Source organism: Thermodesulfovibrio sp. TK500a, from assembly GCF_055381765.1.
The window spans coordinates 288358-402586 of the sequence record NZ_AP041606.1; the positions used below are offsets into that span (position 1 = coordinate 288358).

At 36.3% G+C, this 114229-nt stretch carries 117 protein-coding genes, 4 tRNA genes and 1 pseudogene (2 of these 122 running past the window's edge); 67 read left to right on the forward strand and 55 right to left on the reverse strand.

The window, feature by feature from the left end; genetic code table 11:
• From ACZ430_RS01480 to ACZ430_RS01515, 8 genes are all read left to right on the forward strand, one after another.
• On the forward strand, nucleotides 1–428 hold the final stretch of the coding sequence (locus ACZ430_RS01480) for a beta-barrel assembly-enhancing protease (RefSeq protein WP_297214021.1). Its footprint begins 856 nt before the window's first position; only the last 428 of its 1284 coding nucleotides appear in the window; its start codon lies off the left edge, out of view; the stop codon is at nucleotides 426–428.
• A 9-nt stretch (nucleotides 429–437) separates the two neighbouring features.
• Nucleotides 438–713 carry an acylphosphatase gene (locus ACZ430_RS01485; RefSeq protein ID WP_297214023.1) on the forward strand — a complete coding sequence of 92 codons (276 nt, stop codon included), beginning with the start codon at nucleotides 438–440 and terminating at the stop codon, nucleotides 711–713.
• Between the two features lie 15 nt (nucleotides 714–728).
• Nucleotides 729–1487 (forward strand): outer membrane protein assembly factor BamD, encoded by a 759-nt coding sequence (locus tag ACZ430_RS01490; RefSeq protein WP_297214032.1) that lies wholly within the window; start codon nucleotides 729–731, stop codon nucleotides 1485–1487.
• Entirely contained in the window at nucleotides 1488–2126 is a 639-nt protein-coding gene (locus ACZ430_RS01495) for a precorrin-2 dehydrogenase/sirohydrochlorin ferrochelatase family protein (protein ID WP_297214035.1), read from the forward strand. It abuts the gene before it with no gap.
• Nucleotides 2116–3066, forward strand: a complete 951-nt coding sequence (locus tag ACZ430_RS01500; RefSeq protein WP_297214037.1) for a Gfo/Idh/MocA family protein — start codon at nucleotides 2116–2118, stop codon at nucleotides 3064–3066. The genes ACZ430_RS01495 and ACZ430_RS01500 overlap by 11 nt, the downstream gene beginning before the upstream one ends.
• The gene (locus ACZ430_RS01505) at nucleotides 3050–4156 is read left to right on the forward strand and encodes a DegT/DnrJ/EryC1/StrS family aminotransferase (RefSeq protein WP_297214039.1); all 1107 of its coding nucleotides are present in this window, start codon (nucleotides 3050–3052) and stop codon (nucleotides 4154–4156) included. Before ACZ430_RS01500 ends, ACZ430_RS01505 begins: the two co-directional genes overlap by 17 nt.
• Nucleotides 4132–5292: a lipid-A-disaccharide synthase gene (gene lpxB, locus ACZ430_RS01510; protein ID WP_297214041.1), complete on the forward strand. Its 1161-nt coding sequence runs from the start codon at nucleotides 4132–4134 to the stop codon at nucleotides 5290–5292. Before ACZ430_RS01505 ends, lpxB begins: the two co-directional genes overlap by 25 nt.
• Nucleotides 5293–5393: 101 nt before the next feature.
• On the forward strand, nucleotides 5394–6545 hold the full coding sequence (locus ACZ430_RS01515) for a 3-deoxy-D-manno-octulosonic acid transferase (protein WP_297214044.1): 1152 nt from the start codon (nucleotides 5394–5396) through the stop codon (nucleotides 6543–6545).
• Here ACZ430_RS01515 and ACZ430_RS01520 read toward each other — a convergent pair.
• Nucleotides 6535–7557 (reverse strand): potassium channel family protein, encoded by a 1023-nt coding sequence (locus tag ACZ430_RS01520; RefSeq protein ID WP_339943038.1) that lies wholly within the window; start codon nucleotides 7555–7557, stop codon nucleotides 6535–6537. The two genes, ACZ430_RS01515 and ACZ430_RS01520, sit on opposite strands and share 11 nt — an antisense overlap.
• A gap of 60 nt (nucleotides 7558–7617) precedes the next feature.
• Here ACZ430_RS01520 and ACZ430_RS01525 point away from each other — a divergent pair, with 60 nt between their 5' ends.
• Nucleotides 7618–8271, forward strand: a complete 654-nt coding sequence (locus ACZ430_RS01525; protein ID WP_297214052.1) for a hypothetical protein — start codon at nucleotides 7618–7620, stop codon at nucleotides 8269–8271.
• Here the strand turns inward: ACZ430_RS01525 and ACZ430_RS01530 are convergent.
• The 7 genes from ACZ430_RS01530 to miaA all read right to left on the reverse strand — a co-directional run bounded on the left by ACZ430_RS01530 (nucleotide 8268) and on the right by miaA (nucleotide 14067).
• Nucleotides 8268–10760 (reverse strand): carbamoyltransferase HypF, encoded by a 2493-nt coding sequence (locus ACZ430_RS01530; protein WP_297214055.1) that lies wholly within the window; start codon nucleotides 10758–10760, stop codon nucleotides 8268–8270. The genes ACZ430_RS01525 and ACZ430_RS01530 overlap by 4 nt on opposite strands.
• 3 nt (nucleotides 10761–10763) lie before the next feature.
• Nucleotides 10764–11369, reverse strand: a complete 606-nt coding sequence (locus ACZ430_RS01535; RefSeq protein ID WP_297214058.1) for a ribonuclease HII — start codon at nucleotides 11367–11369, stop codon at nucleotides 10764–10766.
• Entirely contained in the window at nucleotides 11366–11728 is a 363-nt protein-coding gene (rplS, locus tag ACZ430_RS01540; protein WP_028841923.1) for a 50S ribosomal protein L19, read from the reverse strand. Before rplS ends, ACZ430_RS01535 begins: the two co-directional genes overlap by 4 nt.
• A complete protein-coding gene (gene trmD / locus ACZ430_RS01545; RefSeq protein WP_297214065.1) occupies nucleotides 11709–12476 on the reverse strand; it encodes a tRNA (guanosine(37)-N1)-methyltransferase TrmD in 768 nt (255 codons plus the stop codon). The genes rplS and trmD overlap by 20 nt, the downstream gene beginning before the upstream one ends.
• Nucleotides 12477–12534: 58 nt before the next feature.
• Complete coding sequence (locus ACZ430_RS01550) at nucleotides 12535–12765, reverse strand: KH domain-containing protein (protein ID WP_028841925.1); 231 nt, start codon at nucleotides 12763–12765, stop codon at nucleotides 12535–12537.
• Between the two features lie 51 nt (nucleotides 12766–12816).
• Nucleotides 12817–13053 (reverse strand): 30S ribosomal protein S16, encoded by a 237-nt coding sequence (gene rpsP, locus ACZ430_RS01555; RefSeq protein WP_297214074.1) that lies wholly within the window; start codon nucleotides 13051–13053, stop codon nucleotides 12817–12819.
• A 66-nt stretch (nucleotides 13054–13119) separates the two neighbouring features.
• Nucleotides 13120–14067: a tRNA (adenosine(37)-N6)-dimethylallyltransferase MiaA gene (gene miaA / locus ACZ430_RS01560; protein ID WP_297214077.1), complete on the reverse strand. Its 948-nt coding sequence runs from the start codon at nucleotides 14065–14067 to the stop codon at nucleotides 13120–13122.
• A 103-nt stretch (nucleotides 14068–14170) separates the two neighbouring features.
• Here miaA and ACZ430_RS01565 point away from each other — a divergent pair, with 103 nt between their 5' ends.
• Genes ACZ430_RS01565 through ACZ430_RS01585 form a run of 5 tightly spaced genes read left to right on the forward strand, consistent with a single transcriptional unit; the run spans nucleotide 14171 to nucleotide 17786 of the window.
• Nucleotides 14171–14932, forward strand: a complete 762-nt coding sequence (locus ACZ430_RS01565) for a flagellar motor protein (protein ID WP_297214080.1) — start codon at nucleotides 14171–14173, stop codon at nucleotides 14930–14932.
• Complete coding sequence (locus ACZ430_RS01570) at nucleotides 14929–15576, forward strand: OmpA/MotB family protein (protein ID WP_297214083.1); 648 nt, start codon at nucleotides 14929–14931, stop codon at nucleotides 15574–15576. The genes ACZ430_RS01565 and ACZ430_RS01570 overlap by 4 nt, the downstream gene beginning before the upstream one ends.
• A gap of 38 nt (nucleotides 15577–15614) precedes the next feature.
• Entirely contained in the window at nucleotides 15615–16130 is a 516-nt protein-coding gene (locus tag ACZ430_RS01575) for a PilZ domain-containing protein (RefSeq protein ID WP_297214086.1), read from the forward strand.
• Nucleotides 16127–16993, forward strand: coding sequence for a flagellar motor stator protein MotA (gene motA / locus ACZ430_RS01580; RefSeq protein WP_297214089.1), 867 nt, complete (start codon nucleotides 16127–16129; stop codon nucleotides 16991–16993). Before ACZ430_RS01575 ends, motA begins: the two co-directional genes overlap by 4 nt.
• Nucleotides 16983–17786 (forward strand): flagellar motor protein MotB, encoded by an 804-nt coding sequence (locus ACZ430_RS01585; protein WP_297214092.1) that lies wholly within the window; start codon nucleotides 16983–16985, stop codon nucleotides 17784–17786. The genes motA and ACZ430_RS01585 overlap by 11 nt, the downstream gene beginning before the upstream one ends.
• Nucleotides 17787–17789: 3 nt before the next feature.
• On the opposite strand, the gene purE is transcribed toward ACZ430_RS01585, so the two are convergent.
• Both purE and htpX read right to left on the reverse strand, forming a co-directional pair.
• A complete protein-coding gene (gene purE, locus ACZ430_RS01590) occupies nucleotides 17790–18281 on the reverse strand; it encodes a 5-(carboxyamino)imidazole ribonucleotide mutase (RefSeq protein WP_297214095.1) in 492 nt (163 codons plus the stop codon).
• Complete coding sequence (htpX, locus tag ACZ430_RS01595; RefSeq protein WP_297214099.1) at nucleotides 18281–19129, reverse strand: zinc metalloprotease HtpX; 849 nt, start codon at nucleotides 19127–19129, stop codon at nucleotides 18281–18283. Before htpX ends, purE begins: the two co-directional genes overlap by 1 nt.
• A 200-nt stretch (nucleotides 19130–19329) precedes the next feature.
• On the opposite strand from htpX, the gene ACZ430_RS01600 reads away from it, so the two are divergent.
• Nucleotides 19330–19560 carry a FeoA family protein gene (locus ACZ430_RS01600; RefSeq protein WP_297214102.1) on the forward strand — a complete coding sequence of 77 codons (231 nt, stop codon included), beginning with the start codon at nucleotides 19330–19332 and terminating at the stop codon, nucleotides 19558–19560.
• Nucleotides 19557–21470: a ferrous iron transport protein B gene (feoB, locus tag ACZ430_RS01605; protein WP_297214106.1), complete on the forward strand. Its 1914-nt coding sequence runs from the start codon at nucleotides 19557–19559 to the stop codon at nucleotides 21468–21470. The genes ACZ430_RS01600 and feoB overlap by 4 nt, the downstream gene beginning before the upstream one ends.
• Before the next feature lie 11 nt (nucleotides 21471–21481).
• Here the strand turns inward: feoB and ACZ430_RS01610 are convergent, their stop codons facing one another.
• A complete protein-coding gene (locus ACZ430_RS01610) occupies nucleotides 21482–22216 on the reverse strand; it encodes a TIGR03915 family putative DNA repair protein (RefSeq protein ID WP_297214109.1) in 735 nt (244 codons plus the stop codon).
• A 4-nt stretch (nucleotides 22217–22220) separates the two neighbouring features.
• Nucleotides 22221–23447 carry a putative DNA modification/repair radical SAM protein gene (locus tag ACZ430_RS01615; RefSeq protein WP_297214112.1) on the reverse strand — a complete coding sequence of 409 codons (1227 nt, stop codon included), beginning with the start codon at nucleotides 23445–23447 and terminating at the stop codon, nucleotides 22221–22223.
• Between the two features lie 87 nt (nucleotides 23448–23534).
• Here ACZ430_RS01615 and tilS point away from each other — a divergent pair, with 87 nt between their 5' ends.
• A complete protein-coding gene (tilS, locus tag ACZ430_RS01620; protein ID WP_297214115.1) occupies nucleotides 23535–24917 on the forward strand; it encodes a tRNA lysidine(34) synthetase TilS in 1383 nt (460 codons plus the stop codon).
• Nucleotides 24884–26047, forward strand: coding sequence for a PDZ domain-containing protein (locus ACZ430_RS01625; RefSeq protein ID WP_297214117.1), 1164 nt, complete (start codon nucleotides 24884–24886; stop codon nucleotides 26045–26047). Before tilS ends, ACZ430_RS01625 begins: the two co-directional genes overlap by 34 nt.
• On the opposite strand, the gene hemW is transcribed toward ACZ430_RS01625, so the two are convergent.
• Nucleotides 25983–27125 (reverse strand): radical SAM family heme chaperone HemW, encoded by a 1143-nt coding sequence (hemW, locus tag ACZ430_RS01630; protein ID WP_366934823.1) that lies wholly within the window; start codon nucleotides 27123–27125, stop codon nucleotides 25983–25985. The genes ACZ430_RS01625 and hemW overlap by 65 nt on opposite strands.
• A 14-nt stretch (nucleotides 27126–27139) precedes the next feature.
• Here hemW and ACZ430_RS01635 point away from each other — a divergent pair, with 14 nt between their 5' ends.
• Nucleotides 27140–28114 (forward strand): radical SAM protein, encoded by a 975-nt coding sequence (locus ACZ430_RS01635; protein ID WP_297214122.1) that lies wholly within the window; start codon nucleotides 27140–27142, stop codon nucleotides 28112–28114.
• Nucleotides 28115–28153: 39 nt separating this feature from the next.
• On the forward strand, nucleotides 28154–29398 hold the full coding sequence (locus tag ACZ430_RS01640) for a lytic transglycosylase domain-containing protein (RefSeq protein ID WP_297214125.1): 1245 nt from the start codon (nucleotides 28154–28156) through the stop codon (nucleotides 29396–29398).
• Nucleotides 29399–29408: 10 nt separating this feature from the next.
• On the opposite strand, the gene ACZ430_RS01645 is transcribed toward ACZ430_RS01640, so the two are convergent.
• From ACZ430_RS01645 to ACZ430_RS01670, 6 genes are all read right to left on the reverse strand, one after another.
• The gene (locus ACZ430_RS01645; RefSeq protein ID WP_297214128.1) at nucleotides 29409–30050 is read right to left on the reverse strand and encodes a tetratricopeptide repeat protein; all 642 of its coding nucleotides are present in this window, start codon (nucleotides 30048–30050) and stop codon (nucleotides 29409–29411) included.
• Nucleotides 30047–30697, reverse strand: coding sequence for a histidinol phosphate phosphatase domain-containing protein (locus ACZ430_RS01650; RefSeq protein ID WP_464910630.1), 651 nt, complete (start codon nucleotides 30695–30697; stop codon nucleotides 30047–30049). Before ACZ430_RS01650 ends, ACZ430_RS01645 begins: the two co-directional genes overlap by 4 nt.
• Nucleotides 30694–31254 (reverse strand): isochorismatase family protein, encoded by a 561-nt coding sequence (locus ACZ430_RS01655; RefSeq protein WP_464910631.1) that lies wholly within the window; start codon nucleotides 31252–31254, stop codon nucleotides 30694–30696. Before ACZ430_RS01655 ends, ACZ430_RS01650 begins: the two co-directional genes overlap by 4 nt.
• On the reverse strand, nucleotides 31241–31630 hold the full coding sequence (locus ACZ430_RS01660) for a response regulator (protein ID WP_339942984.1): 390 nt from the start codon (nucleotides 31628–31630) through the stop codon (nucleotides 31241–31243). Before ACZ430_RS01660 ends, ACZ430_RS01655 begins: the two co-directional genes overlap by 14 nt.
• 105 nt (nucleotides 31631–31735) lie before the next feature.
• Nucleotides 31736–31816, reverse strand: a tRNA-Leu gene (locus ACZ430_RS01665).
• A gap of 102 nt (nucleotides 31817–31918) precedes the next feature.
• Entirely contained in the window at nucleotides 31919–33001 is a 1083-nt protein-coding gene (locus ACZ430_RS01670; protein ID WP_464910632.1) for an HD domain-containing phosphohydrolase, read from the reverse strand.
• A 2-nt stretch (nucleotides 33002–33003) separates the two neighbouring features.
• Here ACZ430_RS01670 and dtd point away from each other — a divergent pair, with 2 nt between their 5' ends.
• Both dtd and ACZ430_RS01680 read left to right on the forward strand, forming a co-directional pair.
• Nucleotides 33004–33444 carry a D-aminoacyl-tRNA deacylase gene (gene dtd / locus ACZ430_RS01675; protein WP_297214143.1) on the forward strand — a complete coding sequence of 147 codons (441 nt, stop codon included), beginning with the start codon at nucleotides 33004–33006 and terminating at the stop codon, nucleotides 33442–33444.
• Between the two features lie 3 nt (nucleotides 33445–33447).
• On the forward strand, nucleotides 33448–34686 hold the full coding sequence (locus tag ACZ430_RS01680; RefSeq protein ID WP_297214146.1) for a tRNA nucleotidyltransferase/poly(A) polymerase family protein: 1239 nt from the start codon (nucleotides 33448–33450) through the stop codon (nucleotides 34684–34686).
• A gap of 54 nt (nucleotides 34687–34740) precedes the next feature.
• On the opposite strand, the gene ACZ430_RS01685 is transcribed toward ACZ430_RS01680, so the two are convergent.
• From ACZ430_RS01685 to ACZ430_RS01705, 5 genes are read right to left on the reverse strand one after another with little or no spacing between them, the layout of a single operon-like run.
• Nucleotides 34741–35016 carry a cell division protein ZapA gene (locus tag ACZ430_RS01685; protein ID WP_297214149.1) on the reverse strand — a complete coding sequence of 92 codons (276 nt, stop codon included), beginning with the start codon at nucleotides 35014–35016 and terminating at the stop codon, nucleotides 34741–34743.
• Nucleotides 35009–35215, reverse strand: a complete 207-nt coding sequence (zapB, locus tag ACZ430_RS01690) for a cell division protein ZapB (RefSeq protein WP_297214152.1) — start codon at nucleotides 35213–35215, stop codon at nucleotides 35009–35011. The genes ACZ430_RS01685 and zapB overlap by 8 nt, the downstream gene beginning before the upstream one ends.
• Nucleotides 35212–37122, reverse strand: coding sequence for a transglycosylase SLT domain-containing protein (locus tag ACZ430_RS01695; RefSeq protein WP_297214155.1), 1911 nt, complete (start codon nucleotides 37120–37122; stop codon nucleotides 35212–35214). The genes zapB and ACZ430_RS01695 overlap by 4 nt, the downstream gene beginning before the upstream one ends.
• Nucleotides 37119–38294, reverse strand: a complete 1176-nt coding sequence (gene aroC / locus ACZ430_RS01700; RefSeq protein WP_464910633.1) for a chorismate synthase — start codon at nucleotides 38292–38294, stop codon at nucleotides 37119–37121. The genes ACZ430_RS01695 and aroC overlap by 4 nt, the downstream gene beginning before the upstream one ends.
• Nucleotides 38295–38307: 13 nt before the next feature.
• Nucleotides 38308–38841, reverse strand: a complete 534-nt coding sequence (locus ACZ430_RS01705; RefSeq protein WP_297214159.1) for a flavin reductase family protein — start codon at nucleotides 38839–38841, stop codon at nucleotides 38308–38310.
• Nucleotides 38842–38915: 74 nt separating this feature from the next.
• Here ACZ430_RS01705 and ftsH point away from each other — a divergent pair, with 74 nt between their 5' ends.
• Nucleotides 38916–40727 carry an ATP-dependent zinc metalloprotease FtsH gene (ftsH, locus tag ACZ430_RS01710; protein WP_297214162.1) on the forward strand — a complete coding sequence of 604 codons (1812 nt, stop codon included), beginning with the start codon at nucleotides 38916–38918 and terminating at the stop codon, nucleotides 40725–40727.
• The gene (folP, locus tag ACZ430_RS01715; protein WP_297214165.1) at nucleotides 40724–41566 is read left to right on the forward strand and encodes a dihydropteroate synthase; all 843 of its coding nucleotides are present in this window, start codon (nucleotides 40724–40726) and stop codon (nucleotides 41564–41566) included. Before ftsH ends, folP begins: the two co-directional genes overlap by 4 nt.
• On the opposite strand, the gene argS is transcribed toward folP, so the two are convergent.
• Nucleotides 41567–43186, reverse strand: a complete 1620-nt coding sequence (gene argS, locus ACZ430_RS01720; RefSeq protein ID WP_297214169.1) for an arginine--tRNA ligase — start codon at nucleotides 43184–43186, stop codon at nucleotides 41567–41569.
• 154 nt (nucleotides 43187–43340) lie between these two features.
• Between argS and ACZ430_RS01725 the strand changes: the two genes are divergently transcribed.
• The 11 genes from ACZ430_RS01725 to ACZ430_RS01775 all read left to right on the forward strand — a co-directional run bounded on the left by ACZ430_RS01725 (nucleotide 43341) and on the right by ACZ430_RS01775 (nucleotide 54460).
• On the forward strand, nucleotides 43341–44261 hold the full coding sequence (locus ACZ430_RS01725) for an ROK family protein (RefSeq protein ID WP_297214171.1): 921 nt from the start codon (nucleotides 43341–43343) through the stop codon (nucleotides 44259–44261).
• Nucleotides 44258–46042, forward strand: a complete 1785-nt coding sequence (gene lepA / locus ACZ430_RS01730) for a translation elongation factor 4 (RefSeq protein ID WP_297214174.1) — start codon at nucleotides 44258–44260, stop codon at nucleotides 46040–46042. Before ACZ430_RS01725 ends, lepA begins: the two co-directional genes overlap by 4 nt.
• Before the next feature lie 10 nt (nucleotides 46043–46052).
• Complete coding sequence (gene lepB, locus ACZ430_RS01735; protein ID WP_297214177.1) at nucleotides 46053–46658, forward strand: signal peptidase I; 606 nt, start codon at nucleotides 46053–46055, stop codon at nucleotides 46656–46658.
• Nucleotides 46658–47308, forward strand: a complete 651-nt coding sequence (locus ACZ430_RS01740; RefSeq protein WP_297214179.1) for a riboflavin synthase — start codon at nucleotides 46658–46660, stop codon at nucleotides 47306–47308. The genes lepB and ACZ430_RS01740 overlap by 1 nt, the downstream gene beginning before the upstream one ends.
• 465 nt (nucleotides 47309–47773) lie before the next feature.
• The gene (locus ACZ430_RS01745; protein WP_297214182.1) at nucleotides 47774–48553 is read left to right on the forward strand and encodes a hypothetical protein; all 780 of its coding nucleotides are present in this window, start codon (nucleotides 47774–47776) and stop codon (nucleotides 48551–48553) included.
• A gap of 74 nt (nucleotides 48554–48627) precedes the next feature.
• Complete coding sequence (bamA, locus tag ACZ430_RS01750; RefSeq protein ID WP_464910634.1) at nucleotides 48628–50874, forward strand: outer membrane protein assembly factor BamA; 2247 nt, start codon at nucleotides 48628–48630, stop codon at nucleotides 50872–50874.
• Between the two features lie 26 nt (nucleotides 50875–50900).
• The gene (locus tag ACZ430_RS01755; RefSeq protein ID WP_297214187.1) at nucleotides 50901–51437 is read left to right on the forward strand and encodes an OmpH/Skp family outer membrane protein; all 537 of its coding nucleotides are present in this window, start codon (nucleotides 50901–50903) and stop codon (nucleotides 51435–51437) included.
• Nucleotides 51434–52453 carry a UDP-3-O-(3-hydroxymyristoyl)glucosamine N-acyltransferase gene (gene lpxD, locus ACZ430_RS01760; protein WP_297214190.1) on the forward strand — a complete coding sequence of 340 codons (1020 nt, stop codon included), beginning with the start codon at nucleotides 51434–51436 and terminating at the stop codon, nucleotides 52451–52453. Before ACZ430_RS01755 ends, lpxD begins: the two co-directional genes overlap by 4 nt.
• Nucleotides 52450–52872 (forward strand): 3-hydroxyacyl-ACP dehydratase FabZ, encoded by a 423-nt coding sequence (fabZ, locus tag ACZ430_RS01765; RefSeq protein WP_297214193.1) that lies wholly within the window; start codon nucleotides 52450–52452, stop codon nucleotides 52870–52872. The genes lpxD and fabZ overlap by 4 nt, the downstream gene beginning before the upstream one ends.
• 11 nt (nucleotides 52873–52883) lie before the next feature.
• Nucleotides 52884–53660, forward strand: a complete 777-nt coding sequence (lpxA, locus tag ACZ430_RS01770; protein ID WP_297214195.1) for an acyl-ACP--UDP-N-acetylglucosamine O-acyltransferase — start codon at nucleotides 52884–52886, stop codon at nucleotides 53658–53660.
• Nucleotides 53651–54460: an LpxI family protein gene (locus tag ACZ430_RS01775; RefSeq protein WP_297214198.1), complete on the forward strand. Its 810-nt coding sequence runs from the start codon at nucleotides 53651–53653 to the stop codon at nucleotides 54458–54460. The genes lpxA and ACZ430_RS01775 overlap by 10 nt, the downstream gene beginning before the upstream one ends.
• 888 nt (nucleotides 54461–55348) lie before the next feature.
• Here the strand turns inward: ACZ430_RS01775 and ACZ430_RS01780 are convergent.
• The 4 genes from ACZ430_RS01780 to nth are packed head-to-tail and all read right to left on the reverse strand — an operon-like array spanning nucleotide 55349 to nucleotide 57411.
• On the reverse strand, nucleotides 55349–56119 hold the full coding sequence (locus tag ACZ430_RS01780; RefSeq protein WP_297214202.1) for a lipoate--protein ligase family protein: 771 nt from the start codon (nucleotides 56117–56119) through the stop codon (nucleotides 55349–55351).
• Between the two features lie 15 nt (nucleotides 56120–56134).
• Complete coding sequence (locus ACZ430_RS01785; RefSeq protein ID WP_297214204.1) at nucleotides 56135–56329, reverse strand: CooT family nickel-binding protein; 195 nt, start codon at nucleotides 56327–56329, stop codon at nucleotides 56135–56137.
• On the reverse strand, nucleotides 56322–56738 hold the full coding sequence (locus ACZ430_RS01790) for a DUF3842 family protein (RefSeq protein WP_297214207.1): 417 nt from the start codon (nucleotides 56736–56738) through the stop codon (nucleotides 56322–56324). The genes ACZ430_RS01785 and ACZ430_RS01790 overlap by 8 nt, the downstream gene beginning before the upstream one ends.
• A 40-nt stretch (nucleotides 56739–56778) precedes the next feature.
• Nucleotides 56779–57411, reverse strand: coding sequence for an endonuclease III (nth, locus tag ACZ430_RS01795; RefSeq protein WP_297214210.1), 633 nt, complete (start codon nucleotides 57409–57411; stop codon nucleotides 56779–56781).
• A gap of 264 nt (nucleotides 57412–57675) precedes the next feature.
• Here nth and ACZ430_RS01800 point away from each other — a divergent pair, with 264 nt between their 5' ends.
• A complete protein-coding gene (locus ACZ430_RS01800; RefSeq protein ID WP_297214213.1) occupies nucleotides 57676–59388 on the forward strand; it encodes a methyl-accepting chemotaxis protein in 1713 nt (570 codons plus the stop codon).
• A gap of 42 nt (nucleotides 59389–59430) precedes the next feature.
• On the opposite strand, the gene ACZ430_RS01805 is transcribed toward ACZ430_RS01800, so the two are convergent.
• Nucleotides 59431–60072 carry a peroxiredoxin gene (locus tag ACZ430_RS01805; protein WP_297214216.1) on the reverse strand — a complete coding sequence of 214 codons (642 nt, stop codon included), beginning with the start codon at nucleotides 60070–60072 and terminating at the stop codon, nucleotides 59431–59433.
• A gap of 396 nt (nucleotides 60073–60468) precedes the next feature.
• Between ACZ430_RS01805 and ACZ430_RS01810 the strand changes: the two are divergent.
• The 12 genes and pseudogenes from ACZ430_RS01810 to hydE form a co-directional block, all read left to right on the forward strand.
• Nucleotides 60469–60876: pseudogene (locus ACZ430_RS01810) on the forward strand (hydrogenase iron-sulfur subunit); the annotation flags it as partial.
• Between the two features lie 99 nt (nucleotides 60877–60975).
• Nucleotides 60976–61293: an NADH-ubiquinone oxidoreductase-F iron-sulfur binding region domain-containing protein gene (locus ACZ430_RS01815; RefSeq protein WP_297214316.1), complete on the forward strand. Its 318-nt coding sequence runs from the start codon at nucleotides 60976–60978 to the stop codon at nucleotides 61291–61293.
• 18 nt (nucleotides 61294–61311) lie between these two features.
• A complete protein-coding gene (locus ACZ430_RS01820) occupies nucleotides 61312–63081 on the forward strand; it encodes an NADH-dependent [FeFe] hydrogenase, group A6 (protein ID WP_464910635.1) in 1770 nt (589 codons plus the stop codon).
• A gap of 18 nt (nucleotides 63082–63099) precedes the next feature.
• A complete protein-coding gene (locus tag ACZ430_RS01825) occupies nucleotides 63100–64497 on the forward strand; it encodes a [Fe-Fe] hydrogenase large subunit C-terminal domain-containing protein (RefSeq protein WP_464910636.1) in 1398 nt (465 codons plus the stop codon).
• Nucleotides 64494–64820, forward strand: coding sequence for an iron hydrogenase small subunit (locus ACZ430_RS01830; RefSeq protein WP_339942928.1), 327 nt, complete (start codon nucleotides 64494–64496; stop codon nucleotides 64818–64820). The genes ACZ430_RS01825 and ACZ430_RS01830 overlap by 4 nt, the downstream gene beginning before the upstream one ends.
• A 40-nt stretch (nucleotides 64821–64860) precedes the next feature.
• Complete coding sequence (locus ACZ430_RS01835; protein ID WP_339942926.1) at nucleotides 64861–65142, forward strand: hypothetical protein; 282 nt, start codon at nucleotides 64861–64863, stop codon at nucleotides 65140–65142.
• A gap of 90 nt (nucleotides 65143–65232) precedes the next feature.
• Nucleotides 65233–65493, forward strand: a complete 261-nt coding sequence (locus ACZ430_RS01840; protein ID WP_012545214.1) for a TM1266 family iron-only hydrogenase system putative regulator — start codon at nucleotides 65233–65235, stop codon at nucleotides 65491–65493.
• On the forward strand, nucleotides 65490–66908 hold the full coding sequence (locus ACZ430_RS01845; RefSeq protein WP_339942924.1) for an aspartate ammonia-lyase: 1419 nt from the start codon (nucleotides 65490–65492) through the stop codon (nucleotides 66906–66908). Before ACZ430_RS01840 ends, ACZ430_RS01845 begins: the two co-directional genes overlap by 4 nt.
• The gene (gene hydG, locus ACZ430_RS01850; protein ID WP_297214235.1) at nucleotides 66905–68410 is read left to right on the forward strand and encodes a [FeFe] hydrogenase H-cluster radical SAM maturase HydG; all 1506 of its coding nucleotides are present in this window, start codon (nucleotides 66905–66907) and stop codon (nucleotides 68408–68410) included. Before ACZ430_RS01845 ends, hydG begins: the two co-directional genes overlap by 4 nt.
• Nucleotides 68385–68762, forward strand: a complete 378-nt coding sequence (locus ACZ430_RS01855) for a hypothetical protein (RefSeq protein WP_297214238.1) — start codon at nucleotides 68385–68387, stop codon at nucleotides 68760–68762. Before hydG ends, ACZ430_RS01855 begins: the two co-directional genes overlap by 26 nt.
• A complete protein-coding gene (gene hydF, locus ACZ430_RS01860; protein WP_464910637.1) occupies nucleotides 68759–70030 on the forward strand; it encodes a [FeFe] hydrogenase H-cluster maturation GTPase HydF in 1272 nt (423 codons plus the stop codon). The genes ACZ430_RS01855 and hydF overlap by 4 nt, the downstream gene beginning before the upstream one ends.
• The gene (hydE, locus tag ACZ430_RS01865; protein WP_297214244.1) at nucleotides 70023–71015 is read left to right on the forward strand and encodes a [FeFe] hydrogenase H-cluster radical SAM maturase HydE; all 993 of its coding nucleotides are present in this window, start codon (nucleotides 70023–70025) and stop codon (nucleotides 71013–71015) included. Before hydF ends, hydE begins: the two co-directional genes overlap by 8 nt.
• Here hydE and ACZ430_RS01870 read toward each other — a convergent pair.
• Together ACZ430_RS01870 and ACZ430_RS01875 are read right to left on the reverse strand one after the other, a co-directional pair.
• On the reverse strand, nucleotides 71010–72590 hold the full coding sequence (locus ACZ430_RS01870) for an L-lactate permease (protein WP_297214247.1): 1581 nt from the start codon (nucleotides 72588–72590) through the stop codon (nucleotides 71010–71012). The genes hydE and ACZ430_RS01870 overlap by 6 nt on opposite strands.
• A gap of 90 nt (nucleotides 72591–72680) precedes the next feature.
• The gene (locus ACZ430_RS01875; RefSeq protein ID WP_440871043.1) at nucleotides 72681–73610 is read right to left on the reverse strand and encodes an AEC family transporter; all 930 of its coding nucleotides are present in this window, start codon (nucleotides 73608–73610) and stop codon (nucleotides 72681–72683) included.
• 230 nt (nucleotides 73611–73840) lie between these two features.
• Between ACZ430_RS01875 and ACZ430_RS01880 the strand changes: the two genes are divergently transcribed.
• Nucleotides 73841–74725, forward strand: a complete 885-nt coding sequence (locus ACZ430_RS01880; protein WP_297214253.1) for a peptidylprolyl isomerase — start codon at nucleotides 73841–73843, stop codon at nucleotides 74723–74725.
• Here ACZ430_RS01880 and mnmE read toward each other — a convergent pair whose 3' ends face one another.
• The 14 genes from mnmE to ACZ430_RS01950 all read right to left on the reverse strand — a co-directional run bounded on the left by mnmE (nucleotide 74726) and on the right by ACZ430_RS01950 (nucleotide 85155).
• Entirely contained in the window at nucleotides 74726–76108 is a 1383-nt protein-coding gene (gene mnmE / locus ACZ430_RS01885; RefSeq protein WP_464910638.1) for a tRNA uridine-5-carboxymethylaminomethyl(34) synthesis GTPase MnmE, read from the reverse strand.
• Complete coding sequence (gene yidC / locus ACZ430_RS01890) at nucleotides 76105–77649, reverse strand: membrane protein insertase YidC (RefSeq protein ID WP_297214260.1); 1545 nt, start codon at nucleotides 77647–77649, stop codon at nucleotides 76105–76107. The genes mnmE and yidC overlap by 4 nt, the downstream gene beginning before the upstream one ends.
• 4 nt (nucleotides 77650–77653) lie before the next feature.
• Entirely contained in the window at nucleotides 77654–77878 is a 225-nt protein-coding gene (gene yidD / locus ACZ430_RS01895; protein ID WP_297214263.1) for a membrane protein insertion efficiency factor YidD, read from the reverse strand.
• Nucleotides 77860–78000 (reverse strand): 50S ribosomal protein L34, encoded by a 141-nt coding sequence (gene rpmH, locus ACZ430_RS01900; RefSeq protein WP_297214266.1) that lies wholly within the window; start codon nucleotides 77998–78000, stop codon nucleotides 77860–77862. The genes yidD and rpmH overlap by 19 nt, the downstream gene beginning before the upstream one ends.
• A gap of 14 nt (nucleotides 78001–78014) precedes the next feature.
• Nucleotides 78015–78215 carry a 50S ribosomal protein L35 gene (rpmI, locus tag ACZ430_RS01905; protein ID WP_297214269.1) on the reverse strand — a complete coding sequence of 67 codons (201 nt, stop codon included), beginning with the start codon at nucleotides 78213–78215 and terminating at the stop codon, nucleotides 78015–78017.
• A 59-nt stretch (nucleotides 78216–78274) separates the two neighbouring features.
• Nucleotides 78275–78781 carry a translation initiation factor IF-3 gene (infC, locus tag ACZ430_RS01910; protein ID WP_366934827.1) on the reverse strand — a complete coding sequence of 169 codons (507 nt, stop codon included), beginning with the start codon at nucleotides 78779–78781 and terminating at the stop codon, nucleotides 78275–78277.
• Nucleotides 78778–80691 carry a threonine--tRNA ligase gene (gene thrS / locus ACZ430_RS01915; protein WP_297214271.1) on the reverse strand — a complete coding sequence of 638 codons (1914 nt, stop codon included), beginning with the start codon at nucleotides 80689–80691 and terminating at the stop codon, nucleotides 78778–78780. Before thrS ends, infC begins: the two co-directional genes overlap by 4 nt.
• A 76-nt stretch (nucleotides 80692–80767) precedes the next feature.
• Nucleotides 80768–81487 carry an ABC transporter ATP-binding protein gene (locus tag ACZ430_RS01920; RefSeq protein WP_297214274.1) on the reverse strand — a complete coding sequence of 240 codons (720 nt, stop codon included), beginning with the start codon at nucleotides 81485–81487 and terminating at the stop codon, nucleotides 80768–80770.
• A complete protein-coding gene (locus ACZ430_RS01925; protein WP_297214277.1) occupies nucleotides 81453–81707 on the reverse strand; it encodes a hypothetical protein in 255 nt (84 codons plus the stop codon). Before ACZ430_RS01925 ends, ACZ430_RS01920 begins: the two co-directional genes overlap by 35 nt.
• The gene (locus ACZ430_RS01930) at nucleotides 81707–82912 is read right to left on the reverse strand and encodes a lipoprotein-releasing ABC transporter permease subunit (RefSeq protein ID WP_297214279.1); all 1206 of its coding nucleotides are present in this window, start codon (nucleotides 82910–82912) and stop codon (nucleotides 81707–81709) included. Before ACZ430_RS01930 ends, ACZ430_RS01925 begins: the two co-directional genes overlap by 1 nt.
• Nucleotides 82909–84393, reverse strand: coding sequence for a lysine--tRNA ligase (gene lysS, locus ACZ430_RS01935; RefSeq protein ID WP_297214282.1), 1485 nt, complete (start codon nucleotides 84391–84393; stop codon nucleotides 82909–82911). The genes ACZ430_RS01930 and lysS overlap by 4 nt, the downstream gene beginning before the upstream one ends.
• 47 nt (nucleotides 84394–84440) lie before the next feature.
• A tRNA-Pro gene (locus tag ACZ430_RS01940) sits at nucleotides 84441–84515 on the reverse strand.
• Nucleotides 84516–84517: 2 nt separating this feature from the next.
• A complete protein-coding gene (locus tag ACZ430_RS01945; RefSeq protein ID WP_297214285.1) occupies nucleotides 84518–84871 on the reverse strand; it encodes a MerR family transcriptional regulator in 354 nt (117 codons plus the stop codon).
• A gap of 5 nt (nucleotides 84872–84876) precedes the next feature.
• On the reverse strand, nucleotides 84877–85155 hold the full coding sequence (locus tag ACZ430_RS01950) for an integration host factor subunit alpha (RefSeq protein ID WP_297214288.1): 279 nt from the start codon (nucleotides 85153–85155) through the stop codon (nucleotides 84877–84879).
• Between the two features lie 122 nt (nucleotides 85156–85277).
• On the opposite strand from ACZ430_RS01950, the gene amrA reads away from it, so the two are divergent.
• Complete coding sequence (amrA, locus tag ACZ430_RS01955; RefSeq protein WP_297214290.1) at nucleotides 85278–85787, forward strand: AmmeMemoRadiSam system protein A; 510 nt, start codon at nucleotides 85278–85280, stop codon at nucleotides 85785–85787.
• On the opposite strand, the gene hflX is transcribed toward amrA, so the two are convergent.
• Nucleotides 85765–87183, reverse strand: coding sequence for a GTPase HflX (hflX, locus tag ACZ430_RS01960; RefSeq protein WP_297214295.1), 1419 nt, complete (start codon nucleotides 87181–87183; stop codon nucleotides 85765–85767). The genes amrA and hflX overlap by 23 nt on opposite strands.
• A 377-nt stretch (nucleotides 87184–87560) precedes the next feature.
• Here hflX and mfd point away from each other — a divergent pair, with 377 nt between their 5' ends.
• Genes mfd through ACZ430_RS02015 form a run of 11 tightly spaced genes read left to right on the forward strand, consistent with a single transcriptional unit; the run spans nucleotide 87561 to nucleotide 101430 of the window.
• A complete protein-coding gene (gene mfd / locus ACZ430_RS01965; protein WP_297214298.1) occupies nucleotides 87561–90683 on the forward strand; it encodes a transcription-repair coupling factor in 3123 nt (1040 codons plus the stop codon).
• A 2-nt stretch (nucleotides 90684–90685) separates the two neighbouring features.
• On the forward strand, nucleotides 90686–91420 hold the full coding sequence (locus ACZ430_RS01970; protein WP_297214301.1) for a tetratricopeptide repeat protein: 735 nt from the start codon (nucleotides 90686–90688) through the stop codon (nucleotides 91418–91420).
• 1 nt (nucleotide 91421) lies between these two features.
• The gene (gene murJ / locus ACZ430_RS01975; RefSeq protein ID WP_297214304.1) at nucleotides 91422–92978 is read left to right on the forward strand and encodes a murein biosynthesis integral membrane protein MurJ; all 1557 of its coding nucleotides are present in this window, start codon (nucleotides 91422–91424) and stop codon (nucleotides 92976–92978) included.
• A complete protein-coding gene (locus ACZ430_RS01980; protein ID WP_464910639.1) occupies nucleotides 92975–93604 on the forward strand; it encodes an MBL fold metallo-hydrolase in 630 nt (209 codons plus the stop codon). Before murJ ends, ACZ430_RS01980 begins: the two co-directional genes overlap by 4 nt.
• Nucleotides 93605–93620: 16 nt before the next feature.
• Complete coding sequence (locus ACZ430_RS01985) at nucleotides 93621–95237, forward strand: phosphate/phosphite/phosphonate ABC transporter substrate-binding protein (RefSeq protein ID WP_440871042.1); 1617 nt, start codon at nucleotides 93621–93623, stop codon at nucleotides 95235–95237.
• Nucleotides 95200–96798 carry an ATP-binding protein gene (locus ACZ430_RS01990; RefSeq protein ID WP_297213570.1) on the forward strand — a complete coding sequence of 533 codons (1599 nt, stop codon included), beginning with the start codon at nucleotides 95200–95202 and terminating at the stop codon, nucleotides 96796–96798. Before ACZ430_RS01985 ends, ACZ430_RS01990 begins: the two co-directional genes overlap by 38 nt.
• A gap of 2 nt (nucleotides 96799–96800) precedes the next feature.
• Nucleotides 96801–98141, forward strand: coding sequence for a sigma-54-dependent transcriptional regulator (locus ACZ430_RS01995; RefSeq protein ID WP_297213572.1), 1341 nt, complete (start codon nucleotides 96801–96803; stop codon nucleotides 98139–98141).
• Nucleotides 98142–98184: 43 nt separating this feature from the next.
• Nucleotides 98185–98994, forward strand: a complete 810-nt coding sequence (locus tag ACZ430_RS02000; RefSeq protein WP_297213574.1) for an amidohydrolase family protein — start codon at nucleotides 98185–98187, stop codon at nucleotides 98992–98994.
• Entirely contained in the window at nucleotides 98975–99772 is a 798-nt protein-coding gene (locus ACZ430_RS02005) for a YihY/virulence factor BrkB family protein (RefSeq protein ID WP_297213576.1), read from the forward strand. The genes ACZ430_RS02000 and ACZ430_RS02005 overlap by 20 nt, the downstream gene beginning before the upstream one ends.
• Nucleotides 99772–100536, forward strand: coding sequence for a bifunctional hydroxymethylpyrimidine kinase/phosphomethylpyrimidine kinase (gene thiD / locus ACZ430_RS02010; protein ID WP_297213579.1), 765 nt, complete (start codon nucleotides 99772–99774; stop codon nucleotides 100534–100536). Before ACZ430_RS02005 ends, thiD begins: the two co-directional genes overlap by 1 nt.
• Before the next feature lie 12 nt (nucleotides 100537–100548).
• Nucleotides 100549–101430, forward strand: a complete 882-nt coding sequence (locus ACZ430_RS02015) for a phosphoribosylaminoimidazolesuccinocarboxamide synthase (RefSeq protein ID WP_297213582.1) — start codon at nucleotides 100549–100551, stop codon at nucleotides 101428–101430.
• Here the strand turns inward: ACZ430_RS02015 and ACZ430_RS02020 are convergent.
• The 3 genes from ACZ430_RS02020 to ACZ430_RS02030 form a co-directional block, all read right to left on the reverse strand.
• Nucleotides 101411–102253: a deoxyribonuclease IV gene (locus ACZ430_RS02020; protein ID WP_297213585.1), complete on the reverse strand. Its 843-nt coding sequence runs from the start codon at nucleotides 102251–102253 to the stop codon at nucleotides 101411–101413. The two genes, ACZ430_RS02015 and ACZ430_RS02020, sit on opposite strands and share 20 nt — an antisense overlap.
• A gap of 9 nt (nucleotides 102254–102262) precedes the next feature.
• A tRNA-Cys gene (locus ACZ430_RS02025) sits at nucleotides 102263–102335 on the reverse strand.
• A gap of 9 nt (nucleotides 102336–102344) precedes the next feature.
• A tRNA-Gly gene (locus tag ACZ430_RS02030) sits at nucleotides 102345–102417 on the reverse strand.
• Between the two features lie 161 nt (nucleotides 102418–102578).
• On the opposite strand from ACZ430_RS02030, the gene tmcD reads away from it, so the two are divergent.
• The 6 genes from tmcD (at nucleotide 102579) to nrfD (ending at nucleotide 109700) form a co-directional block, all read left to right on the forward strand.
• Nucleotides 102579–103826, forward strand: a complete 1248-nt coding sequence (gene tmcD, locus ACZ430_RS02035) for an electron transfer complex subunit TmcD (RefSeq protein ID WP_297213588.1) — start codon at nucleotides 102579–102581, stop codon at nucleotides 103824–103826.
• Nucleotides 103826–104503, forward strand: a complete 678-nt coding sequence (tmcC, locus tag ACZ430_RS02040; protein WP_297213591.1) for a TmcC family electron transfer complex membrane anchor subunit — start codon at nucleotides 103826–103828, stop codon at nucleotides 104501–104503. Before tmcD ends, tmcC begins: the two co-directional genes overlap by 1 nt.
• Nucleotides 104504–104511: 8 nt before the next feature.
• Nucleotides 104512–105837, forward strand: a complete 1326-nt coding sequence (locus tag ACZ430_RS02045) for a (Fe-S)-binding protein (protein WP_297213594.1) — start codon at nucleotides 104512–104514, stop codon at nucleotides 105835–105837.
• Nucleotides 105834–107423 carry a sulfate respiration complex hexadecaheme cytochrome HmcA gene (gene hmcA, locus ACZ430_RS02050; protein WP_297213597.1) on the forward strand — a complete coding sequence of 530 codons (1590 nt, stop codon included), beginning with the start codon at nucleotides 105834–105836 and terminating at the stop codon, nucleotides 107421–107423. Before ACZ430_RS02045 ends, hmcA begins: the two co-directional genes overlap by 4 nt.
• A gap of 110 nt (nucleotides 107424–107533) precedes the next feature.
• The gene (locus tag ACZ430_RS02055; protein WP_440871041.1) at nucleotides 107534–108532 is read left to right on the forward strand and encodes a 4Fe-4S dicluster domain-containing protein; all 999 of its coding nucleotides are present in this window, start codon (nucleotides 107534–107536) and stop codon (nucleotides 108530–108532) included.
• A complete protein-coding gene (nrfD, locus tag ACZ430_RS02060) occupies nucleotides 108519–109700 on the forward strand; it encodes an NrfD/PsrC family molybdoenzyme membrane anchor subunit (protein WP_464910640.1) in 1182 nt (393 codons plus the stop codon). Before ACZ430_RS02055 ends, nrfD begins: the two co-directional genes overlap by 14 nt.
• A 9-nt stretch (nucleotides 109701–109709) precedes the next feature.
• Here nrfD and ACZ430_RS02065 read toward each other — a convergent pair whose 3' ends face one another.
• The 5 genes in view from ACZ430_RS02065 to ilvB are tightly spaced (at most 36 nt apart) and all read right to left on the reverse strand, a layout consistent with a single transcriptional unit that may run on beyond the window.
• Nucleotides 109710–111029 (reverse strand): hemolysin family protein, encoded by a 1320-nt coding sequence (locus ACZ430_RS02065; RefSeq protein ID WP_297213607.1) that lies wholly within the window; start codon nucleotides 111027–111029, stop codon nucleotides 109710–109712.
• Nucleotides 111030–111065: 36 nt separating this feature from the next.
• Nucleotides 111066–112148 carry an isocitrate/isopropylmalate dehydrogenase family protein gene (locus ACZ430_RS02070; protein WP_297213610.1) on the reverse strand — a complete coding sequence of 361 codons (1083 nt, stop codon included), beginning with the start codon at nucleotides 112146–112148 and terminating at the stop codon, nucleotides 111066–111068.
• A 14-nt stretch (nucleotides 112149–112162) separates the two neighbouring features.
• On the reverse strand, nucleotides 112163–113404 hold the full coding sequence (locus ACZ430_RS02075; RefSeq protein ID WP_297213613.1) for a LeuA family protein: 1242 nt from the start codon (nucleotides 113402–113404) through the stop codon (nucleotides 112163–112165).
• Between the two features lie 26 nt (nucleotides 113405–113430).
• Nucleotides 113431–113919 (reverse strand): acetolactate synthase small subunit, encoded by a 489-nt coding sequence (ilvN, locus tag ACZ430_RS02080; protein ID WP_297213615.1) that lies wholly within the window; start codon nucleotides 113917–113919, stop codon nucleotides 113431–113433.
• Between the two features lie 9 nt (nucleotides 113920–113928).
• A protein-coding gene (gene ilvB / locus ACZ430_RS02085) for a biosynthetic-type acetolactate synthase large subunit (RefSeq protein WP_297213618.1) crosses the window boundary here: on the reverse strand, nucleotides 113929–114229 show its final stretch. It continues 1430 nt past the right edge of the window; the window shows 301 of its 1731 coding nt (coding positions 1431–1731); its start codon lies off the right edge, out of view; the stop codon is at nucleotides 113929–113931.

Here is a 114229-nt window from a genome sequence, read left to right on the forward strand (position 1 = left end):
ACATTAAATCACGTAATTACACTCAAGCATTAAATCTTCTTGACAGAGCAATAACAAGATACGGAAGCAATTATGCCTATACTTACAGGGCTCTGGTAAATCTAAATTTAAAAAGATACAATGAAGCCATATCTGATGCTGACAGAGCCATTTCTCTTGACAGTCTTTATTTTAGACCAATGTTTATAAAAGGCGTAGCTCAAAATCAAATGGGACAGTGGAATTCGAGTATCAATACTCTTGAGAAAGCCAAGAGTCTAATAAATGATAATGCAGACCTTTATTATTACTTAGGAGTGAACTATCAGTCAGTAGGCAACAGAACAAAGGCAATTGACAATCTTTCCACAGCACTTCAGCTTACAGACGGTAAACGAGGATGGGAGGCTGATGCACAAAGAAGATTAAAAGCATTAAGAGGTTACTGAGGAGGGAAAATGAAAAAAGCACATCTTTTAATTAGTGGCAGAGTTCAAGGAGTTTTTTATAGAGCCTTTACAAGAGAAGTAGCCGAATCTCTTGGACTAAAAGGTTGGGTTAGAAATCTAAGAGATGGTAGAGTTGAAGCAGTTTTTGAAGGAGACGAAGACAAAATCTCTATTGCCATAGAGAGATGTAAAGAAGGCCCTCCATATGCTAAGGTAGACAGTATCGAAATAACCTGGGATGAAGCAGAAGGATATACCGATTTTGAAATAAAAAAAACCATTTAATCATGAGGTGTAAAAATGAAGCTTTATTTGAAAAAATTTCTTTATTTTCTGATAATTTCCCTACTCTCTCTGAGTTTAATCAGTTGTGGTGGCAAGAAAGAGGTAAAAAAGGAAGACTTTGACCCTGTCGTATATCTCAAAAAAGCGGATGAACTAATCGGGAAAAAAGAGTATGAAGAAGCAAGAAAGCTTTTGTTCGAGATAAAAAATAGAGAATCTGCAAAAGAGTATGCACCTTTAGCACAGCTAAAAATCGCCGACTCCTATCTTAAAGAAGATGAGCCAGAACTTGCCATTGTAGAATATAGAAGATTTTTAGAGCTCTATCCAGAGTCAACCTATGCCCCATACGCCCAATATAGCATTGCAATGGCTTATTTCAGGCAGATTGAGGGAGCAGAGAGAGGTGCTGGAACAGCTCAGAAAGCACTTGAAGAATTTCTCAAACTTGAAAAACTCTATCCCCGTCATCCATATGGAGAAATCCTGCCTCTTAGAATACAAAAATGCAGAAACATAATTGCTGAAGGAGAACTCATAATAGGAAAATTTTATTACAAAAAGGGTTCCTATAAAGCTGCTATAGGCAGGTTTGAGGGTATTGTTAAAAATTACCCAGACTTCAAAAATCTTGATGAGACTTTATATCTTCTTGTAGAGTCTTACAGAAAAATCGAAATGACAGAAATGGCAAGGCAATATCTAAAAATGCTAAAAGATAAATTTCCCGACAGCCAATTTGCTAAAAAAGTAGATGGACTTAAAATTCAATAGATGCAAAGCTTTTTACCAATTTTAATCAACATTAAAAATAAAAAATGCGTTGTAATAGGCGGTGGAAAAGTTGCAGAAAGAAAAATAAAAACTCTCTTAAAATATGGTGCGGATATCACTCTTATTAGTCCAGAGACTACAGAAACCCTTAAAGAGATTATTCAAAAAGGAAAAATTAAATATATAAAAAAAAAGTATTCGAAAAAAGACTTAAGAGATGCTGTCATAGTAGTTGCTGCTACATCGGACAGTAAAGTAAACTCTCAGATTCAAAAAGATGCGAAGTTCCTTATAAACTGCGTAGAGCAAAAAGAAAGTTTCGAAGAAAGTAATAATGTAGAGTATATAGTGCCTGCAGTTTTTGAAAAGGAAAACTTAAAGATTGCTATCTCGACAGAATTTCCTGCTTTAAGTAAAACAATTAAAAAGGAACTAAATGAAATTTATGGCAAAGAATTTGCATTATATTTAAAATACCTCAAAAAAATTCGAAAAGTCTTAAAAGAAAAAATAAGGGACAGTAAGGAAAGGCAAAGACTTTTCAGAAAAATTGCTTCGAATAAAATTGTGTCAATTTTGAGACAATGCGGTTTCAAAAAAGCAAAAGAGGAGATAGACAGAATAATTCGTGAAACATAAGGTTGTTGTAATAGGTGCAGGATATTTTGGAGAAAGGCACATAAAAGCCCTATCTCAAATAGAAGAGGTAAATATAATTGGTATTGCCGAAAAAGATACCGAAAGAGGCAGGGCAATTGCAGAGAGCTTTAACATAAAACATGCAGAGGATTTCAGAGAATTTTTAGAGGAAGCAACAACTTTCTTTATTGTAACACCCACAAAAACTCACTTTGAAATTACAATGGAACTTATACAAGCAGGAAAAAATATTTTCATAGAAAAACCTATCACGGAAAATCCAATACAGGCAAAAATATTAATTGATGAGGCTATTAAAAGAGGTATAATTTTTCAGATAGGCTTAATTGAGAGATTTAATCCTGTCATTGAAACTTTATTTGGTTTACTTAAAAATCCCAAATTTATAGTTGCCAGAAGAGTCTCACCCTTTTTAGGAAGAGCCACTGATACCCATGTAACCTTTGACCTCATGATACATGACTTAGATTTGATTTTCTATTTATTAAAAGAAACTAATGAAACTCCAGAAGTAAAGGAAATAAAATCATTCAATAATAGTATTGTTACAGATAAAATTGACTTTTCCCAAGTCTGGATTGACTTTTCAATAAAAGAAAAAACTATAGGGACTAATCTTACAGCAAGTCGGGTAGCAAATGGTTTTGAAAGGAGATTATCAATAATGGATGAAGATAGTGCTTTATATGCAGATTTAATAGGAAAAACTATAGTAAAAATTGACCAAAAAGGAAATTCCATAGAAATAGCCGTAAAAAATAAAGAAAAGCAGCCTCTTCAGGAAGAAATAAAAGACTTTCTTCAGTCTATTAAAGAACAAAGACTTTCATACATAGCTCCAAAGCCTGATGAGATAGTCAGAACAATAGAAATAATAAACAAAATAAACGGAGGAAAAATTGATGAAGCCATTCATTGACCTGAAAGCCCAGTATTTAAACATAAAAGATGAAATACTGGAAATAATAAATGAGATTCTTGAAAGCTCTCATTACATACTGGGAGAAAATGTGAGAAAATTCGAAGATGAAGTAAAATCTTACTTAGGAGTAAAAGAAGCTATTGGAGTTGCCTCTGGAACAGACGCTCTCCATCTTGCCTTAAAAGCATTAGATATTGGAAAAGGAGATGAAGTCATAACCACGCCTTTCACTTTTTTTGCCACAGTAGAGGCAATAACTTATGTGGGAGCTAAGCCTGTTTTTGTTGACATAGACAGTAGAACTTATAACATAAACGCCGATAAAATTGAAGAGAAAATTACGCCTCGCACAAAAGCCATAATTCCGGTTCATATTTTTGGTTGTCCTGCAAATATGGAAAAAATAATTGAGCTGGCAAGTAAATACGGATTAAAAATAATTGAAGATGCTGCGCAAGCTTTTGGGGCTAAAATAGGAGACAAAAAAGTTGGTTCTATAGGAGATATAGGTTGTTTCAGTTTTTATCCAAGCAAAAATCTCGGTTGCTTTGGTGATGGAGGCATGGTTGTAACCAATAATGATGAGCTGGCTGAAAAAATTAGAATTTTAAGAAATCATGGTTCTCCCGGAAGATATATTCATAATACTGTAGGATTAAACTCACGGCTTGATGAAATTCAGGCAGGAATTTTAAGGGTAAAAATTAAATACATTGACCAGTATAATGAACTTAGAAGAAAAAAAGCTGCCGTATACACGAAATACTTAAGTGATGCAGTAATAACGCCTGATGAGCCCACAAACGTCTATCATGTCTTCCATCTCTACAGCATCCGTTCAGACAGACGAGAGAAAATAATGAAAACCTTACAAAAACATGGAATTCCATCGGTCGTATACTATCCAATTCCTATGCATCTTCAAGGAGCATTAAAGGCTCTTTCCTACAAAGAAGGAGATTTTCCAGTTGCTGAGAAAATCTCAAAAGAGATTTTTTCGCTTCCCCTGTATCCTGAATTAGCCGAAGAGGAAATTTTTCAAATCTCTCAGATAATTCTAAGATGCCTTCAGGAAAACTACTTATAATAGCAGGCGAATCCTCAGGAGAACTATACGGCTCTCTTCTTGCCCGTCAACTTAAGAGAGATTTCCAACTATTCGGAATCGGTGGCAAACACATGAAGGAGGCAGGGGTTGAACTTATTGGCGATATAACACACGCCTTCGGAATTTTTGAGGTATTATCCCACTTAGGAAAAATAAAAGCTAACATGAAGGTGGCTGAGGGATTTTTAAGAAAAGTCGATGGTGTTGTTTTAATAGACTTTCCTGACTTTAATCTAAAACTTGCAGCCAAAGCAAAGGCTTTAGGTAAAAAAGTTCTCTATTATGTAAGTCCTCAGATATGGGCATGGAGAAAAGGAAGAATTAGACTGATAAAAAAATTTGTAGACCAGATGGCAGTAATACTGCCCTTTGAGGAAACAATCTACAGGGAAGCACAAATCCCTGTAAAATATGTTGGACATCCAATGTATGAATTATTGCATGAGGAGCTTGGAAACAGGGGAGTATTCTTCAGAGGCTTTATTGGTGATGAGGATAAGAAGATACTCAGAGAACGATTCGGAATAGAGAGAGAAGTCGTATTAACTTTAATGCCTGGTAGCAGACCCTCAGAAATAAAGAGAAATATGCCCTTCATGTTTAAATTGATTAACCAATTCGACAGAGAGAGGATACACTTTATAATACCAAAAGCCCCTAATATTGAATTCAGCGATGAAGAAAAGAGTAAATTTAAAGAGCATGAGAATATAACAATACTAAATGAACAAGCCTTTACAGCTCTTGCAATGAGTGATGCTGCTGTAATAACATCGGGCACTTCAACTCTTCAGGCAGCGCTTTTACAAATTCCAATGATTGTAATATACAGAGTAAATCCTCTTTCATATGTAATTGGTAAAATTCTCATCAAAGGAGTAAAACACATATCCCTTCCAAATGTTATAGCAGACTTCATGAATGAAGGTGACAGGAGATTACCAGAGTTCATACAAAAGCTTGATGTCTATGAAATAGCCGAAGAAATAAACAAACTACTATATGACAGTTATGAGAGAATGCAAATAATCAGTTTTCTTAAAAGTATAAGCAGATATTTCCATGGAAAAGAGGCATCAAAGGAAGTTTACAGTCTATGCAAACAGCTTTTTTAGTGATATACACATTGCTATATTTGATTGGTTTGATTTTTTTGTTTCCTTTTGAATACTTTAAAAGACCTCCTAATATACGGAAACGCTGGTTATTAGAAAAAATGGGCTTTTTTGCAAAATCTTCTTCATATTCAAATACTGACAGTAAACCTAAGATATGGATTCATGCTGTATCTGTAGGAGAGGTATTGGCTATATCAAGCTTTGTAAAAGCCTTATCAAAAGACTACGAAATTATAATTAGCACCATAACAGATACGGGACAGAGAGTAGCTTTTGAAAGGTTTAAGAATTATCCTGTAAAAATAATATATCTTCCCTTTGACACTCCTTGTGCAATCAGAAGAACGATTAATTTTTTTAAACCAAAGGCTTTAATTTTGGTAGAAACAGAATTATGGCCTAATTTGATATTTTTCTCCTCTAAGAAATTCCCTGTTTTTATTGTAAATGGTAGATTAAGTGAAAAATCCTATAAAGGCTATAAGAAATTAAAAATTTTCATAAAACCTCTTTTAAGAAAAATTCACAGCATTTATGTTCAAGAAGAAACTTATAAAGATAGATTTATAAATCTCGGGGCAGAAAAGGAAAGGATTTACACTACTGGTAATATGAAATTTGATATCGAAATAAAAGAGATAACTTTTGAATGGGAAAATTCTATTCCAAAACCTATAATTCTTGCTGGAAGTACCCATGAACCTGAAGAAGAGATTATTACAGATATTTTTATTAAACTAAACATTAATGGAACTTTGATTATTACGCCAAGACATCCTGAGAGATTTGAGAGAGTTGAAAATGTAATAAAAAATAAGATAACTCTATCACAAAGAGAAATTTATTTCTCAAAATTAAGTGAAATAAAAACATCCCTCAACATTAAACCTTCAACCATGATTTTGCTTGTTGACCGGATGGGAATCTTAAGTTCTCTGTATAGAATGTGCGACATTGCAATAATTGGAGGAAGTTTTATTCCTCACGGTGGACAAAATCCACTGGAGCCTGCTTACTGGAAAAAGTCTTTCATATGCGGACCTCATATGAATAATTTCCCTTTTATTGAGGAGTTCATAAAAGAGCAGGCCTGCATAATGACTGAAAAGGAACTTCTTGATAAACGAATTCTTGAATTAATTAACAACAACTCTCTTAGAAATTCGATTGGGTTAAAAGCCTATGAAATTTTCAAAAAGAAGTCTGGTGCTACCGAAAGAACTCTAAACCACTTAAAAGCTATCCTTTAGCAAGTTTTTCTAATTTATTCAGATTGTCTACTTGTCCGAGCACTATCAAAATATCTCCCTCTTTAATTATTGTTTGGGAAGTCGGATTAAACTTCATTCTTCCATCATTTCTCTTAATACCAATAACTATGATGCCTAAATCTTTTCCTAAGCCACTCTGAGCTATGGTCTTATCAACAAGAGGAGATTTACCTGAAATCTCTATCTCCTCAATCTGAATCTCCACATGCTCTGCCCTTGTAGCAAATTCAAGAAAATCAACAACTGTTGGTCTTAGAACAGTATGAGCAATTCTAAGTCCGCCTATAAAGTATGGAGAAACCACTCTGTCAGCACCAGCTCTCTTTAGCTTATGTTCAGCCTCTCTGTCAACAGCTCTTGCAACTATAAAGAGATTTTTATTTAATTCTCTCGCACTTAATACAACATACAGATTTTCTGCATCAGAAGGTAGAACAGTGATAAGTCCTTTTGCTTTCTCTATGCCTGCGGCCTTTAAAACCTCATCGTGTGTTGCATCTCCTTCGATATAGATAATCTCTTCATTTTCAGGTAAATTGGCTTTGTTTTTTTCAATAATTACGATAGGAATACTATTAGCTTGGAGTTCTCTTACAATTATGCTTCCCATTCTACCATAACCGCAAATAACATAATGCTCTGATATGGAGTCAATTTTTTTCCTCATTTTTCGCTTTTTAAAAACCTCCTTTATCTCTCCTTCTATTAAAATTTTCGCACCTACCGTAAGAGTGTATGTGAAAACACCGAATCCTGTAAGTATAAGAATTATAGTAAAAATTTTACCCTTCTCGTCTAAATCTTTAACCTCTTTAAAACCAACTGTAGCGAGAGTAATTACTGTCATATAAAGTGCATCAAGAAACCGCATATCTTCAATAATCATATATCCAAATGTGCCAAAAAGGAGGATACTCACAAGAAGAATGGACACAAAAACAAACTTTCTGTGAATAAGATTAACAATCGCTACATAAATTACAGGCAACATAGGCTGAAATAAATTATAGCATAATGAATAATCATTAGAGTTATACTATTTGGAGTAAACATGCTGGAACTAATCAAATCCTATATTAGCGATTATGATGCCCTTAAGGAAATTGCTGAAAGATGCCTTACTACTGAAAGGTGGAATGGCAATGTTCCCCTGATCTTACTTGATGCAGCAATTACATCTGTTGGAGTGAATTATTTTCAAGTAGTTGTTCCAAAGGTAAGAGAGTTTGAAAAAGAGTTTATAAAAACCGGAAAAGTCAATTCTCTGTCAAACTTAGCCAATTTTAACTATGAAGAAGCCTTTCATATATGGAAAAACAGGCGTTCATGGCAGGTTGCGAAGGAAATTGCTAAGTATCTGTCAACTCTATCGAACAACGATAAAGAAGCCTTAAGAACGTGGGCTAAAAGCTCATCTCTTTCAAACTGGAAATCCGACCCTATTGGAAAAATAAAGGGAGTTGGGTTGATAACCTATCAATACTTAAGAATGATGGGAGGCATTGACACAGTCATGCCCGATAAAATTGTAAAGAGAGTCATAAACGAAATCCTCATAAAAGCAGGCGAAAAACCTTTATATGATGATATAGCGTTCATTCATAAAGTTGAAACCCTTGCTAAACAGACAGGTTACCGTGAGGTAGAGCTATGCTTTATGACTTGGTTTAAAGATAATCCAGAAAGAATCTCAGAAATGCCTTAACCTTTAACTCTCTTACCAACAATGTAAGCTTGGCCAAGAGATATGCAGGCATCGTTGCTGGGAACATTTACGTGATAAAGAGGTTTTATGCCAAGTTTTTTTAAGGCTTTTATGGTTTCCCTTATCAAATAGGCATTCTGGAACACTCCTCCACTTAAGCCAACTGCATCAAAGCCAAATTTTGCTCTGAAATGCTCTGTGAGTTCGAGGATTATTTTTATAATTGTGTTGTGAAATTTCCATGAAATAAAGGAGATTCCTCGCTTACGCTCAGAATGACAAATCGACTTGGCTTCAGATTTTAAAAAATCCCTTACAATCTCTCTAATCATTAGCTTGTAGTCTATAACTAAAGCCTCTCCCTCATTGGAATTCACTAATTCAAAGGGGTAGCAGTCCCTCTCAGAGAACTCCCTACCCTCCTCTATTAGACTTTCAAGGGCTACTGCTGCCTCTGCTTCATGGGTGTTGTAATGGCATAATCCAATCAGGGAAGAGACACCATCAAAAAGTCTTCCCATACCTGAAGAAAGAGGGCTAAATTGAGAAAGTCTCTTTATTTTAAGTATTTGCCTGATTTTTTCTTCTGAAACTACTTTATAAAGAGGCAGTCTCATTATCAAATCCATATCCTCACCGAAAGCATCGTCAATCAAAGAAAGAGCTATTCTTGAACATTCTTTTATAGCATTCTCACCTCCTGGTAAGCTGACAGGTCTTAGATGGGCAAGTCTCTGAAAATCCTTCAAAGTGCAGTATAAAAACTCACTTCCCCAAATTGTGCCGTCTGTTCCGTATCCTGTGCCATCAAAGGCAATTCCGAAAAGCTCATCCAGTCCATGCTCTGCCATTAAGGATGCAATATGACAGTAATGATGCTGAAGAGCAAAAGAAGGAATGCCTCTTTTTTCAGCATACTCCTTTGCCCAAGCTGTTGAAAAATACAAGGGATGAAGGTCATGCCCAACTGCCGATGGCTCTGTTCGATAAACGGCTTTGAGATTGTTTAAAACCTCCTCATAAAACTCTATTGTTTCAAGATTTTCCATATCACCTATGTGCTGGCTCATTATGGCAGAGTCTGCTTTTATAAGCGTAAAAGTATTCTTCAAGTCAGCACCAGCACCCATAACATCGGGCAACTCCTCTTTCAATTGTATAGCCTTCGGAACAAATCCCCTTGCCCTTCTTATGAAATAGATTTTGCCTTCAAGCTCTCTTACAACAGAGTCATCAACTCTCATAAATATATCTCTGTTGTGTATGAGAAAAGCATCTGCCACATTGCTGAGTTTTTCAAAGGCCTCTTCATTCTTTGTAATAATAGGCTCTTCAGAGATGTTTCCACTTGTCATAACAAGGGCATCAAAGTTAGGCTGAAGACTGAAGTCCGAGGTCCGAAGGGCTGAGTTGTCCTTGTAAGGCTGCGTAGTATCTGTTTTACTGTCATTCCGAGGAGCGTTAGCGACGAGGAATCCCCTCCTACCCTCCTCTGTCATTCCGAGGAGTGAAAACGACGAGGAATCTCCTACTTTAGCTGGATAATAAAACAGCAAATAATGAAGAGGTGTGTACGGCAACATAAAGCCAAGATAGGCATTCTTAGGTGCTAATGCCTCTGGTAAATTGCACTGGGGCTTTTTTCTTAATAGCACTATAGGACGCATTGGAGAAGTAAGAATTTTTCTTTCTTCATCGCTTACAAGGCAGAATTTTTCAATAGCCTCAACGGAGGGAGACATGAGTGCAAAGGGTTTATTGCTTCTTTTTTTTCTCTTCCGCAATTCTTTAACTGCCTCTTCATTTCTTGCATCACAGCAGAGATGAAAACCTCCGAGTCCTCTTATTGCCAAAATCTTGCCTTCTTTTATGAGCCTAATGGCTTCTGGAATTGGATTTTCAATTTCAGTTAAAGCACTACCTTCCTTTATAAAAAGCCTTACCTGAGGACCACAAACTGGGCATGCATTGGGCTGAGCATGAAATCTTCTGTTACTTGGGTCTTTGTATTCACTGAGGCATTCAGGACACATATTAAACACAGCCATTGTTGTATTAGGTCTGTCATAGGGAACTTTCATGGTAATTGTGTATCGGGGACCGCAGTTTGTGCAGTTTATGAAGGGATAGAGATATCTTCTGTCTGTAGGGGTAAAAAGCTCTCTCAGACAGTCTTCACATATTGACACATCCTCTGAAACATGTGTAAACCCTGCTTCATCAATGCTTTTAATAATTTCGAAGGTTTTATAATTATTCGGTGGAAGTTCAGTTTTTTCAATTGAGTAAATCTTAGCAAGCGGAGGAGGATTGTTTTGAAGTTTACTAATAAACTCTTCAACCCTTTCACCCTCAACCTCAATTGTCAAACCTTTTGAGGTATTTGTAACAAATCCTTTTAAATTAAGATTTTGTGCAAGGTTGTAAACAAATGGTCTGAAGCCTACTCCCTGAACAACTCCCTTAACTTCAATATGAAGGCGTTTCATGTATTAGAATAACATTAACTCTCTTACAGGTGAAAAGCTTTTTCTGTGAATTGGGCAGGGACCAAATTTTTTCAGAGCCTTTAGATGTTCTTTTGTGCCGTATCCCTTGTGTTTATCAAAACCATACATTGGATAGGCTTCATGATACTGCCTCATTATTCTATCCCTTGTTACTTTCGCTACAATGCTTGCAGAGGCTATTGAGGCGCTTTTCTGGTCTCCCTTTATTAGGGCTTTTTGGTTTACTTTTAATGCAGGTAACTCTACGGCATCTATTAATAAAAGCTCTATTTCTCTACCGAGATTTTCAAATGCCTCCATCATTGCACGACGAGTTGCTTCAAGAATATTAACTCTATCAATCAAATCTACATCAACAATTCCAATGCCCACAAAGGCATGATTGAGTATTTCTTGAAAAAGACTTTCTCTTTGCTCAGGACTGAGTTCCTTTGAATCCTTTATGCCTTCGACAAAAAAACTATCCCTAAAACTTACGCATGCTGCGACAACAGGTCCTGCAAGACATCCTCTTCCAGCCTCATCAATTCCTGCAATTATGCTATAACCCTGAAGCCGAAAAGACTCATCGAAGGCAAAAAGGCTCATGCCTTCTGATAGTCAGTTTTTTCTTTAACCTTTGCCTCTTTACCTTTCTTTGTTCTCAGGTAATAAAGTTTTGCCCTTCTTACATCTCCTCTTCTTACCAGCTCAATTTTATCAATTATTGGGCTATGAAGAGGAAATACACGTTCTACACCTACTCCAAAGGAGATTTTTCTTACTGTAAAGGTCTCCCTTAATCCTCCGCCTCTACGGGCAATTACAACTCCCTCAAATACCTGAATTCTCTCTTTGTCTCCCTCTTTAACCTTTACATGCACCTTTACGGTATCACCGGGCTTAAAATCAGGAATATCAGACTTTTTAAATCTTTCCTCTATGGCTCTAATTATTAACTGGTTCATAGGCATCCTCCAGAATTTTTTTATTTATTTCAGAGCAAAGCTCTTTGAGAATCCTCATATCCTCTTTAGATAAGTTCTTCAACAAGTCAGGTCTCTTTTGAAAGGTATTTCTCAAAGCTTCCCTTCTTCTCCAGAGAGCTATTTTTTTATGGTCTCCACTTAAAAGAATCTCGGGCACTCTCATTCCTTCAAATTCCTCAGGTCTTGTGTAATGTGGATAATCCAAAAAACCTTTCATAAAAGAATCCTCTTCTGCTGAAATCTCATCTCCCAGTGCTCCGGGAATTAATCTCAAAATACTATCTATTATAACTAAAGCTGGCAGTTCTCCACCACTTAAAACATAATCACCAATAGAAATCTCTTCATCAACGAGAGCTTTAATCCTTTCATCAATTCCTTCATATCTTCCACAAATAAAAGTCAATACTGCCATTTTTCTTTGAAACTCCAGAGCCACTTCTTGATTAAATCTCCTTCCTTGAGGAGAGAGTAAAATAATCTTTCTCTTCTTTCCATCGCTTTTTATTTGCTTTATAGCATTAAAAAAAGGCTCTATCTGCATAACCATTCCTGCACCGCCACCATAGGGATAGTCATCAACTTTTTTGTGCTTATCTGTTGTAAAATCCCTTAAATTATATACCTTCACCTGAGCAATCCCTCTTTTTAAAGCCCTTCCAACAATGCCGTGCTTCAAGTAGCATTCAATAACTTCAGGAAATATAGTCAAAACTTCAAATATCATAAAACTCAAAAGAAAAGGGCGTGATAATCACGCCCTTTATTTAATTCACTTAATTGGACTATTCTAAGATTTCAAGGACACATCTTTTGCCAACTTTTGTTCCAGCAGCACCCAAGATTGTCCTCATAGCCCTTGCAGTTTTACCCTGTTTTCCAATAACCTTGCCGAGATCGCTTGGAGCAACTCTAAGTTCATAAACAGTTGTTTTTTCACCCTCAATCTCAGTAACCTTAACCTCCTCTGGTTTGTCCACCAGTGACTTAGCCATTGTCTCAATGAGTGTCTTCATGCTCATGTTCTAACCTCCGTGCAAAGAGTAGTAAATACCCCACTGGGTATGTTAAGCAGAAACTCGTTCAATTAACTTTTTAACCGTATCCGAAGGCTGTGCGCCCTTTCCAAGCCAGTAATTAACCCTTTCCATATCTAATTTGATTTCTGCCGGGTCATTTTTGGGATTATAAGTTCCAATAATCTCAATGAAAGGACCATTTCTGCGAGCCTTTGCATCAGCCACAACTACTCTGTAAAAGGGTTTCTTTTTTGCTCCTAATCTCATTAGTCTAATTCTAACCAATTTTCAACCTCCGTGAATTTAATCCTTTAACTTTTAAATATATTATATTAGCATTATTAAATGCAACTATTTATGCAATAGAAAATTTATTTTACTGAAAATATCCATTACAATTCTATCGCTATCGTATCTCCCAGAAATATCAAACCACAAAATGTCTCTTTCAGTTCTAAACCATGTAATTTGTCTTTTGGCATAGTTTTTTGTCCTCTTCTTGATAAGTCTTATTGCTTCCTTCAGAGGATAAATATCTGCCAAGTAACCGGCAATTTCCTTATATCCGATTGCCTGCAGAGAAGGTAAAGGAAAATTCGTCTTTCCATGTTTCTTTATAAGTCTCAATACATTTCTAACCTCTTCAACCAATCCATTTTCGAGCATTTTATCTACTCTTTGTTCAATTAAGCTGTATAACTCCTCTCTTTCGCGAATCACTCCAACTTTTATAAATTCATAGGGAAGCGGTTTTGTAAACTTCTTCTGTAAATCACTCATCTTTGCTTTCTCTTTAAAGCAAACTTCTAATGCTCTTATTATTCTTCTCAAATCAGAGGGAGAAATTTTTTCTGCCCTATAGGGGTCAATTTCTTGTAGAATTGAGTAAAGCTTTCCAGGTTTACCCTTTTCAATCTCTAACAATTTACTTCTTAAGTTCCAATCAGCATCGGGGCCTTCAAAAATTCCTTCAGTCATTGCCCTCATATACAGACCCGTACCACCTACGACCAACGGAATTTTATCTTTCTTTAATAATTTTTCAAATATATCACCAACTTCTTCAATATAAGCACCAGCACTAAAATAATCCCAGGGATTAACGATATCTATCATATGATGGGACACCTCTGTTCTCTGTTGAAGGGAAGGTTTTGCTGTGCCAATGTCCATGTATCTGTAAATTTGCATTGAGTCTGCGCTTATGATTTCTGTATTGAGAAGTTTTGCCAACCCTATTGATATGTCAGTTTTTCCAGTTGCTGTGGGTCCTAGTAAAATAATGACTTTTCTTTTCATAGCTTAAGATATTATTTTTAATTATAAACTGTTTAATTTGAAAAAATGAGGAAATTAAAGTCCCCTTGAAAATTATTTAAATATTTTATATTATTGTGAAAGTATGGACCTGATTGCCATAATAGGCATCTTGATTGGTTTAGGAGCAGTTGTAGCCGGCAACATTGCAGAAGGTGGCACAACCGCCCATCTAATCCAATTGGCAGCTGCCATAATAGTCTTCGGTGGAACCATAGGAGCTGTTCTTTTAAGTTTTACTACAAAAGATTTAATTTATGCATTTTTATGCCTTAAATTCGCATTTCTAAAAAGAAAAGTTAATATAGACGAAACCGTTGAAACAATACTTGACCTTCTTGTAATAGCACGAAGAAAGGGAATTTTAGCCTTGCAGGAAGAGTTACCAAAAATACAAGACCCTTTGCTGAGAAGAGGTATTAATTACATAATAGACGGAATTTCTCCGGCTATAATAAAAGAAGCCTTATATCAGGAAGTTTACGCCTATGAGGATATACTGAGAAGAGCTGCTAAAGTTTATGACTCTGCAGGAGGTTATGCACCCACAATAGGAATAATTGGTGCCATTTTGGGTCTAATACATGTTCTTAAAAACGTTGCTGAACCCTCAAAAATCGGTATTGGTATAGCAACAGCTTTCGTGGCCACAATCTACGGTGTTGGCTCTGCCAATCTCATATTTATTCCTGTATCAAAAAGGATTATAAATAAAATGGAAGAAGAAATTCTTCTTATGGAACTAATTATTGAAGGGATTCTTGGCATAGAAGCAGGGGTTAATCCGTATTTTTTAAGAGCGAAACTTGAGGCATTCATTAAAGACAGACAAAGAGAGAGAATATGATAACAAGAAAGAAAAATAATAAAAACGACCACGATGAAAATATTCACAGATGGCTAATTTCTTACTCCGACTTTCTTACATTACTTTTTACTTTTTTTGTAGCCCTATATGCTTTGTCAAATTTAGACTTAATAAAAGCAGAAAAAATGACTACTTCACTACGAAAAGTCTTCAAAGTAATAGATGAACCAATATCATTTGAAGAAGACAGAAACAAAGCAGTAATTGAAGATTTGAAAAAAATCCTAAATGACATATCAGGTGTCACAATTAAATCCGACGCCAGAGGTATTGTAATTTCATTACCTGATTCTTTGCTCTTTAATCTTGGTTCTGCTGAAATAAGACCAGAGGCAAAACAAACGTTGGTAAAAATATCCGAAAAATTCAAAGAGATACCAGGGAAAATAATAATAGAGGGACACACAGACAGTCTGCCTGTTTCTCCAAATTCACTTTATAAATCAAATTGGGAGCTCTCTTCAGCAAGAGCATCGTCGGTACTTCATTTTCTCCTTGAGCAAGGACTTTCTCCGGATAGATTTACCATTGCTGGCTACGGCGAATACCGGCCGATTGCACCGAATGATACGGAGGAAGGAAGAGCAAAAAACAGAAGAGTTGAACTTATAATACAGAGATAATTATAATCAAAAATATGAGCGAGGAGAGGTATAGGATAATGAGAGAGTACTCAAGAGTAGACGCAACAATTCCTTTAGGAATCACCGTAATAGGGGAAGATGAGAAGGATATGAGAAAGGCGAGAATAGCAGGTGACATGACCTTTGGAAATGTGCCTGCTGAAGAACCAACAGACCGAGCGCTGGCGGAATGGTTAAAAATAATAAACTCAAAGCTTGACTATTTAATAAATCTCTGGAGTTTTCACCAAGAGGGTTTCTCATGTCTCCCCATTTATGAAGTTAACATAAGCGGTGGCGGAATGAGTTTCAATTCCGATGTATGTTACGAAGAAGGGAAAGTTCTTGAGCTAAAAACTGTTCTTGAGAGTCCTTCTTCCATTGCTTTATACTTATACGGTGAAGTTGTAAAGTGTGAAAAGTTGAAAGATAAGGATAAATTCAGAGTGGCTTTAAAATTTATAAATATCGATGAAGACATCAGAGATCATATAATTAGATTTGTATTTCATAGACAGAGACAGATTCTCAGACAAAAGAGGGAGATAAAATGACTGCAATAATAGGTTGTGTAGTGGTTCTTGGAGCCGTGGTCGGTGGATATATAATGGAGCACGGTAATCTCTCTGTATTATTTCAACCTGCCGAAGTAGTTATAATCTTTGGAGCAGCTATAGGAGCTCTAATAATTGCAGCTCCTCCCAATGTAGTTGTCGGTGTTGTCAAGGGTACATTATCGGTGCTCACAGGAGGTAAAAATTATTCCAAACAGGATTATCTCGACGTTCTTCTTTTACTTGCCGAACTATTTACAAAAATAAGAAAAGAAGGGCTTATTTCAATTGAACAGGATGTTGAAGACCCTGAAAACAGCTCGATTTTCTCTAAATATCCTAAGTTCATGAAAAATCATCATGCCCTTCATTTATTGACCGATACATTAAGGACTGTCATGACAACAACTGTCTCACCATATGAACTCGAGAGCATTCTAGACAATGAGCTTGAAACTCTTCACGAGATGGAATCTGCTCCTGCTAAAAATCTATCAAATATGGCCGATAGTCTTCCTGGTCTCGGTATTGTTGCTGCAGTTTTAGGCGTTGTTTTAACAATGGGAAAAATGAAAGAGCCTCCAGAGGTTATTGGACATTCTGTAGGAGCAGCTTTAGTCGGAACATTCATGGGAGTTCTCCTTTGTTACGGATTCGTAGGACCACTGGCAAGAAGAATGGAAGCTTCTATTAATCAGGAGAGAGAATATTTACAAACATTGAAATCCGCTTTAATCTCCTTTGTAGGTGGTGCTGCTCCGCAAATAGCCGTTGAATTTGCAAGACGAAGCATTCCAGCCAATGTAAGACCCACTTTCCATGAACTTGAAGAAGAAATAAGGGCACTTAAGAGTGGCAGATAAACCAAAAACAACAATAATAGTAAAGAAAATCAAAAAAGGTCATGGTGAACATCATGGCGGAAGCTGGAAAGTTGCCTATGCTGACTTTGTCACGGCAATGATGGCTTTTTTCTTGCTTCTATGGCTTCTTTCGATGCTTGACCCTGTAAAAAGAGCAGCTGTTGCCGACTACTTCAGATATTTCAATCTATTTCAATCGGGAAAATCCTTTCTTGAGCAGTCAACGACAATTCAGATGGAAGTAAAATCATCTGTTCAGGATATTACACCTACGGAGACAGCTTCTGAAAAATTCAAAGAACAAATGAAAAAAATCATTGAAGAAAAACTAAAAGAATTAAAGGATCACATTATGATAGACACAGTAGAAGGCGGAGTAAGAATTCAGATTATAGACTTAGAAGGTGAGTCCATGTTTCCATCTGGCTCTGCAGAACCAACTAAAAAAGCAAAGGAGATTTTAAAAGTCGTAGCGGAAAACATAAAGGAAGAAAACGCAAAAGTTGCTGTTGAAGGACACACTGACTCAGTGCCTTATAAAAGAGGTAAAATAACAAACTGGGAACTTTCAACCGATAGAGCCTCATCAGCTCGAAGAGAGCTTGAACAAAACGGTGTAGACCCTCGTAAAATCGCAAGAGTTGTAGGTTACGCCGATACCATGCCCCTTATTCAAGATAATCCTCGAGACCCAAGAAACAGAAGAATCAGCATAATATTAATGTTTGAAAAGGAACAGCAAGCATCAAAAGTCAATATAATGCAGCAAAATCAAACTCAGACAATTAAATAGTTGTCAATCAAGTTCTTTCTTAATTTTTTCAGATTTTTCAAGCACTTTATTGTACATCTCTTTTCTTTTTTGTTTAACTTTTTCTTTTACATCGGGATATTTCAAAGACAATATCTGGCAGGCAAGCCAGCCTGCATTTTCCGCTCCATTTATAGCAACTGTTGCAACAGGTATGCCAGGTGGCATCTGAACTGTTGAAAGTAAAGAATCAAAGCCATTTAGAGCTCCGCTTGCTACAGGAACTCCAATAACAGGTAAAGTTGTATGGGCAGCTATAAATCCTGCAAGATGTGCTGCCATACCAGCAGCGGCTATTATTACCTCAATACCTCTTGCCTCAGCCTCTTCTGCATATTTTTTTGCTCTATCTGGTGTTCTATGGGCTGAGCATACATCAAGCTCAAAAGGAATGCCCATCTCTTTTAAAACTTTTGCAGCTTTTTTCATTGTATCAAAGTCGCTGTCACTTCCCATTAAAATCAAAACTTTTGCCATTAGTATCTTCCTCCTCTTACCATTGATTCTAATCTTTCAATTCTTTCTTCAATAGGCGGATGGGTGCTTAAAAGTTTCATAATTGTCTTTCCTGAAAGAGGATTTACAATGAACAAATGGGCTGTTCCTGGATTTGCATCCATTGGTATTGCCTGAGAGGCATAGTGTAGCTTTTTCAGCGCATTAGCAAGATAGAGAGGATTTCCAGCTATTTCAGCACCTTCTTCATCAGCCGCATACTCTCTTGATCTGCTTATGGCAAGTTGAATAATCATAGCAATTATTGGAGCAATTATCATCATAAGAAGGGCAACTATTGGATGTCCACCTTCGTCATCGTCATGTCTTCCAAAGATGTTTGCCCACATTGCCATCTGAGCGAGATATGATACGGCACCTGCGATTGTTGCAGCAATAGTGCTTATTAGTATATCTCTATGTTTGATATGAGCAAGTTCATGTCCTATTACTCCTTCAAGCTCTTCCCTTGAAAGAATCCTCATTATACCCGTTGTTACCGCTACTACGCCGTGTTTAGGAGACCTACCTGTAGCAAAAGCATTAGGCTGTTCCGAATCAATGATATATACTTTTGGCATAGGTAGACCGGCTTTATGGGCAAGTCTTCTTACTATTCCATATAGCTCCGGAGCTTCAGATTCTGTAACTTCTCTTGCTCCATACATGGAGAGAACAATCTTATGGCTAAAGAAATAAGCAAAAAAATTCATCGCCAAAGCCATAAAGAGTGCAATGGTAGCCCCTTGCTTGCCACCTACTACAGAACCCACAAAAATGAAAAATACAGAAAGAAAAACCATTAAAACTATTGTCTTCAATGTGTGCATTTTACACACCTCCTCTGCTCAGTTTTTATAAAAAATTCTTTAGAGGGTTAATAATATTAATTTACCATTAAACGTGGAAATATATCAATTTTCAATAGCTCTTGAGAGATATAAAATTCAACGAAACCGAAGCTATCAAGTTGCAAGATATCGACTAAAAGTTTTATTATTAACAATAATTTAATAAAATTGAGGATTAAATGAAAACTCTAATTAATATAGAAAACGGTAAGAAAGTTAAGATATTAAAAATTTCTGGAGGAAAGGGAATTAGACAACATCTTCAATGTCTCGGCATCCATATTGGAGATGTGGTGACTCTAAAGAAAAGCTCTTTCTTGGGCGGTCCTGTTCTTCTGGAGATAAATGGTTATGATATTGCATTAGGAAAGGGAATTGCCTCTAAAATAGAGGTTGAGGAAATAGAATGAAGATTGCCTTTATAGGGCAGCCCAATGCTGGAAAAAGCACCATTTTTAATGGACTTGCAGGATACAAAACAGTAACAGCTAATTTCCCCGGACAAACTGTTCACTACACTGTAAGTAATGTAACAGTAGGCGAAGAGACCTTTGAAATTGTTGATCTACCCGGTATCTACTCTCTTACGGCAATAGATAAAGCAGAACTTGAATCAAGAAAATTCATCCTATCGGGCAAAGCAGATGTAGTAATAAACGTTATTGATGCCTCCACTCTATCAAGAAGCTTAGAGTTAACGATTCAACTGGCAGAACTACAAGTTCCAATGGTTATCTGTCTAAATATGATTGATGAAGCCAAGAGAAAAGGCCTTGAGATAAATCTCAAAAAGCTCTCCGAAGTCTTTGACGTACCAGTTATTGAAACTATTGCTAATAAAGGAATAGGTCTCAGTAAAATATTCACATCTGCAAAAGAGGCTTTTTATAAGAATAAAATTCCGAAAATTCAACATTTCCATAAAGACATAGAGGAAAAAATCGAAGAAATAGAAAAAATAATTCCCTCAAAGTTACTACCCAATATTCCAAGACGCTATATAGCGATAAAGTTGTTAGAAGGCGATGCCGAACTTTTTGAGGACTTGAGAGATTACAAGGAGCTTATATTAAAAATTAATGAAATCCGGGACGAAATAAAAAGTTCTCACGGAAGACACGCTGATACAGTCATATCCTCTGAGAGACATGCTTTAACAATGAATATTTTTGAAGAGGTCACAAAGGTTGGTGAACCTATAAAATCGGCAAGAGAAAAATTAGATGACCTTCTTACAAACAGATTTCTCGGCTATCCCCTTCTCTTTTCTATTTTATTTGGAATATTTTTCCTGGTTTTTGAAGTGGGAAAACTTTTAGAAGAACCTCTCGTCCATATCTTTGATTCACTAATCAAGAGATTACCCGAATATATTAGCGAAAATACTCTGACTTTCTATATTATTAAAGGCTTACTCGAAGGATTTGCTGGTGGACTTGGTGTTGCAATCCCTTATTTAATACCTTTTTTTATTGGTCTTACCATTCTTGAAGATGTTGGATATCTACCAAGAATGGCATTTTTAATGGATACTATAATGCACAGAATAGGGCTTCACGGAAAAAGTGTCCTTCCTTTCATAATATCTTATGGATGCAATGTTCCGGGAGTAATGGCTACGAGAATACTCGAATCTCCCAGGGACAGATTTATAACAGCCGCTCTTTCTGTTTTTATCCCCTGTGCCGCAAGAACTACCGTTATATTTGGGCTTGTAGGAGCATTTATTGGCGGAATTGCTGCAGCAGGACTGTATATCCTCAATCTTTTAGTAATCATGACGATGGGAGCTATACTTACTCGCTTTATTCCAGAAATCACCCCTGGATTAATTATGGAAATTCCACCTCTTCGAATTCCGACCCTAAAAAATGTTTTTATGAAAACATGGTTAAGATTAAAAGATTTTACAGTAGTTGCTTGGCCACTTCTTGTTTTAAGCAGTATCATACTAAGTTTTCTTGAATTTCTAAATCTTGACAGTGTTCTAAATCAGATTTTTAAGCCATTAGTGAGCTGGATTTTAGGGCTTCCCGAACAAACGGGTATAACTCTCATTTTTGGAATATTAAGAAAAGAACTTTCAATGATAATGCTATTTCAAGCGCTGGATACGACTAATATAGGTCAACTAATGACAAAGACTCAGATAATTGTTTTCACTATTTTTACGATATTTTATCTGCCCTGCATAGGAACTCTGGGCGTTCTAATAAGGGAAATAGGTATTAAAAAGGCCATGCTCGTTACCATTCTAACAATAACAGTTGCTGTATTTCTCTCTGTCCTTTCAAGGTTAATATTAGAGACAGTTTTTTGATTAAAAGTTTTTTACGTAAATTCCGAAAGAAATCTCCTAAACCTTAAAGGCAACCTATTTCTCTGTCTTTCATAACTTAGCCTCTCCGGTATGGCAATATCCTTAAAGTATCGCTGCCAGAGATTTATGAAAGAATCGATTTCAGAGGAAATATCAACTTCAAAACCATCTGCCCAGAGGAGTCTCCTATACTTCCCCGAATTAGCGAACAGCAGCTTTCTCAGAGAATCAAAGATTATAATTTTCTCATTGGGCAGTCTTTTTACAAAATGTAACCACAACTTTGGAAGAACGTTAAATTTAGGCTCAAATTTTGCAAAAAGAACTTTATCGGGAAGTTCGGTAAATCTTAAAAAACCTAACCATCGATGCTTCTCTCTTCTGAACATCCTCTCGGCATTATTTAGTTTGACAATATCCGAGTCCAGAGTATACCAGATTGAAGGATTTTCATAGCTTTGCCTTAAAACTCTTATTAAAGCATCCTCGATTTTTGCAGAATCACAGAGATAATAAAGATATATTTTTCTAAAAATCTCTTTAGGCAATTTCGAGCTTAAATACTTATAATATTTTTTTGCAGTCTCAATCTCTGTATATATCTGAAACGAGAAAAGGTCTAACTCTGAAGAGTGGAGTCTGCTGTTTTTTATAATTATTCCGTCGAAAGGAATTTGTTGATGAACATATCTGTAAAGAAGGGTCAAAAAGCCTTCTAAAGTGCCATCATAATAGATTGTTTGCATGGTTTTAGTTGAAAAGAGAAAGATTTCTCTCCTCGAGATATCGAGATTCGGTTTTCGAAACTTTCACTATTGGCTTACCTTTTATAGTGAGGAAATACTTAGCTCTCTTTAGAGGTACACCCAATTTTTTCAAAAATTCTTCTGTTATCTCCCCATATTTCCTTGCCTTTATTATTTTTCTGGCTGAAATTGGCCCTATCCCAGGAATTCTTAGAAGCTCATAATAGTCCGCCTTTGTTATTTCGACTGGGAAAAAATCCAGATGTCTTAATGCCCATTGAAGTTTTGGGTCTGCAACAAGTGAGATATTGTCACCTTCCTCAAATATTTCATCAATAACAAATCCGTAAAATCTAAGCAACCAATCTGCTTGATAGAGTCTGTGTTCTCTCAAAAAAGGAGGTTCTTTTATGACAGGCAATTCCGAATCTTTGTTTACGGGAATATAAGCGGAATAATAGACTCTCCTTACCATTTTTTTCTTATAAAGACTGTCTGATAGGGAAAGAATGGTTTTATCAGTATCTGGTGTTGCTCCTATTATTAACTGCGTTGAAGCAGAAGCTTTCTGTTTTCTCTCATTGTGTAAATCCCTGATTAGCTGCAAAGGACTGTATAGTTCTTTAAAATTCTTATCTGGCGCAAGCATTCTGAGACTGTCTTCTGTTGGTAGTTCAAGATTTGAACTAACTCTATCAGCCAGTTTATAAGCTTCTTCAACTAATTCCCCTGATGCTCCTGGAATGATTTTCAGATGAATATAACCATTGAAATAGTTTTTAAATCTCAATATCCGTAAAGCGTTAAGCATCAATTCCATAGTATAATCTGGGTTACGAACAATTCCCGAACTCAGAAATAATCCTTCAATATAGTTTCTTCTGTAAAATTCAACTGTCAAAGTTGCTATCTCTTGCGGAGATAAAATCGCTCTGGGCACATCATTTTTTATGCGGTTTATGCAGTATTTACAGTCATTTATGCAAATGTTAGTCATCAGAATTTTTAAAAGGGATACACATCGTCCATCGGAAGCCCAACTGTGACATATACCGCTTAAGTGAGAATTACCAAGACCATAAGGATGGGTCTCTCTTTTTCCTCCAGAACTACTACAGGAGTTATCATATCTTGCAGACATAGAAAGAATAGAAAGTCTCTTCATGATATCATTATCTTTGAAGATAATATTAGGCTTACTTCGGCTGAAATCTTTTAGCGTGGGAAGCATAATAATTTATGATTAAAAATAATTTATCTCCTTGTCAAGGCATAACTTAGAAAAAAAAGCCGTTCAAATCTGTTAAAATTATAAATTATGAGTTTGCTTGAAAAAGTTGAAAAAACCGTTAAAAAGTATAACATGATTTCACAAGGAGATCATATACTGGTAGGACTTTCGGGAGGTCCTGACTCTGTGTGTCTCTTGAATGTTCTTAAAGAGCTTAGCTTAAAATTCAAATTAAAAATCTCTGCGGCATACATAAATCATGGACTAAGACCAGACGAAATTCCAGGAGAAATTCAATTTTGCCAGAGACTCTGCGATGATTTAAATATTAACTTTCACACTAAAGAAATAAATGTTAGAGCCCTTGCTGAAATTGAGAAAATAAATATCCAAGAAGCAGCAAGAATTCTAAGATATGAGGCTCTTGACCATATTAGCCTTAATATTAAAGCCCATAAAATTGCTGTTGCCCATAACGCCGATGACCAAGCAGAAACTGTAATAATGAGACTTCTCAGAGGAGCCGGACCCGCTGGCTTAGGCGGAATACCTCCTGTTAGAAAAAAATTAATTCGTCCTCTAATTGAAATCGAGAGAAGCGAAATCGAAGCCTTTTTAAGTGAAAGACAGATAACTTATCTGATTGATTCTTCTAATAAAAATACAAAATATCTACGAAACAAGATTAGACAAAATTTAATGCCAGTAATTAAATCCATATCTCCATCAGCAACAAGAGCAATTGTAAGAACAGCAGAGATAATGCAGCAAGAGAATGACTTTATTAACACTTCTGTAACTAAAGCACTAATGAGACTTATGAGCAGAAAGACTGATGAGAGGGTGGAACTTTTCTGTAATCCCATGGAAATATTAAATATCGTAATTCTAAGAAGGGCATTAAGAGTTGCCATAGACAGTGTTAAAGGCCTCAGAGGCATAGATTTCGACCATATTGAAGCCATAATTGAACTTATAAAGAGAGGCAAAGCCGGAGACAGAGTATACTTACCAAAAGGAATAAGAGCTATAAAAGGTTATTCTACTCTAATAATCACAGCAGAAAAACCAAAAAAACTTTCCACATACATGGTGAATGAGCCTAAAGATGTTTTCATCTCCGAAGCTTCTCTATTGATAAGCATAAAGGAATTCAAAAGAGACGAAATAAATTATTTTGGAGATGGAAAAAATACTGTAGTTGTAGATGCTGAAAAAATAAAATTCCCTCTTCTTATAAGGAGCAGAAAAGAAGGAGACTATTTTTATCCATTTGGATTTGGGAAAAGAAAAAAAATTCAGGATTTCTATGTGGACGAGAAAATTCCAAGAGAAGACAGAGATTTAATCCCCATTATTGAAAGCAATGGAGAGATTATTCTTATCGCAGGATACAGACTTGACGACAGATTTAAAATTAGTGATAATACAAAAAGATGTTTACAGATAAAAGTTATACCAAAATTGTAATATTCCTTCTATCGATAGTCTCTCCCTTTTTAATAGCCTCGCCATCTTTCTGCGACAACACCAATTCAGCAGCCATGAAGCTGAAACTTGATGAAATAAACAGAGAATACTCAAGATATCTGATACCTTTACAAAAAGGTATTGCCATTCCAATAAATAAAAATCAGGCTCTTGTGCCTGCTTCTGCCATAGAAGACAATAAAAACATTATCCTTGCCTTAGATTCAAAATTAAATCTATCCATAGTAAAACTAAACAATGAACTTCCAGACCTAAACTTCTACCTTCCCTCAAAAGAAGAGGAAGTATTCCTTTTACTTACAATATTTGAGCAACCGGTTGTAATCTTGGTTAAAGGAGTTCAGCAGACAAATAAAATCAATATAGATGGAAAGTTTCCATTGGGTTCTCTGCTTTTGTCCTTTGACCTTAAACCCCTGGGCATCGTAACAAAAAGCGATACACTTTCGGAAGTTCTATTGATATCGCAGGTTTATTCGGAGATAAAAAAGATGCTTAATAAAAAACCCGGCTGGCTGGGAATTCAAGCGCAAACAGTCAGTAAAGAATTAAGTAAAATCCTCAATGTATCTGAGGGAGTTGTTATAACTAATATCTACGAAGGAGGTCCTGCTGACAAAGTGGGGATTAGTAGAGGTGATGTAATAACTGAAGCAGATGGAATAATAATAAGGGAACTCAAAGACCTCAAGGACGTTATTTCTAACAAATTTTCAGGAGAAAAGATAGATTTAAAAGTTAATCAGGATGGAAGGCAGAAAAATATAACCGTAGTTCTTGAAGAACCTCCCGAGAAAACCTCAAACATGATTTCCTCTCAAAAGGAAAGTATCAGAGGCTTAATAGTGTCTGAAATCCCTGAATCCTTGAAAAAAAATCTTCCTAAATCTGTAACGGGAATATTCATAAAAAAGATTGAAGAGGACAGTCCAGCACTGGGCATTTTAAAGAATGGAGATATTATAATGGAGATAAACAAAAAAGCCGTTACTAACGTTAAGGCTTTTGAGGATATAATAGCAAGTTTTGTAGGTAGAGACCTTCTTATTCTTGTTTACAGACAGGACAATTTTCAATATGTAATAGTGCCTCAACAAAGAGTTCGTTAGAAATCATCATACCCTTATCAGTAAGAAAAACTCTTTTCCCGACTATCTTTACTAAATTTTCTTCTTCAAAAACACGGAAGAAATTAAGCAGGCATTCGCTATCTAATACAACTCCATCGGTTGTTCTTAAGCCAAGAAATACTTTCTCTTTCAAACTTTCCTTTGCATCAACCCTGTAGTCAATTATATGCATTAAGCTGTTGTATTTTAAAATAGCCGAATATTTTAATAAATCGGATGGATTGTGAAATCTCTCTTTTCCGTTAAAAGAATGAGCAGAGGGGCCTATTCCCAAATAGGGCTTTCTTTGCCAGTAATTATTGTTATGTCTACATTCAAAACCTTTTTTTGCAAAATTTGAAATCTCATATTTTATCAATCCCTTTGATTCAAGAAATTCAGTTCCACTCAGATACATCTGAACAATATCCTTTTCAGGAGGCAAGCTAACTTTACCAGAGTATAGGTCTTTGAAAAGTAAAGTATTTTCCTCTAAAGTGAGTTCATAAATGGAAACATGACTTATTTTCAAAGATGTGGCCATTTTCAATGAGTTCATCCAACTTTCAACAGTCTGAAACGGTATGGCATACATAAGGTCAATTGAGATATTTTCAAATCCGCTTCGAATAACCAGTCCTATCGTATCTATAGCAGCCTTTGAGCTGTGCATTCGGCCTAAAAGACTCAGTTCTTCATCTTTGAATGACTGAACGCCTATGCTTATTCTATTTACACCGAAGTCTCTCATTATATTCATTTTTTCCAAATTAACTGTTGCTGGATTTATTTCTATGGAGAACTCTAATCCGCTGGCAAATCTAAAATTTGTTACTAAACTTTTTAAAAGCATCTCTAATGTCTTAGGCCTCATACTTGAAGGCGTTCCACCACCGACATAAACAGTCTCAAATAGATGGGGCAATTCTGAGCAGAGCTTTATTTCTCTCAAAATAGATTTAATGAAAACTTGCTCTACCTCTTCTGACCATTTAACTGAATAAAAACTACAATATCTGCATTTCTTCATACAGAATGGAACATGCACATATAGAGATGAAAAATAAGAGCTCATCATTTATAATATCGTAAATGCAGCTTCTTAAAAAATTTTTAATGCCTAATCTTTCATGGATTCAACTTGAAATATCCGGGCTTTGTAATGCATCCTGTTTTTACTGTCCCCATACAGTGTTCAGAAAAAATTGGAAGGGAAGAAACTTGTCTTTATCGGAATTCAATAAAATTTTACCTTTTCTTAAAAAAACAGAACTTCTATATCTTCAGGGATGGGGAGAGCCTTTTTGCAATCCAGACTTTTTTACATTTGTTGAAATAGCTAAAAAATACAATACAAAAGTAGGCACTACAACAAACGGGACTTTAATAGAACAGAAACATTTGGAAAAAATGGTAGATTTGCAGATGGACATAATTGCTTTTTCACTGACAGGAATACATAAAAATGATACTTTGAGAAAAGGAACGAATTTTGAAAAAATTTTAAAAACTGTCGAAGAGTTAAACGAGATAAAATTGAAACAAAACAGCCAGAAACCTAATATTCATATTGCTTATCTACTTTTAAAATCAAACTTAGAAGAACTTGAAAACATACCGGAAATTTTTCATTCAAGGGGAATCGAACATATAGTTGTTAGTTTTCTTGATTTTATTCCCGATAAATCTTTAGAAGAAGAATCGCTTATGCCAAAAGATGAAGAGGATTTTAAAAGACTGAGCAAAATAACTCAAGAAATAACCGAGAGGGCTAAAATAAAAAATTTATCTCTCTTTTTCAATCTTCCACATCCCTTCAAAAGAAGAGAAGTATGTTCAGAGAAGCCCACAAATGCCTTATTTATAAATTCTCTTGGCTTTGTCTCTCCCTGTGTTTTCACAGGTCTGCCTTTTAATAGTGAGCAAAATATCCATTTTGGAAATATAAACGAAAAGAGTTTGGAGTCCATATGGTTTAGTAAAAACTATAGAAAATTCAGAAAAGTTCATGTATCTTCAGCCCCTCCTTCAGTTTGCAAAAACTGTCCAAAGCTTAGAATTATGTAATGTTGCAAAATTAAGCCCTTTTAAGTTATAAAATAAGTTATGAAAAAATTATTCGTTACCCTACTCTTTTTGTTGCTTAATTTCCTTTATGCCCCAATAAATTATGCAGAAGAAGAGAATAAGGCAATTACTTTAAAACAAGATGAGAAAAAGGAGATAATTTTTTCAGGCAGTGAAGATTTTACGCTTCTTCCTGAGACAAAAGAAAATTTTATAAATAAAATCGAAAAACACATAAATCTTTTCTCCGAAAGACTGAAAGGAAAATTCTCTCTATGGCTATCACGTTCAGGACGCTACATAGAGATAATGAAGGAAATCTTAATTGAAAAAGGACTTCCCGAAGAACTCGTCTACCTTCCATTAATAGAGAGCGGATTTAATGTTAATGCCCGTTCTCCTGCTAAAGCAGTAGGTCCGTGGCAGTTTATAGAAAGCACAGCAAAGAGATACGGCCTGATAGTAGACTGGTGGAGAGATGAAAGAAAAGACCCTATAAAGTCAACTATTGCTGCAGCGAACTACTTAAATGACCTGTATAAAATGTTTGGTGATTGGTCATTAGCTCTCGCCGCTTACAACGCAGGCGAAGGCAGAATATACAGAGCAGTAAATAAAATAGGTGAAAACGATTACTGGTCTCTCTTAAATACGAGATATATTCCAAAAGAAACTCAAAACTATGTTCCTAAATACATAGCAGCTATAACAATAGCAAAACAGCCAGAGAATTTCGGTTTTAGTAATATTAAAGAACATGAGCCTCTAAATTATGAAGAAGTCACCATTCCTTCTCCAACTGATATTGATTTAATAGCGAAATGTGCAGAGACTGACTTAGAAACTATAAAGGAGTTAAATCCTGAACTGAAAAGATGGTCAACACCAATGAATGTTAAGGAATACAAAATAAGAATTCCTGCAGACAAAAAAGAAATTTTTATATCGAATTTTGAAAAGATTCCTCCTGAAAAGAGATTTAGTTACGACACTTATATAACACAAAAAGGAGACAATATCACAAAAATAGTTCAAAAAACTAAATTGACTTCCAAAGTTATATATGAATTAAACGGAACAGAAATATTTAAAAACTTAAAACCAGGCACTAAAATAATGATTCCGCCTCATGATAAATTTGTTCTTACCAAAGAAGATAAATACTCGGAGAAAAAAATTACAAGAAAGTCCAGCAAAGCATCTTCAAAGATAGCAAAGAATAATCAGAACAAAAAGACTTCCAGTAAAGAGAAAATAGTTAGAAAAGTTAAAGCAAGAAAATAATAGATTATTTTTATTTATTTTTACCTGCATCTACATACTTCTTTGCCATCTCGGCAAAAGGCGATTTAGGAAAATCCTTAATAAGCTTTTCATAGTATCTGAGAGATTCCTCTTTGTTTTCATTCTCATAAATTTTTCCAAGTTGATATAAAGCAAAATCTTTTAAAATCTCGGATTTTCCACTCACTATCTCATTAAGCTTTTTTACGGCTTCTGCTTTTTCATTGCGTTTCAGATAAATAGTCGCTATTCTTACCATTGCAAGATTAGTAAAGTTAATATCATTACTTGCTACCACCTTATTTAAAACCTCTAAAGCCTTGTCTTTTTGCCCTGCCATATCATAGGCATAACCTGCATTGAGAAGATATGTGAGGTTACTTCTCTTGTTATAGGCTTCCATGAATAGCTGTGCAGCCTTCATATATCTCTGTTCTTTAGATATGTCCACATTTTTTATAATTCCAAAGTAATACTTGTAGGCTTCTGATTCAAGTTCCTTAGCATCCGTTTGTTGTTTTACAGTATAAAGGTAAACACCCAAAACTATTAAAATTATTAAAAATACAGCTGCCGATATGAAAATAAGCTTTTTTTTCTGTAAATTTAATTTTTCCCTAAAATTTTCCATGTGTTCAACATGTTGTTTCATGCAGTTTTCCTCTTTACAATGTCCTCCATATTTCTAAATATCTCTTGTATATCCGTATCTGAAAGACCTGCGCCTTTTAATACCCGAGAGGCAAAATCTTTCGAAATTAAATCTCCCGGAGAATGGGCGTCTGTATTTATTACTAACTTGGCAGAGTATTTTTGGGCAAGCCTTGCTACATGTCCATTACTTAAGCTGTGTCCCTTTCGAGCTGTTATTTCAAGATAGATACCCCTCTTTGACGCTTCCTTTACTTCCTCTTCAGATATCAAGCCTGGATGTGCAAGAATATCAATATCTGACTGAAGGGCTGCTTTGTTTGTTCCCTCTTTAACGGGTTCTACAAGAGTTTCACCGTGAACAACTACTATCTTTGCTCCGAGCTTTCTTGCCTCTTTTGCAAGCTCCGGAATACTCTCCGGCGGAACATGAGTAATCTCTATTCCTGGAATTAAAACTAACGGCGTATAGGGCTGGATTTCCTTTAAAACTTTTACCAATCGGGGTATAATAAAATCTATATTTGAATGGTCTGCATGGTCGGTTATAGAAAGAGCTCTGTAACCAATAGCCTCAGCCCTTCTGATAATCTCAGTAGGAATAAGCTCACCATCACTGAAAACGCTATGAATATGAAAATCTATCATTTAACAAACTCTAACATCTTTTTAAATTCTGCTGTGCCTGCTTTTCTTAAAATCTGAAATATTAGGGTCTCTGTGCAAGTAACTACTCCTCCAGCCTGTCCAATAAGTTCAAGCCCTGTTTTCCAATCTTCTTTTCTTCGGCTACACACTGCATCTTTGGGAACAAAAATCACATAATCTCTTGCCAGAAAATCTAATGCCGTCTGCAAGATACATACGTGAGTTTCCATACCTATTAAAATAATTTTTTTTCGTTCTTTTTCGAGAAATTTTTGAATGAATTTTTCTTCTTTCAGGCAGCTAAAGTGAAGCTTTTCTATTGGCTCTTCTTCCATGAAAATTTTGATATTCTGCAGAGTTTGACCAAGACCTTTAGGATACTGTTCCGTAAAAATAACTGGGATATTAAAGACTTTGGTAAGATTAAAAATTTTAGTTGCATTGCTGAGTATTTTATCAACAACTTCATCTTTCATGGCATTTGCTAATTTTTCCTGAAAATCTACAGCAACAATTAGGGCTTCTTCAGGACTAAGAAAAAATTTATTTAGAGACATTTGTCTCCTCCTCAGCCAGTTCTTTTAAAAGTTTTATTATATCATCAATCTTAAAAGGTTTGGTAATATACCATTTAACACCAAGCTCTCTTGCTGTTTGTTTATCAATCTCCTGACCTTTTGCAGTAAGGATTACAGTCTTCATATTCCACGAAGGAGGTTCATTTTGAAGGATTCGACATATTTCAAATCCGTTTAGCTTCGGCATCATTATATCAAGGAAGACAATGTCAGGTTTTTCTTTTTTTATCAATTCAAGCCCTTCAAGACCGTCAGCGGCCTCAAGAGTTTCGATATCCAAATCCTCTATTTCGTCAATTATTTGAAGCATTAATTCCCTTATAATAGCCTCATCATCTACAATTAGAATTCTCATTGCAACTCCTCCCTAAAGGAATAATTGAAAATTCTTATTCTTTACGCAGATAGGTTACAGAAAGTCCCATTAAAAAATCAAGATAGGCTATCTTTTTTAAAACAATGCGAGAGGAGGGATTTGAACCCTCACGGGTCTCCCCACTGGATTCTAAGTCCAGCGCGTCTGCCGTTCCGCCACTCTCGCTTAATTTTAATCTGAAGGAGTTTGAAATTCTCGGCAAATTATTTCTTATTATAGAACATTTTTACATTTTTTTCATGCTTATGGGCAGTAAATTTTTTATAACTAATCTTTGAAGTTTTCTCTAATTTTAAGGAAAGCATCCAAGTTGTCAATAAAAAGAGAGAAAAGTTTAGGGTCAAAAAAAACGGGCGAATCTTTTTTCATCAGACCTATGGCTTGGTCTATTGAAAAAGCTGGTCTGTAAACTCTGTTTGAAGTAAGAGCATCAAATACATCGCATATTGACACAATTCTTGCATAAATGTGAATTTCCTCTCCTTTTAGTCCTTTGGGATAACCTGAGCCATCCCATCTTTCATGATGTTGTTCTGCTATTATTTTACCTGCCTGGAGTGTTCTTAATCTCGGGTCAGATTCGAGAATTTTAGCACCTATCACTGTATGAAGTTTTATTATTTCAAACTCCTCAGATGTAAGGGGACCTGGTTTTCTTAAAATTCTGTCTGGAATACCAACCTTTCCTACGTCATGAAGCGGAGAAGCAAAGAATACAAGATTTTGCTCATAATCAGATAAGCCAGCCATTTGTGCAAGCAATTTAGAATAGTAGCTCATTCTCCTGATGTGTTGCCCTGTCTCTTCATCTCTAGACTCGGAAATCATACCGAGTTTAACTACCATTTCGTATTCTGCTTCTTTGGCTAAATCAAGGGCACTTTGTAGTTCTTTTGTCTTTCTTCTAACTTCTTTCTGTAAAATTTCATTTAAGTCTCTTATTATATCGTGATATTTTTTTATTTGAAGATTATTGGTAACTCTTAATTTTAGCTCCTCTGCATCAAATGGTTTTGATAGAAAGTCATTGGCACCGATTTTAAGGGCATTCTTCCTCTCTTTGTCGTCTCCTGAAAGCACTATAACTGGAATTTGAGAGGTTGACACTTCCGATTTTAAAATTTTTAAAACTTCTATTCCGTTTAGTTTTGGCATTCTTAAATCTAAGATTATGACATCGGGCGAGTGGGTTTTAAGAATTTCAAGAGCTTCTTCTCCGTTACTTGCGGTAAGAACAGTTATGTTTGGGTCATCAGCGAAAATTGCTGTTATTAACTCAAGATTGATGAACTCATCATCAACAGCAAGTATCTTTGAGACTTCATCAAGCATAATATGATATATTAACATAAATGATTGCATTAATTCAGAGAGTATCAAATGCATCTGTTGACATAAACGAGAAAAGATATTCGGAGATAGTAAAGGGACTACTGGTCTTTGTTGGAATTGAAAGGAATGACCAGCGTAAAGATGCAGATTATCTTGCAAATAAAATTGTTAATATGAGAATTTTTGAAGATGACGCTGGAAAGATGAATCTTTCCATAAAGGACATAAAGGGAGAGATAATGATTGTATCGGAGTTTACTTTAGCAGGAGATTGCAGAAAAGGTTTAAGGCCTTCTTTTGAAAAAGCCATGCCTCCACAAGAAGCAGAAAAACTCTACCGATATTTTATTGAAAAGATTAAAGGTTACGGAATAAATGTAAAAGAAGGGCTTTTCAGAAGTTTCATGAAGGTAAACTTAACAAATGAAGGGCCTGTGACATTTATATTAAGTTCGAGATAGAGCATGTTTGAAGATTTGCTAAAAAACGATATCTACACAGAAGTTGTTAATTTTTTATCTGAAAAAAATCTCTCCGAATTATCTTTTGTAGTGGGTGGCACTCTGAGGGATTTACTCCTAAAAAGAGAGATAAAAGATATTGATTTTGCAATCAAAGGAGACACAATAAAACTTGCAAAAGAATTCTCAAAAAAGATTGGAGGAACTTTTGTCCTCTTAGATGAACATTTCTCTATAGGCAGAATTGTTAAAGACGATATCACTATCGATTTTTCTGAAATAAGAGGTAAATCAATAGAGTCAGACTTAATGGAAAGGGATTTTACAATTAATGCCATTGCTTTCAGTATAGCCTCTAATAAAATCATAGACCCTCTCAACGGCATGAGAGATATAGAGAAAAAGAAGATAAAAATGGTCAATGAGGAAAATCTAAAAATAGACCCCCTCAGAATACTCAGAGCATACAGGTTTAATGCCACTTTAAATTTTGATATAGAAAACAAAACAAGAGACGCACTAAAGAGAAATGCGCCCTTACTAAGAATTACAGCAAAAGAAAGGATTAAGGAAGAAATATGGAAAATATTTGCAACTGATTTTAGTCTAAAAACAGTTGAGCTAATGCTGGAAGATGAAATTTTTAATTCAATTTTTAAATTTTCAGAGATTCTTAAACCTAAATACAACACTAAAGCCCTATCAATAATAGAAGAAATTCTGCGAAAACCTGAAAATATATTCTCTAACTTCAAGATAAATCAACCTTATATTAAGGTTTGTCTTAAATTTGCTGCTCTATTTGGTTTTCAGGCCACTCAATTGATAAGACAAATAAAACCTTCAAAAAGAGAGGAGAGATTCATAGAAAAACTGATAGAAGCAGAAAAAAGCTTAAGAAAAATAGAAAATCTATTCGATAAAGTTAATTTTATAAGACAATACGAAAGTATTTTTTATCCTGCTTTAATATATAGCGTAAGCACAGACCCACTTGCCACTTCAAGATTGTGGTTTTACAGGGAAATGGAGGGTTTTTATAAAAAGATTTATCTTAAAAATAAGAAAAAGACTCCTCTCATACGAGGAGATGACCTCATAAATATGGGTATGGAACCTTCTCCAACTATAGGACATCTTCTTGAGAGAGTTGAACTCCTCACTTTAGCCGGTAAATTATCAACTAAAGAGGATGCTCTTGAATATATAAGGAATTATCCAAATTTAAGACAAAAAACTTAAAAATTCTATTTTGATATTTTTAGTGGTATAAATTAAAGAATACAATGAACTGATTTATTCAAGCAGAATCAATAATTCATTCGTTCGCTCTTCAAGTTTTTTAAATTGTTTTTTCGTCTCTTCAAGTTCCATTCTGACCTCATAAAGTTCATCGGCAATGTAAAGACATGTAAGAATGGCTGCCCTTAATGGTGGCATATTTGCATTCTGCTCATAAACTTTCCTTAGTTTTTTATCCACATAGGCAGCCAGCTCTTGTATATATTCAGCGTCTTTCTCTCCTTTTATAGTATATTTTTGACCCAGTATATATACTTCTGCTTTATGCATGGGCTTCCAGTTCGAGCTCTTTCAGAAGTTCCTCAATCTGCTTTTTTATTGCCTCTCTTTCTGATACAAGTGTTTCTATTTCCTGATTTTTTACTCTTAAAGCTTCTTCAAGGCTTTTAACTTTTTTTGTCAATTCCTCTTTTTCCTGTTTGAGAATCCTGATTCTTTCAAGAGCTGATAGAATTTTTTCCTCAATCATAAACTTCCTCCCTTAATTTTTATTATTTTTGAAATATTCTCTCTGTCAAGTTTCTGTTCTGCTCTTAAATACTCAAAATATGAAGACATAACTCGCTGGACATAGTTTCTCGTTTCTGCAAAGGGTATGTCTTCCATAAATTCATCTACTCCTTTGTAGTTATTACTATTTAGCCACGACCATACTGCCTTTTCTCCAGCATTATAGGCAGCCACAGCAAAAACTACACTACCAAACTCTTCTATGAGACTTCTAAGATAATTACTTCCAATAAGTATGTTCTTTTCGTGTTCAAAAAGCTCCATGTCTTTGTTGAAATTTATCCCTATCTTTCTGCCTTCCCTTCTTGCCGTATCTGGCATAAGCTGCATAAGACCAACTGCTCCAGCCGGAGAGATTGCCATTCTGTCAAACCTTGACTCTTCTCTCATTATGGCAAATATGAGGTAAGGGTCTAAATTTAATTTTCTCGACGCTTTGATTACGGAGTCTTTATAAGCTTGAGGATAAAGTAATTCCTGAAAATTCCACTTGTTCGGCACTTTTGATATTAATCTTACAGAAGTTGGATAGTCACCAAGTTCTTGAAGAATTTTGCTAAAAAATGGAATGGCTTCATTATCTCTGTTGTCCTTTAAAAGATGCTTTATCTCTCTCAAAGCTTCTTCTCTAAAACCTGCCTTTAGCAGAATTTCAATTCTTTTAGTCACTGTAAATTCTCTGATTAATCGATTCTGTTGGGAGATTAAATTTGCCTTTCCCTTCATGTAAAGTAAATAGGAGTATATATCTCCCTGCTTAAAGGGAATATTCTTATATGTTGTTGTAACAACGCCTTTAGTTTCGTTTATTTTGTCAATCCAGTAAAGATATTTTAATTTTCCATAGGAGCTGTAGAGCTCTTGAAGTATGTTCTTTGCTTCTTCGTATTCTCCGCTGTTGTAATAATTCCATGCCATGCTCCATAAAGCATCCTCTCTTGATTCAGGATATTTTGCAATAACTGTTTTGAGTATCTTCGATGCTTCTTTATGTGCCCCTGCTCTTCTTTTTATGTTTGCATAATTGATAAATACGTCCGCCATTCTTTGGTCATCGGATTTCAAATAAGATGGCACTTCTTTTTCAAAGGTGGAAAAATCTTTTGCTCTAAGAAGTGCTCTTGCCCGCCAGTATTTATCTGCACAGTTTTTAAATACTTCTGCTGCCTCCGTATATTTCTTTTGCATGAATAATGAATAGCCTATAGTATGAAGTATTTCGTTTTTATCTGAATTTTTTGCCAAGGAAAGAGCCTCTTTTAGATACTTCTCTGCTTTTTTGAATTGATAAGCACTATTTAATGCCTTGGCTTTTTTAAGAAGGTCTTTGGCTGTAATATCCTCTTTTGAAAGTTCAGATTCAGCCCTGTCAGCTAATGATGACGAAGTAATAAATACCTCTTTGAACAATTTCTTTGCTTTTTCAACCTGTCCTTTCTCTTTGAGATATTGAGCATACTCAAATTTAACTGAAATATCCTCTGAGTATTCATTAACGAAAGATTCATAGAGAATTTCGACATTAGAGCTATTTATTTTCTTGGATAATCCGATTTCCATTTTTCTTGCCTCTTTTATAAGAGGAGAACGAGGATAATTCTTTTTTATCTCTTCTATGTCTTTCAATGCAGCTTCATACTTCTGCAATCCTGTGTAGGCAGTAGCTCGCCAAAGAAAAATATAATCACCTATTTCTTTAAGCTCAAGAAGAGAATTTGTAAATAGCTCCTCTGCTTTTTTGTAATCTCCGCAGGCAAGATATTTCTTGCCTTCAACTATCATGCCTATGGATGAATCCTGTGAGAGCGTTGCCGATGGAAGAACTATTAGCAGAAGAGTGCTTAAAAGAAGATATACATATCTCATCTCAAATTTATCCTTGCCATGTAGTTTTCGAAGTTGGAATAAACCTCATCTATGCTGTCGCCACCAAATTTTTCAACAAAAGCCTCTGCAATATGCCATGCCAAAACAGCTTCTCCTATAACACTTGCAGCAGGCACAGCACATACATCAGAACGCTCATAGGATGCCAAGACGGATTCTTTAGTAATTATGTCAACAGATTTAAGAGGTTTTCTCAATGTTGGAATGGGCTTCATGGTAGCTTTTACTATTATGGGCATTCCGTTTGACATTCCTCCCTCTATGCCTCCCATGTGATTTGTCTTACGAAAAAATTTTTCTTCGTAGAAAATCTCATCCATAACCTCTGAACCAAATTTCTCACCTACTCTAACACCGTCTCCAATCTCCACAGCTTTTATAGCCTGTATGCTCATGAATCCTCCTGCTATTCGTCCGTCAAGCTTTCTGTCCCAATGAACATAACTTCCAAGTCCAACTGGCACACCTACTGCAAATACCACAAAAGTTCCACCAACACTGTCACCATTCTTGATTGCCCTGTCAATGGCTTCTATAAATTCTGGCTCATAATCTTTCAAAGGACATCTAACGGTGGATTTCTCCGCATCAGCGGCAAGCAAAAGGAGTTCTTCGTCATTTAAAGTCTCCATAGTTAACTTTAAAGAGACCGGGCCGATGGAGTTAACAAAACTTCCAATCTGTATGTTAAAAATTCTCAAAAACTGTTTTGCCACTGCTCCTATGGCAACCCGCATGGCAGTTTCCCGAGCAGAGGAACGCTCAAGAACGTTTCTTATGTCTATATGGGCATATTTTATAGCTCCGGCAATATCTGCATGTCCAGGTCTTGGTCTTGTCACTGGAGGTATGCTTCCATTAAAAATTTGTTCAACCGCCATGCCCTTATCCCAGTTGACCCAGTCCCGATTTTGTATATATAAACATATGGGAGAACCAATAGTCTTACCCCATCGAACTCCCGAGAGAATCTCAACTTCGTCGGACTCTATTTTCATTCTTCCACCTCTTCCATACCCCTGTTGCCTTCTCTTTAATTCCTGATTAATCTCTTCTATCGAAAAAGACATTCCAGCAGGTATACCCTCAATTATTCCTATTAAGCCCTTTCCGTGTGATTCTCCTGCGCTGAGGTATCTTATCATAGTCATATTTTAAAAGATATCAAGCTAATTTTTCATCTTTGAAGTAAACAACTTTTCTGCCTCCAAGATGCATAGGAACAGTATCAGAAATCCACATGGCTCTCTTAAAGTATCTATCATCTACCTTTACAGATAAAACTTCGCCAATAAAGGCATAGCATTCACCAACATCAATACTCTGCGTTAACCTACACTCTATCCATCCTGCACAATTTTTTATAAGAGGAGCTGAAATATGGTCTGCCTTTATTTTTTCTAATTTAGCTTCTTTAAACTTATCAACTTTTCTACCTGATTTACTACCGCATATCCATATTGCTTTTTCCATTTCTTTTGTAGGAATGTTTACGGCAAATTCTCTTTTTTCAATGATAAGCTCTGCTGTATAATGGCTCTTTGCAACACATACAATAATCATCGGAGGCTCTTCACTAACAGGGGTTGCCCATGCACAAGACATAACATTATGCTCTCCATTTTTTCCCGCTGAGGTTAGAAAAAATACCACTTTAGGATGAAGAAGTCTGTAAAAATTTTCTTTTACCTCTCTCATATTCTCCTCCTAACGACTTTTTATTTCTATTTTAACTTTTTACTTTTATTCTGCGTTTAAGTTACAATTAATGTATGAATGGTCAGGCAAAGGGTTCATTAAAGACATTTCTAATCTGGCTAATCATTGGTATATCGATAATAGCTCTGTTTAATCTCTTTAGTATGCCCCAAAAAAATGAGAAAGAGATAATATTTTCTGAATTTCTCCTAAAAGTTCAAGGAGGCGAGATTGATGAGGTGCTAATTAAGGATAATGCAATTACGGGTAAATTCAAAGATGGTTCACAGTTTAAAACCTACTACATAAACTATCCTGAACTAATTAAAGAGCTCACATCTCATGGTGTGAAAATATCCGTAAAGCCTCCTGAGCAGACACCTTGGTATGTTAATTTTCTTATATCTTGGGGGCCTGTAATATTCCTTGTTTTTTTATGGATACTTTTCATGAAGCAGATGCAAGCTGGAAGCAGTCGTGCCATGTCATTCGGGAAAGCCAGAGCTAAAATGATATCTAATAAGGCAATAAAAGTAACCTTTTCCGATGTGGCAGGCATAGAGGAAGTAAAGGAAGAAGTCAAAGAGATAGTTGACTTTCTCACAAATCCTCAGAAATACATAAAGCTTGGTGCTAAAATTCCCAAGGGAATTCTTCTGGTAGGCTCTCCTGGTACAGGAAAGACTCTTCTTGCTAAAGCAATTGCTGGTGAGGCAGGAGTGCCATTTTTCTCTATATCTGGCTCTGATTTTGTTGAGATGTTTGTGGGAGTAGGTGCAAGCCGAGTCCGTGACCTCTTTGACCAGGCTAAGAAAAACTCTCCCTGTATTGTGTTTATCGATGAAATAGATGCGGTGGGAAGACAAAGAGGTGCAGGACTTGGAGGAGGTCATGATGAAAGGGAACAAACTCTCAATCAGCTTCTTGTAGAAATGGACGGATTTGAAAGCAATGAGGGAATTATAGTGCTTGCTGCCACAAACAGACCTGATGTTTTAGACCCTGCTTTGCTAAGACCGGGTAGATTTGACAGACAGATAGTTGTCCCACTTCCCGATGTAAAAGGAAGGTTAGAAATACTCAAAGTCCACACGAGGAAAATACCGCTTGCAACAGATGTTGACCTTGAAAAAATAGCCAGAGGCACACCTGGTTTCTCAGGTGCAGATTTAGCTAATCTTGTAAATGAAGCCGCCCTTATTGCTGCAAGAAAAAATAGAGAAACCGTTAGTATGAGCGATTTTGAGTCTGCCAAGGATAAAGTCTTAATGGGAGTTGAGAGAAAAAGCATGGTTTTAAGCGAAGAAGAACGCAAAATTACTGCCTATCATGAAGCAGGTCATGCCCTTGTGGCAAAGCTTACTCCATCAACTGACCCAATCCATAAAGTTAGCATTATTCCAAGAGGAAGAGCTTTAGGAGTTACACAGCAACTTCCCCTTGATGACCGATATACCTATTCAAAAGATTATTTATATGGCACACTTAAGGTGCTTCTTGGTGGCAGGGTAGCCGAGGAGATTGCCCTTGGCACCATGACCACAGGAGCGGGAAATGACCTTGAAAGAGCTACAGAACTTGCAAGAAAAATGGTTACCGAGTGGGGAATGAGTGAAAGAATGGGACCACTTACCTTTGGAAAAAGAGAGGAACATGTTTTTCTCGGAAGAGAGATTGCAAAACACCGAGACTATTCAGACAAGACCGCTGAAGAGATAGATGAAGAGACTAAAAGAATAGTTACAGAGGCTTATCATAACACTAAAGAGCTTTTAGAGCAAAACAGAGACCTTCTTGATGCTATTGCTAAAGCTCTTCTTGAAAGGGAAACCCTCGAAGCACAAGAGATAGACCAGATTGTTATAGAGACTAAAAAGGCTGCATGAAGTTAAATTTTAAAAACTTCCAGCTCGATTTCCTTAAAAAAACATACATTATGGGGATTGTCAATGTCACTCCCGATTCCTTTTATGACGGAGGGCGATACTTTTCAGTTCAGAAAGCCATTGACCATGCCATGAGACTCGTTGATGAGGGAGCAGACATTATCGACATAGGAGGCGAATCTACCCGACCTAATGCAGAACCAGTAAGTGAAGAGGAAGAGTTAAAGAGAGTAATTCCTGTAATTGAAAGTATTTCTTCTCGAGTTTCTATTCCTATTTCAATTGACACATACAAGGCCAGAGTTGCTGAAGAGGCTGTTAAAGCTGGAGCAACAATAATAAACGATATAAGTGGATTGAAATTTGATTCCCAAATGGCCTATGTAGCCTCAAAATATGATGTTGCCATAGTGGTAATGCATATAAAAGGAACTCCTCGAGATATGCAAATAAATCCCACCTATAATGCTCTTATTCCTGAAATTACGGAATATCTCAGAAATTCCATAATAATAGCGAAAAATGCAGGAATTAATGAAGATAAAATAATAATTGACCCCGGAATTGGCTTTGGCAAGTTACCAGAACATAATCTTCAAATAATCAAGAACTTGAGAGAGTTTACCCTTCTTGGAAAACCTATTTTAATTGGGCCATCAAGAAAAAGTTTTATTGGCAAGGTCTTGAATGCAAACTCGCCAGATGAAAGACTTGAGGGAACAGCTTCTGTTGTTGCCATCTCAGTAATTAACGGTGCCAATATAGTCAGAGTGCACGATGTAGCCTATATGGCTAAAGTTGTAAAAATGGCAGATGCTATAAAATTTGGCTTATCTTAACTACATCTTGTGAGGTGCTTTAACGCCAAGCATCCTAAGTCCGTGTCTTAAAACAATCATTATAGCCCTGCAGAGACTTAATCTTGTTTGGCTTAATTTTTCATCATCCGAAAGAACTCTGTGTTTGTGATAATAACTGTGAAATAGAGATGCTAATTCTTGTAGATAGAAGGTAATTCTATGGGGTTCGCGAAAATTCACTGCCAATTCAAAAATCATTGGATACTGGAGAACTTTTTTTATTAATCTCATTTCCTCTTCATTAAAAAGCTCGCCGTTAAAGACATATGATACATGGCCTGCTTTTTCGAAAATACTGTTAATTCTTGCGTGAGCATACTGAACATAGAAAACAGGGTTTTCTTGAGACTGCTTTTTGGCAACCTCTACGTCAAACTCGAGATGGCTGTCTTGCCTGCGTGTAAGAAAAATAAATCTTGTCGTGTCAGCTCCTATTTCATCTATTAATTCTCTCAGAGTCACAAAGGTTCCTGCTCTTTTTGACATCTGGAAAGGTTTACCTTCTCTCAGAAGATTGACCATTTGAACAAGAAGAATTTTTATCTGCGATGCCTTAAATCCAAGTGCTTGCACTGCTGCTTTCACACGGGGAATGTAGCCATGATGATCAGCCCCCCAGATGTTTATCAGTTCATCAAAACCCCGTTCAATTTTATTTTTATGATAGGCAATATCAGAAGCGAAATATGTATATGTTCCGTCACTCTTTAGAACTACTCGGTCTTTATCGTCACCAAATGAAGTGGAACAAAACCACAAAGCCCCATCTTTCTCATAAACAAAACCAAGCTCTTTAAGCTTTATAATTGCTCTCTGAACTTCTCCCGTATGATATAACTTTCTCTCGCTTACCCAGCTATCAAAGGTTACTCCGAAATCTTCGAGGTCTTTCTTTATTTCATTGATAATTTTTCTGTAGGAAAAATCAATTATTAAATCTCCCAATTCTTCGTAAGATCTGCCTTTAATGCTGTCTCCGTATGATTCGTATAATTCCTGAGCAATTTCCTTTATGTATTCACCTTTATAGCATTCCTCTGGAAATTCAACCTCTTTACCCCAAATTCTCTGAAGGGCAAGATAAACACTGAGCCCCAGTATTTCAATCTGCTTTCCAGCGTCGTTTATGTAATACTCCGTAGTAACTTCATAGCCTGCTTCTCTTAGTATATTTGACAGAGCCGAGCCAATTGCAGCCCCTCTTCCGTGTCCAAGATGAAGCGGACCTGTTGGATTAGCGCTCACGAACTCAATCTGAACTTTCCTCGACCTACCAATGTCGGTTATGAAAAATTTTTCTTCTTTCTCAAGCAGCTCTTTAAGTTGATTAAATAAAAATTCCTTTTTAAATTTAAAATTTATAAAACCCGGGCCTGCTATTGAAATGTCTTCAAAAAATTCTCTATCAATTACAGATAAAATCTCATCTGCTATAGTTCTGGGAGGTTTTTTCAAAGTTTTTGTTAATTCCATTGCCACAGGAGAGCTAAGGTCACCAAAAGACTCATTTTTAGGAATTTCTACTTCAATTTGTGGCTCCAATTGGTAATTTAGCTTTAATATAGCTTCTTCAAGTTTTTTTCTTAATAGACTGTGCATAGAAGTTAAATATATCGTATATAATACTGACAAGTCAATTAGAATATTGTTTAAAGATGATATTTGAAGACACCTCTAACTCTCTCAAATATAAAGCATAGAACCCATAAATAGAGCTTAGATGCTTAAAACTATGCTATAATAATTTTCTGCTATGGCTTACATAGGTGTTGATATAGGAGGGACATACACAAAAATTGGAGTATTAACTGAGCAAGGGGAAGTTGTGCGCCTCTGTAAGTTTCCCACTTATGGAGAACCTCTTGAGTTTATATTTGAAGAGATAGACGATATCCTTAATGTTTTTACAATCGATGGAATTGGCGTAGGCATAGCAGGACTGGTAGACGAAGAGGGAAATGTAATTAAAGCATCGAATATTCCTTTTTTCAATGATTTTCCGTTGAAAAAAATATTAGCAGAAAGATACAAGGTAGAGATAGCCGTTCAGAATGATGCCTTTGCTGCAACATTAGCAGAAGCTCTAATAGGCGAGGGCAAAAATTCTAATAATTTTATTCTCCTTACTCTTGGCACAGGCATAGGAAGTGGGTATTGGTCAAAAGAACAAAATATGAAATTTCCAATGGAAGCAGGACACATGACGATTAATTATCAGGGAAAATCATGCAGTTGTGGTAATACAGGATGTCTGGAAGTTTACGCCTCTGCAAGAGCAATAAAAGATAACTTAATTGAGAAAATTGAAAAAGGTGAACAGAGTAACATAAAAATGCTTTACGAGGGTAACTTCTATAAAGCAACAGCTGAGGATATTTACAAAACGGCATTAGAAGGAGACCCCTTATGCAGAAGCGTTCTCAAAGAAGCTGGCAAGGCACTTGGAGCGGGTGTAGCAAATTTAATAAATATTTTTGGACCTGAACGAATAATTTTCACTGGAGGACTATCAAAGGCTGTTAACATTTATATTGAAACAGCCATTTCTGAAGCACAAAAGAGAGCTATGAAAGGACTAAAAACTGAAATGTTTGTTTCTTCGTTAGTAGATAAAGGTGGAATAATAGGAGCAGTTGCTGCTCTTCCTAATTTTAATTTATGCTCAAGAGCATGAAAAATATCAGAAACTTTTCAATAATAGCCCACATAGACCACGGAAAATCAACTCTTGCAGACAGACTGCTTGAATTTACAGGTGCTGTAAATCTTGGGGGAAAAATGGGACAGATTCTTGATTCAATGGATTTAGAAAGAGAGAGAGGAATAACAATAAAAGCTCATGCAGTAAGACTTACTTATAAAGCTGATGATAACGAAGTATATACTTTGAACTTAATTGATACTCCAGGACATGTGGATTTTTCCTATGAAGTATCTCGTTCTTTAGCTTGCTGTGAAGGTAGCCTATTGGTTGTCGATGCTACTCAGGGTGTAGAGGCTCAGACCGTAGCAAATGCATACCTGGCAATAGACCACAATCACGAGATAATTCCAGTAATAAACAAAATAGACCTGCCACAAGCTGACCCAGAACGGGTTAAAAAACAAATTGAAGACATCATTGGAATAGACTCATCGGAAGCAATTCTGGCTTCGGCAAAAGAGGGAATCGGAACTAAAGATATTCTTGAGGCAGTGGTAAAGAAAATTCCCTCTCCCAAAGGAAACCCAAAAGCTCCTTTAAGAGCGATGATATTTGATTCTTGGTTTGATAATTATCTCGGCGTAATCATTCTTGTGAGAGTCTTTGACGGAGAGCTGAAAAAGGGAATGCGAATAAAGCTATTCGCTACTGAAAATGAATATGAAGTGCAAAGACTTGGCATTCTTACTCCTCTTCCAAAAGATACAGAGTTTTTATCAGCGGGCGAAGTAGGCTTTATTGTCGCAGGAATTAAAAATATAGCAGATACCAAAATAGGTGACACCGTTACAGAAGCAAACAATGCTGCTACTGAACCTTTACCAGGATTCAGAGAAGTTAAACCAATGGTTTTCTGTGGCCTTTATCCAACAGAAACACATCAATATGAAGAACTAAAAACAGCTCTTGAAAAGCTCAGGCTTAATGACTCATCCTTTTTCTTTGAGCCAGAAACATCTGCAGCCCTTGGATTTGGTTTTAGGTGTGGCTTTTTAGGTCTTCTTCATATGGAAATAATAAAAGAGCGATTAGAAAGAGAGTTTAATCTCTCCCTCATCAGTACTGCTCCTACGGTGAGATATAAAATTATTGAAAAAAGTGGTGAAGCCTATCTTATTGATAATCCAAGTAAAATGCCTAAATTTTTTGAGAGTATAGAAGAACCTTTCATGAAAGTTTCAATTATAGTGCCTGAAAATTATGTTGGAGAGATATTGAAGTTATGCCAGGAAAAAAGAGGAATCCAGAAAGAGTTTTCCTACATAACAAAGGACAGAATTCTTCTTGTATACGAAATACCCTTAAATGAGATTTTATGGGATTTCTATGATAAACTTAAATCACTCTCAAAAGGATATGCTTCTATGGATTATGAGTTCCTCGGATATAGACCGAGTAGTCTTGTAAAGCTTGATATCCTTATTAATGGCGAACAGGTAGATGCCCTTTCAGTGATTGTCCACAAAGATAAAGCCTATTATAAAGGTCGTGCCATTGCCCAGAAGTTAAGAGAGGTGATACCCAGACAACTATTTGAGGTAGTAATACAGGCAGCCATAGGTGGTAAAATAATTGCTCGTGAAAGCATTGTTCCACTTAAAAAGAATGTCCTTGCAAAATGTTATGGCGGTGACGTTACAAGAAAGAAAAAGCTTCTTGAAAAACAAAAGGAAGGTAAAAAAAGAATGAAACAAATTGGCAGAGTTGAAATACCTCAAGAGGCATTTCTATCAGTTCTGAAAGTAGAGTAAGGAGGTCAAATTGACAGCAAAAAAAATTCTTGAATATGTAAAGAGCATAGGAATCGCAATTCTAATAGCTCTTTTCATAAGGGCATACATAATTCAGGCATTTAAAATTCCATCGGGCTCTATGATTCCAACTCTACTAATTGGAGACCATCTTCTTGTAACTAAATTCATATATGGCGTAAAGCCTCCTTTCACGGAAAATAAGATTTTAGTAATAGACAAGCCTAAAATAGGAGATATCATAGTTTTTAAATATCCTGAAGACCCAAGTAGAGATTTCATAAAGAGAGTAATAGCAGTAGGAGGTGATACAGTAGAGATTAAAAATAAAAAAGTTTTTGTAAATGGCATAGAACTCAAAGAATCATATGCGAGATATACTGACGCCTACATGCATCCATCCGAATTAGACCCGAGAGACAATTTAGGTCCGATAAAAGTGCCTGAAGGTAAACTCTTTGTAATGGGAGACAACAGAGACCACAGCTATGACAGCCGTTTCTGGGGATTCGTAGACCTTAAAGATGTAAGAGGAAAGGCTTTGATAATATACTGGTCTTGGGATAGCGAAAAGAGTAAACCAAGACTGGAAAGAATTGGTAAACTAATAAAGTAATGTTTACAGGAATAATAGTTGAGCTTGGCGAAGTTTACGATATTAAAAAACTTGGCAATTCAGCCAAATTAAATATTCTTTCTGAAAAAGTCATAAAAGATGCTTCAATCGGTGACAGCATATCCGTAAACGGTGTTTGTCTCACTGTAACAGAAATTGAAAGAAAAAGAGGAATAATATCCTTTGATGTGTCTAACGAGACCCTTCAGAAAACCACTACAGGAGAATTAAAAAAAAGTTCTCCCGTAAACCTTGAACCAGCACTTACCCTTAATACCAGAATTGGCGGACATTTAGTGAGTGGCCATGTAGAGGGAATTGGAAAGATAAGAAACATTGACACAATTGGTGATTATCTAAAAATAGAAATCGAAGCTCCTCAGGAGATTCTTAAATATTGCATAAAAAAAGGTTCGATAGCAATTGATGGAATTAGTCTTACCATAGTTGAAGTATTCTCCGATGCCTTTAATGTAGTTATCATTCCTCACACAGCTAAAATGACTACCGTAGGCTATAAAAAAGTCGGAGATAGCGTAAACCTTGAACCTGACTTAATAGCTAAATATGTGGAGAAATTTCTAAGTTACCGAGAACAAACAGCAGATGAAAAAATAATGGCTAAATTGAAAAAACACGGATTTATTTGAAAAATTTTCCATTAATAGATGAAGAATAGTATTAGATTTTTAATAGAAAGAGTGAATATTTACCTAAAGCTTAAATATCCTATACTTTCGCTCTTTTTTCATAAAATATTTATAATATTTATATCGATTTTAATTGTTATTTTTATTTTTTTTACTTTTGCAATAGATTTTCAAGGTATATTAAGTAATTTTTTTGCTTCCTTTTTGTATAGTTTTTTTATTTTTATAATTCTTATTCTAATTATCACTTTTAAATCAATCTCTTATACTAAGCCAATAGGTATAAATTCAAAAAATTCAATTTTATCAATTAAGGAATATCAGTATTTTTTAGATTTAACTAACTTAAAAATAGAAAAGATAGAATTTGACATTGAAAATATTACCAAAATAAAACAATTAGACGATTTTTTATACGTCAAAACCTTTATAGATTTCCTCCCTTTTGATAAAAAAGAACTTTTTATGATAGAAGCTGGAAATCTTGATATTCCAAAATTAACTTTAGAGTCTATAAATATTTCTAATGGGAATTGTCTTAAATTAAAGGTATCAAGTTGCTCTTTTTTTTGCATTTACTACACTCATTACTTCGCTGATTATATTTTTTCATCTTCTTCAAATATGGAGAATACAAAAGAAGAAAATACCCTTAAAAACCTTATAGGCAGGAATGTATCAAAAATTTTATTAGATAATATTGTTAACTTCTCAAAAAACAAAAATTTTTCTTTACCATCTTTATTACCAAATCCACTTGGAATTACTGGAATTATTCAAATTGGAGACAAATATATAATAAGAAAAAGGAATAAAAGAGTAATTTCTGAAATGGATACTTACGATTGGTCATTCTCTGGGCTAATAGATTCTCATGATTTTTTATATGAATACTATTCTGGCATTAAAGTAATTGATATATTAAAAATAATTGAAAAAGAAATAATAGATGAGCTTAATTTACCTATAAAATTTGAAAATTTAAATGATTATATTATTGGTATTCTTCCATTAGGAATAGTATTTAATGAAAAATATCTTTATCAACCCGAGTTAATATTATATTTAAATTTAAAAGAAAAGATTCTAAATTATCTTGACTTTAAAGAATTAAGTATTAAATTATATTCAATTGAAGAAATAAAAATAAATATATTTAAAGAGTATGAAATAGGAAATAAAAAAATAAAAAATTTATTTGTAATTAGTTTTGAATTATTAAATAATTTTCTAAAAAATAAGTAATTAGTTGGACAATTATTTCAATTTTTTAAAGGCTTGTGATATACTTAAAAACTTTTATTTATTTGAGGTGCTATATGAAAAAAATAAATATTATTCTCGTTTTTTTATTCCTTTTTTTTACAACTAATCTATACTCTCAAGAACTACCTATTGTCACTTCAATTGAAATTAAAGGACTTAAACGACTTGAAGAAGCAGCGGTAAAAAATAAAATATCTCTTAAACTTGGGGAAACTATCTCGCAGGATAAGATTTCAGAAGACATAAAGGCTATTTACAAAATGGGTTATTTTGAAGATGTAAAGGTTGACATAGAACCATTTGAAGGGGGCGTTAAGGTAATTTACTCTGTGAAAGAAAAGCCCACAATTGTAAAAGTAAGTTTTGAGGGAAATAAAGAGTATGACGAAGAAAAATTAAAAGAGGTTGTAACAATTACAGCAGGGTCTATAGCAGATGTAACACTCATAAATGATAATGCTCTAAGATTAAAGTCTTTTTATGAATCTGAAGGTTATTATTTCGCTAAAGTAATACCTGTTTTAAAGAAGAAAACCGATGAAGAAGTTGAATTAACTTATGTTATTGAAGAAAACAACAAGGTGAAAATAAAAGAGATTAAGTTTACTGGTAATAAGGCCATATCCAGCAGTAAAATTAAAAAAGTCATGTCAACAACAGAGAGAAAGTTCTATTCTTTCATAACGGGAAGCGGTTTTTATAAAAAAATAGAGATGTTACAGGATATTGAAAAAATAAAAGACCTATATTACGACAATGGATATTTGAAAGTGTCTGTAGGTGAACCAAAGCTCGAATTTTCTTCAGACAAAAAATGGATGACCATAACAATACCAATTTCAGAGGGGCCTCAATTTAAAGTAAGCTCTCTTAAGGTAACGGGAACAAAAGACAAAAAGGAAGAAGAGGATATAAAACAGTTAATCAAACTAAAAGCTGGAGATATCTTCAGTAAAGGAAAAATGAGAAAGGATATTGAAGCAATTACCTCCTACTACTCTGACAGAGGATATGCTCTTGCCTCTGTATCGCCAGATGTAATTCCTAATGAAGAAAAAATAACCGCTGAGGTTATATACAACATTAAAACAGGAGACAAATTTACAATTGGAAGAGTTAACATAGCAGGTAATACAAAAACTATAGACAAAGTCATAAGAAGAGAAGTAAGGCTTGACGAAGGAGAAGAATACTCAGCCTCAAAGATAAACAAGAGCAAGAAGAGACTTGAAGACCTTCAGTACTTTGAAACCGTTGATATAAACCAGAAACCAGACCCAGACAAAAAAACCGTAGACCTTGATGTAACCGTTAAGGAAAAGGCCACAGGATTCTTAACAGTCGGCGGAGGATACAGTTCAATAGACAATCTTATAGGAATGGTTGACGTAACCCAAACAAATCTTTTCGGCAGAGGTTATTCTCTAACTCTCAGAGGTGAACTCGGAGGAAAAAGCTCTTACTACACAATTGCCTTCCGAGACCCCTGGTTCATGGATAAGCCACTTCTTTTTGGATTTAATATTTACAGACAAAAAAGAGAGTATACAAACTATACAAAAGACGGTACTGGCTTGGCTATAACATTCGGAAAAAGATATGGAGAAGACTGGTCTGCATCGGTAACCTATGAAATTGAAAAATCAAAAGTTACAGACGTAGCAACCGATGCTGATACGATAATAAAGGATATGGAAGGCAATTTAATAACCAGTTCAGTGACTTTCCAAATAGTAAACGACACCAGAGACAGCTATATTGACCCCTCAAAAGGAAGAAGGCATTCATTAAGCATTACAACAGCAGGGCTTGGTGGAGACACTGGTTTTTGGAAAAGTATGCTCGATATGGGCTGGTACATACCAGTCTTTGAAGAATCCACCCTTCACTTAAGAGGAAGAATTGGTTGGTCCGATACTCTTTTTGGAAAGAAATATCCTCTTTATGAGAGATTCTATATTGGTGGTCTCGATACAATCAGAGGGCTCGGATATGGAGAGGCTGGACCAAAGGATAGTAAAAATGACCCGATTGGAGCTAAAAAAGCAATAATTGGAAACATAGAATACCTATTCCCTATAGTCACGGAGATGAAGCTTAAGGGGTTGATATTCTTTGACATAGGAAAGGGTTACGATGAAGGAGAAAAGTTTGGTTCAAACATTAAGTATTCAACGGGCTTTGGCTTTAGATGGTTCTCTCCTATGGGACCAATAAAAATTGACTACGGAATCAATCTAAACAGAAAAGAGGGTGAGTCGAAATCAAAAATTGAGTTTGGGTTTGGTTCATTTTTTTAAAATAAAATCAAAACAGGGAGGATGTAATGAAGAAGATTTTGTTGTTTTTTCTAATTTTAGGATTTATAATGACATTCTATACTCCTTCATATGCAGAATTGAAAGTTGGAGTTGTCGACCTTTACAGAGTTTTGAATGAATCCGAAGAAGGCAAAAAAGCAGTCAATGAACTTCAAAGTATGCTTGATTCAAGACAGAAAACTTTAGAGGAAAAACAAAAGAAAATCCAGACACTTAAAGAAGAATACGACAAAAAAAAGGCAGTTCTAAGTGAAGATGCTCGAAAATCAAAGGAAGAGGAAATAGAGCGTCTCGGTAGAGAACTTCAGAGAACAGCAGCAGACTATCAGGTTGAACTTCAGAAGAAACAAAATGAAATAACCCAAAGCATGCTTAAAGAAATAAGACAAATTATCAATGACTTTGCCCAAAAAGAAGGTTATAACTTGATTTTTGAGAAAGCAGAACAATTAATAATTTACACGACAAAGGAAGTGGATATTACAGATAAAATCATTGCCCTCTTTAATCAGAAAACCTCTACGCCTAAAGGTAAAAAATGAAATTATCCGAAATAGCTGAAATTTTTAATGGGAAAATTGAGGGAGACTCTAATATTGAAATCTCAGGTGTCAGGGGAATAGATGAGGCAGGAGAAGGAGACATAACCTATCTTGCCTCAAATAAAAACTTAGAGAAACTAAAAAATAGCAAAGCTTCTGCTGTAATTGTAAAAGAAAAAATTGAAAATTTTTCAGGAGCGCAACTAATCGTTGAATTTCCCCAGCTTGTATTTTCAAGACTTCTAAAACTTTTCTATATCAAACCCTATCAGTCTTCAGGAATAAGTGATAAAGCCTTTGTCTCGGAGAGCTCTAAAATCAGCCCGAATGTTTCAATCTATCCCTTCTCTTATATTGATGACGAGGTGGAGATAGGAGAAAACACTGTCATATACCCTTTTACCTTTATAGGAAGAGGAAGCAAAATTGGAGCTAACTGCATAATATATCCAAATGTAACAATACGAGAAGGAACAAAAATAGGAAACAGAGTGATTATTCACTCTGGAGCAGTGATTGGTTCAGATGGTTTTGGCTATATTTTCCACGAAGGAAAGCACGAAAAAATTCCACAAATTGGAACAGTTGTGGTGGAAGATGATGTAGAGATTGGCGCAAATACATCCATTGATAGAGCTACAACTGGAGAAACTGTAATAGGAAAAGGAACCAAAATAGACAACCTCGTTCAGATAGCTCACAATGTAAAAATCGGACAGAACTGTATATTGGTTGCACAAGTCGGTATAGCTGGAAGTTCGAAAATTGGAGATGGCTGTATACTGGCAGGACAAGTAGGAATATCAGACCATGTGGAAATCGAAGGAGGAACGATAATAACTGCCCAATCCGGCGTAATGCCTGGGAAGGTTGAAAAAGGGATTTTTTCAGGTTCTCCTATAATGCCTCATAGAGAGTGGCTAAAGTCAAATGCTATATTCCAAAAACTTCCAGAACTTTATAGAAAATTAAAAGAACTGGAGGAGAAAATAAAGAAACTGGAGGAGAAAGAATGATTGATATCAAAGAAATTATGAATTTTCTACCTCACAGATACCCATTTCTTTTAGTGGACAGAATAGTTGACCTTATTCCTAATGAGAAAATCATTGGTCTAAAAAATGTAACAATTAATGAACCTTTCTTTCAGGGACATTTTCCGGGTAATCCAGTAATGCCAGGTGTTCTAATTGTTGAGGCCATGGCACAGGTAGCAGGTGTTCTCGCCTTCAAATCGGGCATCGAAGGAAAAGGAGTTCTTTTCATGAGCATTGAAAAGGTAAAATTTCGCAAGCCTATTGTGCCAGGAGACCAGATAATATTTGAAGTAAGTGTCATGCACAGACGCAGTAATGTCTGGAAATTTTCCGGTATAGCTAAAGTAGACGAAAAAGTAGTCACAGAAGCAGAATTTACCGCAATGGTAACAAAGTGAGGTGATACGTAATGTCAAAAATCCATAAAACAGCTGTAATTAGTCCAAAAGCAGAAATAGCCGAAGACGTTACCATAGGACCATACTGCATAATAGGTGACAGTGTTAAAATAAAAAGCGGCACAAAGCTCATAAGCAATATCCAGATTGAGGGAATTACAGAAATAGGTGAAAACTGCACTATCTTTCCATTTACAACCATAGGCTTTCCGCCTCAGGACCTCAAATATAAGGGAGAACCTACAGGTGTAAAGATTGGAGATAATAACACCATAAGAGAATATGTAACTATCCACAGAGCCTCTGTATCTGGAGACGGATGGACGTCAATCGGAAACAACAACTTCATAATGGCCTATGTCCACATTGCCCATGACTGCAAAATCGGCAATTCGGTTATAATGGCCAATCTTGCAACACTGGCTGGACATGTTACTGTTGAAGATTTCGCTTTTATAGGAGGTCTTGTAGCAGTTCATCAATTTACAAGAATCGGAGCATATGCAATGGTCGGAGGATTTAGTGGCATTGGGCAGGACATACCGCCCTATACAATGGCCTCAGGGCCAAGGGCAAAGCTCTATGGTCTTAACACTGTTGGTTTAAAAAGAAGAGGTTTCAGCGATGAAACCATCAACATTCTCAAAAAAGCCTATAAAATTCTTTTTAGGGACAAAATGTCTCTAAAAGAGGCAATTGAAAAGGTAAAAAAAGAACTTCCTCAAATCCCAGAGGTAATTCATCTTTTAGATTTCATTGAGGCAAACAAAAGAGGCATATGCAGATAGGAATTATTGCAGCACAGGGCCGCCTTCCCGTATTAATAGCAAAAGAATTAAAGGAAAAAGGATTTAAGATTGCCACTATAGGACTTGAGCAACTGGCAAGTGATGAGCTTAGAGATGTAAGCGATATTTTTCAGTCCATAAACATTGGGCAGGCTGGAAAAATAATTGATTTTCTCAAAAAAAACAATATTAAAGAACTCATTCTAACGGGAAAATTCCCTAAAAATCTAATTTTTCAGAGGGAGAAAATAAAGCCCGACTTAAAAGCAATGAAAATGCTGTTTTCTGCAAGCTTAAGAGGAGACAATGAGTTATTAAAACTTATAGACAAAGAACTCCAGAAAGAAGGTATAAAAATAGTAGAAATCGGAAAAATATGTCCTGAATTGCTAACTCCCGAGGGAGTTCTAACGAGAAGAAAGCCCACTAAAGATGAATGGAGCGACATAGAGTATGGTTTTAAAATAGCAAAAAAAATTGGAGAACTTGATATAGGTCAAACAGTTGTAGTTAAGGAGAAATCTGTAATTGCTGTAGAGGCAATTGAAGGAACTGATGAAACTATTCTCAGAGCCGGTAAATATGTGAATGATTTTACCGTAGTAAAGACCAGCAAACCTCAGCAGGAATTAAAACTTGACCCACCAGTTGCTGGAATGGATACAATAATTATTATGAGAGAAGCTAAAGCTTCCGTATTAGCAGTTGAAGCTGGCAGAAGCCTTTTGGTAGAGAGAGAGGCATTGGTAAAAAAGGCAAATGAGCTAAATATTGCTGTAGTAGGTGTCAGTCACAGTTGAATATATTTGCCAGCATAAATGATTCTCTAAAAACGGTTCATCGAAATTATCAACTCCTATTCATCCATTTTTTATTTCTTTTTATTGCTTTTTTTGGGCTGTTTTTCATCTTAAGCATTCCCTTAGGAGTTCTCTTCGTAGTATTTGGAATAGACCTTACAGATATCCTAAAAGGTAGCTTTATTGAAATTGTTCTTTCCTCTCTAAAACTTTTGAAAAAATTTCTTATTTTTGCAGTCATTTTTCTGTTAACTCTATTCGTTTATCTAATTCTCGTTGCCGGTCTGTGGGTATATATTTTTTCGGGCACTCTTGGTATAATGAGTGCTTATTTACAGGAAGGTTTTCCTTTTAAACTCAGAAATTTTCACAGATTTGGCAAAAACTACTTCTGGAAAGTCGGCCTATTCAGCATATTTTCAGCATTGACTTTTATTCTAATTACAGGAGTCCTCATTTTTTTAGGAGAAATAACCTCTGAATTTGTAGAGTTAATAGGAAAATACAGCCATGCTCTTTCAACATTTTCCAGCGTCTTTATACATCTCACCCTGCTAATACTTAGCGTTTTAGCCTTTCTTCTCTGGATAACCTATTCTCTATTTGGTTTTTATGGATTCTTTATAAAAAAATTCTCTGTTCGAGAGACCATCGTTAGAACAAAAGACATAATTATGAAAAATCCAGCTTCTCTCGGAAGAGCGGGGTTACTATTTGTAATGTACATTCTAATGGGTGGAGTGCTTCTTTCGATTGGCTCTTTGCTGGCCATTATACCTCATGTAGGAACAATAATGGCAGCAATTTATCAGTTTTTTATTCAATTTGCTCATATTTATATCAGTCTTGTTGTCCTTGCAGCATTCTTTTCATACTACATAAACTTTACTAAAGAGAACGAGGAAAGAGAACTTTCTGATAATATCTCTCTCGGAGAAGCTTCTCTGCAAGAGCCAGTTCCTCGTCAGTCAGAGAACCCACCTCAAAGTCAAATCCCTCCTCCTTCAGAGCCAGCTTAATATTTCTCTGAAAAACCGATATATCAAAGTTGTCACACAACTCTTCTATACCAAAAATCTTATCTGCTTCTGAGGAAGAACTTTTAAAAACTGCTTTTAAAAGTTCTCTGTTCACAGTTATAGGAATAGTTCCCTGCTGAAGAAATCCGTCAGTCCATCTTTTCTGAGCAGAACCGATGATTTTTATATCTTTAAAACAGATTTCGCCAAAAGATGAAAGGGCAAAACACAGAGAACTTTTGTTGTAGCTTCTCTTTTCTCTCTTTATTTCAACGGAAATTCCTGTGAGTATAAAGGCCTTAGCGAATATTTGACTTAACGTTTCATAATTATGAAAAAGATTTCCTCTAAACCGGCCTTCCTTTTTAGCTGAAAAGCTATAGGTTAAGTCATTGTAGTGGAGAATTCCCTTGCCTCCTGTAGGTCTTCTGACTATGTCTATTTTCATCTGAAGGCAAGATTCGTAGTTAACTTCATCGAGCTTTTGAAACTCACCAAGAGTTATCGCCATTTTTTCCCATCCGTAGAGTCTCAAAGTAGGTGGCACAACGTCCTTCCTTACAAGGCTGCTTATTGCTTCATCAACTGCCATGTTGAAAAAAGGGTCAAAAGGCTGGTATTCGATGAGACGAATTAGCATGAATTATTTAAATGATTATTCCTTTTCCTCTTCCAGAAGAATCTTGTGATTAAGTAATGACATCTCTTTTATTTTTCCCCTGAAGACCTTCTGTTCTCCAAAGATGTTGCGAAGATATATGTTTTTTCCCTCGGGTCTTAGAATGTCTACAGCTTCAAGATAAATCTCCTCTTCTCCATTTTTAATTACATATGCATTTGCCTCACACATTGAACTCCTCCTTTATATGAAGGATAAGTTTTTCCACAAGATGTGGAAGTGGTTCTTTTAAAAAGCCTACTATATCAATTCCTTCCTGATTTATTGGAAGAAGTATTTTTTTAGCCTCAGAACTTCCAATAGCCTCTGCCATTGCTGCTGTTAGTTCTCCCATCATAGCATTTGCAACTATAATGCTGAGAGGACCAAGTATTAGATCAACTCTCTTAACATTCCATATAATCGCATTTTCGCCCGATGCGCCCTTATTTGCCTTAGCCTTCATCATGTTTGCTGTGGCTGCTGCATTTGTTCCAAGGGCGACAATCTCTATCTTATCGCCAAAGGTCTCCCTCAAAGATTTGATTATAAAACTTCCTATTCCTCCACCTTGACCATCAATTACTGCAACTTTTAGCATAACGTTAAGATTAGTAAATTTTATAGATAAATGTCAAACTCTAAAGCTTACTGCCTGGACAGATATCATTCAATGGACATTTAGAGTGTTGTGGATTTTTAGCTTTACAAATCTCTCTTCCGAGCATTATGAGAAGATGAGATATCTCTCCCCAGTATTCACGAGGGGTTATCTCCATTAAATCTCTTTCAATTTTTTCTGGGTCGGTGTTTTCTGTAAGACCCAAGAGCTTTGAAATTCTCTTTACATGCGTATCAACAGCAATCCCCTCATTAATTCCATAAGCGTTCCACAATACTATGTTGGCAGTTTTTCTTCCCACGCCTGGCAGAGTTATCAATTCATCAATCCTTTTTGGGACTTCACCATTAAAACGGTCAATTAACTCTTTTGCCAGATTTTTGATGTACTTGGCTTTATTTTTGTAATAATTAATGCTTCTGATATCACTCTCAAGTTCGCCTTCTGCTGCGTTTGCATAGTCAGAGGCAGTTTTGTATTTTCTGAAAAGCTTCTCCGTAACCTTGTTAACATTAACATCTGTTGTCTGAGCAGAAAGTATGGTTGCAATCAATAAATCTAAAGGAGATGTAAAATTAAGAGCTGTTTTTACATTTGGATATCTCTTTTGAAGCCTTCTTATTATTTCAAGAATTTTTTCTCTCTTGTCCATATTCAGCTCAATGAAAAATTATATCACAATTCTTAAAAAGTTTTCTTTTCTTAATACAAACAGAAGGCCTTTCAATAATTAAGAGTCATTATTGATAAAGTTCATTTAGAAATGATTAATAATGTTACCAAAATAAACAAAATTAAGTTGCCAAAAGTAACACAAATAAGTTTCCGCTTAGCAAACACATTGAAAATAAATGAAAATTATCTTGGCATTAAATTTGTGTAGATTATTCTAAAATTTTTACTCAGGGAGGTATAAATGATAAGATTTAAGAACCTCAAAATAAGAACGAAAATATGGACTTTAGTTTTTGTCTCTCTGTTTGTTCTTTTGGTACTTCAATTTCTCTCAGCAACAGTCCTAAAGGAACTACTACTTGAAGACAGAAAGATGAAAACTCGTAATGTCGTTGAGTCAGTTTTCGAAATACTAACCTATTTCAACAACCTTGCAAAGGAAGGTAAAATATCAGAAGCAGAGGCAAAAACTCAAGCAAAGACTCTAATAAAAGCATTAAGATACGACGGGAAAGAATACTTCTGGATTAATGACGATAAACTTCCTTATACCACCATGATAATGCATCCAACTGTTCCCTCATTGGATGGAAAAGTCTTAGATGATTCAAAATTTAACTGTGCCACAGAAATGCAAGAAGGCCGTAGTGGAAAAATAATTAAGACCGATGGGAAAAAAAATCTCTTTCAGGCTTTTGTAGAAATTACTAAAAATGAAAAAGAAGGTTATGTAACCTACCAGTGGCCAAAGCCACTTGCTACAGGAGGAACAACTCAGGAGACATACCCTAAGCTATCGTACGTTAAAAAATTTGAACCATGGGGATGGATTATCGGCAGTGGAATATACATTGACGATGTTAATGCAATTTTCTATTCGAAATTAAAACAAATTCTCATCCAGGTTGCTTTTCTTGTCCTTTTACTGACTTTTATAGGATTTATTATTGCAAAAAGCATTACAAATCCGATGAGAGAACTACTGACAATTCAAAATGCCGTAGCAGAGGGAAACTTAAATGTTAAATCAAACATAACCAGAAAAGATGAAATAGGACAGATGGCAGAAGTTATCAATAGAATGGTTGAATCTTTAAGAAACATGATAGAGAGAATCAATAAAACTGTAAAAGACGTTGAAATCTCTGCTAAAAGTTTATCTGACAAAATAGCCCAAGAAGAACTCAAGGCTCAGGATTTCTCTGGTCAGATGCACAGGATTGCAGTTTCCTCAGAAGAAATGTCCCAGACAATAACAGACATAGCAAAGAACGCCTCTGAAGCATCTGAAAGCTCAGCAGAAACATATCAAATTGCCCAGGAAGGTAAAAAATTAACCGATACAGCAGTTAGTCTCATAAATCATGCCCACACTTCTACTCAAGAACTTGCAAGGATAATTGAAAGTCTTAATACACGAGTTTCAGAAATAGGACAGATTTTAATTGTAATCAAAGATATTGCTGACCAGACAAACCTCTTAGCTCTCAATGCTGCAATTGAGGCAGCCCGAGCAGGTGAACAAGGAAGAGGCTTTGCTGTAGTTGCCGATGAAGTGCGTAAACTTGCCGAGCGAACTATAAAGGCAACTGAAGAGATTTCAACAACCATAATATCTGTTCAAGAAGAATCAAAAAATACTACAAAATCAATGACTGAAGCCGCTAAGGAGGTAAATGAAGCAACCTCTTATGTTCAAAATGTAAATGAAGTGCTCGACAGAATAATGAAATCTGTAGAAAAAGTTAAAGAACAAATCACACAAATTGCCACTGCCGTAGAAGAACAATCGGCAGCAAGCGATGAAATTGCAAGAAACATAGAGATGATAGCAACTCTCTCTAAGGAAAGAGAGAAAATAGGTCAACAATTAAACTCTGACATCCAGACTCTCGGAAAAGTCTCTGAAACTCTACAACAAATCTTAAAATGTTTTAAATGTGCTCATGTTTAAAAGAAAAGAGAGCCCTTAATTAGGGCTCTCTTTCTTGATTTCTTATAATTTTTTATAGCAAAACCACCAGTCAAAGCATTCAAACTGTTTTGGTCTTTCACTGGCATTTTTTACATCCGATGCAGGCGGTATAATAACCTTGTCTCCGATAAGTTCATTATTAGGCCACCCAGCGGGAATAGCAACCTTGTTTGCATCAGAGGTCTGAAGGGCTTTCACTGCTCTTATAATTTCATCAATATTTCTGCCAATCTCTTGTGGATAGTAAAGAATAAGTCTCAATACACCCTCGGGGTCAATAACAAATACTGCTCTTATTGTATTTGTCCCTTTGGCTGGACTTATCATGCCAAAAGACTTTGCAACTTCACCCATGTCATCTGCAATTATAGGAAAAGTAATTTCTACCCCCAACTTTTCCTTAATCCACTCTACCCATTTAATATGGGCAAAAACCTGGTCAATGGACAAACCAATCAACTCGCAATTAAGCGCCTTAAATTCGTCAATTCTTTTCTGAAAAGCTACAAACTCAGTAGTGCAAACGGGTGTAAAATCTGCGGGATGACTGAAAAGAACAACCCACTTACCCCTGTAATCTCCAGGAAAGTTTACAACTCCATGAGTAGTTTTCAACTTCCTGTCTTCAATCTTCTCACCCAATAAGGGCATCCTTGATTCCATAACAACACCTCCTAAAATTTATTTTATAAATATTATAAAATAATAATTAATTAAAGTCAAGACTTTTTAGAGCAATTTAAGCTGTATTGAACTTTAATAAATAAAATCCTGAATAGGCTAAGCCTTCCATTAATTTTAACTCTCGCTAATGACAACTTCATCTTTTTCTCAGAGCTTCATGATTTCGAAATCTTAGGAAAAAGAGTGGGCTTGACAAAATGAAAAATTTATGCTATCTTCTATTAACATTAAAAGTTAATCTGTATAAACTCAACTAACCCGCCAGGAAGGCTTACAAGGGCTGAAGCCCTAAAAAATTCAACTGAACCTGCCTGCCCGAAGGCTGGCTAAAAGCTAAGAAAGCAAAAAACTAAAAAATTTTTAGGAGGTTTTGCTATGGAGCAGGGCTTCAAGCCTAAGGTTATTGCCTTTTTATGTCATTGGTGTAGCTATGCAGGAGCGGATATGGCAGGTTCTTTAAGGTATAGTTATCCACCCTATTTGTATCCTGTTAGAGTTCCCTGTTCAGGACGAGTTGAGCCAGAGTTTGTAATTAAAGCCTTTCTGTCAGGTGCAGATGGTGTATTAGTTGCAGGATGTCATCCCGGAGACTGTCATTACAAAACAGGAAACTATTATGCAAACCGAAGATTTAATCTTCTCACAAGATTTCTTGAAGTAATTGGAATTCCAAAACAAAGAGTAAGGCTTGAATGGATTTCTGGTTCAGAAGGGTTTAAGTTTTCTCAGGTAGCAAAGGAATTTGTTGAAAAGATTCAAAGCCTCGGTCCTCTATCTCTCAAAACTCCCGTTGATATTGACTGGCAGACTCTTTCGCGTACTGTGGCAACCGTTGGCTCCGCAGGAAAACTATTCTGGGAGGAAGACAAATGCATGGCTGAGATGATTGACTTTTTCCTGAGCTACGCCCAAGAAAACTCCTGTGCAGAGTGCATTCCTTGCAGAATAGGCACGAAGAGAATGCAAGAGATGGTAAAAAAGATTTTTGACGGTTCCGTATCTACACGAGAACTCTCTCTTTTAGAAGACTTTGCAGATGATATTGGAGCATCAAGCAAATGTGACCTTGGATTAATGGCAGGAAAAGCAGTCAAATTTGCTCTTCAACACTGCAAAAGCGATATAGAGGCTCACTTGAAAGGAAGCTGTGGTCATAGTATTCCAGCCAATCCAGGCTGGCAGACAGTAATGCTTAAATAATTTCTGAGGAGGATAAATATGGCTAACGTAACAATCACAATTGATGGACAAAAGGTCACTGTGCCAGAGGGAACTACTATACTTAAAGCATCTGAACAGGTAGGCGTGAAAATTCCAACTCTCTGTTTTCTTGACCATGTCGGATTAAGGCATATCAAACACGATATAGGAGCTTGCAGGGTCTGTGTAGTAGAAGTAGAGGGAAAGGGAGATTTTGTTTCATCCTGTAATACGCCTGTTCAAGAAGGCATGGTCATAAGAACCAATACTCCTAAGATTTTAGCTGCCCGAAAGCTAAATCTTGAAATGATGCTGAGTGAACATCATCTTGACTGTCCAACCTGTCCGAAAAACGGTGTATGCGAACTTCAGGCAGTTTGTGCAGAGCTTAATGTAAGACAGATAAGACCGCAAGGTGAGAAAAAAGATTTGCCAATTGATGACTCATCTCCATCAATAGTTAGAAATCCTAACAAGTGTATCATATGTCAGCGATGTATAACTGCATGCAAGGTTCTTCAGTCCGTTGATATCCTTGAACTCTACGGAAATGGCTATGATGCGGTAGTTCGTCCCTTAGATGGAAAGCTAATTATTGAAACTCAATGTGTTGCCTGTGGACAGTGTGCCCTTGTCTGTCCCACTGCTGCTATTGTTGAAAGGGATGATACATGGAAGGTATGGGAAGCAATTGCAGACCCGAAGAAACACGTAGTTGTTCAGACCGCACCGGCAACCCACGTCAGCATAGGTGAAGCCTTTGGCTTACCTGTTGGAACGGATATTACAGGTAAAATGGTCAGTGCACTCAAAAGACTCGGCTTTGATGCAGTCTTTGATACAAACTGGTCTGCAGACCTCACCATAATGGAAGAGGGATACGAGCTTATCCACAGAATTAAAAACGGAGGAGTGCTACCTCAGTTTACATCATGTTCTCCTGGATGGATTAAGTTTCTTGAGGAGTTTTATCCTGACCTGATTCCTCATATTTCAAGTTGTAAGTCTCCTCAACAAATGCTTGGTCCAATAGCAAAAACCTATTATGCCCAGAAAAAAGGAATTGCTCCTGAGGATATTTTTGTTGTCTCAATAATGCCATGCACAGCTAAAAAATATGAAGCAGCCAGACCTGAGATGAACGCAGCGGCAAAATTCTGGAAAAATCCCAATATCTCAAGGGATGTAGATGTAGTTCTTACATCAAGAGAACTAATAAGAATGATACGTGAAGCAGGGATTGATTTTGCCAAACTGCCAGACTCAGCCTATGACCCTGTTATGGGAGAAGGAACAGGTGCAGCCCAGATATTTGGAGCAACAGGTGGAGTTATGGAAGCCGCCTTAAGAACAGCCTATGAGGTGGTGACAGGCAAAACCCTTCAGAAGCTTGACTTTGAAGATGTAAGAGGAATGAAAGATATTAAAGAAGCTTCTGTGAGCATGAATGGATTAACAGTGAAAGTTCTCGTTGCTCACTCCCTTGGTGCAGCAAGGCAACTTATGGAAAAGGTAAGAGCAGATGAGCTCAAGGATTATCATTTTATTGAAGTTATGACCTGTCCTGGTGGATGTATTGGTGGCGGCGGACAGCCTATTCCCACAACTGTTGAAAAGAGGGAGATGCGAACTGCTGGAATTTATGAAAGAGATAGAAAGATGCCTCTTAGAAAAAGTCATGAAAATCCTGAGATTCAGGCAATCTACAAAGAATTCCTTAAGGAACCTCTCGGTCATCTATCACATGAGTTACTTCACACTCATTACACACCGAGAGGGAAAAAATAACTAATAAAAGGGGGTTGTATGGTAAGAAAAGTAAACACATTCAAGGGTAACGGTGCAGTGAAGTCACAGACAGGAACTTACAGAGCAGGAGAGCTAAGAGGAATAATCAAAATCAACGAGGGTAATTGTGTTGGCTGTCATACCTGTAGCAGTGTTTGTCCTGCAGGAGCAGTAAAAGGCTCCTTCGGAGACAAACACAGCATTGACCTTGACAAATGTATCAACTGTGGTCAGTGCCTGCTTAACTGTCCTTTTGGTGCAGTTGAACAGATGAGCTTTGTTGATGTGGTAATGGCAAAACTTAAAGACAAAAAAACTAAGGTCGTTGCAATTATTGCTCCGGCTGTGAGAGTTGCCATTGGAGAAGAGTTTGGTGCTGAGCCAGGCACACTTACAGTGGGAAGACTATGGGCTGCTTTGGAAAAAGCAGGTTTTATAATCTATGATAACAACTTTGCTGCTGACCAGACAATTCTTGAGGAAGGCACAGAGTTACTTGCAAAAGTAGCAGCCCATGCAGGGCTTAAACAGTTGCCAATTGAGCTTTGGGGTAAAAAGATAAATCTTGACATTAAAGAGTTCTCTCATCATCCACTGCCCCAGTTTACTTCCTGCTGTCCCGCATGGGTAAGATATGTAGAGGTCTTCTATCCAAAACTTATTCCCTACCTTTCTTCAGCCAAATCACCCCAGCAGATGGCAGGAGCAACAGCAAAGACCTACGGTGCAAAGCTGTGGGGAGCAAAGCCTGAAAATATTTTCACCGTTGGAGTAATGCCCTGTACAGCAAAAATATTTGAAGCTTCACGTCCCGAATTTGATTCTGCGGCAAAATATTTAAAGAAGTCAGGCATGAAAGATGTCGATGCAGTTCTAACAACAAGAGACCTTGCAGAACTTCTAAAGCGTATGAACATAGACCCAATGAAAATGTCTGAGGATGCAAGCAGAAAACCTGAGATGTTCAAATTTTACTCAGGCGGTGCTACCATATTTGGCACAAGCGGTGGAGTTATGGAGGCAGCTGTAAGATTTGCATTCCATATGCTTTCTGGCCAGTCTCCTCAGGCAATGAGTCCTAAGTGGGATTTTGAAGGAGTGCGAGGATTTACAAAACCTGTTGCATCAGCAACAATTTCCGTTCCTCTAAAAGAAGAATATCAGAAAGCTCTCAAAACAAAAGAACTTCAGGTTAAGGTCTGTGTAGTAAATGGTATAGGAACAGATGGGGCACATCTTAAGCCAATATTGGAAGATGTCTTGGCAGGTAAAAGCCCCTATCACTTCATAGAGGTAATGAACTGTCCTGGTGGCTGTATTAACGGAGGTGGACAGCCAGTTCATCCAATTGAACTTTCTCTCTTAGACCAGCTTTTTTATTCTCTTGTAAAAAACTTTGAAGGAGGCAAACTATGAAAATCAGAAAGCTTACAAGAAGGTCTTTTCTAAAATTAGCAGGTGCTGGAATTATCAGCCTTTCCTTTACAAAGCCATCTTTTGCTGGTGATACAGCAGAGAAAAACTTTTTTGAGACAAAGGTCGGAAAAGAAAGACTTAAACTCATAAAAGCAAGACAGTCCGGGCAGTATAAGGATGACGTTATATCAAGAGAGAAATTTAAAATGGCTGCATCCCATGAAAACCCGATGATAAAAAGGTTTTACTCTGAGTTTGCTCATCATCCTTTAAGTGAAATAAGTGAAGCATTGTTGCATACTCATTACAAGGCAAGGATATAGTATTAGCCCGGGCTAATACCCGGGCTTAAAGGAGTTTAAAATGGTGGTTTATTATAGTCTCGGCAACAGAAAATACTGGTTTACAACAATTGAAAGACTTATGCAAATTGCAGAGATTCTCTCAAAGAAAAGCTATCTTCTTCATAACACTGAGGCTATAAAGACTACCTATAATGATTGGTTTATTCTTGATGAAAAATACATAAGCAAGGTAAGCGAAATAATTGAAGAATGCGCAGAGGAGATTGAAGATGAGGAACTTTTATGTGACCTCATGGCTTTGAAAGAAGTTTTTGACGGCGGAAGCGTAGTTTTCGGATAAAAATGCCTTATCCAAGGGAGAAAATCCTGAGGAGAGGGTTTATAAAAGTTAAATAAAACCTGAGACATAGGAAAACTCTGAGGTCAAGGGATGAATAGAAAGATTGGAATTGTTGGAATAATCGTAGCTGAAAGAAATAAAAATGCTCCTTTAGTAAACCAAATCCTATCTGAGCATGCAGAGATAATTCTTGCCAGAATGGGAATACCTCAAAAGGAGACAGACACTGGCTTTATCTCACTTTTTGTAGAAGGAAACACAGACCGAATAGGCTCTCTTACAGGAAAGCTTGGAATGATAAAAGGTGTAACTGTAAAAAGCCTTCTTATCTCTGAAAAGGAGAAGAAATGATACGCATAGAGAGGGACTCTCTTGGTGAGTTTTCTATTCCGAAGGATGCCTACTACGGCATTCATGCATTAAGAGCAAAAGAAAACTTTTCTGTAACGGGACAACCACCTCACAGGGAGCTCATATGGGCTATGGCTATTGTTAAGAAAGCATGTGCATGGGTTAACAGAGAGATTGGAATGCTTGAGGATAACAAGACAGACTCAATTCTTAAAGCCTGCGATGAGCTGGCAGTAGGTAACTTAGATGGACAGATTATCGTTGATGCTCTTTCAGGTGGAGCAGGCACAACAATTAATATGAATATTAACGAGGTTATTGCCAACAAAGCCCTTGAGTTTATGGGATTTGAAAAGGGTAGCTACGATGTAATTCATCCTCTCTTTCACATAAATCTAAATCAGTCAACGAACGATGTTTTTCCCACAGCTGTAAAAACTGCGATTGTAAGGCTTCTGAGAGAGCTCGCCGATGAGATTGCCTTACTTCAGGGTGAGTTTCAGAAAAAAGAAAAGGAGTATGCAAAAATTCTTAAGGTTGGAAGAACAGAGATGCAGGATGCTGTTCCTGTTACAGTGGGACAGGAGTTTTCTGCATGGGCAGAGGCTTTAAACAGGGACTGGTGGAGGCTGAATAAGGCATTAGAAAGGGTTCGTCAGGTCAATCTCGGCGGAACTGCTGTAGGCACAGGACTTAACTGTCCCAAAATTTTCATTGATATGGCAATAGAGAAACTTCGGGAATTTACAGGGCTTCCCATTGCAAAAGCAGAGAATCTCTTTGAGGCAACTCAGAACACTGACACATTCTCAGAGGTATCAGGCTATCTCAAAACTTTAGCTTCAAATCTTATAAAAATCGCTTCAGATTTAAGGTTCTTAAGCTCCGGACCACAAGCAGGTATAGGTGAGTTAAGGCTTCCTGCTGTTCAGGTTGGCTCATCAATAATGCCTGGAAAGGTAAATCCCGTTATTCCTGAGATGGTTACACAGGTTGGAATAAAAGTGATTGCATCAGACCATGCAGTAAGCTTTGCCTGTAGCATGGGAAATCTTGAGCTTAACCCGTTTCTACCGCTTATAGCACACGAACTTATTGGTTCTTTAAAGATGCTGAAGAGCTGTTCAAAACTCTTCAGGGAGAGATGTATCTCAGGAATAACCGTTGATGAAGCAAGATGTAGAGAGCTTTTTGATAGAAGCTCCTGTATTATAACTGCCTTTTCTCCCTATCTTGGCTATGAAGTCTGTGCAGAGATTTACAAAGAGGCTTTAAGCACAGGCAAAAGAGTTGAAGAAATCCTGATTGAGAGAGGATTTTTCACAAAGGAAGAGATTGAGAGCATAACTCAACCACAGGAATTAACAACTCCCGGCTTTGCCGGGATTAAATACTTAAGGAGGCTTTTAAAATGAAAGCTGTTTTAGCAAAAGAGGAAAAAAACTGGATAAACAGCGTGATTAAGGAAGAAGAGATAGAGAAATATATGGAAGACGGAAGGGACTTCATAAATGATGAGGAAATCTGGGAGAAACTAAAGCAAAATCAGAATCCAGAACCATCCCGAATATGGGATATACTTCAGAAATCCCTTTCAATTGAAACACTTCTTCCCGATGAGACAGCAGCTTTGCTTAATCTTAAAGACCCGGAACTCTGGCAAGAGGTTTTTGATGTAGCAGCAAAGGTAAAGAAAAAGGTTTATGACAACAGAATTGTCACATTCGCACCTCTTTACTGCGGAAATCTATGTGTGAATAACTGCGTTTACTGTGGTTTCAGAAGAGACAATCATGTGATTAAAAGAAAGGTGCTAACTCTTGAAGAAGTAAAAAGAGAGGCAGAGGTGCTTGCTGGTGAGATAGGACATAAAAGACTTATTGTTGTTTACGGTGAGCATCCTGCAACTGGAGCTCATTACATAAGAGACACGATAGAAACTATTTACTCTGTCAAGGTAATGACAAAGAACGGATACGGTCAGATAAGAAGGGTTAATGTGAATGCCGCACCAATGAGCATAGATGAGTTAAAGATGCTTAAGGAAGTTGGAATCGGCACATATCAGGTTTTTCAGGAGACTTATCATCATGACACATACGCAAAGCTTCATCCTAAGGGAACAATTAAACATCACTATCAGTGGAGGCTTTACTGTCATCACAGAGCACTTGAAGCGGGAGTTGATGATGTGGCATTGGGAGTGCTTTTTGGACTTTATGACTGGAGATTTGAGGTTATGGGGTTACTTTATCATGCAAGGGAGCTTGAGAAACGGTTCGGAATTGGTCCACATACAATTTCTTTCCCACGGCTTGAGCCTGCAGCAAACACTCCCTTTGTGCAGGAGACAAGATATAAAGTTTCCGATGAGGATTTCAAAAAAATCATTGCAGTGATAAGACTTTCTGTTCCCTACACTGGTATGATTCTTACTGCCCGAGAGCCTGCTCACATAAGAAGAGAAATCATTGCTTCAGGAATGATAACCCAGACAGATGCATCCACAAAAATAGGAATAGGAGCATACTCTGACAGATACACAGAACAGGAGCTTGAGCGACAGCAGTTTGAGATTGGAGACTCCCGTAGCCTTGACGAAGTAATCAGAGAACTTGCAGAGATGGGCTTTATTACAAGCTTTTGCACAGCCGGTTATAGATGTGGAAGAACAGGAGATAGAATAATGAGTTTGCTTAAATCAGGAAAGGAGGCGATATTTTGTAAACTCAATGCAGTGCTTACTTTCAGAGAATGGCTTGATGACTTTGCCTCGGAACAGACAAAGGAAGCAGGAGAGAAAGTTATTCAGAAGGAGCTTGACGAGTTAAAGGCAAAAGTGCCTCATAAAGTTTACAACAAGCTCATTGAATACTACGGGAGGATTAAAAATGGAGAAAGAGACATATATTTCTAAGGAGACTCTTCATTCTGAGCCATCCCCTTTCTGTCACTCTGAGCCTTCCTTCAGTCATTCTGAACCATCCATTTGTCATTCTGAGCCGAAGGCTAAGAATCTCCTTCTTGAATTAAACAAAATAGCAGAGTTTGTCAAAGAAAAATACAATACCCACATTTGGTTTGTAGAGATAATGGGAAAGAGACACTCATACATAGCCGGACACAAAGAAGACTCATTTCTTCCACCAGAGTTAATTTATATCAATGACAGATACGCTGCTGTCTCCAATGAATGGGAGAGAATCACCGAGAAAGATGAAATCATATCAACCATAAAAATGCTGCTTTCAAAGGAGACAATCCCATGAGTGTGCCAAAAAGTCAGAGACTTCATATAGCTCTCTTTGGAAGGACAAATGCAGGAAAATCATCCCTTATAAACGCTCTCACTGGTCAGTCTCTCGCGATTGTATCTGATGTTCCCGGAACAACTACAGACCCTGTAGTAAAAGCCATGGAGATTCTTCCTCTTGGACCGGTTGTTCTTATTGATACAGCAGGAATTGATGATGTGGGAAAACTTGGTGAATTAAGAAAAAAGAAATCCTATGAGGTTTTTGATAAGACAGACCTTGTTTTACTTGTAATTGACCCTGAAAAAGGGGTTGGAGAGTTTGAAAGGGAGATAGTGAAAAAAGCAGAAGAAACAGGGACTCCCTTGATTTATATTGTAAATAAAATAGATATCCATCCAGAAGCTAAGAAGTATGAGTTGCCTGAACCTAAGGTTTTAGTAAGTGCTCTGACAGCTGAAGGCATAGATGAGCTTAAACAGGCTATAGTAAACAATGCTCCAAAGGACTGGACCCTTCCTACCGTCTTGGGAGACTTGATAAATCCCGGAGATGTAGTAATATGCGTAATTCCCGTTGACAAGGCTGCACCCAAGGGAAGACTTATACTGCCCCAGCAGATTGTAATAAGAGACATTATTGACAATGAGGCAATCGCCATAGTTGTAAAAGAAAGAGAGCTTATTCATGCCCTAAGTTTACTCAATAAAAGACCTTCACTTGTAGTTACTGATGCCTCTGTTTACAATAAAGTTGCAGCAGATACACCCGCAGACATAAGGCTTACATCATTTTCAATTCTTTTTGCCCGTTACAAAGGAGATTTGCAGACACTTGTTGAGGGTGTTCTAACTGTAAAAAAACTAAAGCCAGGAGATAAAGTGCTCATAGCAGAGGCATGCACCCATCATCCTGTGGAGGATGACATTGGAAGAGTAAAAATTCCCCGTTGGCTAAGGGCACAGGTTGGAGGTGAGCTTGAGATTGAGGTAAAAGCTGGTGGTGGTCCACTTCCTGATAATCTCACTGAATACAGTCTCATTGTTCATTGTGGTGCCTGCATGCTCAATCGAAAGGAGATGCTTAGTAGAATTCTACAGGCTAAGCGGGCTGGTGTTCCTATTGTCAATTATGGTGTGATAATGGCTCACATTCACGGAGTTCTTCATAGGGCACTTTCTCCTTTTCCACACCTTCAGGGAATGATAGATGAAGCAGAAAAGGAGGTAAAAGCAGAGATAGAAATTTTAAAGAAAATAACAGAAAGAGCAATTTATGAATAGCCATGAAATTTCGGCTTTAACATCAAGTAAAAATAAGACCTCTCTTAAAGACTGGATACTTTATCTTTTAAGAGAGCTTCCTTTTGAGGAATTGGCTCGGATGGCTGATGATGTGAGAAAGCAAGTTCACGGAGATACAGTCCATCTTAGAGCAATAATAGAGTTTTCAAACTACTGTAAGTGTAACTGTCTTTTCTGTGGAATAAGAAGGGAAAACAGGAAACTCCCTCGTTACAGGATGAAAGAAGAAGAAATAGTTAAGGTAGCTACAGAGGCTGTAAAGGAAGACTTCAAAACTATTGTTTTACAATCTGGAGAAGAGCCCTTCTGGAATGCTGAAAGACTGAGTAAAGTTGTAAGAGAGATTAAAAAACTCAATGTGGCAGTAACTCTGTCTGTAGGTGAGTTAAGTTACAATGATTACGTGGTTCTCAGAGAGGCTGGCGCAGATAGATATCTACTTAAGTTTGAAACTTCCGATGAAAAACTATTCAGGAGACTCAAGCCCGATACAACCTTAGACAGAAGAATTCAATGTCTGAGATGGCTTAAAAAGCTCGGCTATGAAACAGGCTCAGGCATCATAGTAGGACTTCCGGGACAAAGCATTGAGTCCCTTGCAGAGGATATAGCTCTTATGAAGGAACTTGAACTTGACATGATTGGCATAGGACCCTTTATACCCCATCCTGAAACACCTTTGAGTCAAAATTCACCAGGTAATCCGATTTTAACTCTAAAAGTAATTGCAGTTACAAGACTACTGCTTCCATTTGCTAACATCCCGGCCACTACTGCCTTAGGTACCCTGTCTCCGTCTTTAAGGCTTAAAGCTTTCAGTTGTGGTGCAAATGTAGTGATGCCAGACATTACTCCCCTAAAATATGCGAAACTATACAGCATCTATCCACGTAGAATAAAGACTTTAAGCTCCTACTCATACTGGACAGAGATTATTAATAAAAATGGTAGAAAGGCCTTATAAATAAATAATAATCATAGTCATAGCACCTACGATGGCACACATTAACACAACAGGTACTAACACGGCTTTAATAAACTGTGCCTCTTCCTTTCCTCCTACACCTATCGTAGCAGCGGCATTTGTGATTTTTGATGGCGTGATTGCCGAAGCAATACCACCGCCTACAGCATGAGCTGCATAAATCCACATGAAAGCTCCTGCTCCAACAGTAGAAAGAGTCGCTTCCCACTGAATTTTTGCAAAAAGCACATTAGAAGCTGTCTCGCTTCCGCCAACAAATGCTCCGAACAGTCCAAGGAAAGGAGCTATAAAAGGATATGCAGGACCGAATAGGTTTGCCAAGGTTATTCCAATTATCCTGTCCATGTTGTATTGAGCGAAATATTGTGAAGGAATAAGCTTACCATTTGCTACCTCCATCGCAGACCATGCCATTATGAAAGCAACGGCAAAAAAGAGAGAATAGGCAAAAAAGGGTCCCCATATTCGAGTGAACCACGTATAAGTAGCATTTTTAAGTTGCTTTCCTGAAGGTTTAAGTATAAATATAGATATTATTGAAACAACCATAATCCAGAACCAAACATTTCCAAGGATGTTTAAATCTTCTTTTTTATCGGCAATAATGCTTATGACTTCGTTCTTTCCCAAGAGATTCTCAAGATTGTTTTTTATTGAAGGAATGTTTACAACAAGTGAAATCAATATGAGTAAAATGAACGGTAAACAGGCTTTAAACACATCTCTGTTAAAGGATATCCTTTCTTGTTCTCCATTATTTCTGCGATAAATAAAGTAAACTGTAATCATTGTTAGCATCCCTGAGACAATTCCGATAATTTCCACCGGTAAAATTCTGAAGCCTGCAATTATGATGGCTGAGAGGGAGAGAACAAGACCAGCTAATGTAGCAGATTTCCAGTTTCTCCTTATTGCCTCTTTTCCACCAACTACTTTAAGCATAAGAAATGCAAATATTACTGAAATTACAGGAAGCAGAACGGTAACTTTAAAAGTATAATCCCATATGAATTCGTTAAGATTTTCTATTCCTGGTGGCTTGATGCCGAAGGCCATAGCAACTTTTGAAGGTAAAGTAAGAGGAATTGTAAAAAGCGCAAAAGATGTTAGGGGGTCATAGCAAAGAATGCTTACTCCAATAGCAGCAATTGGAGAGAAACCTAAGAGAAGAAAGATTGGTGGAAACATAGCCGGAGTAACCATTCCCAATGCAGTACTAAGAGAACCAAACCCCATTCCTATAAACAAGGTCTGTTCTTCCTTTGTTTTAGCAATTCCTTTGACATACTCTATAATCTTCTTTAAAGCTCCTGTCTCTCTCATAAGAAATATTAAAAACATCGTAAATACAACGGCCAATGTAATACCAAGCGCTTTAACAAAACCCATCAATGTAGCTCCTAACAATACATCCCATGGAGTTTTAAAGTAGTAGTTAGCAACAAGCACAGCAAGCAACCATCCAACAACAGACACAAATGTTCCAGAGCGATGAAAAGCAAGCATCCCTATTAAAACCACAAGTATGGGAAAAATTGATAAAAAGAAATCCATCGTCCGCCTCCCCTTCTTTTAATAAAAGAGCCTTTTGATAAAACTTTATAGTTTAAAACATTTTAATTGGCAAAAATCAATTCTAATTTTTCATAAAAAGTTCAGCAATACTATTACGGATAAAAGGGAGATTAGGGTTGTAATAAAAACCATTTCAACTGAAGTTCGCATGTCTACTCCAAAAACAGATGCAAATATCATACTCAGAAGCATCGAGGGCATCGCTGCCTCTATTATACATACGTTGAGCGGAATTCCAGAAAGTCCCAATAAAATACCATAGCATAAAGCAAGCAGAGGCGATAAAAATGTTTTTAAAACTATAGCGGGAAGTGAGATTTTAAGCCTCTCTGGATTAACTGCTTTTATCGAAATGCCAACTATAATCAGCATCAGATAAGTAACGTATTTCGAAGCAGAACTTATAGCATCGATTATACTCCCCGCTACTGTTATCTCCAACTCCCTAAATAAAAACCCCAAAATCAAACCCCATATTGCCGGTATTCGTAAAATTGTATTTAAAGAATCCTTAAGACTTATCTTTCCTTTTCTTCCGTATTTCATGCAAATCGCCACTGCAAGTGTCCACGTAAGAGGTGTGCTTGCAAGGAAATCGTATGTAAAGCCATAACTCATTCCCTCTTCGCCGTAAAGTTTAGTTAAAATTGGCAGTCCTATGTAAAGAACATTTCCAAAGGCAGAACACATTATCAAAGAACCTTTTACTTGAGGTGAAAGTTGTTCAGAGGAAGAGATTTTGTTGTAAACAAGCCACGACAATAAAACACAACTAATTATTGTGAGATTAGCAACAAGGGAAATCTTCAGATGACTTATACTGAAAGGCATTAAATATGTCGTTTTAAAGCATACCACAGGAATTATGTAGTAGAAAACCATATTGCTGACCTTATCTCTAAAAAAATCAACTCTCTCTGGTTCAACGCCGAAAATAGTTAAGGCAATTCGGATAAAAAGACCTACGATGAAAAATATTATTATCTCTCCTAAAATCAATAGAGCCTCCCAAACTTTTGCAAGGTCTAATCTCAAGATTATAACTTTTTGATAATAATCAAATTAAATCTTGTTAGTTCTTGCTCATATCAATGTGTAATTTAACAGTCCGATTTATTGCTTTTCAAATCCTTCCAATTCTTAGAGAGGATAAAGTTAAAATCCATTTGCTTAAGTGAATTGTATAATGTTAAATTATAGAAAATTTTTCTAATGAAAGGAGTTATATAATGAGATTTTTAAGTCTTTTTGCCATTATCTTCGCCGCATTTCTTGTTTTTAGCTGTAGTCAAAGTAAGGATGAGGTAATTTTAAAGGCAGGCTCGTCAAAACTTACAAAAAAAGAGTTGCAGGAGGATATAAAAAATCTACCTCCTCAAACCAAACTTTTTCTTGCTTCTCCTGATGGGATTAACCGTTTAAAAGACGAATTGATTAAGAGGGAAGTTCTTTATGAGGAAGCAAAGAAAAAGGACTTAGCAAAGTCTGAGGAATTTAAAAGGAGACTGGAAGAGTTTAAAAAATTAACTCTTATTAACATGTTACTTGAACAGGAGTTAAAAAACTTACAACCTGTAACTGAAAAAGATGCAAAAGACTACTACGAAAAGAACAAAGACCAGTTTATAAAACCTTCAGAAGTGAGATTAAGCCAGATAGTTGTAAAGAATGAAGAAGAAGCCAAAAAGGTTTATGAAAAGATAGATAAAGGTGAAGATTTTGGAAAAATTGCAAAAGAATTATCACGAGACGAAAGAACAAAAGCAAATGGTGGAGATATAGGATTTTTTAAGAAAGGACAGCTTGACCCTCAGATAGAAAATTTGGCTTTCAATCTCAAAAAAGGACAGGTAAGTATGCCTCTTAACAGAAAAGACGGTCTTTACATATTTAAAATTACCGATGTTAAGGGAACTCCAATTGAATTTGAACAGATAAAGCAGCAACTGACAGAACAGTTAAAAGCAAAAAAACAGCAAGAATGGTTTAACAGCTATATTGAAGAGTTAAAAAAGAAATATAAAGTAGAGGTTAATGAAAAGGCTTTGCAGGATATTTTAAGTCAGGGACTAATGGGAAATAAAAAAGATGAGTTACCTAAACAGGGTAATTAGCTATTTCCCTATGCAAAATTCACTGAAAATGAGATTTAAAATATCTTCAGTGGTTATTACGCCTACAATCTGACCTAAAAAACTGAGCCCCTCTCTGAGAAACATGGCTGTAATCTCAAGGGGCTCATTTTTTCCAAAACTATCAAGAGCATTATTCATTGATGACTTGGCACTTTCAAGAGCAATCTTATGGCGTAGTTTGGTAACTATTAAACCTTCCTGCGAGTACCTACCAAGAACTGATAAATTAAAAATCGTCTCTTTCAACTTTTCTATACCCTCACCTTTCAAGGCTGCAATTTCTACAGTAGGTTTGTTTTTTAACTGTTGTGGTATATGGAAATTATCCCTTTTAATGTCACTTTTGTTTAAAACAACTATAGTCTTTTTATCCTTTGCTCTATCGATTATTTCCATATCCAAAGAATTTATCTTTTCACTCATGTCAAGCATTAGCAGAACTAACTCTGCTTCTTCTAAGGCTTTCAGAGTTCTTCTAATGCCCTCGTTTTCAACAAGGTCATGGGACTTTCTTATGCCTGCCGTATCAATTATTTTAACAGGCAACCCTTTTATGTTTATGTATTCCTCAATTATATCCCTCGTTGTGCCCGGGATTTCCGTTACTATTGCTCTTTCCTTCATTAAGAGTGCATTTAGAAGAGATGACTTCCCCACATTGGGCTTGCCTACAATGGCAACTCTCAGTCCTTCCCTGTAAATTTTGCCTTCTTCATATCCTTCAATTAATTTATCGATTTCATCTCGGACTTTAATTATTTCCTTTTTTATTTCTGCTTCTGTTAAACCGTCTATTTCCTCTTCGGGAAAATCAATATAAGCCTCTACATGGGCACAAACTCTCGTTAAAATATCTCTTAATTCATTAATCTTAATAGACAGCTTGCCATCAAGATGTTCCAAAGCGATTTTACGGGCATCATCAGTTTTAGCCCTTATTAAATCAATCACCGATTCTGCCTGACTGAGGTCAATTCTTCCCCTTAAGAATGCCCTTTTTGTAAACTCACCAGGTTCAGCTACTCTCGCACCTTGCCTGATTAACAGATTTAAAATCTTGTTTAAAATTATGAAACCGCCGTGACAGTTTATCTCGACTACATCCTCTCTTGTGTATGTTTTAGGAGCACGCATTACGGAGACTAAAACTTCGTCAATTTTTTCACCTGACTCGGGGTCAATAATATAGCCATAGTGTATTGTATGGGACTTTACAGTTGAGAGATTAACACCTTTAGAGGAAAAAAATATCCTCGAAGATATAGCTACTGCCTCGGGGCCACTTATTCTGACTATTCCTATGCCGCCCTCGCCTATGGGAGTGCTAATAGCAGCAATAGTGTCAAATTCTGAAAAAATCACGCACGCTTTTTAATTTTCTGATTAATGTAAAACTGCTGAGCTATTCCAAATATATTATTAACAAGCCAGTAAAGAACCAATCCTGAGGGAAATGTTAGGAAAAGAAAAGTGAAAACTACTGGCATAAGAAGCATAATTTTCTGTTGAGTTGGGTCCATCGTAGATGGTGTCATCTTCTGCTGTATTAACATAGTAAGACCCATTAATATAGGAAGAACGTAATAGGGGTCTTTAGTGGAAAGGTCAGTAATCCAGAATATAAAAGGTGCCTGCCTTAACTCTATGGCTATTGTGAGAATTTTATAGAGAGCAAAAAATACGGGAATTTGAAGAAGTATGGGAAGGCAGCCACCCATTGGATTGACTTTATATTTTCTGTAAAGCTCCATCATCTCCTTCTGAAGACGCTGAGGGTCATTTTTATACTGCTCTTTTAGCTGCATGAGTTTTGGTTGAAGTTCGCTAAGTTTCTGCATAGATTTCTGTCCTCGGTTAACAATAGGAATAAAAGGAATTCTCACGAGTATTGTAAGAATGATAATGGCAACTCCATAGTTATGAGTAAGACTATAAAGAAGTTTTAGAAACCAGAAAAGAGGACGGGCAATAATAGAGAAAAATCCGAAATCTACAATATGTTCAAGACCAAGATTAAAATTTTTTAAATAATCATACTCCTTGGGTCCTGCAAATAACTTATAGGTATTCTGTCCATCTTTAAAACCAATGGAAACTAAAACATCTGAGCTGTATGGAGAAACTACAAACTGATTTGCCTTGCTTAATGGCACGATAGCTGAGAAAAAGTATTTATCTTCCAATGCAACCCATTTGACACCTTCATTGTAAGTTATAATATCTCTAACTTTATTTGGCGTGAGTTCAATTCTGTCTGCATCCTTCAGTATAACAGGACCCCAGTGAGGAGCGTCTTCTTTTTCTACAATGCCGAAGTCCTTTCCAATGGTTACGAAATAGTTATTGAGGCCTTTTACTTCTTCTTTTATCTCTATTGAATAGTCTTCCTTGTTAAAGATAAAGCTTCTCTTTATATATATCTCTCCATCGCTGAAATGAAAATTTACAAAGGCTCTTTCAGAATCTTTAAATGATAATTTTGTTCCTTCAATGTTAAAAATCACTTTTGCATAATCTAATTTGCCGTCTTTCAAAATTGAAAGAGGAGAAATATCATCGGCTTTCAATACAATTGGAGCACCCTTTTTGTCTTTATATCTCTTTAATTCAATCTTTTTTATCACCGCTCCCTCATTAGAAAGGGTAACCTTGAATACATCATTTTCTATCTCTATTTCTCTGTATTTTGTGTCCTTTCTAATCTCTTTAGGCTCTTCTTTAAGGGTGGAGGGAACTGAAACAGTTTGAGAGCCCGCAGATTTTTCCTCCTTTTTTGTTGGCTGAACAGACTGAGGAGACGAATCCTTAGGCTGATAGTATTTGGTATACAGATACTGACTTCCAAAAAGAATAACCATACTTAAAATTACAGCTAAAAGTGCTCTTAAACCACTGTTTTCCATATCCTCACCTTAAAGGGTCATATCCTCCTGGATGAAAAGGATGACATTTCAGTATTCTTTTTATGGCCAAATAAATACCTTTAATGCCATATTTTTTTATTGCCTCTTCAGCATACACTGAACAGGTAGGATAAAATCTACATGCTGGAGGCATAAGGGGAGATATAAATCTCCTGTAAACTTTTATGATAAATATTAAGAAATTTGACACTAAGGAGTTAATCTCCATCTCCCTTTTGCTCTTCTTCTTCTGATAACTCTTCTTCCCCCTGGAGTGCTCATTCTTTTGAGGAAACCGTGAGTTCTTTTTTTCTTAAGTTTATGTGGCCTATAGGTAGTGTATGCTCCCAATTTTTACCTCCTTATTAAAATTTATAGGGGATTAGAGATTTGATTGACCTATACATTGTCTCATCAACTATTGCAGAATGTCTAAGATTTCTTGTTCTTTTAGATGGTTTTCCTGTGAGAAGATGGCTTTTATTAGCCCTTCTGCGTAAAATTTTTCCTGTTCCTGTTACTTTAAATCTTTTAGCAGCTCCTCTGTGCGTTTTAATCTTAGGCATACTCAATCTCCTCCTTAAGAAGTATAGACGATTATTTTAATAAATTCTTTATAAATTTATCAATCTTTACCGGGAGAAATTAACATGCTCATGTTATTCCCTTCGAGTCGAGGCTCTTGCTCTATTTTATGTGGAAAGCCTACAAGTAGCGCTTTAATCTTGTCAAACACTTTCATGCCCAACTCGGGGTGCACTATCTCTCTGCCCCTGAAAAAGAGTGTAACTCTCGTTTTATCGCCATCTTCTATAAATCTCTTTATATGCTTGACTTTGAGTTGAAGGTCATGGTCTGAAATCTGAGGTCTTATTTTGATTTCCTTAACGGTGGAAGTTCTTTTTGAGGAACTCTTTTTTTCTAATTGATATTTATATTTTCCGTAATCCATTATTCGGCATACTGGCGGATTTGCATTAGGAGCTACCTCTACAAGGTCATATCCTCTGTCTTTTGCTATGCTTATAGCTTCTTTAATACTAACTACTCCAAGTTGTTTCCCGTTTTCATCTACTAATCTTACTTCTTTTGCCTTAATGGCCTCATTAATTCTTATGTCCTTTGTCGCTATTTCGGCACCTCCTTAATATTTTTTCTCTCCTTTATCTCTTTTTTCACAAGTTCAATAAACTTTTCTAATTCAATGAGTTCCAAGTTTTCACCACTTCTTAGACGCACCGTAATTCTTCCTCCTTCTGCCTCTTTATCTCCGATTATTAACATATATGGAATTTTATCTAAAGTGGCTTGTCTTATTTTATAGCCAATCTTTTCATTTTCTCTGTCAAGTTTTACTCTTAGTCCTTCATCTCTTAGTTTTTTGTAGATATTCTCCGCATAATTTATATGTTTCTCTGAGATTGTCATTATCACAGCTTGCACAGGAGAAAGCCAAGTAGGGAAAGCTCCAGCATAATGTTCTATGAGGACTCCCATGAAACGTTCAAGAGACCCCATGAGTGCTCTGTGAATCATTATTGGCCTGTGTTCATATCCGTCCTTTCCTCTGTAAGTAATATCAAATCTTTCGGGAATGTTAAAATCAACTTGAATTGTGCTACACTGCCAGGCTCTATTGAGGACATCCTTTATTTTTATATCAATCTTGGGACCATAAAAAACTCCTTCGCCAGGGTCTATCTGATAAGGAAGATTTCTCTCTTTAAGAGCCTGCTCTAAGGCATTTGTAGCTCTATCCCAATTTTTAAGTGTTCCAACATATTTTTCAGGACGGGTTGATATGTAAATTTCATAATTATCAAATCCAAAAGTTGAAAGAATAAATATAGTAAAATCAAGCACTTTCTGAATTTCCTCTTCGAGATTTTCTTCAGTGCAGAATATGTGTGCATCATCCTGAGTAAAGCCCCTTACTCTGAGAAGCCCGTGTAGAACTCCTGACCTTTCATATCGGTAAACTGTTCCGAGTTCAGCAAATCTTAAAGGCAAATCCCTATAACTACGTAACTCTGATTTATAAACCTGAATATGAAAGGGGCAATTCATAGGCTTTAGTTGATAGGCTACTTCATCTACAGACATGGGAGCAAACATATTTTCTCTGTAAAAATCCAGATGCCCGCTTTTGTTCCAAAGTTCAAGCTTTGCTATGTGAGGAGTATAAAGAAGTTGATAACCTGCCTTGAGATGTTCATCCTTCCAAAAATCTTCGATAACTTTTCTTACAACCGCCCCGTTAGGAAGCCAGATTATCAAGCCTGCGCCTATCTCATCGCTTATATCAAAAAGTCTTAGTTGCTTTCCAAGCCTTCTGTGGTCTCTTTTCTTTATCTCTTCAAGAAATCTTAAATATGCCTCTAACTCTTCCTTTGAGGGAAATGCTGTTCCGTATATTCTCTGGAGCATTTTGTTTTTTTCATCGCCTCTCCAGTATGCACCGGCAACATTGAGTATTTTGAAAGCCTTTATCATACCTGTATGAGGTATGTGAGGACCTCTGCAAAGGTCAACAAATCCGCCTTCCTCATAAATTGATACTTTATCATCTTCAATTTCGTTAATTATCTCAATTTTGTAGTCCTCACCAAGATTTTCAAATAATTTTATAGCTTCCTCTTTAGAAATCTCTCTTCTTATGAAAGGTTTTCTTGCCTTGATTATCTCCTGCATTTTTTTCTCGATTTTTCTTAATTCTTCTTCGGTAAAAGAGCTTTCTCTGTCAAAATCATAATAAAATCCGTCTTCTATAGCAGGCCCAATAGTGACCTTAACATCAGGAAAGAGCTCTTTTACAGCATGAGCCATAACATGGGCTGTTGAATGTCTCAATATCTCAAGACCCTCTGGACTGTTTTGGGAGACTATTTCAAGAGTATCATGGGGATTAATGCTATCTAATGCTGAAAGGTCTTTTAATACTCCATTGACTTTTATAGCTATAGCTTGACTTTCTTTGATTAAATCTATTAATTCTCTCTTATCTAATTCAGTAATGTTACCTTCTTTTAGTAATCTAATCACTGTCCTCCTTAATTTTTTTAACAATTATATTAATCTAAACTGTTTTCATTTATCAACTGAGGGAAAGATAAAAATTTTAAAAGCCTCCCTCTCCTTCAAACAAAACTCCGTCAACCATTGTGAATCTTTGAGCACATTTTTTTGCAAGCATTTCATTGTGTGTCACGATTATAAAGGTAGTTTTGTCTTCCTCGTTTATTCTCTGAAATAGCTCAAATAATTCTTGGGCAGCCCGAGAGTCAAGATTTCCCGTTGGTTCATCGGCAAGAACAATGGAAGGATTTTTAAATAGGGCTCTTGCAACAGCCACCCTTTGCTGTTCTCCTCCAGAAAGTTCTCCCGGCCGATGAAATGCTCTTTCATGAACTCCGAGTTTTTTGAGTATCTCCTGAGCTTTCTCATAGAGTTTATCTCTATTTTTTCTTTTAATTGAGCCTCTATTTGCAATTAACTCCGGCATAATGACATTCTCAAGAACATTAAATTCAGGTAAAAGATAATGAAACTGAAATACAAAGCCAATATGCTTATTGCGAAAATTTGATATTTCATTGTCTGATAAAACAAAAGGATTAATAGAGCCTTCAAACCCGTAGATAACATCTCCTGAGGTTGGTTTTTCAAGAGTGCCAATTATGTGTAGAAAAGTGCTTTTACCTGCTCCTGATGCTCCTGTTACTGCAAGTATCTCTCCCTCATACGCACTGAAATCAATACCTTTGAGAACCTCTAAAGTGCCCGCTTTAGTAGAGTAACTCTTTCTAAGGTTTTTTACCGTTAGTATCTCTTTTTTCATGACCCCTGAATGGTTTACTTAGTTCATCAAATTTCTCCATTACTGCCTTATGAATTCTGTCAGCTTTATCGGCGAGATAATGAAAAGCTTTTTTCGTTATACCCGTTGTTTTGTCTCCTATGTCTCTTATTTTTTCTCCTCCGAATATGAGAGAAACAATAAGAAAAATGATTAATAAAATTATGCTGAGGCATCCTATGTTTCTAATAAACTTAAACATTATTCATACCTCAAAATCTCTACTGGATTTATCTTTGAAGCCCTATGGGCAGGATAAACCGTTGAAATAAGGCTTATTATTAATGCGGAAGCTGAGATTACCAGAATATCTAAAACCTTTACTTTAACAGGTAGCTTACTGAGATAGTAAACATCCGCAGGTAGCTTTACTATCTCATAAGTTTTAATTATCTCACAAAGAAGAAGTCCTCCTAAAAGTCCTATGAGAGTACCAACAACACCTATAAGAAAGCCCTGATATAGAAATACGAGTTTTATCAAACGGTCTGTTGCTCCCATTGATTTCAATATGGCAATGTCTCTCTGTTTTTCAGTTACATTTACCATGAGCATACTTATTATATTAAAAGATGCAACGAGAACAATAAGAGTAAGAATCACAAACATGGCAAATTTTTCAAGTTTAAGGGCTGAAAATAGGTTTCTGTTCATCTGCATCCAGTCTTTGACATAATAACCATCACCAAGCTCCCTTGTGAGAGCTTGACTTACAAGATTAGCCTTGTAAATATCATTTAACTTAAGCTGAATACCTGTTACAGCGTTACCGTATTCGAAGAAATCTTGGGTGGTTTTTAATTCTGCTATGGCAAGATTTGCATCGTATTCGAACATACCAATCTCAAAAATGCCTGTGACGATAAACTTTTTAACCTTTGGTATGACTCCCAAAGGACCGATTGTTCCCATTGGAGAAATAACCGTTATCGTATCTCCCGGCAAAACTCCGAGCATATTAGCAAGCTCCTTACCGATAACAATCCAAGGCAGGTCTGTATAGTTTTCATACTTATACTTTATGTGTTTATAAACTTCAGTAGTTTTCTTGTCATACTCGGGAATAATTCCTCTTAAATAAACTCCATGAGACCTTTTACCAGAGGATACGAGAACCTGTCCCATAACAAAGGGTGAAAGAGATTGGATATCTCTCTTTTTTGATAAAAAGGACATTAAACTTTCGTAATTTTTTATGCTACCCGAATAATTTAACACTACTGCATGGGCTTGGGTTCCTAAAATCTTCTTCTGTAAATCCTCATGAAAGCCACTTATTACAGACAAAACTACAATAAGAGCCATTACACCGAGGGAAACTCCACTTATTGACACCAATGTGCCAAGAGAAGTTCCTCTTTTTCTGCTTTTTAAATACCTGAGGGCAACAAAAAGGGGGAAGTTCATTTTTGCTCAGGTCTGAGGAGGGGAAATAAAATTACATCTCTTATTGATTGATTGTCTGTTAGAAGCATTACCAATCTGTCTATTCCTATGCCTTCTCCAGCTGCAGGAGGCATTCCAACTTCTAAAGCTCTTACAAAGTCTTCATCCATTTCTGGAGCTTCTTCATCTCCCCGAAGTCTTTCCTCAAGCTGGCGTAAAAATCTCTCCTTTTGGTCTAAAGGGTCATTCAACTCTGAGAAAGCATTTGCAATCTCTCTGCCTGCTATGAACAACTCAAACCTTTCTACTAATTCCTGATTGTCTCTCTTTCTTTTAGCAAGAGGAGATAGTTCTACGGGATAATCTATTATGAAAGTAGGTTGTATCAATTCTGGTTCTACTATCTCTTTAAATATCTCATCAAGCACCTTTGCAAGACTACTGCCTTTCGGGATATCAATTCCCTTATCTTTAGCCCATTTACTTGCCAAATCCTCATTTTTAAATATCTCCTCTGGAACACCCTTTTCTTTTAATGCTTCATACATGGTAATCTTTTTGAAAGGAGGAGTAAAATCAATAGTAAATTCACCGAATTTAACACTTAGAGTGCCGCAAATATTTCTTACTATGTAAGTTAAGAGTTTTTCAGTGAAATCCATTAGCCAATTGTAATCTTTGTAGGCAACATAAAACTCGACCATTGTAAACTCTGGATTGTGTTTTGTTGATATACCTTCGTTTCTGAAATTTTTACCTATTTCATAAACCCTTTCAAAACCACCTACAAGAAGCCTCTTAAGATAAAGCTCTGGAGCAATTCGTAAGTATAACTCCATATTGAGTGCTTCGTGATATGTTTTAAAGGGTTTTGCTCTTGCTCCTCCAGCTATGGTGTGCATCATTGGAGTTTCAACTTCAAGAAAACCTTCATTATCAAGAAATTCTCTTAGGTATCTGATAATCTGCTGTCTTTTAACAAATGTCTCCTTCACAGAAGGATTAACAATTAAGTCTACATAACGCTGTCTGTATCTTGCTTCGATATCCTTTAATCCATGCCATTTTTCTGGTAGAGGCCTTAAGGATTTACTCAAAAATTCAAAATTATGCACTTCTACAGTTAATTCATTTGTTTTTGTTCTGAAAAGCTTTCCCTGAACCCCTATTATATCTCCAATATCAAAATTTTTAGCTATGTTAAATTTGTCACCTAAAATATCTTTTCTAAGATATATCTGAATTCTTCCTTTTGAGTCCTGAAGATGAGCAAAGGCTGCTTTACCAAAGTCTCTGAAAAGGATTATTCTTCCTGCTACAGAAACATTTATGCTTTCGCTTTCGAAAAAATCCTTTTCCTTTTCGCCATACTCATAAAAGATACTTTCAGAAGTATGAGAAGGTTCGAATAAGCCATTGTATGGTTCTATTCCCATATTTCTTAATGCTTCAAGTTTTTTAATTCTTTGTTGAATTAGCTCTGAAAGTGGTGTTTCTTGCATTTCCCTCTCAAAAACCTCCCTAATTTCTTTCAGTCTCATTAAAAAAATCGGGGCGAGCCGATTTGAACGGCCGACCACTCGCACCCCAAGCGAGTGCGCTAACCAGGCTGCGCTACGCCCCGATTTAAGAAAGCATTTTAAGAATTTCTTTTAATCGAAGTTTTACTTTTTTTAGTATATCCTCTTTAGTTAAACTTTCACAACTATATGTCTGATTATCATATATCTTGCTGAGTTTTTTTCTAACTCCATCAATAGTGTATTTCTCCTCGTAAAGCATTTTTTTTATTAAAAAAATCACCTCTATGTCCCTTTCTGTATATAGTCTCTGACCTGTTTTAGTTTTCTTAGGCTTTAAGAAAGGGAATTCTGTCTCCCAGTATCTTAATACATATGGTTCTACTCCAACCAATCTGCTCGTTTCTCCAATTTTATAAAAAAGTTTATAAGGTAACTCTCTCTGGAGAGGTTCTCCCATTTTATTTATTGTTTTTTCATTAATTCTTTTAGCTGTTCACTGGGTCTGAATGTGACAACTTTTCTTGGTTTTATCTCTACTGCCTCCATTGTTTTTGGATTTCTTCCAAGCCTTTTGCCTTTCATTCTTACTGTAAAAACTCCAAAACCTGATATTTTTACTATCTCTTCTTCAATTAATGCTTCTTTCATTGTGTCAAAAACAGTCTCGACTATCTTTTGTATTTCTGTTTTTGGTAGCCCCACTCTCTCAAAAATGAAATTTACAAGGTCCGCCTTCGTCATCTGTTCCTCCTGTATTTCATGCTGTTTAGATGGAAATCATTGAATTTTATCTTATATTGTTGCCAGTATGTCAAGTTGAAAAAAGTTAACTTTCTTTATTTATGTTTTGTTATACTTTAGATATGAGTCTTTACGTTGAAATAGCTAAAAAAACAGTTGAAGATTTTGTTAAGACGGGAAAGATTCCTCCTGCTTCAAAGGAAATTCCAGAGGTCATGAAGAAAAAAGCCGGTGTTTTTGTATCAATAAAGAAAAAAGGTAAGTTAAGAGGATGTATAGGCACTTTTTTACCCGCCACTGATAATATATATACTGAGATAATTCGCAATGCGATAGCAGCAGCAACAGAAGACCCCAGATTTCCGCCCATCCAGGAAAGTGAACTTACGGAGCTTGAATTTTCAGTAGATGTTCTTTCCCCGCCTGAGCCTATAAAAAGCCTCGATGAACTTGACCCTAAAAAATACGGCATCCTTGTTGTTAAAGGATGGAAAAAGGGTCTTCTACTTCCAGATATTGAGGGGGTTAACAGTATTGATGAACAGCTGAAGATAACCAAACTTAAAGCAGGCATTGACCCCTTCGATGCTGATGTTGAAATATATAAATTTACAGTAGAGCGTTACAAATAAGTTTCTCTTCCCATAGCTTACTTTTTATCTGCTCTATTAAAGGTAGAAGAGTTTGTTTATCAATTGCAGAAATTCCTATGGCATCATATCGTCTGCATATCTGTTCTGCCTCTGAGGGACTTATTTTATCAATCTTATTGAAAACCAACATCACAGGTTTTTGACTTAGGTTTAACTCTTTTAGAATGTTCCTAACAGAATCGATGTGATTTTCAAAGTAAGGATTTGATATATCTACTAAATGAATCAGAAGGGATGCATCCTCTAATTCTTCTAAGGTCGATTTAAAGGCATTTACCAAATCCTCTGGAAGGTCTCTAATAAATCCAACGGTATCTGTAATTATCAGTTCCTTTTCTTCGGGAAATTTCAGCCTTCTTGATGAAGTATCGAGAGTAGCAAACATTTTATCTTCAACAAAGACCTCGCTTTTTGTCAATGAGTTTAAAAGAGTTGATTTACCTGCATTTGTGTATCCGATTATTGAGACAATTGGAATAGCAACCTCTCTTCTCCTCTTTTTTCTCTGCTGTCTTGCCATATTAAGCTTTTTGAGTTCATTTTCAAGATTATGAATCCTCTCCTTTATTCTTCTTCTGTCAACCTCAAGCTTTGTCTCACCGGGGCCTCTTCCTCCTATACCGCCGGCAAGTCTTGACATGGCTGTTCCTTTACCTGTTAATCTCGGAAGCATGTATCTAAGTTGAGCAAGTTCGACTTGAACTTTTCCATCTCTTGAGTGTGCCCTTTTTGCAAAGATATCAAGAATAAGTTGACTTCTATCTATCACCTTAAGTTCAGTCATCTCGCTAATTGCTCTTATCTGGGAAGGTGTTAAATTTTGGTCAAATACAAGAAGAGTCGCTCCCCTATCCATAGCTCTTATTATCAACTCTTTTAGCTTACCCTCTCCGAGAAGATATTTGGGATTTATCTCTTTTACCCTTTGAACAACTTTGTCAATAACTACTAAATCTGTTGAAAGAGCAAGCTCTTCTAATTCCTCCATATGTTCTTCAAGGATATACTTAGGGTCTGTTGACACACTGATTAAAATGGCTCTTTCTCTGATGTCAGAGGTATCAATTGCCCTTAATCTGTCCATTTCTGTTTCAATGTTATTTATAAACTCTCTGAAATTAAAGCGAAAATTAGATAAATTAAAGGATATTATTTCAAACTGTCTTTCTACTCCTAAAGGCAAAAGATGAGCAATATAAATGGTTTGAGGTATTCCTTTGTCTTGAGTTATAACTGCAAGAATGTCAAATCTTAAAAGTCTTAAATCCGTAATATCCTCTCTGTCTGGAGGCTCTTGATTTAAATGAGTATGGACATATCTCAACCCCCTTAAAGGACGTCTTCCAATTGGAAAATTGTCAAGTTCTGGAATCATAACTGATTTAGCAGTGCCAACTATTACATGAGTAATATTACCTGCTCTATCAATTAAAAGTCCTATCTGCCTGTTGATTTCATTTGATAAAACGCATAGAACTCTTGCTAAATCTGTAGTTATTATGGAATCTACAGGTTGTCTTTTGTGGTAAAGCTTTTCTAATTGGTGAACTACACTTCTTTTTAATCCATTTGTATTTCCGTAAAGCCTGGCTATATTATTTGCCCTCCTTGTATTTAATACCCTCTTTTTAAGAATATCAAAATTTCGTTATTTTCTCAACGTAGAGAAGAGAAGTTGATTTAATTAAGAGAAATTGATAGAGCCAAAATAGAGATTTCTCCTGTGATAAAATATGAAAAGAAGCAATTTAAATGAATTCTTTAGAATATACATCAAACCTATCAGAAGCCCTGAAAACAGAAAGCTCTAAAATTATAAGTCTTATAAAAACGACAGAGGAAATCTACAACCTTTCTTTAACTGCTCTTGCTTTGGGACTAATATTTTTGAAAGAGAGTTTCCTTGTTTTCGAGGAAAATGAGGAGAATGCCTACAAGCTATTTACTGCAACAAAGACTTTTTCGCAATTTTTCAATATCTCAGAAGACATACTATTTCTTCCTTCAGAAGGTGCTGAAAGAATAAAAACAGTTTTTGAGATATTACATAACAAAAAGAACCGGATAATCACTACCTTTGAAGCTTCGAAAGTGAATTCAAATATTAAACCCCTGAGCATTCAACTAAAGAAGGGATTAACCGTAGAGAGAGAAGTTCTCAAAAAATCTCTATTAGATGCAGGATACAGACAGGTTGAGTTAGTAACGCAAGAGGGAGAATTCTCACATCATGGTTGGGTATTTGATATATGGAATACAGCAGAAGAATATCCTGTTAGAGTTGAATTTTTTGGAGATGAGATAGAGGAACTGAAGATTTTTTATCCTGATACACAACGTTCTTTTAAATCTGTAGAGGAGGCGTGGATATTTCCATTCCTTGAAAAAGAAAAAGATTGCGAAATAACAGAATTGTCTGAGTTTGAAATTATATTTTCTGTTAATAAGAATTTAGATTATAAAAAATCAAAGGTTGTTAAAATTTCCCATCTTCCAGTTAAATTTTCATCCCGAGCAGTCGATGCTGAAGATAGACCTTTTTCTGGATTAGGAGTTTTCCCAGAGGAGAGAAAAGTTATTGCCGATTTCCCTAAAAATTTAAAAAAGCTGGGAGTACCAATAATTTTCTCCATAAATTCTCTCGGCAAGGCAGAATTTATAAAAGAAATCCTTTTTAATCATGGAATTATCGCCCCACTCATAGGAAAAAGCGATGTTGGCAATTATTCAGGTAAGTATCTACTAACTATTTCAGAGCTTCAAGAAGGTCTATTCAGAGATAATATTATGATTCTTACTGAAAATGAAATTTTCGGTGAAAAAACAATAAAAAGAAAAAAGCCCCCTCTTCAAAAACTTCCTGTTGACGGACTTGAGATAAACGAAGGAGACTATATCGTCCATAAAGACCACGGTATTGGAATATTCAGGGGTATCAAAAGGCAGAAGTATGAAGAAATGGAAGAAGATGTCCTCGTTCTTGAATACAGGGATGGCGATATAGTATATGTTCCCACCTGGGGGATTGATAAAATCTACAGATACTCAGCTAAAGAAGGATTTACTCCGGCATTAGACAAACCAGGCACTAACAGATGGCAAAGGGCAAAGGAAAAAGAAAGAAAGAGAATACACGATATAGCAGATAGACTTATTAAAATATATGCCCATAGAAAAACGGAAAGAGGCTTCACCTACAGCGAAGATACAGAAATACACAGAAACTTCGATGAATTTTTTCCTTACGAAGAAACAGAAGACCAACAAAAAGCCATTGAAGAAATACTTAAAAGAATGAGGCAGCCCCTGCCCTTAGAAGTGCTTTTATGTGGCGATGCGGGCTATGGAAAAACGGAAGTTGCTATGAGAGCTGCTTTCAGAGCAGTCTACGATGGAAAACAAGTAGTTGTTCTTACGCCAACTACCCTTTTAAGCGAGCAACATTACCGGAATTTTAAAAAGAGGTTCGAACTTTTCCCTGTAAGAATTGAATGCTTAAATAGATTTAGGAAGGAAAAAGAGATAGAGAGGGTTATCGAAGATACTAAGAATGGAAAAGTTGACATTTTAATTGGGACACATATGTTAATTCTTAAAAATATTGATTTTGCAGACATAGGCTTAATGATAATAGACGAGGAACAGAAATTTGGCGTAATACAAAAAGAGAAAATAAAAGAGAGATATCCCAAAGTTGACTTGATTACTATAACAGCCACGCCAATACCCAGAACACTTCAGATAGGATTAAGCGGATTGTGGGATATTTTTGTAATTCAAACTCCTCCGAAAGAAAGACTGGCTGTAAAGACCTTTATCATTCAAGAAAACGATAAAGTCATAAAAGAAGCAATTGAAAAAGAAATGAATAGAGGTGGACAGATTTTTTTCCTTCACAACAGGATAAATGACATTGAGTCGATATACTCGAAAATTAAAGAACTTGTGCCTAAAGCAAAAATCGCCGTGGTACACGGAAGGACTAAAGAGAAAATTCTTGATAAAACCATGATAGAATTTCTCGATGGCAAGATTGATATACTTCTCTGCACATCCATTATTGCCTCTGGCATAGATATCCCGAATGTAAACACCATTATAATAGACCAAGCACATCTTTTTGGTCTAAGCGACCTTTATCAAATAAGAGGAAGAGTTGGCAGAGGAGATAAACAGGCCTTTGCCTATATGATAGTTCCTCCTGAGGATACCCTCACAGAAAATGCAAAAAAAAGGATAAAAGCAATAAAAGAGATGAGCTATCTCGGCGCAGGGTTTCACATTGCCCTTAAGGATTTAGAAATAAGAGGTGCCGGCGAACTTCTCGGCATTGAACAATCCGGTGTAAACAGAGTTGGCTTTGACCTTTACATTGAGATGCTCAATGAAGCAGTAAGAGAAATTAAAGGAGAACTAATCTCAGAGGTAAAACTACCGGAGGTTCAGTTAAAAATTCCTGCTTTTATACCTCAAAATTATGTAGAAGAGACATCAATGCGATTAAGAATATACAGAAAACTTTCACAGAGCCGTGACATTGATAGTTTAGAAAAACTTAAAGAAGAGGTATTTGATAGATTTGGTAAACTACCAAGGGAAGTGGAAAATCTTTTTAATATAGCTCAAATTAGAATTTTATCTTCGAGATTAAATATTGCTAAAGTTCAGCAGACAAAAAGAGGGTTTCGGTTTACCATTCAGGATACGCCTGAACAAATATTCGTTAATAAACTCGTATATCTCTTAAGTAACTTTAAAAAAAATGGTCTTATAGGAGAGTTAAAGTTTCAAACTGACGGATTTGAAATAGACATCAAAGAGCTGGAGAAATTAATCGATTTCCAGAAAAAACTAATCTCAAAATTGGAGAGATAAAAATGATATACTATAAAATCATGAATTTCCTATTGAAACTTATAACATTGTCAATTGCCTTAATCATTGTAGGATGCATGAGCGATGAAAGGATTAGGCAAACAAATGAATCAGATTTTCACAAGGAAATTGGCTTTGCTTACTACATAGAGAAAAATTATCAACTTGCCTATTCCTCTTTTCATAAAGCCTTACAGATTGACCCCAATAACAAAGATGCTTTACATGGTTTAGCTCTTGTGCATATGGAGTTTCAAGAGTATGAGATGGCAAGAGATTTATTCCTTCGAACACTCTCCATTGACCCTAATTATGCTGATGCATGGTTTAATCTGGGACTTTGCTACCAAAAACTAAACATGCACAATGAAGCAATTAATGCTTTCAGCAAAGCTTTAAACAATCCCTTTTTTGTAACTCAAGACAAGGCTTATTTCGGTCAAGGATTATCTTACTACAGGATTGGGAAATATGAAGATGCAAAAAATTCTCTTGACAGAGCCATAAAAAGAAATGTCCTTCTATTCGATGCTCATTTATATTTAGCTCTTGTGTATCAGAAACTGGGGGCATACTCAGAAGCATCAAAAACCCTTAAATACTCTCTAAAAATTAATCCTAACTATAAAGGAGATATTGATAGATTCACAAAAGATTTAATAGATGCCTCTAAATCAGAAAAGGGAGCAATTCCTAAAGAGGATATTCTTGACCTCATCGAAATTCTAAAGTATTAAAATGGCTAAGGGAAGAATAGTTAAGGCTGCCGGAGCTATATCCGTTGCTACCACCTTAAGTAGAATCTTAGGATACATAAAGGATATGATTCTCGCCAAATACTTTGGAGCAACCGGTTTGAGTGATGTCTTCTTTGTTGCATTCAGAATTCCCAACTTACTAAGAGAGCTTTTTGCAGAAGGCTCAATGTCATCGGCCGTTGTTCCAGTATTAAAGGAATCGCAAGTAAAGCATGGAGTAGAAGAAACAAAGAAAATTGTAAAAAGCCTGTTTACTTTTATACTATTTGTTGTTGGCATAATTACAATCTTTGGAATAATACTAAGCCCACAGATAGTAAAGTTTATTGCTCCAGGCTTTATTGAAAATCCTGAAAAATTCAATATAACCGTTCTTCTAACGAGAATCATGTTTCCTTTCTTGCTTTTTATCAGTTTAGCTGCTCTTACAATGGGAACACTAAATACGAATAATACATTCTTTATCCCTGCCCTTGCACCTTGCTTCTTAAACATATCTATAATAATTTTCACGACAGTTTTCAGTAGCTTATTCCTTAATCCTATAATAGCAGTAGCTGTGGGGGTTACAGTAGGAGGGTTACTTCAATGGCTTGTGCAACTTCCTGAATTTTACAAAAGCGGTTTTAAACTTGGACTTACGGCCTTACATCCTGCCTTAAAAAAAATTCTCCTATTAATAATTCCCACAACTCTCGCGATGGCAGTTAATCAGATTAATATTTTTGTAAGCACTATTATCGCGAGCTTTCTTCCTGATGGCAGTATAACCTATCTTTATTATTCAATGAGACTTATTCAACTTCCCATTGGAGTATTTGGAGTGGCCGTTGGTATGGCCGTTTTACCTACGCTATCACAACATGTAGCCGAAGGAAACAGGGATAAACTTGCCACAGATTTTACATTTTCGCTCAAGCTTCTGTTTTTCCTTACTGTTCCCTCTACATTAGGTTTAATTATGCTTAAAGAGCCGATTGTTAATACACTTTTTCAGAGAGGCATTTTTGACCTTAAAGCCACATTAAATACAGCTCAAGCATTACTTTTTTACAGCATTGGCATAATCGGAACAGTAGGGTCAAGAACAATTACAGCCACCTTTTATTCTCTTCAAGACACGAAAACTCCTGTTATATGTGCAACTGCAGGAATGGTTACAAACATCTGTCTTTCCTTTATTCTTATGGAAAACATGAAACATAATGGATTAGCTCTTGCCTATTCTATGGCAGCAACGGTTCAGTTTATTATGCTTTCAGTTTTCATAAAAAGAAAAGTAAATATAATCTCATTCTCTTCTATAACACTTTCATTTCTTAAAAGTTTTTTAGCAGCCTTAGTCAGTGTTTCGGTTGCTAAACTGATATGTAGCATAGATAGTTCTCTCTGGCAGCATAGCGAAAAAATGCCTCTTAAGTTCTTACTTCTGAGCATCTCTATTGCAACTGCTGCCTTGCTATATCTAATGATTTGCTATTTGATGAAACATGAGGAACTAAGTTATATTTTAAAAAAGTTTAGGAGGCAGAAATGAAAATAAAAAAATTTGAAGTCGGTCCTCTGTTGGTAAACTGTTATGTTGTTTATGATGAAATATCAAAAGAATGCTTCATTATAGACCCAGGAGATGAACCTGATTTGATATTAGATTTTGTAAAAGAAGAGGAACTTAATGTCAGTTACATAATTTGCACTCACGGTCATTTTGACCACATTGGCGCTGTGGGAGAAATAAAAGAAGCAACAGGCGCCGAGATTATTCTGCATGAAAAAGACTTGGAGATTTATAAAAACTCTCCCATAGTGGCAAGCCAATTTTTTGGAATTGACATGGAAATACAACCAGACCCTGACAGACTTATTAAAGATGAAGACTTAATAAAAATATTCAAAAGAGAAATTCAAGCCATACACACTCCAGGACATTCGCCCGGTAGTATTTCTATTCATTTTGATGGCTATCTATTTACAGGGGACACACTTTTTGCAGGTTCCGTAGGTAGGACAGACCTTTTCGGAGGAAATATGCAGGAACTAATGAAGTCTTTAAAGAAAATAGCTCAACTTCCCTCTGAAACTATTATACTGCCAGGTCACGGACCGAAATCAAAATTAGAAACAGAAAAGAAAACAAACCCTTTCTATCATGATATTCTATAGGTTTCTATTAATCTTCTTGATTATAACCTGCCTTTCATGTAGCAAAACATCAGATGAGAAAACAGCAAAAACTCAAATAGAGGAATTTAAAGGAAATCCTGTTATCATCGGAGTTTTACCAGAGGAATCTCCCCGAGTTGTTTACGAAAAATTCTATCCATTAAGAAAATTCCTTTCTCACTCTCTTCAAAAACCCGTAACCATAGATATTGCAAGGGATTTTGAAGATTTAGAGACAAAAATTAAAAATAATAAAATACATCTTCTTGTGATTGACCCAACTACTTATTGCGAGCTCAAATGGCATATGAAAAATAAGATTTTTCCTCTCATAAAACCTGAAGGCGGTATTGCTGAGACCAGAAGCGTATTTGTCACAAAAGAGGGGAATAATATAGAAAAGATATTCGATTCCCTTGGCAAAAAACTTGCTCTTGGTGAAGAAAAATCATCTTTCAGTTATCTCATACCTATGTCTATGTTAAGAGATGTGGATATATCAATCAAAGATTTCAAATCCGTTGATATGCTCTACAAAGAGCAAAGAATTGCCCTTTCCATACTTATCGGAGATTACGACATAGGAGCTATGAGCGAAATAACTGCTAACAAATATCTAAAAGACGGTCTAAAAATAATAAGAGCTTCTGAGCCTACACCAAAATTCTTAATAGCCTATGTTAACGCTTTAAACAGAGAAGATAAAGAAAAAATCAGAGATGCCATAATAAATAAAGCAGACAAGGAAATTCGAAATTCCATGGGCGTAGAGAAGTTTGTAGTTGCAGAAGATAGAGACTTTGATTATATAAGAGTACTCATAAGAAATGTAAAAGGAGTGGACTATATAGAGTATAGTCCTAAAACAATAAAAGTTGCTATCCTGCCCCTTTACAGCCCTCTCACAATATATAAAAGATATGACCCACTTATGAGATATCTTTCTGAAAAGACTGGATATGAATTTAAGCTCGTTATTCCTAAAAACTTCGAAGAGTTTATCCATATTGTATCTCAAGGTAAAGTTCATTTCTCTTATCAAAACCCCTATGTTTTTTCTATAATTCTTCGTAAATTTCCTATAAAACCCCTTGCAATTACAGTAGGTGAAGACTGTACTGCTGATGAAGGAATCTGTGGAAATGAGAAATTCCGAGGCATCATAATAACGAGAAAAGATGGAAATATAAATAAAATTGAAGATTTAAGAGCCAAAAAAATCATGATAGTATCACCAACTTCAGCAGGAGGATATCTGTCTCAAAAGTTGTATCTTGAGAAAAAAGGCTTTGACATGAGAAAAGATTTTAAATTGATTGACGCAAAAAGGCAAGAAAAAGTCATAATCGGCGTTTATCGGGGAGAAGCTGATGCTGGTTTCGTAAGAGAAGCTGCATTAAGCGTGTGGGCAAAAGAAGTTGACATCTCAAAAATCAAAATTCTTGACTACGGTGAATATCTACCAAACTGGCCTTTTGCAGTGGTGAACAATCAAAATCCAGAGCTAACAGCAAAGGTAAAAAAAATAATCACAAAAATAGAAGACGTTACAATATTAAACAGAGCAAAGGTAAAAGCCTTTAAAGAGGCATCAAATGAAGATATGGAACTACTTAAGAAACTCAGTTACTAAAAAAGCTCTCGTATCCATACATAGATTGAGTATAGGCTGGAAGATATTTTTCTCTTTTCTCATTCTCTTTTTTGTAATAATGCTGTCGATAAACCTTCTCATTCTCAACTATCAAAAAAAATCATTGAGAAACCAGATAGATGCAAATATCTCTTTGCTTCTTGAAAATCTATCAAAAGAAGTAGTAGATAATTTTATTTTCTTTGACCCTCTCGCAATTGACGAAAAAATAAACTCTGCCATGAGCAATCCCGGAATGGAGTATATAATGCTCACTGACAACAATGGTAGGGTAATAGGTCATAGTGATAGAAGCCAACTTGGTAAATACGTAAACTTAGATTATAATAGATGGCGAAAAATAGACTATGACAGAATTCTTCATATAAATTTACCCGTTGTCTCAGGAGATAACTATTTTGGAATACTAAGAGCTGGGGTATCAAACATTAAAATAAATGACTACATAGAAAAATCAACAAAAAATTTAGAAAACTACATTTACATAATAAGTTCTCTCTCCTTTGCCCTAACTGTTTTACTCTCTTTCATGCTTTCTAAAACCCTAATAAAACCACTTCAAAGTCTAAAAAATAAAATGGCAAACATAGGGACGGACAAGCTTGAACTGTGCGAAAATCCTACAAATGTTCTGTGTAAAGATGTTTTCAAATGTGAAAAAACAGACTGTCCTGCCTATGGTAAGGAAAGATGCTGGTTCATAAAAGAAGCAAAAGAAAATTGCAAACAGTGCCATAACATTGACTGTAAAGAATGTTATGTTTATAAAATCTCCTGTGGTGATGAAATAGGCTATTTAATTGAAACTTTCAATGAGATGATAGTTAAATTGAGAGATTCTTTACGAGAGCTTGACAGAACAACAAAAGAGAAATTAAGGCTTGAAAAATCCTCTGCAATGGCTGAAATGGCAATGACCGTTGCTCACGAGATAAAAAATCCTCTAAATGCCATAAAAGCATCGACATCTTATTTAAAGGCTAATTTTCATGGTGAAGTTCTAAGAGAGTTTTTGTCCATAATTGACCGAGAAACAGAAAGACTGAATGAACTTATAACGAGCTTTCTTTCTTATGCAAGACCTGTTCCACTTAAGTATGAGAAAGGAAATATAAATCATGCCTTAAGGGATGTTATAAAGCTGGTGGAGACAGAGATAAAGGAAGAAAAAAAGATACTAAAAACCGAGTTTGACCAATCAATACCGGAATTTTATTTTGATAATCATCAACTAAAACAGGCTGTTCTTAATTTATTAGTAAATGCCACAGATGCTACCAATGAGGGTGACATAATAACAGTTAAAACCGAAAAGATAGATGGAAAAGTAAGAATTATAATAAAAGATACGGGAACAGGAATTCCTGAAGAAATTATGGATAAAATATTCGAACCCTTTTTCACTACAAAAACTACTGGGTCAGGATTAGGCTTAGCCTGCGTAGAGAGAATAATAAAAGAGCATGAAGGCACAATCGATATAAAAAGTAAAATAGATGAAGGCACTGAATTCATAATTGAAATACCAATAAAAGGTTAACAATGGCCTATATCTTATACATAGACGATGAAATAAGCGCCCTTCGGGCGATTTCAGCAATTCTAAAAAAAGAAGGCTATTCAGTCTATACAGCTACAACAGCTGAAGAAGGTATTGAAGTGCTTAAGAAAAACCCAATTGACTGCATTTTACTGGACTACAGACTTCCGGGGATGAATGGAATAGATTTGCTTAAATGGATAAGGGTTAGTGAAATCTCTGTTCCCACAATTATGCTAACAGCCTATGGCACTATCGAGAAAGCAGTGGAAGCCATGAAGCTTGGTGCCCATCACTATCTAATAAAACCGGTCGATACAGAACTGTTAGTAAACGTCATAAAAGAAGCTATTGAAAAATCAAAAGGGATTCATAGATTTGAAAAAATCGATGCTCCTTTTCCAGAAATAATAGGAAAAAGCAAGGTCATGCAAGATGTATTCTACATAATGGAAATGGTAGCAGAGAGCAATGCAAACGTTTTAATTACGGGAGAGTCAGGGACGGGTAAGGAATTGATAGCAAGAGCAATTCATAAAAAATCCTTAAGAAACTCAAAACCTTTTGTTATTGTGGACTGCACAACAATTCCTGAGAATCTTCTCGAAAGCGAACTTTTTGGTCATGAGAAGGGAGCTTTTACAGGAGCTACCGAAAGAAAGACCGGTCTCATAGAGCTTGCCCATGAAGGAACTGTTTTTCTCGATGAAATCGGAGAGCTTCCAATGTTCCTACAGAAAAAACTTCTCCGATTTCTTCAGGAAAGGGAAATTCAAAGAATTGGAAGCACTCACAGAATAAAAATCGACGTAAGAGTGATTTCCGCCACCAACAGAGACCTTGAAAAGGCAGTTAAAGAGGGGACTTTCAGAGAAGACCTTTACTGGCGATTAAATGTGGTGAGAATCAATCTCCCTCCTTTAAGAGAGAGAAAGGAGGATATTCCCTTACTTGTAAACCACTTCCTTAATAAGTTCTCAAAAGAAAACAATAAGCCTCTTCCTCAACTTGAACAAGAAGTATTAGAGGCACTCATAAATTATGATTGGCCAGGGAATATAAGGGAACTTGCAAACATAATAGAAAGAGCCGTGGTTCTATCACCTTCAGGAGTTATATCAATAAAATATCTTCCCAAAAAAATCCAGGAAAAAACTGGCTGGCCAGTAAAAGAAGAGAGCACCCTTAATCTTCTTGAAGTTGAAAAATCTCTAATCCTAAAAGCATTAAATTCCACTGGCTGGAATCAAACAAAAGCTGCTGAAATTCTTGGTATTTCAAGAAAACAACTTCGCACTAAAATGAAAAACCATGGGCTTCTATCCTCAGCAGATGAGGATTAATCAAAATTTGCTAAAAAAGGAAATGAAAATATAAAATATCTTCATGTCAATAGTTGATTTCCATACGCATGCTTTTCCTGAAGAAATAGCTGAGAGAGCCATGGCAAAACTTCAAGAAAACTGTGTGGTAAAAGCCTGTCTGGATGGAACTTTGGACTCCCTTATAAAATCAATGGATAAAAGCGGAGTTGAAAGAGCAGTTATCTGTAATATAGCCACAAAACCAGAGCAGTTTTATTCTATCCTGAAATGGAGTCAAAAAATACGTTCAGAAAGGATAATACCCCTTTTATCTATTCATCCACTCGACAGGGAAATAAAAGAACACGTAAAAATTATTAAAGAAGAGGGTTTTCCAGGAATAAAGATGCACCCTTTTTATCAGGATTTTGCTATTGATGACGAGAAAATTTTTCCACTTTACGAAGAACTGACAGAAAGGCAATTACTTATTATAATGCACTGTGGATACGACATAAGTTTTCCCCAATGGGACATAGCATCACCTCAAAGAATTATTAACGTTATTAATAAATTTCCCCAGCTTAAATTTATAACCACCCATCTCGGAGCATGGAAACAGTGGGACGAGGTGGAAAAGCTCATACTTGGTAAAAATATATACATGGAAATCTCGTTCTCCTTTGGCTGGCTATCAGAGCATAAAATAAAAGAGTTCCTGCTAAAACATCCATCAGATTTTATACTTTTTGGAACAGACTCTCCCTGGGCAGACCAGAGTCAAGAAATAGAAAACTTGAAAAACCTATCTTTACCTGAAGAATTAATCCATAAAATCCTCTGCAAAAATGCAGAAAAACTGCTCGAAATAAATGATTTTAAAAATTCCTAAGTCAATTTTTTTAAGTTTTAAGGATTTCTACAAAGACGAAGGCATTTTTTTAAGTGCTGCCCTTGCTTTTTTTTCCATACTTTCTCTAATTCCATTGAGCATGTTTATAGTAAATATTCTAATAACGTTCACTAAAGAAGAGACAGTTATACGTTTTGTATACAACAAACTTGTTTTTCTATTTCCAGATATAGAAATACACATGGTAAAGGAAATAAAAAAAATGCTAATGCTTAAAGGGATTAACGAAATATCTCTCCTTCTTTACGGAATTTTCTCAATTCAACTTTTCGCAGCCATTGAATTCTCGCTGAATAAAATCTTCAAAGCCCCTAAAAAAAGGCACTTTTTTCTGTCCTTTTTACTTTCCGCATTTATTGTCCTATTAATAATATTTGCAGTAGGTATATCCTTTGCTCTCTCATACATAATAAGACTCTCGGGTAATCTGCTTATTGCTGAAGTAGGCTTTATCACAAGATTTTTTCTTAAGTATGTAATCACCTTTTTGTTAATATTTACAATTATTGCCTTCCTTTATAAGTTTTTACCAAACAAGAAAATCAAGACCTCTTCTATTCTGCTGGGTAGCTTTATTACAACCGTATTGATAGAAATTGCCAAATATTTATTTGCCTTCTACGTGACAGAAATTATTAAAATTAGCACCTTATACGGTTCAGTATCTACTTTTCTTGCCCTTTTGATGTGGTTATTTTATGCTTGGGCAGTATTTTTATATGGTGCTGAGCTGATAAACAATCTGGAGAGAAAATAATGAAAGTAGCATTAACAATAGGTGGTTCTGATCCAACAGGAGGAGCGGGAGTTCAGATGGACATCAAAGTTTTTCAAGCTCTTGGTGTTTACGGAGTAAGCGTAGTAACAGCTATAACAGCGCAAAACACAACTGCTGTAGAAAATATTCATCCCCTATCACCCCAATTGATTGACAGTCAGTTTAAGGCTCTTTTAAATGATATAAATCCATATGGAGCAAAGATTGGAATGATATACACTTCTGAAGCGTTAGATTGTATCATTGAAAATTGTAAGAAGTATGGAATTAAAAGGCTAATAATTGACCCCATAATAAAATCCTCCACAGGAACGGAACTAATACGCAAGGATACTTTAAAAAAACTTAAAGAAGAGGCTATTCCAATGGCAGAGGTAATAACAGCAAATATTCCAGAAGCTGAAATTCTGTCTGGAATACAAATTAACTCCAAAGAAAGTATTATTGAAGCAGCCAAAACTATTCACAAGATGGGTGTTCAGACTGTTATAATAAAAGGCGGACACTTAGAGGATAAAGCTTCTGATTTTCTATACGACGGAAAAGAAATCCATATTGAAGAAGATGAAAAATTCTCAGGTATATATCATGGGACAGGATGTGCTTTTTCATCGGCTTTTCTCTCTTTTCTATGTCTTGGTTATTCGTCAAAAGATGCTCTTAAAGCTTCAAAAAACTTTGTTAAAAATGCAATAAGAAACGCCATGAAACTGGGAAAAGGAATGTATTTACTAAAAATATAGAGGAGGACAAAAATGACCGACAAAGTAGTGCTTAAAACAAATCTTGAAGGCGTAAAATTCTTAAGAAGTGGTAAGGTAAGAGATATATATGAAATAGAGGATTATCTACTCATAATTGCCACAGACAGAGTTTCTGCCTTTGATGTAGTCCTGCCTAATGGCATTCCTGGCAAAGGGAGAGTACTAACACAAATATCCCTTTTCTGGTTCAATCAAGTAAAAGATTTAGTAGAAAATCATATTGTCACAGCAAATGTAGATGAATTTCCAGAACCTCTCAGAAAATACAGAGAAATTCTTGAAGGAAGAAGCATGCTCGTGAAAAAAGCAAAACCACTGCCTGTGGAATGTATAGTTCGTGGATACATTACAGGTTCAGGGTGGAAGGACTATCAAAAAACAGGAAATGTATGTGGAATTAAACTTCCCGAAGGTCTCTTAGAGTCCCAGAAGCTTCCAGAGCCGATTTATACACCAAGCACAAAAGCAGAAGAAGGTCACGATATAAACATCAGCTTCGAAGAGACCATAGAGATTCTTGGAGAGGAAACGGCAAATCGAGTAAAAGAGCTTACTTTATCAATATACAAAAGAGCTTCAGAGATAGCTGAAAAAAAGGGAATAATAATAGCTGATACAAAGATGGAGTTTGGCTTTTTTGATGGTAAATTAATTTTAATAGACGAGCTTCTTACTCCCGACTCTTCAAGATTCTGGTCAATGAAAGATTATGCTCCTGGAAAGCCTCAAGACAGCTATGACAAACAAATAGTAAGAGACTATCTACTTTCAATAAAATGGGACAAAAAACCTCCTGCACCAACACTCCCTGAAGACATAGTTAAGAAAACAGCCGAAAGATATGAAGAGATATTCAAGATTCTAACGTCTTAAGAATATTTCTAACAGACAGTAGATTTTTAACGTCATCTTGTAAACTTTTCTTTGGAGTCTCAAGTATGAGGGGGACTGAAGATAGTTCTTTAATTTTTAGAAATTTCTTAAATCCTTCCTCTCCAATAAACCCTTTTCCTATATTTTCGTGTCTGTCAATTCCTGAGCCAGCTGGTGTTTTAGAGTCATTTAGATGAATAAGCTTTATCAAACCAAAATCTCCGTATTTTCTAACCTCTTCTGTGAATCTTTCAATTCCCTCATCCTTTGTCAAATCATATCCAGCAGCAAAAAGATGACACGTATCAATACATACCCCTGCAACATTCTCTGTTCTAACCCTTTCAAAAGTTTCAAATAAGTCGACAATATTAGCAGTAATTTTACTTTTTGCCGTATTTTCCAGAAGAATCTTACATGAAACAGTCACATCTATCTTGTTAAATCCTTCCTTTGTCTTAGAATAAATTTCTTCTTTTTCCATATCCTTATTGTCCTTTAGATGAATTACATAGTAATCAGCATTCAGTAAATCAGCAGTTTGAACCTCTCTCTTCAGTAAATACCTTGATGAAGAAATGGTTTTCGGAGTAGAAGATATTAGATTTATAAGATAAGATGCATGAACAATCAAGGGATTGAGTCTATAGAATTGTCTATTTCTCTTGAATTCATCAATTGTATTTTGTTCAAACTCTGGAATCTGCCATACTTGAGGGCTATGGAGAAAAATCTGAAAAGTCTCGCACTTTAATTCAACTGCCTCGGCAATTGAATTAAGAAGAGTATTTTTTATAGAAGTATGAACACCGATAGGTCTCATAAAAGAAAAAGGCGACGGCCGGATTCGAACCGGCGAATGGCGGTTTTGCAGACCGCTCCCTTAGCCACTTGGGTACGTCGCCAATAAAAAAAGCGGGCGACGGGATTTGAACCCGCGACCCCAACCTTGGCAAGGTTGTGCTCTACCAGCTGAGCTACACCCGCACTATTTATTAATTTTAACTCTTTTAATTCCTTAAATGCAAACTGCTTTTACGTTAGCCAACATGCTAAATTTATCACAAAAAAACAATCTCTGTCAAATTTCTCAGACACCTTTTACTTGACTTTTTTGGTAAAGTTTTATTTAATAAATTACAATCGTTATGAAAAATTGGGACTGGGATTTAGGGGAAAAGATAGTTTGCGACTTGGGAAAATGGAAAGAGAAATTTTCTCTTGTCCATGATTTTATTGTTAGTCCAGATGGACAGAAAATTTCAGCACCCGTCGAAATAGAAGACAAAAAGGTAACGATAGCAGTAAATGAAAATACATGGGAAAATATTTTTGAAAGAGTCTGTTTTGCTCAGTTCACTGAAGAGGACAGCATTATATGCCTTGTTCTTCAGAATTACGAATGGACTTTAGCAAAAGATGATTCATTGATAGAACAAGCTTTTGATTATGCTTGGAATCTTAAAAGTGTTAATGCTGGCAAATCTATAGCCTTTAATATTAAAAAGGAAGACTCTTACGGTGTTTGTCTTAATGGCAATATCTGGCATAATCTATTTTTTGATGCCAGAGACCTATTAATATCTGACGACGGAAAACTGACAGCCTCCTATGTAAGAGTGAAAAATCCTCCCCTTCTTGACATTTTTAGCTTCAAAGAGGGAGTGTGGACTGTAGCTGTAAATGGAGATGCCTGGGAAAAGAGCTTTATATCTGTGTATGGCCTCTCCTTCAGTCCAGACAACAAAAAAGTTGCAGCAACTGTGAGGCTTTCTCAGCAGGAATTCACAGTATGTGTAGATGGAAATCTATGGGATAGAAACTTTCTAAATGCCTGGGAGACGCTATTCATAAATGAAAATGAAATTGCCGTTCCTGTCAGAACTGAAAAGGGATGGAGCTTGGCCATAAATGGCGAGATTGTCTGGCCTTTTTTCAATCAGTTGTGGCAGCAAAAATTAAGTGCAGACGGTAAAATAGCAGCGGTTGTCTCTACAGAGTTTGGAAAATGGACAGTAGCTGTAAATGGTAATCCTTGGAGTAAAACCTTTTCTCAGGCCGTTATCTCTCCATTCTTCAGTGAAGATGGTAAAAAAGTAGGAGCTGTTGTTAAAGAAAACAATCAGTGCACAGTAGCTATAGATGGAGTCCCTTGGAATAATTGGTTTGACAGAGTTTGGAATCCCAAATTTAGCGCCGATGGAAATCATTGTATTGCAAAGGTTGAAAAAAATGGAAATTTCTTCGTTGTCCTTGATGGAAAACCTCTTAGGGAAAATTATGAAAAATTGTGGGAGCCTACTTTCAATCCTGACGGAGACAAAATTCTCATAAGGGGCATCAGAGATGGAAAATATATAAGAAAGGTAGTTAAATTAAGTGAGGTATTAGGCTGATGGAGCACTTTTTAAGAGACCCTTCAATTTATACACTTGTTCGGGGGCCTCTTGTATGGCTTGCTTTTATAGTATTTTTCACTGGAAGTTTTTACAAAGTCCTAAAGACATTACAAATGGCAAAGAGAGAAAAAATAATATATCCATACCTGAGTCTCAAATATTCGCTACGCTCTATATTTGTATGGCTCACTCCTTTTGGAAGCATCAGCATGAGAAGGCATCCCTGGTTTACATTAATTACTTTTGTCTTTCACATATTCTTAATAACCACTTCAATTTTTTTGACTGGCCACATGGAACTCTGGCAGGAATCTTGGGGAATAAATTGGTGGACACTACCAGTATCCCTTGGTGATGCTATGACCATTATAGTCCTTATCTGTCTATCTCTGCTCTTAATCAGAAGAACAGTTCAGGAGGATGTAAAATTTTTAACCTCTTCTTCAGATTATTTAATACTTGGTCTCGTTGCCCTGCCCTTCCTTACAGGTTTTCTTGCCCATCATGAACTCTTGCTTGAATATAAAACTATGTTAACTATACATATGTTCACTGGAGAGATTATGCTTATGGCAATTCCCTTTACAAAACTCAATCACATGATTATGTTTTTCCTTACAAGGTCTCATACGGGAAGTGAATTTGGCGCCGTAAGACATTCGAGGGATTATTGAGGCAATAAATGGAATTTAAAAGAAAACCTGTTACAGATATTGGGATTGACCAGACACTCGATAAAGTTGATTCAGCTAAGATAAAAAAAGCTATCGACTGGGTTTTAAATAAGGAAGCTTCAGCAAGATTGAAGGTCTTTGTTGAGACATGCTTGAGATGTGGAATGTGCACTACTTCCTGTCATCACTATCTAAGTCATGAAAATGACCCAACTTATGCACCTGCAGCAAAGGTAAAGCAGACCGTATGGGACATTTTAAGTAAAAAAGGAAATGTAACTAAAGAGGACATAAAAAAATATGCAAGAATAGCGTTTACTGAATGCAATCTATGCCGTAGATGTGTTCAGTTCTGCCCTTTTGGTATAGACATTGCCTATCTCATCTCTCTTATAAGAAGAATATGCTGTTTAATCGGCGCTGTTCCTCAATACATACAAGACCAGGCTTTAAGCCATATGCAAACAACAAATATGCTGTGGTTCAGGCAGGATGAGTGGTTAGATACGATTCAATGGCTTGAAGATGAATTAAGAGGTGAGATAAAAAATGCAAGAATTCCTTTAGGCAAAAAGGATGCAGAAATTCTATATCTTGCCCACGGACTTGAGGCAAAATACATGACAGGTCTTCTCACCAACATGGCAAAGATAATGAATGTGGCAAGATTAGACTGGACAATGCCTGATATGGATGGCTGGGATTATACAAATAAGGCTTTCTATGCACATGATTTTGAAACGCTTGGCAAAGTCGTAAGGACTCACTATGAGGTTGCCTCAAAACTTAATGTAAAGAGAATTGTAATGGGAGAATGCGGACATGCCTTCAGAACAGGTGTTTATGAAGGAGTAAGATATTTGGGCTGGAAAGAACCACCGATACCATATATTCATGGCGTGCAGTTTTTCTACGAACTTTTAAAAGAAGGAAGAATAACTATTGCACATAAAATCAAAGAGCCTGTTACAATTCAAGACCCCTGCAATATTGTAAGATACAGAGGGATGGGGAAAATGTTAAGAGATATAGTTAAACAAATATGCGAAAATGTAATTGAAATGACTCCCAAGGAAGACCACAACTACTGTTGCTCTGCTGGTGGAGGAATGATTGACGCAGGACCTGTATGGAAATCTGCAAGAATTGAAGGGGGAAAGGTTAAGGCAGAACAAATAAAAGACACGGGAGCAAAAATAGTAATAGCTCCGTGTCATACCTGTCATAAAGGAATTGAAGACTTGAATGATTTTTACAAATTAGACGTACATGTTAAATTTCTCACAGACCTAATTGCAGAGACAATGGAAATACCGGAAGAGATGAGACCATGAAAAAGACGTTATTTTTACTCGCCCTAATATCTATTGCCCTGATTAGTGTAAATAAGCTGTATTCAAAAAACTCAGCTGGAAAAAGCTATGAAGAAAACATTATTCCTATTGCCCATGAAGAGATTTTCGGAAAGCTTGAATATGGAAAAGTCCTTTTTAAACACCAAAAACATATTGAATCTATTGCTGCTATTACAAATAAGTCTCAACAGCAGACCTGTATAGAATGCCATAAAAAAAGTAATTCTGACGATTATACTTTTTATTTTATGGCGGAAGAATTTAAAAAAAATCCAGAAGAGCTCAAGGATATTTATCATAAAGAATGTCTGCGGTGTCATCAAAAGCTTAGTGCAGAGGGTAAAAAAGGAGGACCAGAAATTCTGTCATGTAGAGACTGTCATAAAAAAGAGTATAAGAGAGCAGAAGTCAAATATCCTTATTTTGAATTTGATTTCAGTATACACGACAAACATGTAAATAAACTTGCAAAGGACTGTAGTCTCTGTCATCACATATATGATGTGGAAGAGAAAAATAAAGAACTTGCTCTTGTCTATGAAAAGGGTAAAGAACAGAGTTGTTATTACTGTCATGACTTCAGTAAAAAGAGAGGTCCCGAACTTACAAAAATTACTGAGGTGGCAAAACAAAAAAACCTAAATGTGCAGAAAGCATCTCATCAGCTCTGCGTGAACTGTCACATGCATAATAAGCAAGAAGGAAAAGATGGAGGGCCGATTGTCTGTTCAAAATGTCACACAGGAAAATACAAAACCTTATCAGACCTAAAAAATGTTCCAAGACCAGAGGTTAATCAACCTGAAGTGGTTTTCATATCGATTGATGAAGGAAAGATGAGAGGAGTCTCCTTTAAGCATAGTTTTCATGAACAAAACAACAAAACCTGTAGGAGTTGTCATCACGAGACATTAAAGCCCTGTAGAGATTGTCATACACTCGAAGGTAGTGTTGATGGAGGATTTGTAAATCTTACAACAGCATATCACTCTCTTCAGTCAGAGATAAGCTGTCAAGGATGCCACAAAGAGCTTCTAAATAGGAAAGAATGCATTGGCTGTCATTATTTCATAGCTCCGATAAAGGTAGAGATTGGTAGAAAAGATATTTGCGATAAATGTCATAGGGGCAGACAAGAGGATAAAAAAGTCTCAGCTTCAAGTCTTAAAGGAGATGGAAAAATTAAATTCAAAGAGGAAGTAGTCATAAAACATCTTGAAAAGGAATTTGAATCTGTAAAAATGCCCCATGGAAAGATGATAAGAAAGTTGTATGAAATCTCCGAACAAAGCAGACTTGCTAAATTATTTCATGGAAATTCAGATACTCTTTGTAGGGGATGTCACCACAAAAGCAAGGAGAAAGCAGAAAGAGAGAGTGAAAAACCCCCGCTTTGTATAAGTTGTCATGGAATACAATTTAGCGAAAGGGACAAAACAAGACCGAGGTTAGAGGCTTCTTATCACGGTATGTGTATAAAATGTCACGAAAGTATGCAACTTGAAAAACCTAAAAAATGCACTGACTGCCATGAAAGGAAGGTTATAGCAAATGTACGCAATTGAACAACTTTTTTCAAATCACGGATTTGAATATTTAATAGCTGTGCTTTCAATATTTGTCTTTATTGTTATTTTTAATATGCTTGGAGAGAAAAGGAAATACTGAGGAAGTCATGGATAGAAGAGAATTTATTAAAAAATTTCTTGCATCAACAGGAATGACAGTTTTGGGAAGCAAAGCCTTTGCAGAAAACTCAGTTTATTCAACTGGCAATGTGGCAAACAGAAAAAACTGGTTGAAGTATGAAGAATTGAAGAGCAAAGGCGTAAAAATTGATGAGCCTTATGCTATTCTTGTTGATTTGACAAAATGTATCGGATGCCGAAGATGTGAATGGGCATGTAATGAGTGGAATAAAAATCCCAATTCTCCTCTCGTTGAGTTCGAAGAATCAAAAGACAAATCACCCTCTGTATTTGACAGAATTAGAAGACCCCATGCAGGTAACTTTACGGTGGTAAACAGATTTAGTTTGGAAAAACAAACTGTCTATGTTAAGAAACAGTGCATGCACTGTCTTGAACCAGCTTGTTTAAGTGCTTGTTTTGTAAATGCTTTCAGCAAAACACCTCAGGGAGCAGTGCTATACAATCCATCTCTTTGCGTAGGATGTCGCTACTGTATGATAGCCTGTCCTTTTGACATCCCTGCATATGAATACTATGACCCTCTTACGCCACAGATTACTAAATGCACCATGTGCTTTGACAGAATATCGGAGGGAAAAATTCCAGCCTGCGTAGAAGTATGTTCTGCTGATGTGATGATTGTAGGAAATAGAAGCCAAATTTTAAAGCTCGCCCATGAAAAAATTAATACATATCCGGAAAGATACATTCCCCACGTATATGGAGAACATGAAGGAGGTGGAACAAGCTGGCTTTATATATCTTCTGTTCCATTTGAAAAACTGGGATTTCCGAAACTAAACAAAATTCCGATACCTACTTTAAGTAAAAACTTTCTATATTCGGTGAAAATATTTGAGATTCTGGCTGCTGCTCCACTGGTGTGGGGGGCATACTATATGATTGCAAAGAGTAAAAAGGAAAAAGAGAAAAATTCAAAAGCAGATACAGAGGATAAAAAGAGCAAAAATGAGAGCAAATAGTTTTTTCAGAGAAAAAGTATTGTTAGGAATGAGTTTTAAGGATTATTTAAAGTCTCATGCAACAGCTTGGAATTTTGTTGCCCTTGTAATACTTGCCCTATCCTTCTATGCCATGATTTACAGACTTCTTTACGGCCTTGGTCCTGCAACTAACCTTTCCGATACTTATCCATGGGGTTTATGGATTAGCTTCGATATACTCGCAGGAATTGCCCTTGCCGCACCTGGTCTAACAGTGGGTACAGCAGTATATCTTTTTGGTGCAACAGATTATAAACATTTTGCAAAACCGGCAATACTCTCAAGTTTACTTGGCTATATTTTTGCAGTATTTGCTCTGATGTTTGACCTCGGAAGGTATTATAGAATATTTTATGTCATAGGCTGGTCATGGGGACTGGACTCAATTTTATTTCTAATTGCTTGGCATTTCTTCTTGTATATCATAATATGTCTCATTGAGTGGTCGCCTTCACTCTTTGAATGGATTGGCAAGGAAAAACTAAAAGAATTTTTCTCAAAACTTGGAATATGGGCTACTATTTTTGGTGTCATAATCGCCGGTGGACATCAATCAGCACTGGGAGGACTGTTCTTGGTAGCACCTACAAAAATATATCCTCTCTGGTATTCACCACTACTGCCAATCTTTTTTCTTATGTCTGCCTTATTTGCTGGAATTTCAATGGTAATCATAGAAAGCAGCTTAGCTCATCGGGTATTTAAAGACAGAATTAAAAACTTCAGTGACGAAGATTTTGCAGAAAAAACTATCGGTCTTGGTAAAGCTCTTTTAGTGCTTTTATTTGCATATTTTCTCCTAAAAATACTTGACCTGTCTCATCATAACAACTGGCATTATCTTGCCAATGAATTTGGCTATTTGTACGCATTTGAACTAATAGGCTTTGTCTTAATTCCTGCATTAGTTATAATTTATTCGGTAAAACAAAAAGCTCCAAAACTTGTGAGAATCTCGGCTGTTTTGGTAGTTGTTGGAGTTGTCTTAAATAGATTTAATGTCTCACTCATTGCTTACAACTGGTATATTCCTTTCAGTGAAAAATACTATCCTACCTGGATGGAAGTAGCTCTATCTATGGGAGTTGTAACTCTAATAATTCTATTTTACCGATTTATTGTGAGAAGAATGGCCATTCTGAGTTAAATTAAACTCTTAGGGTTTTTCACTATTTGAGGTATCCGTTTGTTTGCTTACTTCATATTTTATCTTTGAAATTCGCTGTCCTACCATTTCAATAACACGAAAGAGTTTTCCATCAAGAACTACCGTATCACCAACAACAGGAATTCGCTGAAGTGAGGTAAGAATAAATCCTCCAAGCGTTTCATACTCCTCAGACTCCTCAATCTCTATGCCATAGTCTTCTCTTAAATCTCTTATTGAAATGCCAGCGTCTATTATCATCGAGCCATCTGGTAGGCTTAAGACAGGTGTTTCAATGTCATACTCATCTCTAATCTCTCCTACAAGTTCCTCTAAAATATCTTCAAGTGTCACAAGACCGGTTACAACGCCATATTCGTCAACCACAATTGCCATGTGAACGCGCTTCTTCTGCATTTCATTTAGAAGAATGTTTATCTTCATTGTTTCTGGAACAAACATCGGTGGTTTAAGGATTTTCTTTATATCAATTTTGGTTTCAGGATTTTTAATTAAAAGATTATAGAAATCTTTAGCGAACAACACACCTCTTATATCATTTAGGTCTTTTCCGATTACAGGGTAACGAGAAAACTGCTCCTCCATTATTATCTGTTTTATTTCTTCAACGCTCATATAAACACTTACAGTTATCATCTGAGGTGCAGGCACCATTATTTCCCTTACCATTATATCAGCAAATCCAAAGGCACTGTGAATTAGCTGCCTTTCCTCAGGTTCAAATATACCCTTCTCTTCACCCTCTTCAATTAACAGCTTTAACTCCTCTTGCGAGACAAAACCTCTTTCTGAAAATGCCTTAAGCCCAAAAGGTTTTAACAGCCAGTTTGTTGATACCGTAAGAATTTTAACTAACACAGAGGTTATTTTAGAGAAAAAATCTATAAACCTCGATGTTCTAAGACTTATCCATTCAGGATTTGAAAGGGCAATGGACTTCGGAATTAGCTCTCCTATAACAACAGAAACGTAAGTAACGATTATTACAACTAAGGCAATTGAAATTGCCTCTGCCGAGGCTGATAAAAACCTTACAGGAATATTTTCAATGAGGGGTTTAATATTTGTAACCGCATATGCGCCAGCTATTGCTGAGGCTAAACTTCCGATGAGAGTAATTCCAACCTGAATTGTGGCAAGAAATCTATCTGGATTTTCTTTGAATTTTTCTACAATCAGAGCATTTGGATTATTTTCTTCGATAAGTTGTCGCAGTCTCGACCTTCTTAATGTTACAACTCCGATTTCTGCAGCAGAAAAGATGCTATTAAGAAAAATTAGCAACAGTATCAGAAAAATGTCATTCATAATAAAAGTTTATCTGCTTTGAACCTCGCAAACAACTCAGTAATTTTTTATAATTCTTGCCAGAGCCTCTGCAACCTCCTGTGTTCCAACGGGAGGATTTGGGTCATCCTTAGATTTTAAATCGTATGTAACGTATTTTCCTTCTTCTATCACATGAGCAACTGCCTTTTCAATTTTGTCTGCCGCTTCAGCCTCCCCTAAATGTCTCAGCATCATCACTGCAGATAGAATTATTGCAAAGGGATTAACTTTATTCAATCCCTTATATTTCGGAGCACTTCCGTGGGTTGGCTCAAAAACAGCGTAATCATCTCCGATATTTGCTCCAGGAGCAAGTCCAAGTCCTCCGATAAGTCCGGCTGCAAGGTCGCTTATGATATCTCCATATAGGTTTGGTAAAACAAGCACATCATAAAGTTCTGGCTTTTGAACCAACTGCATACACATATTATCAACAATTTTGTCTTCAAATTCAATATCAGGATAACGAGTTGCCACTTCTCTTGCTACTTCAAGAAAAAGTCCATCACTAAATTTCATAATATTAGCTTTATGCACAGCTGTAACTTTTTTTCTTCCGTTTTTCCTTGCATACTCAAAAGCAAACTTTACAATTCTCTCAGTGCCAAAAACAGATATAGGCTTTATACTAATACCGGAGTCTTCCCTGATTTTTTTACCAGATTTTGAGGCAATAAAATCTATAAGTTCTAAAGTTTCTCTTTCACCCTTTTTGAATTCTATACCAGCGTATAGGTCTTCTGTGTTTTCTCTAACTATTACAAGGTCAACATTTTCATATTTTGTGTTTGCTCCCTTGAAACTTTTGCAAGGTCTCACACAGGCATAAAGGTCAAGTGCCTGTCTAAGAGTTACATTGACACTTCTAAAACCTGTTCCCACAGGGGTTGTTATCGGTCCCTTTATGGCAATCTTATTCTTTTTTATGGAATCAATTACTCTATCGGGAAGAGGATTTCCTTCCTTTAAGTAAACCTCTTCTCCGGCATTCTGAACTTGCCAGTCAATCTTTACACCTGTGGCTTCAACCACTTTTATCATGGCTTCTGAAATTTCAGGTCCTATGCCGTCTCCGGGAATAAGAGTAACATTATACATTTAATATTATCCTCCTATGGTGTTACTGTTAGAATCTGCCTGACAATGTCAGGATAGGTAGCAATGAGTTTTAACTCATCGTCAGTAAGAGGCTTCTGTGTGTGTAAATTGGCATACTGAACGAGTTCAAGTATGTTTCTTGCCTCATTGTCATCGTGGAATTCTATTCCAAGCTTGCTGTAAACATATCTAAATCCTTTAATTCCGCCGTACTCTCCTGTTGTAATAATTCTGCCTGTCTCAAGAAGTTCTGGTTCTCCCCTACCAACGTCTTCTGGAGAGTAAAGTTCGTAGTTGGAACGGTCTTTTAATACTCCATCTGCATGTATGCCTGATTCATGAGCAAAAGCATTAGCACCGACACCGGGCTGGTTTATGGGAATTGGAATGTTAAAGGCATAGGATGCGTATTTTGCTATTTTCCATGCCATATGTAGATTAATGTTCTCATCGAGAGGGCATTTTTCTCTTAAGCCATGGGAGAATTTAAGCGCAAGAATAGTTGAGACCAGGTCAGCATTTCCTGCTCTTTCACCGTAGCCATTTACGGTGGTGTTTATATAGCTGTCTACGCCTGCTTCAATAGTACCCTGAGCACCTGCCACAGAGACTGCTTCAGCCATTCCGAGGTCATTGTGACAGTGCATCTCTATAGGAAATCTTGTAGCAAGAGCAAGAGTGTGAATCCTCTCGTAAATTGTTATAGGGTCTTCGCATCCAAGAGTGTCGCAATAACGAAATCTGTCCCCCCCTGCTTCTTTTCCAGCAAAAATAAATTCAATTAATCTGCTAAGCTCTGTCCGGGAAGCATCTTCTGCATTAAAGCCAACAGTTTCTGCACCGAGTTCCTTTGCGAGCTTTACAGCATTATACATACCCTTTACAATATCATCCCATGTCTTTCTTCCCTGGAACTTACCCTGTATCATTATTTCAGAAGTTGATACAGATAGATTTAAATGTTTTATTTTAGGGCAGTTTTTAAATGCCAATTCAACATCCTCTGGAATTGCCCTTGCCCATCCTTCAAGATGGATTCTTTTGAAAGCTCCTACCTCAGCAAGCTCAAGATTAGCATTGATATAGTTGACCTCATGCTTAAGTGTTGGAAATCCAATCTCACTCTGATATACTCCCATCTCATCAAGATAGAGATTAAGTAATGTTTTTGAAAGCTTTGGAAGTAAAATTCTTGATGTCTGAACACCATCTCTATTTGTTACGTCAATAAGGTAAACTTTCCCTCTGTTTGCCATTTATTCCTCCTTCTTTAACTTTTTTGTTATTTCTTTTGAGAAATCTCTCTTGGAATGGCTACCTTGCCTGTTCTGACAAATTCTTTTATACCTAAAGGCTTCATTAATTCTATAAATGCCTGAATTTTCTTTTCATCACCCGTTACTTCTATCGTATAAGTTGTTGGACCTGAATCCACCACTCTACCTCTAAATATCTCAACAGTCTTAAGCAATTCAAGTCTGTTTTCCTTTCTTGGAGCTACTTTCATGAGCACCATCTCTCTTTCAACATGGTCTATCTCAGTTAAATCAACTACTTTTATAACATCAACAAGTCTGTTAAGCTGTTTGGTTATCTGTTCAATTACCCTATCATCTCCAGTTGTAACAATGGTCATTACGGATATTTGAGGGTCTATAGTCTCTCCTACGGATAGACTTTCAATGTTGTAGCCTCTACCACTGAAAAGCCCTGCTATTCTGGCCAATACCCCAAACTTGTTCTCTACAAGCACAGATATAGTGTGTCTCACAACACCCTCCTATTTAACAGCCTTGAGCTTTCTTTCTTTTTTCTTCTCTTCAAAAATCATCTGGTCAATAGGAGCACCAGGCGGAACCATAGGATAGACCTTCTCCTTCCAGTCTACAACAAAATCCATGAATACGGGTTTTCTAATTGATAAAGCTTCTTTTATTACCGGCTCAACTTCGCTTGGCTTTGTTGCTCTTAGTCCTACTGCTCCGTAAGCTTCTGCTACCTTTACAAAGTCTGGAGCAGTACTCAGGTATGTATGAGAATACCTCTCGCTATAAAATAACTCTTGCCACTGCCTCACCATA

Excerpts from the sequence above, each read along its gene's own strand:
- htpX (WP_297214099.1), bottom strand. The coding sequence starts at position 19,129 with ATGCACACATTGAAGACAATAGTTTTAATGGTTTTTCTTTCTGTATTT.
- ACZ430_RS01680 (WP_297214146.1), top strand. The coding sequence starts at position 33,448 with ATGTTTGAAGATTTGCTAAAAAACGATATCTACACAGAAGTTGTTAAT.
- ACZ430_RS01755 (WP_297214187.1), top strand. The coding sequence starts at position 50,901 with ATGAAGAAGATTTTGTTGTTTTTTCTAATTTTAGGATTTATAATGACA.
- ACZ430_RS01950 (WP_297214288.1), bottom strand. The coding sequence starts at position 85,155 with ATGACGAAGGCGGACCTTGTAAATTTCATTTTTGAGAGAGTGGGGCTA.
- ACZ430_RS01945 (WP_297214285.1), bottom strand. The coding sequence starts at position 84,871 with ATGGGAGAACCTCTCCAGAGAGAGTTACCTTATAAACTTTTTTATAAA.
- ACZ430_RS01635 (WP_297214122.1), top strand. The coding sequence starts at position 27,140 with ATGCAGCTTCTTAAAAAATTTTTAATGCCTAATCTTTCATGGATTCAA.
- ACZ430_RS01785 (WP_297214204.1), bottom strand. The coding sequence starts at position 56,329 with ATGTGTGAGGCAAATGCATATGTAATTAAAAATGGAGAAGAGGAGATT.
- hemW (WP_366934823.1), bottom strand. The coding sequence starts at position 27,125 with ATGATGAGCTCTTATTTTTCATCTCTATATGTGCATGTTCCATTCTGT.
- ACZ430_RS01705 (WP_297214159.1), bottom strand. The coding sequence starts at position 38,841 with ATGAGAGAGGTAAAAGAAAATTTTTACAGACTTCTTCATCCTAAAGTG.
- yidC (WP_297214260.1), bottom strand. The coding sequence starts at position 77,649 with ATGGAAAACAGTGGTTTAAGAGCACTTTTAGCTGTAATTTTAAGTATG.
- ACZ430_RS01825 (WP_464910636.1), top strand. The coding sequence starts at position 63,100 with ATGGTAAGAAAAGTAAACACATTCAAGGGTAACGGTGCAGTGAAGTCA.
- ACZ430_RS01670 (WP_464910632.1), bottom strand. The coding sequence starts at position 33,001 with ATGTTAATATATCATATTATGCTTGATGAAGTCTCAAAGATACTTGCT.
- ACZ430_RS01495 (WP_297214035.1), top strand. The coding sequence starts at position 1,488 with ATGCAAAGCTTTTTACCAATTTTAATCAACATTAAAAATAAAAAATGC.
- murJ (WP_297214304.1), top strand. The coding sequence starts at position 91,422 with ATGGCTAAGGGAAGAATAGTTAAGGCTGCCGGAGCTATATCCGTTGCT.
- ACZ430_RS01805 (WP_297214216.1), bottom strand. The coding sequence starts at position 60,072 with ATGGAATCAAGGATGCCCTTATTGGGTGAGAAGATTGAAGACAGGAAG.
- ACZ430_RS02020 (WP_297213585.1), bottom strand. The coding sequence starts at position 102,253 with ATGAGACCTATCGGTGTTCATACTTCTATAAAAAATACTCTTCTTAAT.
- ACZ430_RS01995 (WP_297213572.1), top strand. The coding sequence starts at position 96,801 with ATGGCCTATATCTTATACATAGACGATGAAATAAGCGCCCTTCGGGCG.
- ACZ430_RS01800 (WP_297214213.1), top strand. The coding sequence starts at position 57,676 with ATGATAAGATTTAAGAACCTCAAAATAAGAACGAAAATATGGACTTTA.
- ACZ430_RS02070 (WP_297213610.1), bottom strand. The coding sequence starts at position 112,148 with ATGTATAATGTTACTCTTATTCCCGGAGACGGCATAGGACCTGAAATT.
- lpxA (WP_297214195.1), top strand. The coding sequence starts at position 52,884 with ATGTCAAAAATCCATAAAACAGCTGTAATTAGTCCAAAAGCAGAAATA.
- purE (WP_297214095.1), bottom strand. The coding sequence starts at position 18,281 with ATGGCAAAAGTTTTGATTTTAATGGGAAGTGACAGCGACTTTGATACA.
- tmcC (WP_297213591.1), top strand. The coding sequence starts at position 103,826 with ATGGAGCACTTTTTAAGAGACCCTTCAATTTATACACTTGTTCGGGGG.
- yidD (WP_297214263.1), bottom strand. The coding sequence starts at position 77,878 with ATGGAGATTAACTCCTTAGTGTCAAATTTCTTAATATTTATCATAAAA.
- ACZ430_RS01520 (WP_339943038.1), bottom strand. The coding sequence starts at position 7,557 with ATGTTGCCTGTAATTTATGTAGCGATTGTTAATCTTATTCACAGAAAG.
- ACZ430_RS01920 (WP_297214274.1), bottom strand. The coding sequence starts at position 81,487 with ATGAAAAAAGAGATACTAACGGTAAAAAACCTTAGAAAGAGTTACTCT.
- ACZ430_RS01610 (WP_297214109.1), bottom strand. The coding sequence starts at position 22,216 with ATGCAAACAATCTATTATGATGGCACTTTAGAAGGCTTTTTGACCCTT.
- ACZ430_RS01615 (WP_297214112.1), bottom strand. The coding sequence starts at position 23,447 with ATGCTTCCCACGCTAAAAGATTTCAGCCGAAGTAAGCCTAATATTATC.
- ACZ430_RS01645 (WP_297214128.1), bottom strand. The coding sequence starts at position 30,050 with ATGAAACAACATGTTGAACACATGGAAAATTTTAGGGAAAAATTAAAT.
- lysS (WP_297214282.1), bottom strand. The coding sequence starts at position 84,393 with ATGCAAGAAACACCACTTTCAGAGCTAATTCAACAAAGAATTAAAAAA.
- ACZ430_RS01625 (WP_297214117.1), top strand. The coding sequence starts at position 24,884 with ATGTTTACAGATAAAAGTTATACCAAAATTGTAATATTCCTTCTATCG.
- rplS (WP_028841923.1), bottom strand. The coding sequence starts at position 11,728 with ATGAACCAGTTAATAATTAGAGCCATAGAGGAAAGATTTAAAAAGTCT.
- ACZ430_RS01980 (WP_464910639.1), top strand. The coding sequence starts at position 92,975 with ATGAAAATAAAAAAATTTGAAGTCGGTCCTCTGTTGGTAAACTGTTAT.
- ACZ430_RS01650 (WP_464910630.1), bottom strand. The coding sequence starts at position 30,697 with ATGATAGATTTTCATATTCATAGCGTTTTCAGTGATGGTGAGCTTATT.
- ACZ430_RS02045 (WP_297213594.1), top strand. The coding sequence starts at position 104,512 with ATGGAATTTAAAAGAAAACCTGTTACAGATATTGGGATTGACCAGACA.
- argS (WP_297214169.1), bottom strand. The coding sequence starts at position 43,186 with ATGCACAGTCTATTAAGAAAAAAACTTGAAGAAGCTATATTAAAGCTA.
- ACZ430_RS01570 (WP_297214083.1), top strand. The coding sequence starts at position 14,929 with ATGATAACAAGAAAGAAAAATAATAAAAACGACCACGATGAAAATATT.
- ACZ430_RS01655 (WP_464910631.1), bottom strand. The coding sequence starts at position 31,254 with ATGTCTCTAAATAAATTTTTTCTTAGTCCTGAAGAAGCCCTAATTGTT.
- hmcA (WP_297213597.1), top strand. The coding sequence starts at position 105,834 with ATGAAAAAGACGTTATTTTTACTCGCCCTAATATCTATTGCCCTGATT.
- lpxD (WP_297214190.1), top strand. The coding sequence starts at position 51,434 with ATGAAATTATCCGAAATAGCTGAAATTTTTAATGGGAAAATTGAGGGA.
- trmD (WP_297214065.1), bottom strand. The coding sequence starts at position 12,476 with ATGATATTTGAAGTTTTGACTATATTTCCTGAAGTTATTGAATGCTAC.
- lepA (WP_297214174.1), top strand. The coding sequence starts at position 44,258 with ATGAAAAATATCAGAAACTTTTCAATAATAGCCCACATAGACCACGGA.
- ACZ430_RS01505 (WP_297214039.1), top strand. The coding sequence starts at position 3,050 with ATGAAGCCATTCATTGACCTGAAAGCCCAGTATTTAAACATAAAAGAT.
- thiD (WP_297213579.1), top strand. The coding sequence starts at position 99,772 with ATGAAAGTAGCATTAACAATAGGTGGTTCTGATCCAACAGGAGGAGCG.
- hflX (WP_297214295.1), bottom strand. The coding sequence starts at position 87,183 with ATGATTCCAGAACTTGACAATTTTCCAATTGGAAGACGTCCTTTAAGG.
- folP (WP_297214165.1), top strand. The coding sequence starts at position 40,724 with ATGAAGTTAAATTTTAAAAACTTCCAGCTCGATTTCCTTAAAAAAACA.
- motA (WP_297214089.1), top strand. The coding sequence starts at position 16,127 with ATGACTGCAATAATAGGTTGTGTAGTGGTTCTTGGAGCCGTGGTCGGT.
- ACZ430_RS01685 (WP_297214149.1), bottom strand. The coding sequence starts at position 35,016 with ATGCATAAAGCAGAAGTATATATACTGGGTCAAAAATATACTATAAAA.
- ACZ430_RS02015 (WP_297213582.1), top strand. The coding sequence starts at position 100,549 with ATGACCGACAAAGTAGTGCTTAAAACAAATCTTGAAGGCGTAAAATTC.
- ACZ430_RS01725 (WP_297214171.1), top strand. The coding sequence starts at position 43,341 with ATGGCTTACATAGGTGTTGATATAGGAGGGACATACACAAAAATTGGA.
- ACZ430_RS02000 (WP_297213574.1), top strand. The coding sequence starts at position 98,185 with ATGTCAATAGTTGATTTCCATACGCATGCTTTTCCTGAAGAAATAGCT.
- ACZ430_RS01550 (WP_028841925.1), bottom strand. The coding sequence starts at position 12,765 with ATGAAGACACTCATTGAGACAATGGCTAAGTCACTGGTGGACAAACCA.
- dtd (WP_297214143.1), top strand. The coding sequence starts at position 33,004 with ATGATTGCATTAATTCAGAGAGTATCAAATGCATCTGTTGACATAAAC.
- ACZ430_RS01845 (WP_339942924.1), top strand. The coding sequence starts at position 65,490 with ATGATACGCATAGAGAGGGACTCTCTTGGTGAGTTTTCTATTCCGAAG.
- ACZ430_RS01990 (WP_297213570.1), top strand. The coding sequence starts at position 95,200 with ATGAAGATATGGAACTACTTAAGAAACTCAGTTACTAAAAAAGCTCTC.
- mfd (WP_297214298.1), top strand. The coding sequence starts at position 87,561 with ATGAATTCTTTAGAATATACATCAAACCTATCAGAAGCCCTGAAAACA.
- bamA (WP_464910634.1), top strand. The coding sequence starts at position 48,628 with ATGAAAAAAATAAATATTATTCTCGTTTTTTTATTCCTTTTTTTTACA.
- hydE (WP_297214244.1), top strand. The coding sequence starts at position 70,023 with ATGAATAGCCATGAAATTTCGGCTTTAACATCAAGTAAAAATAAGACC.
- ACZ430_RS02055 (WP_440871041.1), top strand. The coding sequence starts at position 107,534 with ATGGATAGAAGAGAATTTATTAAAAAATTTCTTGCATCAACAGGAATG.
- ACZ430_RS01835 (WP_339942926.1), top strand. The coding sequence starts at position 64,861 with ATGGTGGTTTATTATAGTCTCGGCAACAGAAAATACTGGTTTACAACA.
- ACZ430_RS01870 (WP_297214247.1), bottom strand. The coding sequence starts at position 72,590 with ATGGATTTCTTTTTATCAATTTTTCCCATACTTGTGGTTTTAATAGGG.
- ACZ430_RS01815 (WP_297214316.1), top strand. The coding sequence starts at position 60,976 with ATGATTGACTTTTTCCTGAGCTACGCCCAAGAAAACTCCTGTGCAGAG.
- ACZ430_RS01485 (WP_297214023.1), top strand. The coding sequence starts at position 438 with ATGAAAAAAGCACATCTTTTAATTAGTGGCAGAGTTCAAGGAGTTTTT.
- aroC (WP_464910633.1), bottom strand. The coding sequence starts at position 38,294 with ATGACTATGATAAGATACCTCAGCGCAGGAGAATCACACGGAAAGGGC.
- tilS (WP_297214115.1), top strand. The coding sequence starts at position 23,535 with ATGAGTTTGCTTGAAAAAGTTGAAAAAACCGTTAAAAAGTATAACATG.
- ACZ430_RS01880 (WP_297214253.1), top strand. The coding sequence starts at position 73,841 with ATGAGATTTTTAAGTCTTTTTGCCATTATCTTCGCCGCATTTCTTGTT.
- ACZ430_RS01820 (WP_464910635.1), top strand. The coding sequence starts at position 61,312 with ATGGCTAACGTAACAATCACAATTGATGGACAAAAGGTCACTGTGCCA.
- ACZ430_RS01790 (WP_297214207.1), bottom strand. The coding sequence starts at position 56,738 with ATGCTAAAAGTTGCAGTAATTGATGGTCAAGGTGGAGGAATAGGAAGT.
- ACZ430_RS01660 (WP_339942984.1), bottom strand. The coding sequence starts at position 31,630 with ATGAGAATTCTAATTGTAGATGATGAGGCTATTATAAGGGAATTAATG.
- feoB (WP_297214106.1), top strand. The coding sequence starts at position 19,557 with ATGAAGATTGCCTTTATAGGGCAGCCCAATGCTGGAAAAAGCACCATT.
- ACZ430_RS01525 (WP_297214052.1), top strand. The coding sequence starts at position 7,618 with ATGCTGGAACTAATCAAATCCTATATTAGCGATTATGATGCCCTTAAG.
- ftsH (WP_297214162.1), top strand. The coding sequence starts at position 38,916 with ATGAATGGTCAGGCAAAGGGTTCATTAAAGACATTTCTAATCTGGCTA.
- ACZ430_RS01695 (WP_297214155.1), bottom strand. The coding sequence starts at position 37,122 with ATGAGATATGTATATCTTCTTTTAAGCACTCTTCTGCTAATAGTTCTT.
- miaA (WP_297214077.1), bottom strand. The coding sequence starts at position 14,067 with ATGAAAAGAAAAGTCATTATTTTACTAGGACCCACAGCAACTGGAAAA.
- lpxB (WP_297214041.1), top strand. The coding sequence starts at position 4,132 with ATGCCTTCAGGAAAACTACTTATAATAGCAGGCGAATCCTCAGGAGAA.
- rpmI (WP_297214269.1), bottom strand. The coding sequence starts at position 78,215 with ATGCCTAAGATTAAAACGCACAGAGGAGCTGCTAAAAGATTTAAAGTA.
- ACZ430_RS02065 (WP_297213607.1), bottom strand. The coding sequence starts at position 111,029 with ATGAATGACATTTTTCTGATACTGTTGCTAATTTTTCTTAATAGCATC.
- ACZ430_RS01830 (WP_339942928.1), top strand. The coding sequence starts at position 64,494 with ATGAAAATCAGAAAGCTTACAAGAAGGTCTTTTCTAAAATTAGCAGGT.
- ACZ430_RS01515 (WP_297214044.1), top strand. The coding sequence starts at position 5,394 with ATGGGCTTTTTTGCAAAATCTTCTTCATATTCAAATACTGACAGTAAA.
- ACZ430_RS01565 (WP_297214080.1), top strand. The coding sequence starts at position 14,171 with ATGGACCTGATTGCCATAATAGGCATCTTGATTGGTTTAGGAGCAGTT.
- ACZ430_RS01530 (WP_297214055.1), bottom strand. The coding sequence starts at position 10,760 with ATGAAACGCCTTCATATTGAAGTTAAGGGAGTTGTTCAGGGAGTAGGC.
- ACZ430_RS01490 (WP_297214032.1), top strand. The coding sequence starts at position 729 with ATGAAGCTTTATTTGAAAAAATTTCTTTATTTTCTGATAATTTCCCTA.
- ACZ430_RS01970 (WP_297214301.1), top strand. The coding sequence starts at position 90,686 with ATGATATACTATAAAATCATGAATTTCCTATTGAAACTTATAACATTG.
- ACZ430_RS01640 (WP_297214125.1), top strand. The coding sequence starts at position 28,154 with ATGAAAAAATTATTCGTTACCCTACTCTTTTTGTTGCTTAATTTCCTT.
- ACZ430_RS01855 (WP_297214238.1), top strand. The coding sequence starts at position 68,385 with ATGGAGAAAGAGACATATATTTCTAAGGAGACTCTTCATTCTGAGCCA.
- tmcD (WP_297213588.1), top strand. The coding sequence starts at position 102,579 with ATGAAAAATTGGGACTGGGATTTAGGGGAAAAGATAGTTTGCGACTTG.
- ACZ430_RS01745 (WP_297214182.1), top strand. The coding sequence starts at position 47,774 with ATGATAGAAGCTGGAAATCTTGATATTCCAAAATTAACTTTAGAGTCT.
- ACZ430_RS01840 (WP_012545214.1), top strand. The coding sequence starts at position 65,233 with ATGAATAGAAAGATTGGAATTGTTGGAATAATCGTAGCTGAAAGAAAT.
- amrA (WP_297214290.1), top strand. The coding sequence starts at position 85,278 with ATGAGTCTTTACGTTGAAATAGCTAAAAAAACAGTTGAAGATTTTGTT.
- ACZ430_RS01930 (WP_297214279.1), bottom strand. The coding sequence starts at position 82,912 with ATGAACTTCCCCCTTTTTGTTGCCCTCAGGTATTTAAAAAGCAGAAAA.
- hydF (WP_464910637.1), top strand. The coding sequence starts at position 68,759 with ATGAGTGTGCCAAAAAGTCAGAGACTTCATATAGCTCTCTTTGGAAGG.
- hydG (WP_297214235.1), top strand. The coding sequence starts at position 66,905 with ATGAAAGCTGTTTTAGCAAAAGAGGAAAAAAACTGGATAAACAGCGTG.
- ACZ430_RS01740 (WP_297214179.1), top strand. The coding sequence starts at position 46,658 with ATGTTTACAGGAATAATAGTTGAGCTTGGCGAAGTTTACGATATTAAA.
- zapB (WP_297214152.1), bottom strand. The coding sequence starts at position 35,215 with ATGATTGAGGAAAAAATTCTATCAGCTCTTGAAAGAATCAGGATTCTC.
- ACZ430_RS01925 (WP_297214277.1), bottom strand. The coding sequence starts at position 81,707 with ATGTTTAAGTTTATTAGAAACATAGGATGCCTCAGCATAATTTTATTA.
- ACZ430_RS01780 (WP_297214202.1), bottom strand. The coding sequence starts at position 56,119 with ATGCTAATTCGTCTCATCGAATACCAGCCTTTTGACCCTTTTTTCAAC.
- ACZ430_RS01535 (WP_297214058.1), bottom strand. The coding sequence starts at position 11,369 with ATGAGCCTTTTTGCCTTCGATGAGTCTTTTCGGCTTCAGGGTTATAGC.
- ACZ430_RS01575 (WP_297214086.1), top strand. The coding sequence starts at position 15,615 with ATGAGAGAGTACTCAAGAGTAGACGCAACAATTCCTTTAGGAATCACC.
- ACZ430_RS01775 (WP_297214198.1), top strand. The coding sequence starts at position 53,651 with ATGCAGATAGGAATTATTGCAGCACAGGGCCGCCTTCCCGTATTAATA.
- nth (WP_297214210.1), bottom strand. The coding sequence starts at position 57,411 with ATGGACAAGAGAGAAAAAATTCTTGAAATAATAAGAAGGCTTCAAAAG.
- ACZ430_RS02005 (WP_297213576.1), top strand. The coding sequence starts at position 98,975 with ATGATTTTAAAAATTCCTAAGTCAATTTTTTTAAGTTTTAAGGATTTC.
- ACZ430_RS02075 (WP_297213613.1), bottom strand. The coding sequence starts at position 113,404 with ATGGCAAACAGAGGGAAAGTTTACCTTATTGACGTAACAAATAGAGAT.
- fabZ (WP_297214193.1), top strand. The coding sequence starts at position 52,450 with ATGATTGATATCAAAGAAATTATGAATTTTCTACCTCACAGATACCCA.
- nrfD (WP_464910640.1), top strand. The coding sequence starts at position 108,519 with ATGAGAGCAAATAGTTTTTTCAGAGAAAAAGTATTGTTAGGAATGAGT.
- ACZ430_RS01600 (WP_297214102.1), top strand. The coding sequence starts at position 19,330 with ATGAAAACTCTAATTAATATAGAAAACGGTAAGAAAGTTAAGATATTA.